Origin of the sequence: Saccharopolyspora karakumensis, from assembly GCF_004349225.1 — a bacterium.
Classification (GTDB): Bacteria; Actinomycetota; Actinomycetes; order Mycobacteriales; family Pseudonocardiaceae; genus Saccharopolyspora; species Saccharopolyspora endophytica.
This window is the reverse complement of the sequence record NZ_SMLA01000007.1, coordinates 1-114,719: the sequence shown is the minus strand read 5'-3', so window position 1 is coordinate 114,719 and position 114,719 is coordinate 1. Positions and strand designations below refer to the sequence as shown.

106 protein-coding genes and 3 pseudogenes (1 of these 109 running past the window's edge) are annotated in these 114,719 nt (G+C 70.9%); 64 read left to right on the top strand and 45 right to left on the bottom strand.

Features of this window, described 5'->3' with window-relative positions; all coding sequences use genetic code 11:
* The 3 genes in view from E1202_RS07325 to E1202_RS07315 are tightly spaced (at most 19 nt apart) and all read left to right on the top strand, a layout consistent with a single transcriptional unit that may run on beyond the window.
* Positions 1-15: the end of a GAF domain-containing protein gene (locus tag E1202_RS07325; protein ID WP_235877829.1), read on the top strand. The gene continues 444 nt to the left of window position 1, outside the view; the window shows 15 of its 459 coding nt (coding positions 445-459); the start codon falls outside the window, past its left edge; the stop codon is at positions 13-15.
* Positions 12-1,220 (top strand): metal-dependent hydrolase family protein, encoded by a 1,209-nt coding sequence (locus E1202_RS07320; RefSeq protein WP_132681795.1) that lies wholly within the window; start codon positions 12-14, stop codon positions 1,218-1,220. The genes E1202_RS07325 and E1202_RS07320 overlap by 4 nt, the downstream gene beginning before the upstream one ends.
* 19 nt (positions 1,221-1,239) lie before the next feature.
* A complete protein-coding gene (locus E1202_RS07315) occupies positions 1,240-2,037 on the top strand; it encodes an aminoglycoside 3'-phosphotransferase (RefSeq protein ID WP_132681794.1) in 798 nt (265 codons plus the stop codon).
* Positions 2,038-2,043: 6 nt separating this feature from the next.
* On the opposite strand, the gene E1202_RS07310 is transcribed toward E1202_RS07315, so the two are convergent.
* From E1202_RS07310 to E1202_RS07300, 3 genes are all read right to left on the bottom strand, one after another.
* Positions 2,044-3,330: an SLC13 family permease gene (locus E1202_RS07310; RefSeq protein ID WP_132681793.1), complete on the bottom strand. Its 1,287-nt coding sequence runs from the start codon at positions 3,328-3,330 to the stop codon at positions 2,044-2,046.
* Between the two features lie 174 nt (positions 3,331-3,504).
* On the bottom strand, positions 3,505-4,527 hold the full coding sequence (locus E1202_RS07305; RefSeq protein ID WP_132681792.1) for an LLM class flavin-dependent oxidoreductase: 1,023 nt from the start codon (positions 4,525-4,527) through the stop codon (positions 3,505-3,507).
* 7 nt (positions 4,528-4,534) lie between these two features.
* Positions 4,535-5,653: an acyltransferase family protein gene (locus tag E1202_RS07300; RefSeq protein WP_268952301.1), complete on the bottom strand. Its 1,119-nt coding sequence runs from the start codon at positions 5,651-5,653 to the stop codon at positions 4,535-4,537.
* Between the two features lie 156 nt (positions 5,654-5,809).
* Here E1202_RS07300 and E1202_RS07295 point away from each other — a divergent pair, with 156 nt between their 5' ends.
* The 3 genes from E1202_RS07295 to E1202_RS32525 all read left to right on the top strand — a co-directional run bounded on the left by E1202_RS07295 (position 5,810) and on the right by E1202_RS32525 (position 7,728).
* On the top strand, positions 5,810-6,757 hold the full coding sequence (locus E1202_RS07295) for a HAMP domain-containing sensor histidine kinase (RefSeq protein WP_132681790.1): 948 nt from the start codon (positions 5,810-5,812) through the stop codon (positions 6,755-6,757).
* Positions 6,754-7,407, top strand: a complete 654-nt coding sequence (locus tag E1202_RS07290) for a response regulator (RefSeq protein WP_132681789.1) — start codon at positions 6,754-6,756, stop codon at positions 7,405-7,407. The genes E1202_RS07295 and E1202_RS07290 overlap by 4 nt, the downstream gene beginning before the upstream one ends.
* A 198-nt stretch (positions 7,408-7,605) precedes the next feature.
* Positions 7,606-7,728: a hypothetical protein gene (locus E1202_RS32525; protein WP_268952300.1), complete on the top strand. Its 123-nt coding sequence runs from the start codon at positions 7,606-7,608 to the stop codon at positions 7,726-7,728.
* 14 nt (positions 7,729-7,742) lie between these two features.
* On the opposite strand, the gene E1202_RS07285 is transcribed toward E1202_RS32525, so the two are convergent.
* A complete protein-coding gene (locus E1202_RS07285) occupies positions 7,743-8,693 on the bottom strand; it encodes a helix-turn-helix transcriptional regulator (protein WP_132681788.1) in 951 nt (316 codons plus the stop codon).
* A 62-nt stretch (positions 8,694-8,755) separates the two neighbouring features.
* Here E1202_RS07285 and E1202_RS07280 point away from each other — a divergent pair, with 62 nt between their 5' ends.
* From E1202_RS07280 to E1202_RS07270, 3 genes are all read left to right on the top strand, one after another.
* Positions 8,756-9,325 (top strand): DinB family protein, encoded by a 570-nt coding sequence (locus E1202_RS07280; RefSeq protein ID WP_132681787.1) that lies wholly within the window; start codon positions 8,756-8,758, stop codon positions 9,323-9,325.
* 4 nt (positions 9,326-9,329) lie between these two features.
* On the top strand, positions 9,330-10,412 hold the full coding sequence (locus E1202_RS07275) for a winged helix DNA-binding domain-containing protein (RefSeq protein WP_132681786.1): 1,083 nt from the start codon (positions 9,330-9,332) through the stop codon (positions 10,410-10,412).
* Between the two features lie 198 nt (positions 10,413-10,610).
* Positions 10,611-11,327, top strand: a complete 717-nt coding sequence (locus E1202_RS07270) for a hypothetical protein (protein ID WP_132681785.1) — start codon at positions 10,611-10,613, stop codon at positions 11,325-11,327.
* Between the two features lie 32 nt (positions 11,328-11,359).
* Here the strand turns inward: E1202_RS07270 and E1202_RS32050 are convergent, their stop codons facing one another.
* From E1202_RS32050 to E1202_RS07255, 3 genes and pseudogenes are all read right to left on the bottom strand, one after another.
* A complete protein-coding gene (locus E1202_RS32050) occupies positions 11,360-12,118 on the bottom strand; it encodes a hypothetical protein (RefSeq protein ID WP_132681784.1) in 759 nt (252 codons plus the stop codon).
* Between the two features lie 100 nt (positions 12,119-12,218).
* Positions 12,219-12,593, bottom strand: a pseudogene (locus E1202_RS32915) (DUF4241 domain-containing protein); the annotation flags it as partial.
* A 516-nt stretch (positions 12,594-13,109) separates the two neighbouring features.
* Entirely contained in the window at positions 13,110-13,745 is a 636-nt protein-coding gene (locus E1202_RS07255; protein WP_235877824.1) for a TetR/AcrR family transcriptional regulator, read from the bottom strand.
* A gap of 92 nt (positions 13,746-13,837) precedes the next feature.
* Between E1202_RS07255 and E1202_RS07250 the strand changes: the two genes are divergently transcribed.
* The gene (locus E1202_RS07250) at positions 13,838-15,154 is read left to right on the top strand and encodes a flavin-containing monooxygenase (protein WP_132681783.1); all 1,317 of its coding nucleotides are present in this window, start codon (positions 13,838-13,840) and stop codon (positions 15,152-15,154) included.
* Positions 15,151-16,257 carry a serine hydrolase domain-containing protein gene (locus tag E1202_RS07245; RefSeq protein WP_132681782.1) on the top strand — a complete coding sequence of 369 codons (1,107 nt, stop codon included), beginning with the start codon at positions 15,151-15,153 and terminating at the stop codon, positions 16,255-16,257. The genes E1202_RS07250 and E1202_RS07245 overlap by 4 nt, the downstream gene beginning before the upstream one ends.
* Before the next feature lie 49 nt (positions 16,258-16,306).
* Here E1202_RS07245 and E1202_RS07240 read toward each other — a convergent pair whose 3' ends face one another.
* Complete coding sequence (locus E1202_RS07240) at positions 16,307-17,266, bottom strand: chitinase (RefSeq protein ID WP_132681781.1); 960 nt, start codon at positions 17,264-17,266, stop codon at positions 16,307-16,309.
* 17 nt (positions 17,267-17,283) lie between these two features.
* Positions 17,284-18,279 carry a chitinase gene (locus tag E1202_RS07235; RefSeq protein WP_132681780.1) on the bottom strand — a complete coding sequence of 332 codons (996 nt, stop codon included), beginning with the start codon at positions 18,277-18,279 and terminating at the stop codon, positions 17,284-17,286.
* Positions 18,280-18,747: 468 nt separating this feature from the next.
* On the opposite strand from E1202_RS07235, the gene E1202_RS07230 reads away from it, so the two are divergent.
* Entirely contained in the window at positions 18,748-19,782 is a 1,035-nt protein-coding gene (locus E1202_RS07230) for a C40 family peptidase (protein WP_132681779.1), read from the top strand.
* Positions 19,783-19,943: 161 nt separating this feature from the next.
* Positions 19,944-20,402 carry a L,D-transpeptidase gene (locus E1202_RS07225; RefSeq protein ID WP_235877822.1) on the top strand — a complete coding sequence of 153 codons (459 nt, stop codon included), beginning with the start codon at positions 19,944-19,946 and terminating at the stop codon, positions 20,400-20,402.
* Positions 20,403-20,471: 69 nt separating this feature from the next.
* On the opposite strand, the gene E1202_RS07220 is transcribed toward E1202_RS07225, so the two are convergent.
* From E1202_RS07220 to E1202_RS07185, 8 genes are all read right to left on the bottom strand, one after another.
* Positions 20,472-21,071, bottom strand: coding sequence for a TetR/AcrR family transcriptional regulator (locus tag E1202_RS07220; protein WP_132681778.1), 600 nt, complete (start codon positions 21,069-21,071; stop codon positions 20,472-20,474).
* A gap of 37 nt (positions 21,072-21,108) precedes the next feature.
* Positions 21,109-22,269 (bottom strand): acyl-CoA dehydrogenase family protein, encoded by a 1,161-nt coding sequence (locus E1202_RS07215; RefSeq protein ID WP_132681777.1) that lies wholly within the window; start codon positions 22,267-22,269, stop codon positions 21,109-21,111.
* Entirely contained in the window at positions 22,266-24,260 is a 1,995-nt protein-coding gene (locus tag E1202_RS07210; RefSeq protein ID WP_132681776.1) for an acetyl/propionyl/methylcrotonyl-CoA carboxylase subunit alpha, read from the bottom strand. The genes E1202_RS07215 and E1202_RS07210 overlap by 4 nt, the downstream gene beginning before the upstream one ends.
* A 12-nt stretch (positions 24,261-24,272) precedes the next feature.
* Positions 24,273-25,871 (bottom strand): acyl-CoA carboxylase subunit beta, encoded by a 1,599-nt coding sequence (locus tag E1202_RS07205; RefSeq protein ID WP_132681775.1) that lies wholly within the window; start codon positions 25,869-25,871, stop codon positions 24,273-24,275.
* Positions 25,868-27,016, bottom strand: coding sequence for an acyl-CoA dehydrogenase family protein (locus E1202_RS07200; RefSeq protein WP_408006097.1), 1,149 nt, complete (start codon positions 27,014-27,016; stop codon positions 25,868-25,870). Before E1202_RS07200 ends, E1202_RS07205 begins: the two co-directional genes overlap by 4 nt.
* Complete coding sequence (locus tag E1202_RS07195; protein WP_268952299.1) at positions 27,013-28,719, bottom strand: acyclic terpene utilization AtuA family protein; 1,707 nt, start codon at positions 28,717-28,719, stop codon at positions 27,013-27,015. The genes E1202_RS07200 and E1202_RS07195 overlap by 4 nt, the downstream gene beginning before the upstream one ends.
* The gene (locus tag E1202_RS07190; RefSeq protein WP_132681773.1) at positions 28,716-29,507 is read right to left on the bottom strand and encodes a TIGR03084 family metal-binding protein; all 792 of its coding nucleotides are present in this window, start codon (positions 29,505-29,507) and stop codon (positions 28,716-28,718) included. Before E1202_RS07190 ends, E1202_RS07195 begins: the two co-directional genes overlap by 4 nt.
* Before the next feature lie 106 nt (positions 29,508-29,613).
* The gene (locus E1202_RS07185) at positions 29,614-30,210 is read right to left on the bottom strand and encodes a hypothetical protein (RefSeq protein ID WP_132681772.1); all 597 of its coding nucleotides are present in this window, start codon (positions 30,208-30,210) and stop codon (positions 29,614-29,616) included.
* Positions 30,211-30,485: 275 nt separating this feature from the next.
* On the opposite strand from E1202_RS07185, the gene E1202_RS07180 reads away from it, so the two are divergent.
* Both E1202_RS07180 and E1202_RS07175 read left to right on the top strand, forming a co-directional pair.
* A complete protein-coding gene (locus tag E1202_RS07180; protein ID WP_132681771.1) occupies positions 30,486-30,797 on the top strand; it encodes a hypothetical protein in 312 nt (103 codons plus the stop codon).
* A complete protein-coding gene (locus E1202_RS07175) occupies positions 30,794-32,059 on the top strand; it encodes a nucleotide sugar dehydrogenase (protein WP_132681770.1) in 1,266 nt (421 codons plus the stop codon). Before E1202_RS07180 ends, E1202_RS07175 begins: the two co-directional genes overlap by 4 nt.
* Positions 32,060-32,192: 133 nt before the next feature.
* On the opposite strand, the gene E1202_RS07170 is transcribed toward E1202_RS07175, so the two are convergent.
* The 6 genes from E1202_RS07170 to E1202_RS07145 are packed head-to-tail and all read right to left on the bottom strand — an operon-like array spanning position 32,193 to position 37,660.
* On the bottom strand, positions 32,193-32,654 hold the full coding sequence (locus E1202_RS07170; protein ID WP_207918495.1) for a DUF6917 domain-containing protein: 462 nt from the start codon (positions 32,652-32,654) through the stop codon (positions 32,193-32,195).
* Complete coding sequence (locus tag E1202_RS07165; RefSeq protein WP_132681769.1) at positions 32,651-33,535, bottom strand: Gfo/Idh/MocA family protein; 885 nt, start codon at positions 33,533-33,535, stop codon at positions 32,651-32,653. The genes E1202_RS07170 and E1202_RS07165 overlap by 4 nt, the downstream gene beginning before the upstream one ends.
* Positions 33,535-34,602: an Ldh family oxidoreductase gene (locus E1202_RS07160; RefSeq protein WP_132681768.1), complete on the bottom strand. Its 1,068-nt coding sequence runs from the start codon at positions 34,600-34,602 to the stop codon at positions 33,535-33,537. Before E1202_RS07160 ends, E1202_RS07165 begins: the two co-directional genes overlap by 1 nt.
* On the bottom strand, positions 34,586-35,869 hold the full coding sequence (locus E1202_RS07155) for a M20/M25/M40 family metallo-hydrolase (protein WP_132681767.1): 1,284 nt from the start codon (positions 35,867-35,869) through the stop codon (positions 34,586-34,588). The genes E1202_RS07160 and E1202_RS07155 overlap by 17 nt, the downstream gene beginning before the upstream one ends.
* Positions 35,869-36,708: a sugar phosphate isomerase/epimerase family protein gene (locus tag E1202_RS07150; RefSeq protein ID WP_132681766.1), complete on the bottom strand. Its 840-nt coding sequence runs from the start codon at positions 36,706-36,708 to the stop codon at positions 35,869-35,871. The genes E1202_RS07155 and E1202_RS07150 overlap by 1 nt, the downstream gene beginning before the upstream one ends.
* Complete coding sequence (locus tag E1202_RS07145) at positions 36,698-37,660, bottom strand: Gfo/Idh/MocA family oxidoreductase (RefSeq protein WP_132681765.1); 963 nt, start codon at positions 37,658-37,660, stop codon at positions 36,698-36,700. The genes E1202_RS07150 and E1202_RS07145 overlap by 11 nt, the downstream gene beginning before the upstream one ends.
* A 231-nt stretch (positions 37,661-37,891) precedes the next feature.
* Here E1202_RS07145 and E1202_RS07140 point away from each other — a divergent pair, with 231 nt between their 5' ends.
* From E1202_RS07140 to E1202_RS07105, 8 genes are read left to right on the top strand one after another with little or no spacing between them, the layout of a single operon-like run.
* Positions 37,892-39,058 carry a DegT/DnrJ/EryC1/StrS family aminotransferase gene (locus E1202_RS07140; RefSeq protein WP_132681764.1) on the top strand — a complete coding sequence of 389 codons (1,167 nt, stop codon included), beginning with the start codon at positions 37,892-37,894 and terminating at the stop codon, positions 39,056-39,058.
* On the top strand, positions 39,058-40,176 hold the full coding sequence (locus tag E1202_RS07135; protein ID WP_132681763.1) for a DegT/DnrJ/EryC1/StrS family aminotransferase: 1,119 nt from the start codon (positions 39,058-39,060) through the stop codon (positions 40,174-40,176). Before E1202_RS07140 ends, E1202_RS07135 begins: the two co-directional genes overlap by 1 nt.
* Positions 40,166-41,089: a UbiA family prenyltransferase gene (locus E1202_RS07130; RefSeq protein ID WP_132681762.1), complete on the top strand. Its 924-nt coding sequence runs from the start codon at positions 40,166-40,168 to the stop codon at positions 41,087-41,089. The genes E1202_RS07135 and E1202_RS07130 overlap by 11 nt, the downstream gene beginning before the upstream one ends.
* Complete coding sequence (locus tag E1202_RS07125) at positions 41,086-42,378, top strand: protoporphyrinogen/coproporphyrinogen oxidase (protein ID WP_132681761.1); 1,293 nt, start codon at positions 41,086-41,088, stop codon at positions 42,376-42,378. Before E1202_RS07130 ends, E1202_RS07125 begins: the two co-directional genes overlap by 4 nt.
* Positions 42,379-42,392: 14 nt before the next feature.
* Positions 42,393-43,976, top strand: coding sequence for a class I adenylate-forming enzyme family protein (locus E1202_RS07120; protein ID WP_328590959.1), 1,584 nt, complete (start codon positions 42,393-42,395; stop codon positions 43,974-43,976).
* Positions 43,973-44,752, top strand: a complete 780-nt coding sequence (locus E1202_RS07115; protein ID WP_132681760.1) for a class I SAM-dependent methyltransferase — start codon at positions 43,973-43,975, stop codon at positions 44,750-44,752. Before E1202_RS07120 ends, E1202_RS07115 begins: the two co-directional genes overlap by 4 nt.
* Positions 44,749-46,239 carry a CoA transferase gene (locus E1202_RS07110; RefSeq protein WP_132681759.1) on the top strand — a complete coding sequence of 497 codons (1,491 nt, stop codon included), beginning with the start codon at positions 44,749-44,751 and terminating at the stop codon, positions 46,237-46,239. Before E1202_RS07115 ends, E1202_RS07110 begins: the two co-directional genes overlap by 4 nt.
* Positions 46,236-47,855, top strand: coding sequence for a class I adenylate-forming enzyme family protein (locus tag E1202_RS07105; RefSeq protein ID WP_132681758.1), 1,620 nt, complete (start codon positions 46,236-46,238; stop codon positions 47,853-47,855). The genes E1202_RS07110 and E1202_RS07105 overlap by 4 nt, the downstream gene beginning before the upstream one ends.
* On the opposite strand, the gene E1202_RS07100 is transcribed toward E1202_RS07105, so the two are convergent.
* Entirely contained in the window at positions 47,819-48,343 is a 525-nt protein-coding gene (locus E1202_RS07100) for an EF-hand domain-containing protein (RefSeq protein WP_235877820.1), read from the bottom strand. The two genes, E1202_RS07105 and E1202_RS07100, sit on opposite strands and share 37 nt — an antisense overlap.
* A gap of 152 nt (positions 48,344-48,495) precedes the next feature.
* On the opposite strand from E1202_RS07100, the gene E1202_RS07095 reads away from it, so the two are divergent.
* From E1202_RS07095 to E1202_RS07080, 5 genes are all read left to right on the top strand, one after another.
* Positions 48,496-49,605: an amidohydrolase family protein gene (locus tag E1202_RS07095; RefSeq protein ID WP_207918494.1), complete on the top strand. Its 1,110-nt coding sequence runs from the start codon at positions 48,496-48,498 to the stop codon at positions 49,603-49,605.
* 155 nt (positions 49,606-49,760) lie between these two features.
* Positions 49,761-49,934, top strand: coding sequence for a hypothetical protein (locus E1202_RS31295; RefSeq protein ID WP_165943763.1), 174 nt, complete (start codon positions 49,761-49,763; stop codon positions 49,932-49,934).
* A 92-nt stretch (positions 49,935-50,026) separates the two neighbouring features.
* Positions 50,027-50,800 carry an HpcH/HpaI aldolase family protein gene (locus E1202_RS07090; RefSeq protein WP_132681756.1) on the top strand — a complete coding sequence of 258 codons (774 nt, stop codon included), beginning with the start codon at positions 50,027-50,029 and terminating at the stop codon, positions 50,798-50,800.
* A gap of 411 nt (positions 50,801-51,211) precedes the next feature.
* Entirely contained in the window at positions 51,212-51,691 is a 480-nt protein-coding gene (locus E1202_RS07085) for a DUF4396 domain-containing protein (protein ID WP_132681755.1), read from the top strand.
* Positions 51,692-51,967: 276 nt separating this feature from the next.
* Positions 51,968-52,516, top strand: a complete 549-nt coding sequence (locus tag E1202_RS07080; RefSeq protein WP_132681754.1) for a GNAT family N-acetyltransferase — start codon at positions 51,968-51,970, stop codon at positions 52,514-52,516.
* On the opposite strand, the gene E1202_RS07075 is transcribed toward E1202_RS07080, so the two are convergent.
* A complete protein-coding gene (locus tag E1202_RS07075; protein ID WP_132681753.1) occupies positions 52,517-53,101 on the bottom strand; it encodes a cysteine hydrolase in 585 nt (194 codons plus the stop codon).
* Positions 53,102-53,199: 98 nt separating this feature from the next.
* Between E1202_RS07075 and E1202_RS07070 the strand changes: the two genes are divergently transcribed.
* Together E1202_RS07070 and E1202_RS32780 are read left to right on the top strand one after the other, a co-directional pair.
* Positions 53,200-54,132, top strand: a complete 933-nt coding sequence (locus tag E1202_RS07070) for a transporter substrate-binding domain-containing protein (RefSeq protein ID WP_132681752.1) — start codon at positions 53,200-53,202, stop codon at positions 54,130-54,132.
* The gene (locus E1202_RS32780) at positions 54,087-55,508 is read left to right on the top strand and encodes an amino acid ABC transporter permease/ATP-binding protein (RefSeq protein WP_132681751.1); all 1,422 of its coding nucleotides are present in this window, start codon (positions 54,087-54,089) and stop codon (positions 55,506-55,508) included. Before E1202_RS07070 ends, E1202_RS32780 begins: the two co-directional genes overlap by 46 nt.
* Before the next feature lie 18 nt (positions 55,509-55,526).
* Here E1202_RS32780 and E1202_RS07060 read toward each other — a convergent pair whose 3' ends face one another.
* Both E1202_RS07060 and E1202_RS07055 read right to left on the bottom strand, forming a co-directional pair.
* Entirely contained in the window at positions 55,527-55,913 is a 387-nt protein-coding gene (locus E1202_RS07060) for a YchJ family protein (protein WP_132681750.1), read from the bottom strand.
* Positions 55,914-55,925: 12 nt separating this feature from the next.
* Positions 55,926-57,275: a sulfatase-like hydrolase/transferase gene (locus E1202_RS07055; RefSeq protein ID WP_165943761.1), complete on the bottom strand. Its 1,350-nt coding sequence runs from the start codon at positions 57,273-57,275 to the stop codon at positions 55,926-55,928.
* 243 nt (positions 57,276-57,518) lie between these two features.
* Here E1202_RS07055 and E1202_RS07050 point away from each other — a divergent pair, with 243 nt between their 5' ends.
* A complete protein-coding gene (locus E1202_RS07050; protein WP_132681748.1) occupies positions 57,519-58,649 on the top strand; it encodes a methyltransferase in 1,131 nt (376 codons plus the stop codon).
* On the opposite strand, the gene E1202_RS07045 is transcribed toward E1202_RS07050, so the two are convergent.
* A complete protein-coding gene (locus E1202_RS07045) occupies positions 58,618-59,478 on the bottom strand; it encodes an alpha/beta fold hydrolase (protein WP_132681747.1) in 861 nt (286 codons plus the stop codon). The genes E1202_RS07050 and E1202_RS07045 overlap by 32 nt on opposite strands.
* Positions 59,479-59,570: 92 nt before the next feature.
* On the opposite strand from E1202_RS07045, the gene E1202_RS07040 reads away from it, so the two are divergent.
* Entirely contained in the window at positions 59,571-60,809 is a 1,239-nt protein-coding gene (locus E1202_RS07040; protein ID WP_235877818.1) for a cytochrome P450, read from the top strand.
* A 7-nt stretch (positions 60,810-60,816) separates the two neighbouring features.
* On the opposite strand, the gene E1202_RS07035 is transcribed toward E1202_RS07040, so the two are convergent.
* Positions 60,817-61,215, bottom strand: coding sequence for a DoxX family protein (locus tag E1202_RS07035; RefSeq protein WP_132681746.1), 399 nt, complete (start codon positions 61,213-61,215; stop codon positions 60,817-60,819).
* A gap of 219 nt (positions 61,216-61,434) precedes the next feature.
* Here E1202_RS07035 and E1202_RS07030 point away from each other — a divergent pair, with 219 nt between their 5' ends.
* From E1202_RS07030 to E1202_RS06990, 9 genes are all read left to right on the top strand, one after another.
* Positions 61,435-62,376 (top strand): nitroreductase family protein, encoded by a 942-nt coding sequence (locus E1202_RS07030; protein WP_132681745.1) that lies wholly within the window; start codon positions 61,435-61,437, stop codon positions 62,374-62,376.
* Between the two features lie 420 nt (positions 62,377-62,796).
* Complete coding sequence (gene cysC / locus E1202_RS07025; RefSeq protein WP_235877808.1) at positions 62,797-64,299, top strand: adenylyl-sulfate kinase; 1,503 nt, start codon at positions 62,797-62,799, stop codon at positions 64,297-64,299.
* Positions 64,284-65,165 carry a sulfite exporter TauE/SafE family protein gene (locus E1202_RS07020; protein ID WP_132681744.1) on the top strand — a complete coding sequence of 294 codons (882 nt, stop codon included), beginning with the start codon at positions 64,284-64,286 and terminating at the stop codon, positions 65,163-65,165. Before cysC ends, E1202_RS07020 begins: the two co-directional genes overlap by 16 nt.
* Positions 65,162-65,914, top strand: coding sequence for a 3'(2'),5'-bisphosphate nucleotidase CysQ (locus E1202_RS07015; RefSeq protein ID WP_132681743.1), 753 nt, complete (start codon positions 65,162-65,164; stop codon positions 65,912-65,914). Before E1202_RS07020 ends, E1202_RS07015 begins: the two co-directional genes overlap by 4 nt.
* A complete protein-coding gene (cysD, locus tag E1202_RS07010; protein ID WP_132681742.1) occupies positions 65,914-66,816 on the top strand; it encodes a sulfate adenylyltransferase subunit CysD in 903 nt (300 codons plus the stop codon). The genes E1202_RS07015 and cysD overlap by 1 nt, the downstream gene beginning before the upstream one ends.
* Positions 66,816-68,084 (top strand): sulfate adenylyltransferase subunit 1, encoded by a 1,269-nt coding sequence (locus tag E1202_RS07005; protein WP_132681741.1) that lies wholly within the window; start codon positions 66,816-66,818, stop codon positions 68,082-68,084. Before cysD ends, E1202_RS07005 begins: the two co-directional genes overlap by 1 nt.
* Before the next feature lie 32 nt (positions 68,085-68,116).
* Complete coding sequence (locus tag E1202_RS07000; RefSeq protein WP_132681740.1) at positions 68,117-68,773, top strand: sulfotransferase family protein; 657 nt, start codon at positions 68,117-68,119, stop codon at positions 68,771-68,773.
* Between the two features lie 224 nt (positions 68,774-68,997).
* Positions 68,998-70,494 (top strand): arylsulfotransferase family protein, encoded by a 1,497-nt coding sequence (locus E1202_RS06995; RefSeq protein ID WP_132681739.1) that lies wholly within the window; start codon positions 68,998-69,000, stop codon positions 70,492-70,494.
* A 142-nt stretch (positions 70,495-70,636) separates the two neighbouring features.
* Positions 70,637-72,112, top strand: a complete 1,476-nt coding sequence (locus E1202_RS06990) for an MFS transporter (RefSeq protein WP_132681738.1) — start codon at positions 70,637-70,639, stop codon at positions 72,110-72,112.
* On the opposite strand, the gene E1202_RS06985 is transcribed toward E1202_RS06990, so the two are convergent.
* Positions 72,113-72,757 carry a GTP cyclohydrolase II gene (locus E1202_RS06985; protein WP_132681737.1) on the bottom strand — a complete coding sequence of 215 codons (645 nt, stop codon included), beginning with the start codon at positions 72,755-72,757 and terminating at the stop codon, positions 72,113-72,115. It abuts the gene before it with no gap.
* Between the two features lie 82 nt (positions 72,758-72,839).
* On the opposite strand from E1202_RS06985, the gene E1202_RS06980 reads away from it, so the two are divergent.
* Both E1202_RS06980 and E1202_RS06975 read left to right on the top strand, forming a co-directional pair.
* The gene (locus tag E1202_RS06980; RefSeq protein WP_132681736.1) at positions 72,840-73,238 is read left to right on the top strand and encodes a 6-pyruvoyl trahydropterin synthase family protein; all 399 of its coding nucleotides are present in this window, start codon (positions 72,840-72,842) and stop codon (positions 73,236-73,238) included.
* Entirely contained in the window at positions 73,235-74,230 is a 996-nt protein-coding gene (locus E1202_RS06975; RefSeq protein WP_132681735.1) for a glycosyltransferase family 4 protein, read from the top strand. Before E1202_RS06980 ends, E1202_RS06975 begins: the two co-directional genes overlap by 4 nt.
* On the opposite strand, the gene E1202_RS06970 is transcribed toward E1202_RS06975, so the two are convergent.
* Complete coding sequence (locus E1202_RS06970) at positions 74,164-75,459, bottom strand: RNA-guided endonuclease InsQ/TnpB family protein (protein ID WP_235877806.1); 1,296 nt, start codon at positions 75,457-75,459, stop codon at positions 74,164-74,166. The genes E1202_RS06975 and E1202_RS06970 overlap by 67 nt on opposite strands.
* 116 nt (positions 75,460-75,575) lie before the next feature.
* Between E1202_RS06970 and E1202_RS06965 the strand changes: the two genes are divergently transcribed.
* Together E1202_RS06965 and E1202_RS06960 are read left to right on the top strand one after the other, a co-directional pair.
* Positions 75,576-76,349, top strand: a complete 774-nt coding sequence (locus E1202_RS06965; RefSeq protein WP_132681734.1) for a methyltransferase domain-containing protein — start codon at positions 75,576-75,578, stop codon at positions 76,347-76,349.
* Positions 76,346-77,284 (top strand): lysylphosphatidylglycerol synthase transmembrane domain-containing protein, encoded by a 939-nt coding sequence (locus tag E1202_RS06960; RefSeq protein ID WP_235877804.1) that lies wholly within the window; start codon positions 76,346-76,348, stop codon positions 77,282-77,284. Before E1202_RS06965 ends, E1202_RS06960 begins: the two co-directional genes overlap by 4 nt.
* Here E1202_RS06960 and E1202_RS06955 read toward each other — a convergent pair.
* Positions 77,210-77,899, bottom strand: a complete 690-nt coding sequence (locus E1202_RS06955; RefSeq protein ID WP_132681733.1) for a creatininase family protein — start codon at positions 77,897-77,899, stop codon at positions 77,210-77,212. The genes E1202_RS06960 and E1202_RS06955 overlap by 75 nt on opposite strands.
* Positions 77,886-78,857 (bottom strand): zinc-dependent alcohol dehydrogenase, encoded by a 972-nt coding sequence (locus tag E1202_RS06950; protein WP_132681732.1) that lies wholly within the window; start codon positions 78,855-78,857, stop codon positions 77,886-77,888. The genes E1202_RS06955 and E1202_RS06950 overlap by 14 nt, the downstream gene beginning before the upstream one ends.
* A gap of 27 nt (positions 78,858-78,884) precedes the next feature.
* Here E1202_RS06950 and E1202_RS06945 point away from each other — a divergent pair, with 27 nt between their 5' ends.
* Positions 78,885-79,565 carry a CDP-alcohol phosphatidyltransferase family protein gene (locus E1202_RS06945; RefSeq protein ID WP_132681731.1) on the top strand — a complete coding sequence of 227 codons (681 nt, stop codon included), beginning with the start codon at positions 78,885-78,887 and terminating at the stop codon, positions 79,563-79,565.
* On the opposite strand, the gene E1202_RS06940 is transcribed toward E1202_RS06945, so the two are convergent.
* Positions 79,546-80,232, bottom strand: a complete 687-nt coding sequence (locus tag E1202_RS06940; protein ID WP_132681730.1) for a RibD family protein — start codon at positions 80,230-80,232, stop codon at positions 79,546-79,548. The two genes, E1202_RS06945 and E1202_RS06940, sit on opposite strands and share 20 nt — an antisense overlap.
* A 130-nt stretch (positions 80,233-80,362) precedes the next feature.
* Between E1202_RS06940 and E1202_RS06935 the strand changes: the two are divergent.
* From E1202_RS06935 to E1202_RS06920, 4 genes and pseudogenes are all read left to right on the top strand, one after another.
* Positions 80,363-81,118 (top strand): annotated as a pseudogene (locus E1202_RS06935) (hydroxypyruvate isomerase family protein); the annotation flags it as partial.
* Positions 81,015-82,088, top strand: coding sequence for a 2-hydroxy-3-oxopropionate reductase (locus E1202_RS06930; protein WP_328590963.1), 1,074 nt, complete (start codon positions 81,015-81,017; stop codon positions 82,086-82,088). The pseudogene E1202_RS06935 and the gene E1202_RS06930, both read left to right, overlap by 104 nt.
* A 24-nt stretch (positions 82,089-82,112) precedes the next feature.
* A complete protein-coding gene (gcl, locus tag E1202_RS06925; RefSeq protein ID WP_132681727.1) occupies positions 82,113-83,888 on the top strand; it encodes a glyoxylate carboligase in 1,776 nt (591 codons plus the stop codon).
* Positions 83,889-83,899: 11 nt separating this feature from the next.
* Positions 83,900-84,724: a fumarylacetoacetate hydrolase family protein gene (locus tag E1202_RS06920; RefSeq protein ID WP_328590955.1), complete on the top strand. Its 825-nt coding sequence runs from the start codon at positions 83,900-83,902 to the stop codon at positions 84,722-84,724.
* A gap of 66 nt (positions 84,725-84,790) precedes the next feature.
* Here the strand turns inward: E1202_RS06920 and E1202_RS06915 are convergent, their stop codons facing one another.
* The gene (locus E1202_RS06915; protein WP_165943760.1) at positions 84,791-86,842 is read right to left on the bottom strand and encodes an AAA domain-containing protein; all 2,052 of its coding nucleotides are present in this window, start codon (positions 86,840-86,842) and stop codon (positions 84,791-84,793) included.
* Positions 86,843-87,029: 187 nt separating this feature from the next.
* Positions 87,030-87,371, bottom strand: coding sequence for a hypothetical protein (locus E1202_RS06910; RefSeq protein WP_132681724.1), 342 nt, complete (start codon positions 87,369-87,371; stop codon positions 87,030-87,032).
* A 444-nt stretch (positions 87,372-87,815) separates the two neighbouring features.
* Here E1202_RS06910 and E1202_RS32775 point away from each other — a divergent pair, with 444 nt between their 5' ends.
* The 8 genes and pseudogenes from E1202_RS32775 to E1202_RS06870 all read left to right on the top strand — a co-directional run bounded on the left by E1202_RS32775 (position 87,816) and on the right by E1202_RS06870 (position 97,731).
* Entirely contained in the window at positions 87,816-88,340 is a 525-nt protein-coding gene (locus E1202_RS32775) for a hypothetical protein (RefSeq protein WP_328590954.1), read from the top strand.
* A 145-nt stretch (positions 88,341-88,485) separates the two neighbouring features.
* A pseudogene (locus E1202_RS06900) lies at positions 88,486-88,862 on the top strand (PH domain-containing protein).
* Positions 88,863-89,094: 232 nt separating this feature from the next.
* On the top strand, positions 89,095-89,277 hold the full coding sequence (locus E1202_RS06895; protein ID WP_132681723.1) for a hypothetical protein: 183 nt from the start codon (positions 89,095-89,097) through the stop codon (positions 89,275-89,277).
* A 554-nt stretch (positions 89,278-89,831) separates the two neighbouring features.
* A complete protein-coding gene (locus E1202_RS06890) occupies positions 89,832-90,863 on the top strand; it encodes a glycosyltransferase family 2 protein (protein WP_408006096.1) in 1,032 nt (343 codons plus the stop codon).
* Complete coding sequence (locus E1202_RS06885; protein WP_235877803.1) at positions 90,851-91,282, top strand: GtrA family protein; 432 nt, start codon at positions 90,851-90,853, stop codon at positions 91,280-91,282. Before E1202_RS06890 ends, E1202_RS06885 begins: the two co-directional genes overlap by 13 nt.
* Positions 91,279-93,513: a hypothetical protein gene (locus E1202_RS06880; protein WP_132681721.1), complete on the top strand. Its 2,235-nt coding sequence runs from the start codon at positions 91,279-91,281 to the stop codon at positions 93,511-93,513. The genes E1202_RS06885 and E1202_RS06880 overlap by 4 nt, the downstream gene beginning before the upstream one ends.
* Entirely contained in the window at positions 93,510-96,065 is a 2,556-nt protein-coding gene (locus tag E1202_RS06875) for a PIG-L family deacetylase (RefSeq protein ID WP_132681720.1), read from the top strand. Before E1202_RS06880 ends, E1202_RS06875 begins: the two co-directional genes overlap by 4 nt.
* Before the next feature lie 91 nt (positions 96,066-96,156).
* Positions 96,157-97,731, top strand: a complete 1,575-nt coding sequence (locus tag E1202_RS06870) for a GMC oxidoreductase (RefSeq protein ID WP_132681719.1) — start codon at positions 96,157-96,159, stop codon at positions 97,729-97,731.
* Positions 97,732-97,771: 40 nt separating this feature from the next.
* Here E1202_RS06870 and E1202_RS06865 read toward each other — a convergent pair whose 3' ends face one another.
* Positions 97,772-98,344, bottom strand: coding sequence for a dihydrofolate reductase family protein (locus E1202_RS06865; RefSeq protein ID WP_132681718.1), 573 nt, complete (start codon positions 98,342-98,344; stop codon positions 97,772-97,774).
* 157 nt (positions 98,345-98,501) lie between these two features.
* Here E1202_RS06865 and E1202_RS06860 point away from each other — a divergent pair, with 157 nt between their 5' ends.
* From E1202_RS06860 to E1202_RS06840, 5 genes are read left to right on the top strand one after another with little or no spacing between them, the layout of a single operon-like run.
* Entirely contained in the window at positions 98,502-99,722 is a 1,221-nt protein-coding gene (locus tag E1202_RS06860) for an ROK family transcriptional regulator (protein WP_132681717.1), read from the top strand.
* 13 nt (positions 99,723-99,735) lie between these two features.
* The gene (locus tag E1202_RS06855) at positions 99,736-100,539 is read left to right on the top strand and encodes an ABC transporter permease (protein ID WP_132681716.1); all 804 of its coding nucleotides are present in this window, start codon (positions 99,736-99,738) and stop codon (positions 100,537-100,539) included.
* Positions 100,536-101,324: an ABC transporter ATP-binding protein gene (locus tag E1202_RS06850; RefSeq protein WP_268952297.1), complete on the top strand. Its 789-nt coding sequence runs from the start codon at positions 100,536-100,538 to the stop codon at positions 101,322-101,324. Before E1202_RS06855 ends, E1202_RS06850 begins: the two co-directional genes overlap by 4 nt.
* Positions 101,325-101,333: 9 nt before the next feature.
* Positions 101,334-102,317, top strand: coding sequence for an aliphatic sulfonate ABC transporter substrate-binding protein (locus tag E1202_RS06845; protein ID WP_132681714.1), 984 nt, complete (start codon positions 101,334-101,336; stop codon positions 102,315-102,317).
* Entirely contained in the window at positions 102,314-103,810 is a 1,497-nt protein-coding gene (locus tag E1202_RS06840) for a sulfatase-like hydrolase/transferase (RefSeq protein ID WP_132681713.1), read from the top strand. Before E1202_RS06845 ends, E1202_RS06840 begins: the two co-directional genes overlap by 4 nt.
* On the opposite strand, the gene E1202_RS06835 is transcribed toward E1202_RS06840, so the two are convergent.
* From E1202_RS06835 to E1202_RS06825, 3 genes are all read right to left on the bottom strand, one after another.
* Positions 103,811-104,449, bottom strand: coding sequence for an AraC family transcriptional regulator (locus E1202_RS06835; RefSeq protein ID WP_132681712.1), 639 nt, complete (start codon positions 104,447-104,449; stop codon positions 103,811-103,813).
* Between the two features lie 231 nt (positions 104,450-104,680).
* On the bottom strand, positions 104,681-105,181 hold the full coding sequence (locus E1202_RS06830) for a hemerythrin domain-containing protein (protein WP_132681711.1): 501 nt from the start codon (positions 105,179-105,181) through the stop codon (positions 104,681-104,683).
* Between the two features lie 91 nt (positions 105,182-105,272).
* Positions 105,273-106,583 carry an MFS transporter gene (locus tag E1202_RS06825; protein WP_132681710.1) on the bottom strand — a complete coding sequence of 437 codons (1,311 nt, stop codon included), beginning with the start codon at positions 106,581-106,583 and terminating at the stop codon, positions 105,273-105,275.
* Between the two features lie 351 nt (positions 106,584-106,934).
* Here E1202_RS06825 and E1202_RS06820 point away from each other — a divergent pair, with 351 nt between their 5' ends.
* Positions 106,935-107,627, top strand: a complete 693-nt coding sequence (locus E1202_RS06820) for a polysaccharide deacetylase family protein (RefSeq protein WP_132681709.1) — start codon at positions 106,935-106,937, stop codon at positions 107,625-107,627.
* A 16-nt stretch (positions 107,628-107,643) separates the two neighbouring features.
* Here the strand turns inward: E1202_RS06820 and E1202_RS06815 are convergent, their stop codons facing one another.
* From E1202_RS06815 to E1202_RS06795, 5 genes are all read right to left on the bottom strand, one after another.
* Complete coding sequence (locus tag E1202_RS06815; RefSeq protein ID WP_132681708.1) at positions 107,644-108,435, bottom strand: alpha/beta fold hydrolase; 792 nt, start codon at positions 108,433-108,435, stop codon at positions 107,644-107,646.
* 100 nt (positions 108,436-108,535) lie between these two features.
* Entirely contained in the window at positions 108,536-110,236 is a 1,701-nt protein-coding gene (locus tag E1202_RS06810; RefSeq protein ID WP_132681707.1) for a PQQ-dependent dehydrogenase, methanol/ethanol family, read from the bottom strand.
* Between the two features lie 12 nt (positions 110,237-110,248).
* Entirely contained in the window at positions 110,249-110,710 is a 462-nt protein-coding gene (locus E1202_RS06805; protein WP_132681706.1) for an MSMEG_3727 family PQQ-associated protein, read from the bottom strand.
* Between the two features lie 227 nt (positions 110,711-110,937).
* Positions 110,938-113,145, bottom strand: a complete 2,208-nt coding sequence (katG, locus tag E1202_RS06800; protein ID WP_132681705.1) for a catalase/peroxidase HPI — start codon at positions 113,143-113,145, stop codon at positions 110,938-110,940.
* A gap of 23 nt (positions 113,146-113,168) precedes the next feature.
* Positions 113,169-114,563: a DNA-binding protein gene (locus E1202_RS06795; protein ID WP_132681704.1), complete on the bottom strand. Its 1,395-nt coding sequence runs from the start codon at positions 114,561-114,563 to the stop codon at positions 113,169-113,171.
* Positions 114,564-114,719 lie beyond the last annotated feature (156 nt).

Here is a 114,719-nt window from a genome sequence, read left to right as displayed (position 1 = left end):
GAAACGACACCGTGACCACCCTGCTGCTGCGCTCCGGCAAGCTGCTCGACGTCGACACCGGCGAGTACGCCGAAGGCGACCTGCTGTGCGCCGACGGCCGCATCGTCGAGACCGGCCCCGGCCTGCGGGCACCGGACGGGGCCCGGACGGTGGAGCTGGCCGGCGCGACGGTGCTCCCCGGGCTCATCGACGCCCACGTGCACGTCACCGCCGCCACCGCCGACCTCGGCGCGCTGACCACCTGGTCCCCGGCCTACGCCACCGCGCACTCCGCGCGGATCATGGGCGGGATGCTCGACCGCGGCTTCACCACCGCGCGCGACGCCTCCGGTGCGGACTTCGGGCTCGCCGACGCGCAGGCCGAGGGGCTCGTTCGCGGGCCGCGGCTGGCCTTCTGCGGGAAGGCGCTGAGCCAGACCGGAGGTCACGGCGACAGCCGCCCGCGCGGCACCCGCGTGCACGACGGGCACCAGTGCTGCGCGGGGCTGGGCCGCATCGCCGACGGCGTGGACGCGGTGCGCGCCGCTGCCCGCGACGAACTGCGCAAGGGTGCCCACCACATCAAGGTGATGGCCGGGGGAGGGGTCGCCTCGCCGACCGACCGCATCGACTCCACCCAGTACTCGATGGACGAACTGCACGCCATCGTGCAGGAAGCCGAGGCGGCCAACCGCTACGTCGCCGCCCACGCCTACACGGCGCGCTCGGTCAGCCGCTCGCTGCGCGCCGGGATTCGCTCCATCGAGCACGGCAACCTCATCGACGAGTCCAACGTGGACGAATTCCTCGAGCACGACGCGTTCCTGGTGCCCACGCTGGTCACCTACTGGGCGCTCAAGACCGAAGGCCGGGAGTTCGGGCTGCCGGAGGACAGCTGGTGCAAGGTCGACGAGGTGCTCGGCGCCGGACTGGCCGCGCTGGAGACCGCGCACCGAGGCGGCGTGAAGATCGCCTACGGCACCGACCTGCTCGGCGGCATGCACCGCCACCAGAACGAGGAGTTCCGGATCCGCAGCGAGGTCCAGCCGGCGCTGGACGTGATCCGCTCGGCGACCAGCACCGCCGCCGCATTGCTCGGCATGAGCGGCGAGATCGGCACCCTCCGCGAAGGAGCGGTGGCCGACCTGGTCGTCCTCGACGGCGACCCGCTCGAGGACATCGCGGTGCTCGCGGAGCCCGGGCACATCAGGCACGTCGTGCAGGGCGGTCAACTCGTCTGAGAGCGGGAAGAATGGCGGTGTGATCGCTTCAGCGCCTCGTGAGCCGGTGGAGACGCCGCCCGTGGTCCGCGCCATCGCCGGTGGCAGGCCGGTTCGGGCGGTGTGGCGAAACGAGCTGGGAGGCCTGACCTTCCGGATCGGATCCGAACGCTTCGCGCAGTTCGTGAAGTTCTCGCCCGGCGGCCTGCCGCTGGCACCCGAGGTGGAGCGGATGCGGTGGGCCGGCCGGTACGCGGCGGTTCCACGCGTGCTCGACCACGGTTCCGACAGCGCGGGGGAGTGGATGGTCACCGCGGGGCTGCCCGGTCTCTCCGCCGTCGACGACCGCTGGATCGGCCAGCCCGAGACGGCGGTGCGCGCCATCGGTTCGGGACTGCGCGCGCTGCACGAGGCACTGCCGGTCGCGGACTGCCCGTTCGACTGGTCCGCCGAATCACGGCTGGCCCGTGCTCGGGAACGCGCCGCCGCAGGCCTGATCGATCCGTCGGACCGACCACCTGAACTCGCCCTCACCGACGGGGTCGACGAGGCCCTGGACCTCCTCGCCGAACCGCCCCCGGTCGACCGCCTGGTGGTCTGCCACGGCGATGCCTGCGCCCCCAACACCCTCATCGGAGAGGGCGGCCGGTGCGTCGGCCACGTCGATCTCGGCAGCCTCGGTGCGGCCGATCGCTGGGCCGACCTCGCCGTCGCCACCTGGGCCACCCTGTGGAACTACGGCCCGGGTTGGGAGGAGGTGCTCCTGGACGCCTACGGCGTCGCTCCCGACCCGGACCGCACGGCCCACCACCGGCTCCTGTGGTGGCTGGCGGACTGACCCCGCTCAGCCGAAACCTGGCAGGACCAGCAGGATCCAGAGCGCCAGCGGGGTGGCGGCGACGATGACGCCCCCGTAGATGAGGAGCTTCCGGAAGAAGGCGTCCTTGTCGACGTCCTTGGCGTTGGCCAGCACGATCGCGCCGTTGGTGGAGAACGGGCTCACGTCGACGACCGTGGCCGCCACCGCGAAGGCCGTGATCATGCCGATCGGACCGACGCTGCCGGTCTGCAGGAACGGCACCGCCAGCGGGATGAGGGCACCCATGATGCCGACCGACGAGGCGAACGCCGACACGATCGCACCGATGTAGCACAGCAGCAGCGCCGCGAGCAGCGGAACGCCGATGCCGGCCACCGAGTGGCCCACGTAGTCGATCGTGCCCATCTTCTCCAGCACGCCGACGTAGGTGAGGACACCGCAGATCAGCAGCACGGTGGGCCACGCGACCTCGCTCGGCGCGGCCTTGCCGGTCTTCGGCGACAGGACGCTGAGCACCACGGCGATGCTCATCGCCATCAGGCCGACGTCGAGCCCGAACCCGAGCGTGGTGACCACCAGGACCACCAGACCGGTCAGCGTCAGCACGCGGTCGCGGTTGAGCCGCAGCTCTTCGACGGGCTCGCTGTCGGAGAGCTCCGCAGCGCCGCCCGAACCCGTCGCGATGAGCCGCCGGGCCTCGGCGCCCCTGCGCAGTCGCAGGCCGCCGAAGACCACGAACACGATCCCGGCGATCACCGCGTTGGCCGCGAAGCTGCCCAGGAACAGCACCAGCGGACTGCCCGGCAACCCGCTGTTGGCCACGACCTCGTTGACGATGCTGCCGTAGATGCTGATCGGGGAGAAGCCGCCCGCCTGCGTGCCGTGCACGACCATCGCGCCCATCAGCAGCGGGTTGATCCGGTACTGCGCGGCCAGGTTCAGCGCGATCGGGGCCACGATGGCCACCGCGGCGGGACTGACCGCGCCGATCGCGGTGAGCAGCGCGCCGATCCCGAACATCACCCACGGGATCAGCGCGATCCGGCCACCCACCAACCGGACGGCGCGTTGCACCACCCAGTCGGTCGTGCCGTTCGCCCTGGCTATCGCGAACAGGAACGTCACGCCCACCAGGACCACGAACAGGTCCCCGGGGAAGCCGTCGAAGATGTCGTCTTCGGACAGCCCGCCGAACACCGTGGCGACCAGGAACGCCGCTGCGAAGCAGAGCACCCCCATGTTCACCGACAGCGTCGTGGCGATGACGAACGCGGCGACCAGCACCAGGATCGATATGACTTCGGGCGGCACCTTTGCCTCCTTGCCTGCGCGGCCCGCGCACCACGAAGGGGGTGTGGTGCGCGGCACAGTGGCTCACTGGCTCAGCCACTTTCCGTGAAACGCAGCCCGAAGTCAATACCGAACTGGCCAACTGGCTCATCCAGTTTCAGGCGCCGCCGAGCGCCCGACCGCCCTGCCGCGCGATCAGCGCCAGCCCAGCTCCGGTGCCACGTGGCGGAGGATGCTGTCGATGACGTGGGCGTTGTAGTCCACGCCCAGCTGGTTGGGCACCGTGAGCAGCAGGGTGTCCGCCGCAGCGATCGCCTCGTCCTCGGCCAGCTGCTTGACCAGCACGTCCGGCGCCGCCGCGTAGGAGCGACCGAAGATCGCGCGGGTGTGGGCGTCGATGTTGCCGATCTTGTCCTCGGTGTTGTCGTCGCCGCCGAAGTACATGTCGTCGAGGTCGTTGACGATGGCGAAGATGCTGCGGCTGACCGACACCCGCGGCTCCCGCTCGTGCCCCTCGGCGCGCCACGCCTCGCGGAACGCCTCGATCTGCTTGCGCTGCTGGACGTGCAGCGGCTCGCCGCTCTCATCGTCCTTGAGCGTGGAGCTCTGCAGGTTCATCCCCAGCTTCGCCGCCCACCGCGCCGTCGCGTTGGAGCTCGACCCCCACCAGATGCGGTCCCGCAGGCCGGGGGAGTGCGGCTCGACCCGCAGCAGGCCGGGCGGGTTGGGGAACATCGGCCGCGGATTGGGCTGCGCGAACCCCTCGCCCTCGAGGACCTCCAGCAGCACCTCGGTGTGGGTGCGCGCCATGTCCGCGTCGGTCTGCCCTTCCGGCGGCTGGTAGCCGAAGTAGCGCCAGCCCTCGATGACCTGCTCGGGCGATCCCCGGCTGATGCCGAGCTGCAGCCTGCCGTCGGAGAGGAGGTCGGCCGAACCCGCGTCCTCGGCCATGTAGAGCGGGTTCTCGTAGCGCATGTCGATCACGCCGGTGCCGATCTCGATGCGGCTGGTCCGCGCGCCGATCGCCGCCAACAGCGGGAACGGCGAGCCGTACTGCCGCGCGAAGTGGTGCACGCGGAAGTAGGCGCCGTCGGCGCCGAGCTCTTCCGCTGCGACGGAGAGGTCGACGGCCTGGTGCAGCGCGTCCGACGCGGTGCGCGTCTGCGAGTGCGGCGAGGCCGACCAGTGCCCGAAGGACAGGAACCCGATCTTCTTCACGCCGGGTTCAACGCGGACCGACCGTTTTTGCTTCCCGGGTGCGAGCCGCGCCACCACCCTGCTCGAAGGGTTTCATGAGCAGCTTGTGGGCCGGCTGCTCCACCGCGCGGGTGAGCATCCACCCGAGGAGGGTGCCCGTCACCAGCATCGCCAGGGTTTGCGTGATGGTGTCGACCCCCACGTCCTGCAGCTTGCGCAGCACGATGTAGCCGATGGCCTGGTGCATCAGGAAGGTGCCGTAGGAGATGCCGGCGAACCAGCTGATCGCGCGTCGCGCGGGCTGCGGCATCGCCATGTCGGGGGAGCGCGCGACCAGCGCGATCACGCACATGCCGATGGCCACGGCCACCGACGAACCGGTGTCGGCCAGCAGACCTTCGGGCGTGCGCGTGTAGTTGTGCACCTCCTGCGCGGCCATGCAGAGCGCCAGCAGGGCTGCGAAGTGCGGGGTGCTCAGGCGCTTGACCGACCACATCCAGATCGCCACTCCCGCGACGAACAGGTGCCAGCGGTGCATGCCGACCCCGTCGACCACCGTGCGGTAGGTCTCGTCGATCGGCTCGGCGATCCGGATCGGCCACTGCGCCAGCGGCACCAGCACCGCCATCCACAGCACGATCATGATCCTGCGGCCGTGGCCCCACCAGCTCCGGTAGAGAAGGGCCGCGACCGTGAAGCCCATCAGCTGCAGCGGCACCGTCCAGTGCGAGCCGTCGATGAACGGGTAGAACTGCGGCTTCCAGTGCCACAGCATCAGCAGGTTGGCCCGCAGGTCCTCGGGAAGCGGGAAGAACCAGCCCTCGATCGGGAACGCCCGCAGCACGAAGTAGCTGATCACCACGGCCGCCAGGAATGACGGCAGCAGCCTGGCCACGCGGCCCCACCAGTAGCGGAACAGGGAGCCGCGGCGGATCGTCACGCACGCGAAGTACGCGGAGACGACCAGCAGCAGGCTGGCTCCGACCTGATACGGGAACTCGAAGGCCCTCGGCTCCAGCTCGGGGTGGAGGAAGACGCTCAGACTCGTGGAGTGATAGAGCATCACCAGCACCACGCAACCGGCTCGAACAAGATCCCAGCTGCTCTTCCGGCGGCTCTGCCCACCGCCGGATCCGGCTGTCGTCACGCTTGTCGCTCTTCCTCTGCGCTAGTCCTCCAGCCAGCTTCACCCAGGAGAGCGACCGTTGGCCATCAGGGCTGACACCCATTTTTGGTGCGCACGACCCGTATGGGTGTTCGAAGGACGACCGGTGGTCGAATGGGCGTTCAGGAGGTGCGGGACGTGTCCTTGTTCTGGCGGGTGTTCCTGCTCAACGCCGCCGTGCTCACCGGAGCGACGGTGCTGCTGGTGCTCAGCCCGGCCACGGTGTCCACGCCGGTGCTGCCCGCCGAAGGTCTGATCCTGGTCGCCGGGCTGGTCGCGATGCTGGTGGCCAACGCGGTGCTGCTGCGCATCGGGTTCCTGCCGCTGCGGCGGCTGACCCGCGCGATGACCACCATCGACCTGCTGCGGCCGGGATCGCGGCCGCCGGTGTCCGGGCACGGGGGCATCGCCGACCTGATCATGGCGTTCAACGCGATGCTGGACCGCCTGGAGATCGAGCGCGCCACCAGCAACGCCCGCGCGCTGTCCGCGCAGGAGGCCGAGCGCCGCCGCATCGCCCGCGAGCTCCACGACGAGGTCGGGCAGAGCCTGACCGCGGTGCTGCTGGAGCTCAGGCGGGTCGCGGACGAGGCGCCCGAGGCGGTGTCCGCCGCGCTGCACCAGGTGCAGGAGACCACCCGAGACAGCCTCGACGAGATCCGCCGCATCGCCCGGCGGCTGCGGCCTGGAGTGCTGGAGGAGCTCGGCCTGGCCAGCGCGCTGAAGTCGCTCACCGGTGAGGTCCACGGCGTCGCCGCGCGGTGCCGGATCGAGGGCGAGCTGCCGGAGCTGGGCGAGGAGGTCGAGCTGGTCATCTACCGCGTGGCGCAGGAGAGCATCACCAACGCGGTCCGGCACTCCGGTGCAACCCGCATCCACCTGCTGGTGCACGTGGAGCCCTCGGAGGTCCGGTTGCGGGTGCGGGACAACGGCGCGGGAATCGGGGACTCCCCGGAAGGTGCCGGCATCCGGGGGATGCGGGAGCGCGCCCTGCTGGCCGGGGCGGCGCTGGCCGTCGAACCGGTCGCGGAGGGCGGCACGGAAGTCCGGCTCGACGTGCCGATCAACACCGGGGGCGGCCGATGACCGACACGACCCGCATCCTGCTCGCCGACGACCACGTGCTGGTCCGACGCGGCGTCCGGCTGATCCTCGACAACGAACCCGACCTCGCCGTCGTGGCCGAGGCCGGGGACGGCGCCGAAGCCGTGGAACTCGCGCAGGCCGAGGAGCCGGACCTGGCGATCCTGGACATCGCCATGCCCAGGATGACCGGGCTGCAGGCCGCCCGGCAGCTCACCCGGCTGCAGCCGGACCTGCGCATCCTGATCCTGACGATGTACGACAACGAGCAGTACCTGTTCGAGGCGCTCAGGTCCGGCGCCTCCGGGTACGTGCTCAAGTCCGTCGCCGACCGCGACCTGGTGGAGGCGTGCCGCGCGGCCATGCGCGGCGAACCGTTCCTGTACCCGGGTGCGGTGACCTCGCTGATCCGCAGTTACCTCGACCGCGCCGGCCAGGGGGAGGCCGTTCCCGAGCGGGCCATCACCGACCGGGAGGAGGAGATCCTCAAGCTCGTCGCCGAGGGGCACTCCTCGAAGGAGATCGCCGACCTGCTCGTCATCAGCATCAAGACGGTCGAGCGCCACCGCTCCAACCTCATGGCGAAGCTGGGCATGAAGGACCGGCTGGAACTCACCCGCTACGCGATCCGCGCGGGTCTCATCGAACCGTGAGCCCTACCGCACGTACGAGAACGTTGTTCACGAAACGACTTTCGCGCACGACCGGGTGGTGCTCGCTCTGAAAGGTCGAATCCGATCGTTCGTACGGGTTAAAAAGCGACGAAACGCTCCGCGCTCGTCCGCGGTTTCGTGATCATGCGGTACCACCTGAAGTGCGAGACATCGCATCAGAGAAGGAGTTCGGAAATCGTGACCGCTCGACCGAAAATCCTGACCGTCTACCTCCTGCTGGTCTGCCGCTACGGGGCGGCCGCCGGCCGGGCCGCCGTTCACCCCTACACCGGAGCCAGGCGGACCAAGCGAGAAGCCTGAAACGGCATGTCGGCCTAGGAATTCGGTGTGCCCGTCGCCGCTCGGGCGTAGCGGTCGGCGAGTTGGGAGAAGGCGGATCTGAGCTCCGGCGGTCCGATGACCTCCACGTCCGCGTCGTACTTCCCGAGCTCTGCGGCCAGCGCCTTCCACGACCACGATCCCAAGGTGAGCTTGCAGCGGTCGTCGGTCAGCTCTTCGACCACGCCGTCGTAGGCGTAGCGGGAGACCGTCGCCGCGGGCAGGTCGAGGACGACCTCTCCCTGGCACGGCCATGCTTCCGCGCCCTGGAACCTGGTCCTGGCGAACGCGGCCACATCGCCGCCGGGGAGTTCGCGCCGGGTGAAGCGCGGACCCGTCGGGATGCGCGGGGTGATCCGGTCGGCGCGGAAGGTGCGCCAGTCGTCGCGGTCCAGGTCCCAGGCGATGAGGTACCAGCGCCCGCCCCAGGTGATCAGGTGATGCGGCTGCGTCCGGCGAGGTGCGGACGAGCCGGTGTAGTCGAACCGGAGTTCCTCCCGAGCGTGCACCGCGACGCTCAGGGCCATCAGGACCTCGCTGTCCACACGCTGGGCCGTGCTGCGCTCGACCGCGGTGATCTGCAACGAATCGATCCGGTGGCGGAGCCGCGAGGGCATCACCTGGCGGAGGGTGATCAGCGCGCGGGCGGCCGCCTCCTCGATACCCGCCCCCGCCGTGGTCGCGATGCGCAGCGCGATCGCGAGCGCGACCGCCTGGTCGTCGTCGAACAGCAGCGGCGGCAGGTTGCTGCCCGCCTCCAGCCGGTACCCGCCGTCCGGTCCTTTGATCGCCGCGATCGGGTAGCCCAGCTCCCGCAGCCGGTCGACATCGCGCCGCACCGTCCGGTCGCTGACCTCCAAGCGCTCGGCGAGCACCGAACCGGGCCAGTCCCGGCGCGCCTGGAGCAGCGACAGCAGCGACAGCAACCGCGTCGAGGTTTTCCGCATGCACCCCATCGTGCTCGCAGTAGCGGACACAACCTGACCGCTACCGGTGCCAAGCTGTTCTCATGACTGCTTCCCACACCGCACTCGACGCCGACAAGGCCGACCTGCTCGCCGAGCTCGCCACCGTGCGCGGCCAGCTGCTCAACACCGTCCGGGGACTGACCGACGAACAGCTGGGCGAGCGCCCGACCAGGAGCCAGCTGTGCCTCGGCGGGATCGTCAAGCACGTCGCGAGCACCGAGGAGTCGTGGCTGCGGTTCATCACCGACGGGCCGTCGGCGATGACCTTCGCCCTGCCCGACGGAGTGACCTGGGGCGACATCGAGGCCGGCACCGCGCGGGAGTACCCGCAGTGGATGACCGACCGGATCAACGAGTTCCAGATGCTGCCGGGTGACAGCCTCGAAGCGATCCTGCAGCGCTACGAGGACGTCGCCGCCCGCACCGAGGAGATCGTGACCGCGCTGCCCGACCTGCTGATCACGCACCCGGTGCCCGACGCGCCCTGGAACGAACCCGGTACCGAGCTCAGCGCCCGCCGGGTGCTGCTGCACGTGATCTCCGAGACCGCGCAGCACGCCGGACACGCGGACATCATCCGCGAGACCATCGACGGCCAGACGACCACCTGATCGCATGACCCTTCTCGGCACCCGCGCGCTCAACCGCGCGACGCTGGCTCGGCAGCTCCTGCTCCAACCCGCGGACCTCGCACCGCACAATGCCGTGGCGCACCTGTGCGGTGTGCAGGCCCAGGAACCGCAGGAACCGTTCATCGGCCTCTGGTCCCGGTTGCGCGGATTCGATCCGGCGGAGCTCTCGGAACTGCTGCTCCGACGGCGAGTGGTGCGGACGCACCTGATGCGCCGCACCATGCACCTGCTGGCCGCCGAGGACGTCCTGTCCTGGCGGTCCCGGCACGACGCGATGCTGTTGCAGCGGGTCCTCGGCGTCTACCGGCGCGAGCTCGCGGAGGTCGACCTCGACGAGCTCGCGGCGGCGGGACGGGAGGTGCTGGCGGAGGGCGATCCGCATTCGCTGTCCGAGCTGGCGAAAGCGATCGCCCACCGCTGGCCCGAGCAGAGCCTCCGCGCGCTGGGCGAAGCCGTGGTCGGAGCCCTGGTCCCCGTGGTGCAGCTGCCGCCGCGAGGTCTGTGGCGCACCGGCGGAGCGGCCCGCTACTTGCCGGTTTGCTCCTGGCTTGGCCGGGACGTCGACCAGGCGTCACCCGACGACCAGGTCGGGCGTGACCTGGTGCGCCGCTACCTCGCCGCGTTCGGCCCGGCCGCCACCGCCGACATCCGCGCCTGGTCGGGGCTGGCCGGACTGCCGGGTGCGGTGAAGGCGGTGCGCGACGAGCTCGTCTCCTTCCGGGACGAACGCGGTCGCGAACTGCTGGACCTGCCCGATGCGCCGCGCCCAGACCCGGACGTGCCCGCACCCGTGCGGTTCCTGCCCGCGTTCGACAACGCCATCCTCGGTTACGACGACCGCAGCCGGATCATCGACGACGAGCACCGCGGCCTGTCGGTGGCCGGTGAACGCGTCGTGCTGGTGGACGGCCGCGTCGCCGGGACCTGGAATGTCGCCGAGGGAACCGTGAACATCGCGGCGCTGCACTCCTTCTCGCGCGCTCACCGCGCCGAGCTGGTCGAGCAGGGGAATGCGTTGGCGCTGTTCCTCTCCGACGGCGAGAGCGACCGCGCCCGCGTGGCCTAGCCGGTCCAGGAGCGGAGCACCTCGCGTCCGCGCTGGGTCCCCGCCCGTCCACACGTGTGTCCGCCGTCGGCACGCCACCGCTGATCGACATGGAGGTGGCGCTCTCCGCCGGTTGCGGCCTGCGGTGGCCCATGTCCTGACCAGCGACGCGCCGTGAGATGGTGGCGTCGATCCTTACCGGTGTGCACAGTGGAGGCCATGGTGTTCCGCGTACCGACGCCCTCTGACGTCCTCGGCCTGGCGAAGTCCACCGTGGGCTGGGCAGCCGAAACGGCCACTGCCGCCGCCACCGCTCCGGTCCGGGTGCTGGGTCTTCTCGGCGAGACCGAGAAGCTGGTCGGCCGCATCTCCACGGTGGTGGACCAGGTGGAAGACCTGGTCCAGCGCGCCGGCGGAACCGTCGCCGACGCCGAGGAGACGATCCAGGACGCCCGCGCTGTCGCGGTCGCGGCCGCTCCCATCGTGGCCGCCGCTGGTCAGGTCTCGACCATGGCGGAATCGGTCGTGGTGCGGGCGAACGGGGTCTGCGACGACGCGGCCAAGACCGTCGCCGAGGCGCAGCGCACCTCGGCGAACGCCGACGAGCTCCTCTCGCTGTACTCGCCCACGGCCAAGAAGGCCGCACCGCTGGTGGACAGGTTCGTCGAGGAGCTCTCCGACGCGGAGGTCGATGCGGCGATCCGCCTGGTCGACGAGCTTCCGCAGCTCACCGAGCACATCCTCACCGACATCCTGCCGATCCTGCGGACCCTGGACCGAGTCGGTCCCGAGATCCACGAGCTCCTCGAAGTCACCTACGACGTCCGCCGGGCGATCGCCGGCATCCCCGGGTTCCAGTTCTTCCGCCGCCGGGGCGAGGACAAAGTCGACGACGAGGAGCCCGCGAAGCCGCAGCCGATCGCCGCAGCGGAGTGACCACCGTCCGGTCGTGACGGCGCGGGCCGAGGTCAGCTCTCCGACGGCTCGGCCGGAACGCATTCCTGGGCCGGAACCGACTGTCCCGCGGGCATTGCCGGTGTGGCCGGGGTCAGCTCGGCGGCCACGACCGGTTGCAGCGGCTCGGCCATCGTCGGGGCGGACGGCGCGATCGCCGACGTGGCGGCCGACAGCGGGGAGTGCACGTCGGTGACCTGCGTTCCCGGCGTGGTGCGGACGCTCCAGATGACGGTGTCGTCGGCGTTGCGGAGTTCAAGACCGTCGTCGCCGACGGCCAGGTGCGCTCCCGGGTTGCCCGCCGTGCCGGTGGACCACACGGCGCCGCCCCGCCGGTCGTAGAGGACGAGGTCGCCGTCGTCGAGGAGCTTGCAGCGGCCGGTCCCGCGGAACCGGGTGTCCGACGCCCGGAGCGCACCACGCCCCTCGTTGCTGTGGAGGACCAGGTTCCCGTCGTCCTGGTGGGTCAGCGTGTGGCGGCCGGACGGAGAGGTCAGCGACTGGCGCCCCAGGGTCTGACCGGGAAGCATCCGGTCGCCGATCGCCGCCGGGCCGCCGGGCACGGCCGCAGTGCTGTCGGAGCTCCAGACGGTCTCGCCGTCGACGTCGGTGAGGGTGACCTTGCCGTCGTCGCGCACCACGAGCTTGGCGGCCGGTCGGGCCGCGCCGGTGGACCAGATCCGCCTGCCACTGGGGAGAAGAACACGAGGCCGTCGGTCTCGCGCAGCGCGCAGAGGGCGGTGTCCGCGCCGCAGGTGTTCGAGGCCCACCACGCCCGCATCGACTCCTCCAGCACCGGTCGACGTACTCCTCGTCGTCGCAGAAGGACAGGTTCGCCGCGTCGATGAACCCACCGGTGCCGCCGTCGACGGGGTATCCGAAGAAGGAATCACCGCCCCGGGTCGACGCGTCCTGGTCGCCCACCAGCGCCATCTCCCACGAGGCCGCCGGCTCGTCGCGGACCTCGATCTTGATCGCCGCCACCGCCTGGTACCAGCTGAACTGATCGGGCTCGCCGAACCGGGCTTCCGCGAGCACGACCGGGTAGGTGCCTGGCGGAACCTCCTGCACGAACGCCCCTCGTCGGAGGAGCCGAACATGAAGGGCTCGCCTGCGTAGACCTTCCCGGGGGGCATCCACAGCGAGGTCTCCCGGCGCAGCTGGACGATGGCCTCGCCGAGCCCGGGGACCGCGTGGCGGGATCCGTCGGTGAAGATCTGGTCGAAGTCGGGGGGCGGGGATCGGCATGGTGGCTCTTCCGTTGTGACGTCGGGTTGTCCTCAACGCGTGGCACGGGTCGCGTTCGGTTCGCCCCACGCGCATCGGGTTCGGCCGAACGTCGGCCCCGGGCGGTCGCCGCGCGAATCCGCGGTATTCGCGCGGCGACCCGCAGGATGCCCCACATTCCGGGTTTTCCCACTCTGCAGTTGTCAAACACCAAGTGCCACAGGAACGTTGGGATAGCCGACCGCGGGGTCGGGAGGGAGGCATCCGCCCAGGAGTGGCGGGTCTCGTGATCTGGGCGGCTCATCGCGCGCTGCCGAGGGCGCGTTCAACGAGCCGCACCGAGTCGGGTCGCTCCGGCCGGTGAGCACTGTGGACGGTTCACTGCGGACGTCGGGGGGAGTGGTCGCGGGGAAATTCGACTTCGAACTCATGTGCTAAATGATGCCCGACGGCATTCGAAAATGCGAGCGAATGCGCATCGCCTAATGGGGTGATCGAGGCGATCACTCAGTGAAACGTCATGGGCCGTAACCCGTTTCAGTTCTGCTCTGCCGAGTGACGCTCCTCGGGTGGCTGCAGCGCCGGGTACCAGATGTCGGTGAGCGTTTCCGCGGGATCGGTGTCGGTGGTGTCCAACGTGCCCTGAACCGCCCAGCGGGTGAAGAAGCGCTCCAGCTGCGTCACCAGCAGCCCGACCCGCAAGCGCGCCTCGTCGCCGCGCGAGGCGCCCCACCGGTGCAGGTAGTGCGGCATCGCGGCGGGGAGCTCGGCGACCGCCGCCGTCGCGATCGGCCGGAAGGAGGGCTCCAGCGCCACCGCCTCGTCCCACACCGGCAGGATGTCGCGGTTCGCCTCGAACCAGTGGAGGGCGCGGCGCAGCCACTCGGTGAACCGGTCCCGCGAGCCGCTGGCCAGCACAGCGTCCAGGTCGGCGTAGACCGAGACCGCGCGCTGCTGCGTCGTTTCGGCGCCGATCCGCCGCAGGACGTCGGGCTTGCCGTTGAAGTGCAGGTAGAAGGTGGCTCGACTGCACCCGACCTCGGAGGTGACGTCGTCGACCGTGACCGCGGCGTAGCCGCGCTCGACGAACAGCCGGCGGGTGGTCTCCAGCAGCGCGGCGCGGGTCTGCTGCTTCTGCTGCTGCCGCAGCGTCAGGCGCTCGGTGTCGGTCACGGCCCCGACGATACAGCTGACCACTCACTGGACACCACGTCAGCGAAATGGCAGAGTCGATCGCCGATCGCATCGCGACGAGGAGGTTGCCGATGGGTTCCGATCCGGTGGTCTGCATCATCGGCGCCGGTTGTTCCGGCTTCACCACGGCCAAGCGGCTCCGCGACGCCGGAGTTCGCTACGACTGCTTCGAAGAGTCCGACGACGTCGGCGGGAACTGGTACTTCGACAACCCCAACGGCCGCTCCGCCTGCTACGAATCGCTGCACATCGACACCTCGACCACCCGGCTGCAGTTCGAGGACTTCCCGACGGCCGGTGCGTGGCCGGACTTTCCGCACCACACGCTGATCCACCGCTACTTCCGGGACTACGTCGAGCACTTCGGCCTGCGCGAGACCATCACCTTCAACACCCGCGTCGAGGCCGCCCGGCGAACCCCCGCCGGGAGCTGGGAGGTCCGGCTGAGCAGCGACGAGACGCGCGAGTACGACGCGCTGGTGGTCGCCAACGGTCACCACTGGGACCCGCGAACCCCGCAGTACCCGGGCGAGTTCGACGGAACGACCCTGCACAGCCACTCCTACCGCAGCCCGTTCTCGCCGGTGGACATGCGCGGCAAGCGGGTCGTGGTGGTGGGCATGGGCAATTCCGCGCTGGACATCGCCGCGGAGCTCTCGCACCGCTCCATCGCCGAGCACGTCTGGGTTTCCGCACGTCGCGGGGTGTGGGTGCTGCCGAAGTACCGGGGCGGCAAGCCGGCCGACAAGCTGATGATGCCGCCGTGGATGCCCAAGCGCCTCGCACTCCGCCTGGCGCGCAAGGCCATCAAGAGCAACGTCGGCGCGATGCGCGACTACGGCCTGCCCGAACCCGACCACGAACCGCTGTCGGCGCACCCGTCGGTGAGCGTGGACTTCCTGGCCAAGGCCGGTTCCGGAGACCTGACCTGCGTTCCCGGCATCGAACGGCTCGACGGCCCGGCAGTGGAGTGCACCGATGGCACGCGGATCGAGGCCGACGTGATCGTGTTCGCCACCGGCTACAACATGAGCTTCCCGTTCTTCGACGACCCGGCGCTGCAACCCGATGCCGAGCACCGGTTCCCCCTGTTCAAGCGAATCCTCAAGCCGGGCATCGACAACCTGTACTTCGCCGGTCTCGCGCAGGCGTCGCCGACGATCGTCAACCTCGCCGAGCAGCAGAGCAAGCTCATCGCCGCGCACCTCACCGGCGAGTACCGGGCGCCCGCGGCGGCGGAGATGCGGCGGATGATGGCGCGCGACGAGCGCAAGCATCTGCGGCAGTACTACGACGCTCCTCGGCATACCATCCAACTCGACTTCGCCCGGTACGTGCGCGACCTCCACCGCGAGATCGCCGCAGGCAGAAAGCGAGCCGCCCGATGAACGGTCACTGCGCACCCCGCTTCGCGCCGCTGCGCGACCTCCTGGAACGCCGGTTGGGCGAAGGCGAGGAGCGCGGGGCCTCGCTCTGCGTCGTCCAGGACGGCGAGACGGTGGTCGACATCTGGGGCGGCGAAGCCCGGGAGGGCGTGCCGTGGGGGAGGGACACGCTGGTCAACACCTTCTCGGTGACCAAGACCATGCTCGCCCTGGTCGTGCTCGGCCTGGCCGATGCGGGAGAGCTGGACCTGGACGCGCCGGTGGCCCGCTACTGGCCGGAGTTCGCGGCCGAGGGCAAGGCCGAGGTGCTGGTCAGGCACGTTCTCGGGCACACCAGCGGACTTCCGGGCTGGGACGAGAAGATGACCGTGGCCGACCTCTACGACACGCGCCGGGCGGCGGCGCTGCTGGCCGCGCAGAAGCCGTGGTTCGAACCGGGGAACGGGTCGGGCTACCAGGCGATCAGCCACGGCCACCTGCTCGGCGAGCTCGTGCAGCGGGTCACCGGGCGGTCCGCCGGAACCGTGCTGCGCACCGACTACGCCGAACCGCTGGGTGCCGATTACTGGCTCGGCGCACCCGAATCCGCCGACGAGCGGGTCGCGGTCCTCAAGTCGCCGCCGCACGCGCCCGACCTCGGCGAGTTCGGGCAGCGGGCGCTGCTCAACCCGCTGTTCTCGATGAAGGTGACCACCACGCGGGAGTTCCTCGGCGCCGAGCTCGGCGGGTTCAACGGTCAGGGCAACGCCCGCTCGGTCGCGCGCCTGCAGTCGCTGGTCTCGCACGGCGGCACCGTCGACGGCAGGACCTACCTGTCTCCGGAGGCGGTGGAGCGGATCTTCGAGGTTCAATCCGATGCCCCGGACCGGGTCCTGGGCCACCGCATCCCCTTCGGCATGGGGTACGCGCTGCCCACGCCGGATCTCATGCCCACGCCGTCCGGGCGGATCTGCTGGTGGGTCGGGCACGGAGGCGCCGTGGTGGTCAACGACCTCGACCGGCGGATGACCATGGCCTGCACGATGAACAAGATGGCCGCCGAGCTCGTCGGGGCGGCCAAGACCCGCGAGTACGTGCGCACGACCTACGAGTGCCTCACGGCCTGAGGACGGGACGACGCCGGCGACCCGCGGGGGCCGCCGGCGTCGTGGGCGATCAGCCTCCGAAGCCCTTGAAGATGGTGGTGAACTCGAAGGGCTGCTGCTCGATGCTGCTGCAGGTCGGCGACACCGCGCCACCCGGGCAGCCGCCGTTGTCGCGGCCCGCGGACCAGAACGACAGCAGACCGATGCCGTTGGTGTTGGCCCAGTCCAGCAGCTGGCGGGCGTGGTCCTGGGTGAAGATGTTGCCGTTGAAGTTGCGGCCGATCATCGGCGTCACACCCAGGCGCGCCTTGAGGTCGGCGTCGCTGAGGTCCGGCCAGATCTCCTTCATCTGGCGCAGCGTGCTCTCGGCGGCCGCGATCACCGCGTCGCCCCACGGCTTGCTGGAGCCGAACTCCATCGCCATCGGGTTGACCAGCACGTCGACCCCGTGCGCGGCGGCGCTCTGCAGCACCTGCAGCGAGTAGGGGTCCAGCCCGGTCTCATCGGCCTGGACGCGCAGGGTGTAGCTGACCTTGGTGCCGCGCTCGGCCTGGAGCTTGGCCAGCGCCTCGTTGACGACGTCGTGCGGGATGGTCGCCTCGACGTCGACATCGAGGTGGTCGGCGCCGGTCGCGTCGAGGATCGCCTTGTAGGCGCCCAGCAGCTCGTCGGCGGTGCCGCACACGCTCTCCAGGTACGGGCCCATGGCGCCGCCGGTGGCGACGATGACGTCGCCGCCCATGGCGCGCAGTTCGTCGATCTGCCCCTTGATGGCCGGGTCGTCGACGGCCCGCTCACCACCCCACATCGGGGTGCAGCCGGCGGCGCTGCCGAGCACGAAGGCGAGCGTGAAGTGCTGCTGGCCGGTGGCCTCGGCGACCTCCGCCAGGGTGGGCTTCTCCTGCATCACGTCGATGTAGGGAGCGGACTTGATCTCGGCGGGCGCTTCCTGACCGAGGGCGGAACCCGCGGCCAGCGGGAGCATCGAGCCCGCGACCAGGGCGGTGACGAGTTTTCGGGGGATTCGCATGGTGCTACTCCGGGGGCTCACTGGAACTCGGTGATGATCTTCGTGAATTCGTAGGGCTGCTGCTCGACGCTGCTGCACTTGCCGTCGGCCCAGCCGCCGGGCTGGGTGCAGACGCGGTCGCGGTTGAGCGACCAGTAGGAGAGTCGGCCGATCTGCTTCTGCTGGGCGTAGTCCAGCAGCGCGCGGAAGGTGTCCGGGGTGAACAGCTCGGACGGCTGGTCGGTGTGACCGTTCATGAGGATCACGCCGGTGCGCGCGTAGGCCGCGGCGTCGTCGAGCTCGGGGTGCAGCTCGCGCAGCTGCTCGTGGAACGCCTCGGCGACCGAGATGGCGCTGTTGGCCATGTCCTGACCGGGGCCGCCGTAGTCGAAGTCCATGATCTTGAACAGGTCGATCTCGGCGCCCATGTCCTTGGCCCGCTGGATCTCGGCCTTGCCCGCTTCGTTGAGGCCGACGGTGGTCATCGGCAGCGTCAGCGTGACGTGCAGGTCGGGGTTGCGCTCCTTGAGCATCTTGATGGCTTCGAAGCGCTTGGTCTCGTTGGGGACGTCGCCGAGGTCGTCGCCCTCGATGTCGAGGTCGATGTGCGTCAGCTCGTAGGAGTCGATGACCTGCTGGTAGGCGTCCGCCAGCGCGGTGGCGTCGGCGCACGCGGTCGCGAGCTCGATGCCGTTGTAGCCGCCGAAGGACACCGAGATGTTGCCGCCCGCGGCGCGCACCGCGTCGGCCTTGGCCTTCACGGCGGTGTCGGTGGCGACCTCCTGGCCGACCTTGCCGTCCCAGGTGGGGGTGCAGGAGTCGGTGGAGGGGGCCAGGACGAAGGCGAAGATGTAGTCCTTCTGCCCGCTGGCCTGGATCGCCTCGGCGATGTCCTGCGGTTCGTTGTCCAGCGGCATGTAGTACGGCGCGGCCTTGAGCTCACCGGGCGCGGCCTGGGCCGTCATGGCTCCGGCGATCGGCAGCATCAGCAGGCCGGCGGCCAGCGCCGCCCAACGGATCGGTTTCCTCGTCACAGAATTCTCCCCTCATGGCGACCCGGCCGGTCGGTCGGGTCGTGAATCGATCCGGAAGCGCGGCGCGCTCGGCCCCGGATTTCGCATTGCGGAGATCTCCGCTACCGGCGCGGTGGAAAGTATGTGCGCCACGCCACGGAGTCAATGGGTCTAGACCACTTTGGCGGGACTTCGCAACGCCTCTGACCCGGGTGCGCCATCGGCAGCGTCCCTGTGCCGCAGCGGGTTCCGCCGGACGCCGCGCCACGTCGTTCCCGAGGGGCCCGGCGTTAGCGGGTTTCCGCGGTGCGAAGGATCACGATCTGCCGACGGTCTCCACCACGCGGACGACCGCCTGCCACTTCGACCGTTCCTCCTGGGCACGGCCGGATGAAGGGTGCTTCGCCCGGTTCCGGGAGGTCCGGCGGCGGGGATCTAGGGTGACCGCCCATTGCCGCAGTACCCACTCGAAGGAGTGATCGGCTCCCCATGTCGAACGCCAACCCAACTCCGAGGCGCACCGCGTTGGTGGCGGCTGCCGCGCTCTCCACCGTGATGCTCGGCAGCACCCCGGCCACCGCTGAGCCCGAGTCGGGCGAGGCGTCGCAGGCGGCGCAGAAGCTGCGCGAGCTGTCCCGCCAGGCCGAGGTGATCACCGAGGACTACAAGAAGGCGCAGGACGACCACGCGGCCAAGCGCCACGACCTCGACCGGTTCAACGCCGAAGCCCAGCAGGCGGACCGGGTCGCCGGCGAGGCGCGCGTGCAGGAGGAGCAGCTGCGCGGCCAGGTCGACCGGCTGAGCAAGGCCTCCTACAAGGGTTCGCAGATGAACTCGATCGCCGCGGTCCTCGGCAGCGAGACCCCGGACGCGTTCCTGGACCGGGCCTCCACGCTCGACCTGATGGCGCAGCACAACTCCGAGTCCGTGCACGCCTACGCCGAAGCCACGCACCGCGCGGAGAGCGCTCGCCGCCAGGCCTGGGACGCGCGCGCCGGTGCCGCCGAGGCCGAGTCCGACGCCGCGCGGCTGGAAGGCGACATCGCCGGCCGCAAGAAGGAGATGGACTCCCAGGTCGCCAAGGTCAAGCAGCAGTACAACGAGCTCAGCGAGAAGGACAAGGACGCGCTGTCGGGCGTGGAGAGCGCCGTGGGACAGCTCGCCGGTTCCGGTGCGGCGATCAAGGCGGTCAACGCCGCTCTGGGCAAGCAGGGCTCGCCGTACGTGTTCGGAGCCAAGGGGCCGGAGGAGTTCGACTGCTCGGGCCTGGTGCAGTGGGCTTACAAGCAGGCGGGTGTCGACCTGCCGGGCTCGACGCGCTCGCAGGTGTCGGCGGGGCGTTCGGTGTCGCAGTCGGAGATGAAGCCCGGCGACATCGTCTTCTTCTACAGCTCCGCCAGCCACGACGGCATCTACATCGGCAACGGCAAGATCGTGCACGCCCCCACCGAGGGCCAGAACGTCACCGTCGAAGAGGTCGAGTACATGGGCGAGGTCCACTCGGTGCGTCGCGTCGCCGGCTGACGGGGCGATTGCGCGCTGCGGGTGGTGTTCCGGCATTCGCGACCGCGCCGAAATCGGTTCCGCTACAGTGTGTGCTTGCATGATCACTGAAAGCCAGGTTCCTGGTCCCGTCCTCGCGTGAACCGGGGTTCCGGGCGAGGCGGAGAACGTTGGGAGAGCCCATGTTAAGCAGGATCGCGATGGTGTCGGTGACCGCTGCGGCCACCGTGCTGCCGCTCGGCGCGGGTAGCGCGGCGGCAGAACCGGCGGCCGCCCCCGAGCTCGTCCCCGGCACGCCCTGCACGGCGACCGCGCATGCGTGCGTGAGCCTTTCGCAGAACCGCGCGTGGCTGATCCGCGCCGGCGAGGTCTACTACGGCGAGGCCTCGGCGCTCGGCGGCCGTCCGGAGAGCCCCACCCCGGCCGGCGTCTTCCACGTGACGTGGAAGGACAAGGACCACCACAGCAAGGAATTCGACGCACCGATGCCGAACTCGGTGTTCTTCACCAACACCGGCGTCGCGTTCCACCAGGGCAGCCTCACCGAGCGCTCCGCGGGCTGCATCCACCTGTCGAAGAAGTCCTCCACGGTCTTCTTCGACAAGCTCCAGGTCGGCGACGAGGTCCAGGTCGTCCCGTAAGCGAAGAAACCCGTGAAGGGACCGTGACTCGCGCCCCCGCGTGCGAGAGTCACGGGCCCTTCGTGGTTCTCAGGACGGGGGGAGGGCGGCGTGCAACGTCGCCGCCCACTGGGTGACGATGTTCTCGCGGCGCGCGGAGTCGTCGGTGAGGACGTCGGCGAGGCCGAGCCCCCGGGCGAGGTCGAGGGTGGCCTGGACGAGACGCCGGGTGGTCGGGTCGGTGTCGTCGGCGCCGAGCAGCTCGATCGCGGTCTGGTGGACCGTGCGGCCGAACTTCGCCTCCAGCGGCACGATCCGCTCCCGCAGGGACGGGTCCGCGGCCGCCGCGGTCCAGACCTGGAGAGCGGCCTTGAACAGCTCGCCCGTGTAGTGGTCGACCACCCTGGAGACGACGAACTCGGTCCGGCCGGGCCCTTCGGGCAGCCGGGTGCTCTCCGCGCGGATCTCGGCCATCCGCGCGTCGAACATGTGCTCCAGGGCCGCGGTGATGAGGTCCTCGCGAGCCGGGAAGTGGTGCTGCGCCGCACCGCGCGACACACCTGCGCGCTGCGCCGCGGCGGTGACCGTCGTGGCCTCCCAGCCCTGGTCGGCCAGGCAGTCGATGGTCGCTTCCAGCAGGCGTTGCCGCGTCGCCCGGCTGCGGTCCTGCTTCGGCTCGCGCGACGACATTCTCCTCATCCCCCCACCGGTGCTGACCGGGTCCGGCTCAGTACGACTTCGGCAGGCCCAGGCTGTGCTGGGCCACGTAGTTGAGGATCATTTCACGGCTGACCGGAGCGACCCGGGCGATGCGGGCGGCGCCGAGCATCGCGGCCAGGCCGTGCTCGGCCGTCAGACCGGAACCGCCGTGGGTCTGGATGGCGCGGTCCAGGGCGGCGATGCTGGCTTCGGCGGCCGCGTACTTGGCCATGTTCGCCGCCTCGGCGGCCTCCAGGTCCAGACCCTCGTCGTAGAGCGTGGCGGCCTTCTGCATCATCACCTTGGCCAGCTCCACCTCGATCTTGTGCTGCGCCAACGGGTGGGCGATGCCCTGGTGCGCGCCGATCGGGGTCTTCCAGACCTGCCGCTGGTTGGCGTAGTCGACGGCCGTGGTCAGCGCGTAGCGGCCCATGCCGGTGGCCAGGGCGGCACCGAGGATGCGCTCCGGGTTGAGACCGGAGAACAGCTGCATCAGCGCCGCGTCCTCCTCGCCGACCAGCGCGTCGGCGGGCAGCCGCACGTCGTCGAGGAACAGCGTGAACTGCCGGTCCGGGGCGATGATGTCCATCTCCATCGGCTGCGCCACGAAGTGGGGCGTGCCGGTGGGCACGACGAACAGCGCGGGCTTGAGCTTGCCGGTGCGGGAGTCCTCGGTGCGCGCGACGACCAGCACCGCGTCGGCCTGGTCGACACCGGAGATGAACACCTTCTGGCCCTGCAGGATCCAGTCGTCGCCGTCGCGGCGCGCGGTGGTGGTGATGTGGTGCGAGTTCGAGCCCGCGTCCGGTTCGGTGATGGCGAAGACCATCGTGGTCGTGGCGTCGGCGAGGCCGGGAAGCCAGCGCTGCTTCTGCTCGGGCGTGCCGTACTTGGTGATGATCGTGCCGCAGATCGCGGGGGAGACCACGACCAGCAGCAGCCCGGCGCCCCGGGCGGCGAGTTCTTCCTGCACCAGCGCGAGCTCGTAGATCCCAGCGCCGCCCCCGCCGTACTCCTCGGGGATGTTGACGCCGAGGAACCCGAGCCTGCCCGCCTCGGACCAGAGCTCGGTGAGCGGTTCGTGCCGGCGCGCCTTCGGCAGCACGTAGTCGACGTGGTTGTAGCGCTGGGCGAGCTTGGCGACGGAAGCTCGCAGCTCCTTGCGCTCGTCGGTCTCGATGAAGCTCATGCGTTCTCCTCGGTGTCCGGGGTGTCGACCACGGCGAGCACGGTGCCGACCTCGACCTGCTGTCCCGCGACCACGTTGAGCTCGTCGAGCACACCGTCGGCGGGGGCGGCGACGGTGTGCTCCATCTTCATCGCCTCCAGCCACAGGATGGGCTGACCTGCGGTGACGCGGTCCCCGGTGGTGGCGGCGAGGCGGATGACCTTGCCGGGCATCGGGGCCAGCAGCGATCCCTCGGCGACCAGGTCGGCGGGGTCGGTGAAGCGCGGCACGCGCGCCAGCGCGACCGGTCCGAGCGGGGAGTCGACGTGGACGCGGTCGTCGTAGCGGGCGATGGCGAAGCCCCGGCGAACCGGGCCGTGCTCACCGGGAACGTCGAGCACGACGCGGGTCGGAGTCGCCTCCACCAGCGCGAGTCCGGGGTGGTCCGCGACCTCGATCCCGGTGCGCTTGGCGAGGTAGGACACCTCGATCTCGCGGTCCCCGCAGGTGTAGGTCTTGGTCTGCGGCACCGACGGCAGGTTCCGCCACCCCGCCAGGATCCGGGCGTTGGCCCGCGCGGTGAGCCGGTTCTCGGCGGCCGCGGCCATCGCGGCGGCGACCGCGGCGAGATCGGCGGCGTCGTCGGAGGCCAGCGGCCGGGACAGGCCGGCCAGGCCGTGGCGGTCGAAGAACGCCGTGTCGGTGTCACCGGCCAGGAACGCCGGGTGCCGCAGGACGCGCACGAGCAGGTCCCGGTTGGTGATCAGGCCGTGGATCTCGGCCCGCGCCAGGCTCGCGGCCAGCAGCCGCGCGGCCTCCTCCCGGCTCTCGCCGAAGGAGATGACCTTGGCCAGCATCGGGTCGTAGTGGATGCTCACCGCGTCGCCGCCGGCGACACCGGAGTCCAGCCTGATCCCCGGAGAGCTCAGGACGGCGAACTCCGCTGCGGTGTCGCCGAACTCGATGCGCTGCAGCGTCCCGCTCTGCGGGCGCCAGTCGTGCTCGGTGTCCTCGGCGTAGAGCCGGACCTCGATCGAATGCCCTCGGGAGGCTGGGGGTTCGGCGGGAAGCGCGTGGCCGTCGGCGATCTGCAGTTGGAGCCGAACCAGGTCGACCCCGGTGGTGTTCTCGGTGACCGGGTGCTCCACCTGCAGGCGCGTGTTCATCTCCAGGAAGAAGAACTCGCCCCGCTCGTCGGCCAGGAACTCCACGGTCCCCGCGCCCTCGTAGCCGATCGCCGAGGCCGCCAGCCGCGCGGACTCGAACAGCCGCTCCCGCATCCTCGGGCCGATGCGCTCGACCAGCGGAGACGGTGCCTCTTCGACGACCTTCTGGTGCCTGCGCTGGATCGAGCACTCCCGCTCGCCCAGAGCCCACACGGTGCCGTGCGCGTCGGCGAGGACCTGCACCTCGATGTGCCGCCCGGTCTCCAGGTAGCGCTCGCAGAACACGGTCGGGTCGCCGAAGGCCGACTCGGCTTCGCGGCGCGCGGCGTCGAGCTGGTCCGGCAGCTCGGCCAGCGTCCGCACCACCCGCATGCCGCGACCACCGCCGCCGGCCGAGGCCTTGACCAGGACCGGCAGGTCGGACTCGGTGACGGCCCCGGGGTCCAGCTCGGCCAGCACCGGGACTCCGGCGTCGGCCATCAGCTTCTTGGCCTCGACCTTGGACCCCATCGACTCGATGGCCCGCACCGGCGGACCCACCCAGCGCAGCCCGGCGTCGGAAACCGCCTGCGCGAACGCGGCGTTCTCCGAGAGGAACCCGTACCCGGGGTGAATGGTGTCGGCCCCGGTGGACCTCGCGGCCTGCACGAGCCGCTCGGCCCTCAGGTACGTCTCGCCCGGCGTGTCACCGGGCAGCCGGACCGCCACGTCGGCTTCGGCGACGTGCGGCGCGGACGCGTCGGTGTCGGAGAAGACCGCCGTGGTCGACAGGCCCATGCGGCGGGCGGTGGCGAAGACCCGCCGGGCGATCTCACCGCGGTTGGCGACCAGAACATGGGTGATCATCGCTTCAGGACCTCACATCCGGAAGACGCCGAAGCCCTCGGCGCCTTCGATCGGGGCGTTGTGGATGGCCGACAGGCACATCCCCAGCACCGAGCGGGTGTCGCGCGGGTCGATGACGCCGTCGTCGCAGAGCCGTCCGGACAGGAACATCGGCAGGGACTCGGCTTCGATCTGGTTCTCCACCGCCTCCCGCATCGCCGCGTCACCGGCCTCGTCGAACGGCTGGCCCTTGGCCTCCGCGGCCGCGCGGCCGACGATCGAGATCACCCCGGCGAGCTGGGCGGGACCCATCACGGCGGATTTCGCGCTGGGCCAGGAGAACAGGAAGCGCGGGTCGTAGGCCCTGCCGCACATGCCGTAGTGGCCGGCGCCGTAGGAGGCGCCCATCAGCAGCGAGATGTGCGGGACCTTGCTGTTGGACACCGCGTTGATCATCATCGCGCCGTGCTTGATGATGCCGCCCTGCTCGTACTCGGCTCCCACCATGTAACCGGTGGTGTTGTGCAGGAACAGCAGGGGAGTCTCGGCGCGGTTGGCCAGCTGGATGAACTGGGTTGCCTTCTGCGACTCCTCGGAGAACAGCACGCCGCGCGCGTTGGCGAGGATGCCGACGGGATATCCGTGCAGCTCGGCCCAGCCGGTGACCAGGCTCGACCCGTAGCGCGGCTTGAACTCGTCGAAGTCGGAACCGTCGACGACGCGCGCGATCACCTCGCGCGGGTCGAACGGCACCTTCAGATCCGTGGGAACCACGCCCAGCAGCTCGTCGGCCGGGTGCAGCGGCTCGCGCACCTCCGCGCGCGGGGCCGGTCCCCTCTTGCGCCAGTTCAGGCGTTTGACGATGGAGCGGCCGATGCGCAGCGCGTCCGGCTCGTCGACGGCGAAGTGGTCGGCCAAACCCGACACGGACGCGTGCATGTCGGCCCCGCCCAGCGACTCGTCGTCGGCGTCCTCTCCGGTGGCCATCTTCACCAGCGGGGGTCCGCCGAGGAACACCTTCGAGCGCTCCTTGACCATCACCGTGTGATCGGACATGCCCGGGATGTAGGCGCCGCCGGCGGTGGAGTTGCCGAAGACCAAGGCGATGGTGGGGATTCCGGCCGCCGACAGCCGCGTGAGATCGCGGAACAGCGCCCCGCCCGGGATGAAGACCTCCTTCTGCGTCGGCAGGTCCGCACCGCCCGACTCGACCAGGGAGATCACCGGAAGCCGGTTGCGCTCCACGATCTCGTTGGCGCGCAACGACTTGCGCAGCGTCCACGGGTTGGAGGTGCCGCCGCGCACGGTCGGGTCGTTGGCGACGATCATGCACTCGACGCCTTCGACGACGCCGATGCCGGTGACCACCGACGCGCCGACCTGGAAGTCGCTGCCCCACGCGGCCAGCGGGCACAGCTCCAGGAACGGCGAGTCCTCGTCGATGAGCAGCTCGATGCGCTCGCGGGCGGTGAGCTTGCCGCGCTTGCGGTGCCGCTCGACCTTCGACGGGCCACCACCGGCGACCGCCGTCGCGTGCGCCTCGTCGACCTCGGCGATCTTGTCGAGCATCGCCTGAGCGGCCTCGGCGTACTCCCCGGAGCCGGTGTCCAGCGCGGATCGCAGGATCGTCATGCTCGGTACCCCAATCGGTTCGCCGCCAGTCCGGTCATGATCTCGGTGGTCCCGCCGCCGATGCCGAGGATGCGCATGTCGCGGTACTGGCGCTCGACCTCGGACTCGCGCATGTAGCCGAGCCCGCCGAACAGCTGCAACGCCTGGTGGGCGACCCACTCGCCGGTTTCCACCGCGGTGTTCTTGGCGAAGCACACCTCGACGGTCAGGTCCTGCTCGCCGGCGACGGCGCGTTCGGCCAGCCGCCGGGTGTAGACCCGGGCGACGTCGATCTTGCGGGCCATCTCGGTGAGCGTGTTCTGCACGGCCTGCCGGGTGATGAGCGCGCGGCCGAAGGTCTCGCGGTCGCGGCACCACTGCTCGGCCAGGCCCAGGCAGCGCTGCGCGCCGGCGTAGGCCTGCACCGCCAGCGAGAGGCGCTCGCTGAGGAACGCCTGGGCGATGTGGAGGAAACCGGAGTTCTCCTGTCCCACCAGGTTCTCCGCCGGGACGCGGACGTCGGTGAAGGAGAGCTCGGCGGTGTCGGAGGCGTGCCAGCCCATCTTCTCCAGCTTGCGGGAGACCGCGAACCCCGGCGCGTCCTTGTCCACCACCAGCAACGACACCCCGCCCGCGCCGTCGTCGCCGGTGCGCACGGCGGTGACGACGTAGTCTGCGCGGCAGCCCGAGGTGATGAACGTCTTGGCGCCGTTGACCACGTAGTGGTCGCCGTCGCGGTCCGCGCGGGTGCGCAGGTGACCGACGTCGGACCCGCCGCCGGGCTCGGTGATGGCCAGAGACCCGATCTTGTCCCCGGCCAGCGCGGGCTTCACCCAGCGCTCGATCTGCCGCGGATCGCCGGCCGAAACCATGTGCGGCACCGCGATTCCGCAGGTGAACAGGGAGGCGAAGGTGCCGCCGGAGCAGCCGGCGTAGTGCATCTCCTCGGCGATGACCGCGGCGTCGATGAGATCACCGCCGCCACCGCCGACCTCGACGGGCAGCGCGGCGCCGAGCAGGCCCAGCGCACCGGCCTTCTCGTGCAGCGAACGCGGTAGTTCTCCCTCGCGCTCCCACCGGTCCTGGTGCGGCAGGACCTCGGTCTCGACGAAGCGGCGCGCGGTGTCGCGCAGCACGCGCCGCTCGTCGTCGTCCCACGGGTTCACAGGAGCGCCTCCGGAACGTCGATGTGGCGGGACCGCAGCCATTCGCCGAGTCCCTTGGCCTGGGGGTCGAAACGGGCTTGGGACGCGGCTCCTTCGCCGAGGATTCCCTCCACGACGAAGTTCAGCGCCCGCAGGTTGGGCAGCACCGTGCGGGTGATCGGCAGCTCGGCGGTCTCCGGGAGCAGGGTGCGCAGGCGGTCGACGGTGAGCGCGTGCGCGAGCCAGCGCCACTGCTGCTCGGTGCGCACCCACACGCCGACGTTGGCGTTGCCGCCCTTGTCGCCGCTGCGCGCGGCCACGAACGCGCCCAGCGGGGCCCGCCTGCTGGGCCCCTCCGGAAGCGGTTGCGGCAGAGCGGGCTCGGGCGGCGCTTCCAGCGATCGCGTTTGCGAGGCCGGTGGCACGTCCACGCGTTCACCGCCCGGGAGCACCGCGACGTGCGGTACCTGGGCCTGGTCGACGTACCCCGCGGTGAACACCCCGTACGGCGAGGCCTTGCCGGGGACGCCGGTGAGGCTGCACCCGGGGTAGCTCGCCAGCGCCATCTCCACGGCCACGCCGGAGAACGCGCGTCCCACCACGTCCTGGTCGGGATCTCGCACCACGCAGCGCAGGATCGCGCTCGCCCGCTCCTCGGTGTCGGCGTCGGGGCGGTCGAGTCGGGACAACGTCCAGGTGAGCTCGGCGGGTCGCCGGTCCAGCCCGGCTTCGAGCTGGCGTTGCGCGAGTTCGGCCTTGGCCTCCACGTCCAGACCGGTCAGGACGAAGGCCATCTCGTTGCGGAACCCGCCGAGGCCGTTGAGGGAGACCTTCAGCTCCGGCGGCGGAGCTTCGCCGCGCGTGCCGCTGATCCGAACCCGATCGGTGCCGTCCTGGCCGACCTCGATGGTGTCGAGCCTGGTGGTGACATCGGGGCCGGCGTAGCGCGCGTCCTGGACCTCGTACATCAGCTGCGCCGTCACGGTGTCGACGGTGACCGCACCACCGGTGCCGGGGTGCTTGGTGATCACGCTGGACCCGTCCCGCCGCAGTTCGGCGATCGGGAACCCGGGCCGGGTCAGGTCGGCGATCTCGGTGAAGAACGCGTAGTTGCCGCCAGTGGCCTGCGTCCCGCACTCGATGACGTGACCCGCGGCGACGGCTCCCGCGAGCGCGTCGTGGTCGGTCCGGTCCCAGCCGAAGTGGGCCGCGGCCGGTCCGACGATGACCGAGGCGTCGGTGACCCTGCCGGTGACCACCACGTCGGCACCGGCGTTCAGGCACTCCGCGATGCCCCAGCAGCCCAGGTAGGCGTTGGCGACCAGGGGTGTGCCGAGACCGAGTTCGGTGGCACGCGAGGTGAGGTCGTCGCCCTCGACGTGCGCGACCGAGACGTCCAGGTCCAACCGCTCGGTGAGCTCGCGGATCCGCGCGGCGAGAGCGGCGGGGTTCGCGCCCCCGGCGTTGGCCACGATCCGCACCCCGCGCTCGGCGGCGAGGCCCAGGCACTCCTCGAGCTGGCGCAGGAAGGTCTTGGCGTAGCCCAGATCGGGGTCCTTCAGCCGGTCGCGGCCGAGGATGAGCATCGTCAGCTCGGCCAGGTAGTCGCCGGTGAGCACGTCGAGCTCGCCACCGGTGAGCATCTCGCGCATCGCCGAGAACCGGTCGCCGTAGAAGCCGGAGCTGTTGCCGATCCTGAGGAGTTCGGGGTCGGCGCCGATCACGAGTGCTGCCCCGGCTTCCGGCCCTCGCCTGGTGCTCCGGCGAAGGCCTGCGCGATGGTCAGCCAGTGCGCGGTGTCGGCTCCGACGGTCTCGACGGCGAGGTCGTCGGGGTGCCGCCGCTGCGTGACCAGCAGGCAGAAGTCGAGCGCGGGTCCGGTGATCCGCTGCGCGGCGTCGGCCGGGCCCCACTCCCACGCTTCGCCGCCGGGACCGACCAGGTCGACGCGGAACGGTTCGGCCGGCGGGGTCTGGCCGTGGGTGACGTAGGCGAAGTCGCGGGTGCGCACGCCGATGTGCGCGACGTTGCGGAGCCGGGCGGTGGGCGTGCGGGTGACGCCGAGCGCGTCGGCGATGTCCTGGCCGTGCGCCCAGGTCTCCATCAACCGCGCGGTGGCCATCGAACCGACGCCCATGGGCGGTCCGAACCAGGGGAGCTTGCGCCCGTCCTCGACGCTGCGCAGCGCTTCGGCGAGCCGGGCGCGCCCGAGGCGCCAGGTCGAGATCAGGTCGGCGGGCCGGGCGCGGGCGCGCTCCTCGGCGCCTTCGTCGACGAAGCCGAGGGGGTTGCGCGCGGCTTGGTCCACGACGGCGGCGAAGGCGTCGGGATCCGTCGCCGACAGCAGCGCCACGTCGTCGGTCCAGGACAGGTGGGCGATCTGGTGCGCGACCGCCCACCCCTCGGCGGGAGTGGGGAGTGCCCACTGCTCCTCGTCCAGCTCGGCGACGAGTTCGTCGAGCTCGTCGCCTTCCACGCACATGTCGTCCAGCAGAGCGCCCACGTTGGCCATGCCGACCAGGGTGGGCCCGCGCCGAAGAAAAATCAAGCGCGCTTGATTGGTTTAGCGGGACGAAGCGAGGGGCGGAGCCGCAGCCCCGCCCCTCATCACCGCGGAACTACTGGCTCAGCTCGTACTTGCCCGCGAAGTCGAGCGAGTTCAGGCCTCCGGCCATGCAGCCGCCCGCCGCCGAGGCGAGGTCGAACTGCGCGCTGCCCTTGTGGGAGGACTCGGCGAACTCACCGGAGGTGGTCTTGCCGGTGAACGCGCCGCCCGCGGGCTTGCTCGCGTTGGTGAGGTCGCCTTCGAGGTTCAGCTCGAAGTTCGCCTTGCTGGTCTTGGTGCTGCCGTCCTCGTACTTCCACGTGATGTCGACGTCGCCGCCGACACCGCGCGGCAGGGAGGTGCACGACATCTTGCCCGCCATGTCACCGGTGAACGTCGCGCTCACGACGCCCTCGGCAGCACGGCCGGCCGGGGCGCAGTTGGTCGCCTGGCCGTCGACCTTCAACTGGGTGTCCGCTCCGGCGGGGTTCATCGACAGCGCCGGGGCGAACGCGGCCGTTCCGCTCAGGTCGCACGACAGCAGCGCTTTGGCGTCGGGCGCGGGGGAGGGTTCGGCGTGCGCCGACACGGTGGCGGCGATCAGCGGAGCGGCGACCAGCGCGGCGGTCGCGCCGAAAATGCCGGACTTCTTCCCGAATTTGGAGAGCATGCGAATTGAACTCCTTAGTTCACAAAGGGTTGAAGGGTCGTCCTTCGATTCAGAATGGGAGCACGATTCCCTGCCATCGGCAGTCCGTGTCGCACGATCGAGCGCACTATCCATGCGCAGGCACTGATGCAGAACCCTTCTCCCTGCGCGGGTTTTCGGCCATTGCTACAGTCCGATCCGCTGTTTTCCGGGGTTTCCGACCTAGGCGCCCCGGGTGGAGCACGTCTTCATCGCGGGCGGTTCCGCGGTGAGCAATTGTGGAAAGGGAATATGCCATGAGAATCCGGCGAATCGCATCGGTTCTGCTCGCCTCCGGTCTGCTGGCTGTGGGACTCGTGGGATCGGCCGGTGCACAAGCCCCGTCCGGCCAGGTCCTGGTGTTCATCGCCGACGCAGTGGTCCCCGTTCAGAAGTTCCAGGACCCGCAGGGCTGCCACGCGCTGCCGACCGGGACCCACGTGGTCATCAACGACACGGGCCGCGCGATCACGCTGTACCCGACGCCCACCTGCACGGGAGCGGGTATCGAGCTGGCCCCGGAGCACGGCGCGCACGAACTCCCGGCGTTCGGCGGCTTCGAGGCATGAGCGAATCGCGGACCGACCTGGTCGTGGTCGGCCTGGGCTACGTCGGACTGCCGCTGTTGGCCCGCGCCCACGAGACCGGCATGAGCACCGCCGGTTTCGACATCTCCACCGAGGTGGTGGCCGGGCTCAACGCGGGTCGCTCGCACGTGGCCGACGTCCCGGGCCCCGCGGTCGCCGACATGGTGGCCGCGGGGTTCCGCGCCACGAACGAGGCCGCGGTGATCGCCGACGCCGACACCGTCGTGCTGTGCGTGCCCACCGGGCTGACCGGCGGCGTTCCCGACTTGAGGGCGGTCCGCGCCGCCGCGCGGTCGGTGGCCGGTCAGCTGCGGCCGAACACCTTGGTCGTGCTCGAATCCACCTCCTACCCGGGGACGACCGAGGACGTCGTCCGCCCGATCCTGGAGAGCGGCAGCGGACTTCGCGCGGGCGAGGACTTCCACCTCGCCTACTCGCCGGAACGCATCGATCCCGGCAACCCGCAGTTCGGCGTGCGCAACACCCCGAAGGTGATCGCGGGCGTGACCCCGCTGTGCGCCAAGTACGGGGTGGCGTTCTACGGCCGCTTCATCGACACCCTCGTCGTCTCGCGCGGGACGCGCGAGGCGGAGATGGCCAAACTGCTGGAGAACACCTACCGCTACGTCAACATCGCGCTGGTCAACGAGGTGGCGCTGTTCTGCGACCGGATCGGGATCGACGTGTGGGACGTGCTGCACTGCGCGGGCACCAAGCCCTTCGGCTACGCCCCCTTCCAGCCAGGGCCCGGTGTCGGCGGGCACTGCATCCCGGTCGACCCCGTGTACCTCCAAAGCGCCGCTGAGAGTGCCGGTTTCGCGTTCCGGACGTTGGCCGCCGCCCGCGAGGTGAACGAGCGGATGTCCGAGCACGTGGTGTCCCGGGCGCAGCAGCTGCTGCGCGACAGCGGTGCTCCCGTCGCCGGTGCCAAGGTGCTGCTGCTGGGGGTGAGCTACAAGCCCGACATCGCCGACATCCGGGAGACACCGGCGGTTCCGGTCGCCGCCGGACTGCTGCGCGCCGGTGCCGAGGTCGCCTACCACGACCCGCACGTGCCCGGGTTCGAAGTCGTCGGCCGGCCGCTGAACCGCGTGGAGCACCTCGACGACGGTCTGCGGGAAGCCGACGTCGCGATCGTGCTGCAGGACCACTCCTGCTACGACCCCGTCCGGCTGGTCGCCTCGCGGTGCCTGCTGCTGGACACCCGAGGCACACTCGCCGGGGAGAACGTGCGGCATCTCTGAACGCTGCTGTTCTGCCAGGCGGTGCGGTTGGCAGAGCCTCCGAAGGGAGAGCGCTGCGGTCTTCCTGCTCCGGGCGCGCCGACTCCCGTCCGTCCACGTGACCACGTCGGCGCGTCCTCGCAGGAGCACCGCCTCAGAACCCGCGGCGGTGCGCGCTGAGGCCCACCCGGGAAGCGACTACCGCCGCTTCCGGGGTCTGGGCGAAGGACAGCTCTGCCTCCGGCCTGAGCCCCAGATCGCCGCCGCTGAGCGGTGTGTCGGTGTGGACGAGGATGTTGTAGTGGTTGGGGAAGTGGCAGGCGTCGAAGCCGAGCACGGTGCCGACGAAGCGGTCGCCGATGCGGAGCAGGTCGCCGCGGTCGATCACGCCGCCCTGGCCGAACTCGGCGAAGCCGAGGAACGCCACCCGGTCGATGCGCGCTCCCGACGCCGTCTCGACGTGGTCGGTGGTGACGAGTTCGTGCACGTCACCGGCCCGGACGCAGCGGCTCGCGTGCGGCTCGAGCGACATTCCCCGCTCGTGGCGCTGATGCACCAGGACCTTGACGACCCGTGCCGTCAACGTCCTCTTCGGACCGTCCTCCTCGGGGTTCACCGCACCTCCCGGTAGACCGCGTGCACGAGTTCCAGCGCCGCCAGCCCGTCGGCATCGGTGCCGGTCGTGGAGGCGAAGGTGTCGAGCACCCCGCGGTACTCGTGCCACAGCGAGTTCTTGAACCCCGGATGCCCGGCCAGCATGTCGGCGCGCAGCCGAGCTCCGTCCGCCAGCAGCACCTCCACGTCCTTGGTCTCGCCCGGGTGCGACCAGTCCAGCTCGACGACGGCCGGGACCCCGGAGGCCGAGTCCAGCTCGACGACGGCCTGCCGGTCGGTGCCGCGCTCCTGCTTGACCGCGGCGTGCGCGAGCTCGACGTCACCGAGGAGCAGCCGGACGAGGTCGAAGGCGTTGGGCCCGTTGTCGGCCACGCACCCGCCTCCGCAGCGCGCCGGGTCGAGGTACCAGGTGTCGCCGCCGATGTGCTCCTCGATGCGTTCGAGGTAGCGCACCCGCATCGCCGTCGCCCCGCCGCGCGCGGCCACCTCGGAGCGCAGCCGGAGCACGTTGTCGTTGTAGCGGCGGTGGAAGGAGGTCAGCAGCGGTACTCCCATCAGCCTGGACAGATCCACCAGCTCGCGGGCGTCGGCCAGGGCGACCGCGAGGGGTTTCTCCACGCACACCGCGATGCCGCGGCTCAGCGCGTCCCGGCAGACCTCGGCGTGGACGTCGTTGGGGGCGGTGACGATGACACCGTCGAGCTCGACGCGTCCGAACAGCTCTTGGTGGTCCTGGGAGCGGTGGACCTCCGGTGCGAAGCCGCGCAGCTTCTCGGGGCGCACGTCGCACACCGCGCTCAGCCGCCAGTCCGGGTCGGCCTCGATGGCGGCGAGGTAGTACGCCGAGATGGCGCCGAGCCCGACGACCGCGACGCGGCGCATCAGCCGACCACCGCTTCGTCGAGTTCGAGCAGCTGCACGAGCAGCCCTCGCCGGACCGGAACGCCGTCCCGCCGCCGTCGCATCGCCCGCTCCGCCTCCCGCCAGCCCGGGTAGCGCACCTCGCCGGTGGGCGGGCAGTCGAGCACCGCGCCGAACATCGCCCGCGCGGCCTCGGCGAAACCGGGACGCAGCCGCTCGCCGTCGATGGCCAGCACGAAGTAGCCGATGTCGTCGTCGCGCCCGGTGTCGCCGAGCAGCGCCTCCCGGGTGGGCCCGAGGGCGGAACCGGACAGCAGGGCGGAGAGGAGTTCGACGACCAGTCCGAGGCCGAATCCCTTGTAGACGCCGGTGTCGGCGTCTCCGCCGAGCCAGCGCAGGTGGGCGGTGCCGTCGTCGAAGGCGCTGGGATCGGTGACCGGGCTCCCGGTGTCGTCGGCCAGCCACCCCTGCGGGATCGCCGCACCGTCTCCGGCGGCGACCCGGACCTTGCCGGTGGGCACCACGGTCGTGCTCATGTCCAGCAGGAACGGGTGGTCGGGCAACGCCGGTGCGGCCACCGCGAGGGGATTGGTGCCCAGCAGCGGCAGCGAACCCCGCGGAGGACGGGCGATGCGCTGACCGCCGCAGTTGCTCGCGACGACACCGATCAGGCCCTGCTCCGCGGCGCGTGCCGCGTGAAAACCGGCGCAGCCGAAGTGGGTGGCGCCGTGCACCGACACCAGGCCGATCCCGTGCTGCCGGGCGCGCTCGATCGCGTCGTCCATCGCCTCCGACGCCGCCCACAGGCCCAGCGCACGTCCGGCGTCGATCGTCGCGCACGCGCCCAGATCGGTCCGGGTGACCGGCTCGGCGCGCGGGTCGACGCGGTCTGCGCCGAACAGCGGCAGGTACAGGCGGGGGAGGTTGAACACCCCGTGCGAGTCGAAGCCGCACAGGTCGCCGTGGCACAGCGCGGAGGCCGCCAGCCGGGCGCGATCGTCGGGCACGCCGCGTGCGCGGAACTGCTCGGTGACCAGGCGGTGCAGTCGTTCGTGCGGGACCTGCACGACGTCAGGCTGCGGGTGCATCGTGGTGTTCCTCTCCGGTGCGTTGCCGGGCGAATCCGGTGAGCACGGCCGAGACGACGGCCGCGAACTCCTCCAGCTCGGCGCGGTCGGCGTACTCGCCTTCGGCGTGGGCGTTGTTGGTGTCCAGGCGGCCGGGCCCGAGCACGGCGGTGTAGCTGCCGGGCCGGTCGTGCAGCCATATCGCGTCGCAGGTGAAGCCCGGTTCGTCGTCCGGCCAGCGCTGCGCGCCGGAGCGGGCGAGCAGGTCTTCGGCCCACGGGTCGCTGTTGTTCAGGCAGGGCAGGCCGCGCTTGAGCCAGTCGACGCGGGTGATCGCCGCCGCGTCCCGCGCGGTGCGGGCGAACTCGCGGCTCCCGGTGAACAGCTCGCGGAACCGGTCGAGCCCGGCCTCGACCTCGCGGTGCAGCGCGCCCTCGGCGTCGGCGCCTTCAGCCGTGGTGGCGTAGGAGAGGTTGAGCAGCAGTTCACCGGAGCCGTAGACGCGGTTGTGCAGGTCACCGGTGCGCAGTCCGGCGACGCACAACCGGCCGGGGCGGTCGGCCGGATCGAGCCGGTCGGCCAGGTGCTGGGCGAGGAAGCCGAGCAGGACGGTCGCGTTGTGGCCGGCGTCGGGCCGGTCGTCGATCGACCCGTGGCCGTCGACCCGGATCCGCGCGGTCATCGACGCCGTGGATCGCGGCAGGTAGCGCAGGCCGGTGGGTTCGCAGCAGATGTTGAGCCGGCCGACGTGACCGCGCTCGACGAGCGGGCGGGTGCCGAAGGTGCCCATCGCACCGCCCTCCTCGCCCGACACCACCTGCAGCAGAACGGAAACGTCCTGCCCCACCGAGGGTTCGGCGGCGACGGCGTCCCGAATTCCCGAGAGCAGCGCCACCGAGGGGCCTTTCGCGTCGATCGAGCCGCGACCGGTGAACCGCCCCGCGTGCAGGCCGGCGGGTTCGAGACCCGCGACGGTGTCCAGGTGCACGTTGAACATCACCGTCTCCGATCGCGGCAGGTCGGGCCCGAGCCGCAGCAGCAGGCTCGGCTGCGCGTCGAGGAAGCCAGGCCCCGCTCGGCGGACGACTGCGGGCACGTCGGAGCGGTCGAGCACCCTCGGATCGGGCGGGCCGTGGTGCAGCACCTGGAACCCGATCTCCTCGGCGGCGCGGGCGTAGCGGCGCTGGGCCGGCCAGAGCTGCGGGGTCTCCGCGGTCTCCAGCGGGCTGACCGTCGGCGTTCCCAGCAGTTCCAGCAGCAGCGCGCAGTCGTCGTCGGTGAAGGGCATCAGGCGACGCCGGTGGGTGCGGTCTGCAACAGCTCCGCCAGCCGTCGCCCGGCCCGCAGGAACGGATCAGGATCGGTGGCGGTCAGTCCCTCGTGCGGCCGCGTGAGCAGGTGCGGTTCGAGGGAGAACACGCCGGGGTAACCGTGGTCGAGCAGCATCCGCAGGCACTCGCGCACGCGCGCGTCGCCGTCACCGGGGAGCACGTACTCGGCGTGGCCGGGGGAGCCGACGGCGTCCTTGACGTGCACGTGCTCGACGTGCGGCAGGATCCGCTGCAGCACGGCGACGGCGTCGTAGCCGTGCTCGACGCCGTTGCCCACGTCGAACAGCAGCCGCAGGCACGGCCCACCGGCGTCCACAAGCCGCAGCATCCGCTCGGGGTCCGACTCCGCCCAGCCCGAGCAGTTCTCGTGCAGCAGCACCACGCCGTGGCGGGCCGCTCGGTCGCCCAGCAGCGCGATCCGGTCCAGCACTCGCGCCTGCCACTCCGGTTCCTCCAGACCGTCGGAGAGGTAGGACATGATCCTGATGTAGCGGGTGCCCAGGCTCGCGCACCGCTCGGCCAGCACGTCGAGTTCGCGCAGGTCGGCCGTCGGTGGCGCGGTGATGGGACGTGACCAGTTGCCGATGCGCGAATCCAGGCACACCACGCGCAGCCCGGCGGCCCGGACCGCCCGGTGCACCCGCAGGAACCGGGAGGAGTCCAGATCGGCCAGTGCGAGGCCGTCGACCGCGCGCAGCTCGATGCCGGACCAGCCGAGCTCGGTGATCGCGGCGATCTGCTCCGGCAGTGTGGCGGCGGCTTCGTCGCCGATCCCGGCGAGCTGGTCAGCGTGCATGCGCGAGCGTCCTCTCCTTGGCCGCGGTGAGCAGTCGGATGATGTCGGCGTGCAGGCCGAAGGTGCCGTGCTCGCCGGCGGGCCGGAGGTGGTGGAGGTAGGTGCGGACCATCCAGCGGGTCAGCGCGTCGTCGCGGAAAACCGCTCTGCGGCCGTTGATGTCGAGCTGCGCGTGGTCGTCGTCGGCCCCGATCGGGTAGTGGCCGACGACCCGGCCGCCGTCGAGTTCGAGGGTGATGCGGCGGCGCCGGATCGGCGCGGTCAGGTCGGATCGGATCTCGCTGCGCACACCGCTCGCGTGCATCAGCGCCAGCCGGGCGCTTCCCAGCCTGGGCAGCACGGTGTCGGCGAAGCGCATGTCGGCGCACTCGGCCTCGGCGAGCTCGGCGGCACCGGCCAGCCGCAGCACGACGCCGAGCGAGTGCGGCAGCTCCACGTCGAACGCGGTCGGGTGCCCGCTGGTCGCGCAGGACCGGGTGAAGCGGGGTTTGTCCTGGTCGAAGGTGATCGACCGCAGTCTGCCGCGCGCGACCAGCCCGGTCAGGTGCTCGGTGAGGCGGGAGTCGAGCCAGTGGCTGACCACCGCGATGTCCAGGTCGTGCCGGTCGCGCAACGCGCTGATCGCCGCCAGCTCGTCCAGGCCGGTGGCCAGCGGTTTCTCGACGATGATGCGGCGGAACCCGCGCTCGGCGAGTTCGGCGAGGACCGCCGCGCGCCCCTGCGGCGGCGTGCAGACGTGGGCGACGGTGCGGTTCGGGTCGAGCAGCGCGGACGCGGCGGCGATCGAGTCGGTCGCGGTGACGTCCGGCCGGTGCCGTCTGGCGTCGGGGTCGCAGGCCACCACGGGACCGGGTGCGAACAGCCCGGACGCGGTCTCGCGGACCTGCGCCAGCACCCGCAGGTGCAGGCCCGATCCGGCACGGCCGAGCCCGATCACGAAGGGTTGCAGCATCGCACGATGTCCTCTGTGGACCAGTAGGTGAGGTGGGCGCGCCGGAGATCCCGGCTCCGGCCGACTGTACAGATCGCCTCGGGAGCCGGAAGTCGTTCTGCCGACGGAAAAACGGTGTCTCACTGAAAGGAGTGAAGATGGCTCTTCCAGCCGTCGGAGACGATCAGGACTCGTTAGGTTCGATCTAGGTCCGGCAGCGGTACCGAGCGCTTCACAGGGGGTTGGTCGACGGTGTCCCTCGGGACGGAATTCGTTGGGGGAGTCGCGGAAGGTCCTGTTCCGTTCTTCACCCAGGCGCGCACCTTCGAAAGGCTCTGGCCGGAGATCAGCGGCCGCATCTGCGACGTCTTCGACAACGGGAAGTTCTCCCACGGGCAGCAGGTCGGCGAACTCGAGACCGCGCTCGCGGAATGTACCGGTGCGCGGCGGGTGGTCGGCGTCAACAGCGGGACCGATGCGCTGGTCCTGCTGCTGCGGGCCCTCGGCGTCCGCTCCGGCGACGAGGTCGTGGTCCCCGCGTACTCCTTCATCGCCACCGCCACGGCCGTGGTCCTCGCCGGCAGCACACCGGTGTTCGCCGACATCGACCCGGCCACCTACGCGCTGGACCCGGTCGAGATCGCCCGGGTCGCCACATCGCGCACCCGCTTCGTGATGCCCGCGCACCTGTTCTGCCGGATGGCCGACGTGGACGGGATCAACGAGGTCGCGCGCGACCTCGGGCTGACGGTGGTCGAGGACAGCGCTGAGGCGATCGGCATGCGCCACGGCGGCGTCCACGCGGGCCTGCACGGTGCGGGCGGCGTGCTGTCGTTCTTCCCCACCAAGACGCTCGGCGCGCTCGGCGACGCTGGCGCGGTCCTCACCGACGACGACCACGTGGCCGACACCGTCGCGGCGCTGCGCCACCACGGGCGGGTCGGCCGGACCCTCGACGACTTCCCGGCGATCTCCACCGAGACCGCGATGGCGGGCACCAACAGCAAGATGGACGACATCCAGGCCGCGATCCTGCTCGCCAAGCTGCGGCACCTCGACGACGACATCGCCCGCCGCGCCGAGCTCGCCGAGCGCTACCGGGCCGGCCTGGACGGCATCGTGCGCTTGCCGGATCCCGGCGACGCGCCGGTGTTCTACGTGCAGCTGATCGAGGTCGAGCTCCGCGACGCGCTGGCCGAACACCTCGCCGAGCGGGGCATCGGCACCGAGGTCTACTACCCGGCACCGCTGCACCTGCAGCCGTGCTTCGCCGCGCACGGCCACCGCCGGGGCGACTTCCCGCGCGCCGAGACCGCCAGCGCCCGAGCCCTCGCGCTCCCGCTGCACGCCGACCTGGAGCACGAGCAGGTCGACCGGGTGTGCGCGACGATCCGCGAGTTCTACACCGGGAGGCCCTGATGGAGATCCCGTTCTTCCCGCCCGACCTGTTCGACGACGACCGCAAGGTGATGCTCGACCTCATCCGCGAGATCGGCGTGGCACCGGAGCAGAAGTTCATCCTCGGCGAGCGCACCCGGGTCTTCGAGGAGACGCTGCGCGACGACCTCGGCGCGGCCGACGTCGTCGCCTGCGGCAGCGGCACCAGCGCGCTGGGCCTCGTGCTGCGCGCGATGGAGATCGGTCCCGGTGACGAGGTCGTGGTCCCGGCCTTCGGGTGCGCTCCGCTGGCCTCGGCCGTGCTGGAGGTCGGCGCGCAGCCCGTGTTCGCCGACGTCGACGCGGGCACCGGGGTCGTCGACCCCGAGGACGTGGCCGCGCGGATCACCCACCGCACCAAGGCGATCATGCCCGCGCACATGTTCTCGGTCATGGCCGACATGCCCCGGTTGACCGAGATCGCCGCCTCGCGCGGGGTGCGGCTCGTCGAGGACTCCGCGGTCGCGCAGGGCGCGGTCCTGGCGGGAACTCCGGCCGGGTTGTGGGGCGAGGCGGGCGTCTACTCGTTCGTGCAGGTCAAGTCCTTCGGCATGCCGGGGGAGGGCGGTGCGGTGGTGACCCGCGACGCCGAGCTGGGCGCGCGGGTGCGGATGCTGCGCAACCACGGCCAGCGGACCCGGTTCGTGCACGAGCTGGTGGGCACCAACAGCCGATTCGACGAGATCCAGGCCGCGTTCCAGACCTACCGCTACTCCGGGTTCGCCGAACGCCTCGCGCGCCGCGCCGACATCGCCGACCGCTACACGGCGTGCTTCACCCCGCTGGCCGACGTCGTCCCACCGCCGCCCGGGCGCGACGGCCGGTGCTACTACGTCTACTGCGTGCAGAGCGACCGGCGCGACGAGCTGCGCGCCTTCCTCGCCGCGCGCGGGATCGGCTCGCACGTGTACTACCCGAGTCCGCTGCCGAAGCAGCCCGCGTTCGCACCGCACGCCCCGGTGGGCGAGGAGTGGCCGGGCGCCGAGCGCACCTGCGCGAGGATCCTGGCGCTGCCGGTGTACCCGCACCTGTCCGACGACGAGGTCGAGCGCGTCGCCGACGCCGTGCGCGAGTTCAGCGAGGGCCCGCATGTCCGCTGAGGTCGTGGGGCACCGCCCGGCCGGCAGCGTTCACGACTACCTGCGGCTCGGCAAGTTCGACGTCTACGACTACTACCTGGGCGTCCTGATCGTCGCCTCGGCCGCACCCGCCGAACCGGTGACGCTGCTGCTGTTTCTGCTCGGCGAGGTCGCGGTGATCGTGGCCGGGGTCGCCTTCGACGACGTCACCGGCTACCGCGACGGCAGCGACCTGGTCAACTACGGACCCGACGACCGGCTGCGCAAGAAGCTCCGCAAACCGCTGGTCGCCGGAACGCTGACCGAGGCGCAGGCGCTGCGGTTCGCCTGGGGCGCGGCGGCGATCGGAGCCGCCCTGTGGACGGCAGCGGTGCTGACCGCTCCGCACCGTCCGATGTGGAGCGTGGTGCTGCTCGTCGTGGTGTTCGCCGCCGCGTTGCAGTACTCCTACGGGCTCAAGCTCAGCTACCGCGGTTTCCAGGAGGCGTTCCTGGTGGTGCTGGGCATGACCCTGGTGCTGGCGCCGCACGGTCTGATCACCGGTCAGTTCTCCGGGTTCGTGCTGGTGCAGGCGGTGCTGTTCGGGATGGGCCCGCTGATGTTCGGGGTGTACTCCAACACCAACGACGTCGACGGCGACCGCGCCGTGGGCCGCCCGACCGTCGCCGCGCTGACCACCGGGCGCGGCAACGCCCGGTTCATCGGCGCGCTGTCGGTGGGCGAGTTCCTGCTGGGCGCCTTGGCGTCGCTCACCGGGGTGGCGCCGTGGTGGTTCGCGTTGCTGGTGCTGCCCGCCACCGCGCTGCGCGCGCGGCAGTACCACCTGGGTTTCGCTGCCGGGGACATCATGCGGGCGCGCAAGCTCGGCTTCACCGCGCACCGCACGTGCGTGGCCCTGCTGGTGCTGGCCAACGTCCTGGTGGCGATCGGATGAGCACCGATGTGGACGTGGCCGTCGTGGGAGCGGGCATCGCCGGGCTCACCGCCGCCCGCGAACTGCGCCGCGCCGGGCTGGACGTGCGGGTCTACGAAGCGGCCGAGCGCGTCGGCGGGCGCATGGCCACCGCCCGCGTCGACGGGTACGCGATCGACACCGGCGCCGAGCAGATCTCCCCGCGCGGCTACCCGGCGACCTGGGACCTGCTGCGCCGATTGGACTTCCGCCCGGCCGACGTGCCGCCGATCGGCAGGCCCATCGCGATGTGGCGGGACGGCGAGGCGCACCTCGGGTTCGGTTCCGCGCGCGGCCTGCTCACCGGAGCCGGGCTGTCCCCGCGCGCACGACTGGACCTGCTGCGGCTGCCGACGCGCATCGACCCGGAGCGCCCGGAGAGTTCGAGCCTGGGCGATGCCACGGTGACCGAGCTCGCCTCGCACCACCACCCCGACCTGCACGACTACCTGCTGCAGCCCGCCGCGTCGTTCTGCCTCTGGGACCCGCGGCGGTCCTCGGCCGCGGTGCTGCTCGGCATGCAGCGGGCGGTCGGCGCCACCTCGACCTGGCGCACCTACTGGGAGGGCATGGACCAGCCCTGCCGCCGCATGGCCGCCGAGCTCGACGTGGTCACCGGGCAGCCGGTGAGCGAGGTGGTCGCCGACGGTGACTCCGCGCGGCTTCGGGTGGGGGAGGACGTCGTCACCGCACGGCAGGTGCTGCTGTGCGTGCCGGCCCCGGTCGCCGCCGCGCTGCACGCCAATCCGCCCGCGGCGGAAGCGGAATTCCTGACCGCGTGCACCTTCACCTCGGCGATCAAGGTGGCCGTCCCGCTCGACGCCCCGGTCGCGCTGCCCGGCAGGCCCTCCCTGCTGATCACCCCGCGCGCCGAGGAGGACGTGCTGGCGGCGATCCTCTTCGACCACCTCAAGCACCCGGGCCGCGTGCCGGCGGGCAAGGGCATGGTGACGGCGGTCGTCAACGCCGAATCCACCCGGGAACTCCTCGCCGCGCCCGACCACGAGGTGGCCTCCCGCGTCACCGAGGCCGCGCGGCGCTACCTGCCGGTCAGCGGCGCGGCGCACGTCCACCGCCACACCTGCGCGCTGCCCGAGTGCACCCCGGCGGCCCTCGCCGCGCTGCCGGGCTTCCGGGGACGCGCGATCGGGCCGGTGGACTACGCGGGGGACTGGGTGAACCTGCGCCCGCACAGCGAAGGGGCGGTCCGCACCGCCGCGCTGGCCGCCTCCCGCGCGCTGAGCAGGTTCGGTTCCGCCATTCCGGTCTGACGAAGGAGTTCGCGTTGCGTCCACACGACATGGGTGCGCTCTTCGACCGAGCCGCCTCGCGAGGTCACGCCACCGCGGTGCACCTGGACCGCCCGTTCGACATCGCGCCCGACGCCGGCATCGAGCACGACGTGCCCGCGCTCGCCGAACTCGTGCGGGCGGCCTCCGGCTGGTGGTGGGCGGCGGGCGCGCGGCCCGGCAGCAGGGTGGCGATCCTCAAGGACGACCACTGGGACATCGACCTGCTCGCCTGCGCCGCCGTTCGCACCGGTGCCGTGCCCGCGAAGCTGTCCGGCGCCCTTCCCGCCGAAACGGCTTCGGCGCTGCTGAAACGGCTGGAACCGGACGTCCTGGTGACCTCGCCCCGGCTGATCGAGCGGGCCGCCGAGGAAGGCGTGGACCTGGCCTCGTTCGCGCGCACGACGGTCAGCACGGGACCGGCCCCGGGCTCTGTCCACCTCGACGAGCTGCGCGGGAGCACCGCTGCGCCGCCGCACCGGCGCGGGGACGACGAACCGCTGGTCATCACCCACACCTCCGGCACCACCGGCGTGCCCAAGCTCGTGGTGCACTCGACCCGGTCGATCATCACCAACCTCGCCCGCTTCGAATCGCTCCCGACGCCGGTCGTGGGCATCCGCAAGGACGACGTGCTGGCCACCGCCAGCTCCTACGCCCACGGGCGGACGTTCTGCTGGACGGCCGTGGCCGTGAGCACCGCACCGCGCGAGATCGTCGTCCTGACCGGTCAGGACCCCGACCAGGTCGACCCGGTGCTCCGGCAGCACCCGCCGACCGTCGTGGAGGCGCTGCCCGCCGCGTTCGTGCGGCTCAAGCCGCTGACCACGCGGCTGGCCAACCCGTTCCACCGCACCCGGCTGTTCATCAGCACCTACGACGCCGTGCACCCGCCCACAGTGCGGGCGTTCCTCAAGGCCAGCGGGCGGAAGCGACCGCTGTGGCTGGACGGGTTCGGCCAGACCGAGACCGGTCCGCTGACGTTCCGGTTGCACCACCGCGGCTCGGTGCAGCGGCGGCGCTCCGCCACGCACCCGGCGGGCCGGCCGATCCCGGTGAAGACGCGCCTGAAGCTGGTGGATCCCGGCACCTTCCAGCCGGTGCGGCCCGGAGAACCGGGGCTGCTGCTGGCCCGGACCCGCGCCCTGTGCCTGGACTACCTCGGCGAATCGGAGCGGTTCGCCGCCAAGAAGGTCGGAAACTGGTGGAACACCGGCGATCTCGGCATCCGCGGCAGGGACGGCAGCGTGCACCTGGTCGACCGCGAGGTCGACTGCGCGCCCGAAGGCAGCTGCGTGGCCACCGAGGACACGCTGGAAGAGCGGATCCCGCGCGCGACCGAATGCGTGCTGCTGGCCCGCGCCGACCAACCTCCGCTGCCGGTCGTGATCACCGGCGACGGCGAGCTGTCCGAGCACACCTGGCGCCACGCCTGCCACGGACTGCCCGCGATGTCCGCACCCGTCGTCCTGAGGTGGGAGGACGTGCCGAGAACCGGTACCGGCAAGGTGCGCAGGCTGGAACTGCTGGACCGGCTCACCGGGAACGCCGAGACCTACGGAACCGGGCGGTGGACATGACGGCCCCGATCTACGTCTTCACCAACGGCGGTCCGCACGGCGCCGAGCAGCACCGCTGCATCGCGGCCTCCTACGACCCCATCACCACCGGGCGGCTGGCCGCCACCGGCGTCACCGACGGCTGGCACTGCCTCGACGTCGGCACCGGGCACGGCAGCATCGCCCGCTGGCTGGCGGAGCAGGTCGCCCCGTCCGGAAGCGTGCTGGCCACCGACATCCACCCCGCTGACGTCGAAGCGCACCCGAACCTGACCGTCGCGGTGCACGACATCACCACCGATCCGCTTCCCGCCGAGCGCTTCGACCTGATCGTGGTCCGCATGCTGCTGCAGCACCTCCCGGAGCGGAACGCGGTGCTGCGCGAGCTGGTCGCGGCGCTGAAGCCCGGCGGATGGCTGCAGGTCGACGACCTGGACACCGGCTACGAGCCGGTGCTGCTGGCCACCGACGCCGCGGTGTACGAGAAGTTCCTCGCGGCGAAGACCGGTCACATGCGCTCCCGGGGAGGCGACCCGGAGTGGGGCCGCAAGGCGCCGCTGGCGATGCGCGCGGCCGGGCTGGTCGACGTCGATCCGCGCCCGCACATCGGTTCCCGCCACGCGGGCTCGCCGGAGCTCGCGCTGCAGTACAACCACACCTTCCACCTGCGGGACGGTCTGCTGGCGGCCGGGATGACCGAGGCGGAGCTGGTCCGGGTGCGCGAGGTCATGCGCGACCCGGGCTTCCGGGCGTCGTCGAGCGTTCTGCACTCGGTGCAGGGCAGGAAGCCGTCATGATCGCCGAGCGGGTGGCGGCCGGCCTGCTCCGCGAGTTCGGTGAGGCCCCCGCCGTCTGGTGCGACGTCGACTGGGCCGGGCCGGTGGAGATGGCGTTGCGCGACGAATCCGCCGTGCAGGCGGCCTGCGGGATCATGCACGTCCACGGGCGGGCGTCCGGGATTCCGAGGCGACTCGGCGTCGACTACGCCTCGGCCGTGGCCGGTGTCCTGGCAGTCCACGGGATGCTGGCGGCCGCGCTGGCGCGGGCGCGCGGCGCTCGGATCGAGGCGGTGCGGACCTCCGTCGCGCAGGCGGCGCTGCTGGCGGTGGGCCAGCACCTCGCGGTGGCCACCACCGACGACGAGTGGGACGAGCGGTGGAGCTCCGGACCGCGCCCGCCGTTCCGCTCGCAGGACGGCATCCGGTTCGAGCTCGAAACGCTGCATCCCGAAGGCTGGCAACGGTTCTGGGCCCACCTCGGTGCCGAACCCGCCGACGTCGCCGCAGGCTGGTGGCCGTTCCAGCAGCGCTTCGCCACCGCCTCCTGCGCGCTCCCGGAAGCCCTGCTGGGCCTCCCGCGCCGGTTCCCCTTCCGCGACCTGCTGAAGGCCGCCGCGCGGGCCGAGGTCGGCGTCCTGCCGGTCCGCGACGACCCGGGCCAGCCGACGACCGTCCCCGCCTGCACCTTCCGCGACCTGCCCGGATCGTCGAGCTCCCGTCCCCGGGCGGGAGGTGAACCGCTGGACGGGATCGTCGTCGTCGAGTCGACCCGCCGGATCCAGGGCCCGATGGCCGGTCACGTGCTGCGGATGCTCGGCGCCGAGATCATCCGCGTCGAGCCGCCGGGCGGCGACCCGATGCGCGGCATCCCGCCGATCTCGGGAGACCGCTCGGCCCGGTTCCGCGTGCTCAACGACGGCAAGCGCATCACCGAGGCCGATCTGAAAACCGCTGCCGGGCGGGAGGAACTGCGCGAACTCGTCGCCGCCGCGGACGCCTTCGTGCACAACTGGGCGCCCGGCCGTGCCGAACGCCGCGGACTCGACGCCGACGACCTCGCCCGCGTCCGGCCCGGTCTGGTCTACGCGTGGTCGTCGGGGTGGGCGCCGCTGCCCTGGCCGGATCCGCCGCTGGGCACCGATTTCCTCGTGCAGGCCCACAGCGGCCTGGCCGCCACCGAACCGGACCGCGCGCCGTCGCTGCTGACGCTCACCGACATCATGGGCGGACTGGTCTGCGCGGCAGGCGTCCTGGCGGCGCTGCTGCGCCGCGAGCGCACCGGGCTCGGCGCCCGCGTGGACAGCTCGCTCTACTCTGGCGCGGGCGTCATCCCCCGAACCCCGGCAGGGCCGGCCCGGCTGCTGGAGCGGGATGGCCGGTGGGTGCTGCCCGACGGCACACCGGTGTGCACCGACCTGCGGGAACTCGCCGCCGACCCGCGGTTCAAGCGCGCCCTGAACCACACCACGCACGTGTCACCGCAACCTCCTTGGGAGTTCGCATGACCTGGACGTCGCGCAACGGGATCGAGATCCGCGACCTGGTGCCCGCCGAACTGCGCGCGCACTGGGTCGAGCAGGGACTGTGCCCGGACCGGCCGATCTACGACCTGTTCACCGACAGGGTCCGGTCGCACCCGAGACGCGAAGCCGTCATCGACGGCGAGGTGACGCTGACCTACCAGGACCTCGACCAGGCGGTGCGGCGCGTGGCCGCCGCGCTGAGCGCCGAGGGGTTCGGCGAGGGCGACATCATCGGGATCCGGTTGCCCAACGGGTGGCGCTTGGTGGTCGCGGAACTCGCGGTCGCCGCCATCGGAGCCGTGGTGCTGGCCTACCCCGGAGGGCCCGGGACCAAGGACACGATCAGCCTGCTCGGGCGTTCCCGAGCCGCAGCGGGCATTTTCGGCGACCCCGCTGACGCCGAGGTCGCCGCCGGACTGCCGACGCTGCGCGCGGCGCACGTCTTCGACGACCTCGACAGCGGCGCCGACTGGCACCCGCCTGAGCTCGACCCCGAAGCGCCGGTGCGCATCCTGGTCACCTCCGGCTCGCAGTCCGAACCGAAGATGATCGCCTACTCGCACAACGCGATGGCGGGCGGCCGGGCCAACTACGTGCGGGCCTTGAGCGGCGGCGACGAGCCGATGCGGGCCCTGGCGCTGATGAAGCTCGCGTCCTCCTACGGCTCGCTCGTCACCCACGTGAGCATCGCCGCGCTCGGCGCGACGGTCGTCCTGCAGGACCGCTTCGACGCGGGCGACGCGCTCCGCGCGATCACACGGCACCGGCCGACCCACCTGTTCGGCGTGCCCACGATGCTGCGCAGGCTCACCGAGCACCCCGCCGAGGCGGACGAGGACCTGTCGAGCCTGCGAGCGGTGGTGTCCAGCGCGGCACCGCTGTCGGACGTCACCGCCCGCGCGTGCACCCGCCGGTTCGCCGCGCGCGTCATCACCGTCTACGGCTCCTCCGACGGCATCAACTGCCACACGGCGCTCACCGGCACGGGCGAGGGGACGGGAACCGGCTCGCCGGACCCTGAGGTCGCCGAGATCCGCATCGTCGACGAGCTCGGGCGCGACGCAGGTCCCGGCGAGGCCGGGGAGATCTGGGCGCGCGGGCCGATGACGCCGCTGAGCTACGTCGCCGACGCCGAGCTCGACGAGCGCTACCGCACGCGCGGCGGGTGGGTGCGCAGCGGCGACCGGGGCCTGCTGGACGAGCTCGGGCGGCTGCACGTGCTCGGCAGGCTGGACAACGCCGTGTCGCGCGGCGGTTTCCAGATCAGCCCGGCCGAGGTGGAGCGGGAGATCGGCGCGCATCCCGGCGTGGTGGACGTGGCGTGCGTCGCGGTGCCCGACGATGAGCTGGGGGAGCGGCTGTGCGCCTGCATCAGCCAGGCCGCCGGGAGCGAGGACCTGACGTTGGGCGAGGTCACGGCGTTCCTGGAGGGGGACCGCGGGCTGGAACGGCGCAAGCTCCCGGAGTTCCTGCTCCGGTTGCCGGAACTGCCGCTGGCGCCGACCGGCAAGGTCTGCCGCCGCACGGTCACCGCGATCGCCGTCGAGCGCTTCGCCGCGGATCAGCCCGCGATGAGCTCCTCGTCGAGCCGGCCGTAGTGGTATCCGCGGATGGCTGAGAGCAGTTCGTCGAGGCACAGCGTTCCGCGGCGGCCGACGTCGATGCGCTCGAAGGCCTCCTCGGCCCGCTCCTCGTCGAGGCCGAGGATGACCAGCCAGCGGATGAACTCGGCGCGGTCGAGCTTGCCGTCCCCGTCGCGGTCGCACACGCCGACGACGCCGCCGATGACGGGGCGCAGCGCGCGGTTGAACGCGGCTTCGCCCTGCTCGAAGATCAGGTCTTCGGAGAGGGTGGAGAACTGGGCTTCGGTGATCGTTCCGTCGCGGGAAACCCCGGCCTGATCGGCGCAGAGGTCGAAGAGCGCGCCGAGGGAGGCGCGAAGGCGCGCGGCCGCCGGGTCGGCCGGGTCGACGCCGAAGGCCCCGGCGATCCGCTCGGCCTCGCGCTCGACGTCCTGGCGGGTCAGCTCGCCGCTGCCGGCGAGGTCCCACCGGGCGAACCGGGTCTTGATCCGGCCCTGCGCCACACACCGATCCACTCGACACCATCCACAATAGACTGTGAATTCCGCTGGAGCGAAACGACAATAACCCGGGTCCGATCATCTCGCCGGATCGCGCGCCGCGCCCGCGAGAACTGGGTACATTAGGGCGCGCCCGGTTTCGAGAGGTGGTGCTCGTGGAGTCGTTGGCCGCGGAGATCGAGGGGATCGCGCTGGTGGATCACCACGCGCACGGGGTGCTGCCCGCTGATCCGGGGCGCGCGGAGTTCGAAGGCCTGCTCACCGAGTCCGACCGCGCCGTTCCGCCGTGGATGACGCAGTTCGACTCGCCGCTCGGGTTCGCGGTGCGGCGGTGGTGCGCCCCGGTGCTGGGGCTGGCGCCGCACGCCGCGCCGGAGGAGTACCTGGCGGTCAGGGGAACGCTGGGCTGGAACGAGGTGACCCGGAGGATGCTCGACGCGTCCGGAGTCGGGTGCGTGCTGCTCGAGACCGGCCTCGACAGCGGTCTCGGCGTAGCGGAGTTCGCCGGGCTGGCGGGAAGGCCGGTTCACGAGGTCGTCCGCCTGGAAGCGGTGCTGGAGGAGGTCGCCGAATCCGGGGTGTCGGCGGCGGAGCTGCCGTCGCGGTTCCGCGAGGCGTTGGCGAGCCGGTCGGCGGTGGGCCTGAAGAGCATCATCGCCTACCGGTACGGCTTCGACTTCGACCCGGAGCCGCCCGGCGAGGCCGAGGTCGTCCGGGCGGCCGGCGCGTGGCTCCGGCAGGGCGCCACCCGGGTGAGCGATCCGGTGCTGCTGCGGTTCGCGCTGTGGGCGGGTGTGGAGCGCGGACTGCCGATCCAGCTGCACACCGCCTACGGCGATCCCGACCTGGAGCTGCACCGCTGCGATCCGCTGCTGCTGACCCGGTTCATCAAGAACGTCGAGCCGCGCGGCGTGGACCTGCTGCTGTTGCACTGCTACCCGTTCCACCGCAACGCCGCCTACCTCGCCCAGGTCTTCCCGCACGTCCACTTCGACGTCGGACTGGCGATCAACCACACCGGAGCGCGCTCGGCCGCGGTGATCGCCGAATCCCTGGAGCTCGCCCCGTTCGCCAAAGCCCTCTACTCCTCCGACGCCTGGGGCCTGCCGGAGCTGCACCACCTCGGCGCCCGGCTCTGGCGCAGCGGGATGAGCCGGGCGCTGGCCCACCACGTCGAATCCGGCGACTGGTCCTTCGACGACGCGGTCCGGGTGGCCCGCATGATCGGCCGCCACAACGCCGAGCGCGTCTACCGCCTGCGCTGAGCCGGATCCGTGGCGACGACGCGGTGGGCGGTGGCGGATTCGAGCCAAGTGCCCGACATCACGCACCGTGAGGTGTGGACGGTGGCGCCCCTGATCGTTACGTTGGTGGCCGCCCACCGGGAGTTGACGACGTCGTTACGGGGAGGGATCAGGCGATGGCGCCTCTTGACCTGCTGTGCGCTGTGCTGATCCCGCTCGCGCTGATAGTCGGAACGGCCGCTGCGATGGTCGGCCGCAAGGTCGTCGCGCAGCGCCTCGCGGCGACCTCCGGTGCACTCGCTGTAGTGGGTCTGGCTCTGGTCTCGGTCGTGTCGTTGTTCGGTCTGTGAGTCGACGCCCCGGCGCGGGCTGTTGGAACGCGGTGTGCGGGTCGGTAGGAACGACCTGAGAGCAGCCGATCGCCACGCCGGGAGGAAACATCGTGTCCGCAGCCGAATTCGCGCGCGAACTGCGCGCTCGTGAGGAGCTCGTCGGGTACTGGATCGCGTTGGACGCCCCGGCGGCCACCGAGCGGATCGCGCGGGTGGGCTACGACTACCTGGTCGTCGACGTCCAGCACGGGCTCATCGGCCACTCCGGCATGATCAACGCGCTGCTGGCCATCGATGCCGCCGGCGGCGCGAAAGGCCTGGTCCGCGTCGCGGCGAACGAGCCCAGCGGGATCGGTCACGCCCTGGACGCGGGAGCCGCCGGAGTCATCGTCCCGCTGGTCGACACTCCCGAGGACGCGGCCGCTGCGGTCGAGGCGACCCGCTACCCGCCGCGCGGGCGCCGCTCCTACGGTCCGATGCGGTCGGGCCTGCGAGTCGGTCCCCGGCCGATCGAAGCGGACGAGTCGACTGTGGTGGTCGCGATGATCGAGACCGCGCAGGGCCTGGCCAACGTTCGCGAGATCTGCGCGACCCCGGGGCTCGACGGGGTCTACGTCGGCCCGGCCGACCTGTGCCTGGCCGTCGGCGGTGCCTTCCCGGGTGATCCCGACGTGGCCGAGGAGTTCGAGGTAGCGGTCGAGACGATTCAGAGCGCGGCGGCCGAGGCGGGCATCGCCGCCGGGTTCCACGTCTCCGACGGCGAGGGGGCCGGGCCGCGACTCGCCCAGGGCTACACCTTCGCCAGCATCTCCTGCGACCTGGTGCACCTGGAGGCCGCCGCAACCGGTCACCTGCGCGCGGCCACGGGATCGGCGCAGCGCTGAGGCCCTGAGCGCGCAGCAGCCCCGGAGCCGTTTCCTCCTCGGTGAGAAGGCCGAACCGGACGCAGTTCGGGGCTCCGGGGCCGGGTAGCTGCCTGGTATTCGCCGACCGCTCTCCCGCGTCGGGATCCACAGGATTTCGGGATTCACGCACGTCGGGTCGGCTGTTGTGCCGTGGGCGGTCCTAGCGGACAGCCACCTCACAAGTCCTGTTGGTATTCAACGTCGGACCACCTCCTTTCCTGTGTGCCCGCAGGCTATGCCGCCTCCGGTTCCCTCGGCAACAGATTTTTCCCGGCCCCGAATTCGCAGGTCAGAAGCCTCGTCCAGAGGTCGATGTCGATCGTTGACACCCCTACCCCCTAGGGGTATTTTCGATTCCAGGTTGAAGGTGGACCGTTGCGGGGAGGCGTCATGGACCACGAGCACCACCACGCCGGTGTCGAGCAGCAGGACGGTCGCGCGCTGACCCGATCGGCGATCAGCGCCACGGCGCACTGCCTGACCGGCTGCGCCATCGGCGAAGTCCTCGGCATGGTCATCGGTACCGCGCTGGGCTGGGGGGACCTGGCCACCATCGTGCTCGCGATCGCGCTGGCCTTCCTGTTCGGCTACAGCCTGACGATCGTCCCCGTGCTGCGCGCGGGCGTCGGCCTCGGCGCGGCCATCGGCGTCGCCTTCGCCGCGGACACCCTGTCGATCACCGTCATGGAGATCGTCGACAACCTGTTCATGGTGCTCATCCCGGGTGCCATGGACGCGGGCCTGACCAGTTGGCTGTTCTGGCTCTCGCTCGCCGCGGCCCTGGCCATCGCCTTCGTCCTCACCGTCCCGGTCAACCGCGTTCTGATCAGCCGAGGCAAGGGCCACGCCGTGGTGCACCAGTACCACTGAAGGCTGTTGAGGTCTTGCTCTGCGGGGCGGTGCGGGTAGCGGAAACCCCCGAAGGGGACTCCGTGCGCCGCTCCTTGAGCATGTCGTACGCGGCGTCCCGGCGTGCTCGCCACGAAGGCGCTGAGAACCCGCGGCGGTGCCAGTGCCTCGGGTGGTGGAGAGGATGCGGCTCCGCCGCATTCTTCATCAGCAGGCCAGGAACCGATGAGCCGTTCGGCCCGGCGTCGACCTGAACCGGCCAACGCCGCTGGTGACGGGCCCGGTTAGGCTCGGGTCATGCCGATGTCTGTTCGTCTCGCCACCAAGGAGGACCGGCCCGCGATCCTCGCGCTGCTCCAGTCCGCTCAGGAGAGCGCCGTGCCCGAGGACGAGCGCGGGGAGCAGGGGTTCGTCCCGGGCGAGTGGGACGAGGAGGCGCTGGAGGCGTTCACCGGTGGTCCCGGCACGTTCCTGGTGGAGGACAAGGACGAGCTCGCCGGGGTCGTGCTGACCTCGGAAGCGGACAGCGCGCTGCCCGGGCCGGCGCAGCGGACGGTCGTGCTGACCAAGAACCTCGAAGGTCCCGTCCTGCACTGCGGCCCGGTGGTGGTCGCGCCGAAGTACCGCGGCAAGGGCGTAGTCCGGATGCTGCTGTCGGGCATGGCCCTCATGCTCGGTGACCGGTACCCCAGCGCCGCGGTGTTCGTCGAGAACACCAACCAGCGCGCGTTGAAGGTGCACCGGGCGCTCGGCATGAACAAGCACACCCGGTTCACCCTCGACGACCGCGCCTACACCGTCTTCACCTTCACCCCGGCGGACTTCAGCCCCCGTCCGGCCAGGTGATCACCCGCCGAGGCGCGCGAGGGCCTCGGCGCTGCTCAGGCAACCGGCGGTCGTGAGGTTCAGGTTCGCCACGGCCGCTTCGTGCGCGGCCGGGTCCGCCGCCGTCGTGCAATCGGTGACCACGTGGGCGGTGAAGCCCAGATCGGTGGCGTGGCGGGCGGTCTGCTCGACCGTGAGGTTCGTGGCGACGCCGGTGAGGAACAGCGTGTCGATCCCCCGAGCGGTCAAGCGGTCGGCCAGGTCGTTGCCCGCGAGACCGGAGAGCTTCTGGTTGTCCACCACGTCCAGGGCGCCGGACATCTCCGGGATCAGCTGCGCGCCGGGGGAGTCGGGGCGGAAACGTTCCTGGGCCTCGCCGACCGCGCGCATGAACTCGGTGTTGCGCACCAGCCGCCCCTCGCCCTCCGGGACGGTGAAGCGGGTGAACACCACCGGCGCGGCCGCCTCGGCGTGAAAGCGCGCCGCCCGCTCGACCACGCCGCTGCGGGCCACCGGGCCGGCGAGCATGCCGCCGAAGAACCCCTCGGGCTTGATCACGTTGACCTGCCAGTGCAGCGCCAGAATCGCGTGTGAACCGTTCGCCATGCCCGAATCGTGCCCGATGAAACCGCCTGGTGGTGGGAGGGTGCGGATTCCCGGCTCCCACATAATGGATCTTGAAGCGGTGTCGTGGCGGTGGTCGTATGCTCCCCTCCGCGGTGCTCGAACCGAGCACTGTGGACGGTGAGGAGTGGCCGAAGCGGCATGCGCTCAGGTGCGCGCTGCTGTTGCTGACGTTGTTGGTCGTCGTGCCCGCGCAGGCCGGTGTCGCCGCCGCGCAGGACGCCGGGCGACCCGTGATCAGAGTGGGAACCGAGGGCCTCTACCCGCCCTTCTCGTTCCACGACCCCCGATCGGGTGCGCTCACCGGCTACGACATCGAGGTCGTGGAGGCGATCGCCGAGCGCGCCGGCTGGCGGCTGGAGTTCGTCGAAACCCAGTGGGACGCGGTGTTCCCCGCGCTGGACTCCGGCCGGATCGACGTCGTGGCCAACCAGGTCTCCAAGAACGCCGAACGCGCGGCCAAGTACGGGTTGTCCGACACCTACACCTACTCCCACGGCGTGATCGTCCGGCGCACCGGCGACGAGAGCATCAAGACCCTCGACGACCTCCAGGACAAGGTCACCGCCGAATCGGCCACCAGCAACTGGGCGGACACCGCCCGCGACGCCGGTGCCCGGGTGGAGACCGTCGAAGGCTTCGCCCAGGCCGCGGCGCTGCTCACCCAGGGCCGGGTCGACGCGATCGTCAACGACAACATCGCCGTGCTCGACTACCAAGCGAGCACCGGATCGGGTGACGTCGAGGTCGCGGCAAGGCCGGTTCGGAGACCAGCGAGCAGGTCCTCACCTTCCGGCAGGACGACCGCGAGCGGCTCGACGAGGCCAACCGGGCGATCAGCTCGCTCAAGGCCGACGGCACGCTGCGCGGCATCTCCGAGAAGTACTTCAAGGCCGACGTCTCGGTCCCCGACGGCGGCAGCGCAGACCTGTCGCAGGGACGCGATCACCTGTCCACCTGGGAAGTCGTGCGCAACACCGCGTGGCCGATGTTCGTCGGCCGGGTGCAGGTGACCCTCCCGCTCACGGCGCTGAGCTTCGCGATCGGGCTGGCGCTGGCGCTGCTCGTCGCGCTGGCGCGGATCTCGACCTACCGGGTGCTCTCCGGGCTGGCCCGGGCGTTCATCTCGATCATCCGGGGAACGCCGCTGCTGCTCCAGCTGTTCATCGTCTTCTACGGGCTGCCGCAGCTGGGCGTGAAGTTCCCGCCGTTCACCGCCGCGGTCATCGCCTTCAGCCTCAACGTCGCCGGCTACGCCGCCGAGGTGGTGCGCTCGGCGATCCTGGTGGTGCCGAAGGGGCAGTTCGAGGCGGCCGCGACGATCGGGCTGAACTACCCGCAGACCCCGCGCCGGATCATCCTGCCGCAGGCCACCCGCACCGCCGTCCCGCCGCTGTCGAACACCTTGCTGTCGCTGCTGAAGGACACCTCGCTGGGCTCGGTGGTGCTGCTGACCGAGCTGTTCCGCGAATCGCAGCTGGCAGCGGCGGAGAGCAACGAGTTCCTCGCGCTGTACGCGTTCGCGGGGCTGTACTACTGGGTGATCTGCGTGGCGCTGTCGGCGGCGCAGAAACGACTGGAAAACGCGACTGGACAGGTACGTGGCCCGATGACCGAAACCGAGCACACCCCCCGCATCCGCGTCCGTGGGCTGGAGAAGTCCTTCGGCGACCGGCACGTCCTGCGCGGCATCGACTTCGACTCCCCGGCCGGCACTTCGACCGTGGTCCTGGGCGCCTCGGGCTCGGGCAAGTCCACGCTGCTGCGGTCGCTCAACGCACTGGAGGTCCCGGAACGCGGTGTCGTCGCCATCGACGACGTCGAGGTCGACTTCGCCGGGCTCGCGACCGGCAGGGCCGGACGCCGGGAGACCGAGCGGTTGCGCGGGCAGAGCGGGATGGTGTTCCAGGCCCACAACCTGTTCCCGCACCGCACGGTCCTGGAGGACGTCGTCGAAGGACCCGTCATCGCGCAGCGGCGCCCTCGCGAGGAGGTCGCCGCCGAGGCCCGCGCGCTGCTCGACCAGGTCGGTCTGGGCGACCGGGGCGACACCTACCCGTTCCAGCTCTCCGGCGGGCAGCAGCAGCGGGTCGGCATCGCGCGGGCGCTCGCGCTGAGGCCGAAGGTCGTGCTGTTCGACGAGCCCACCTCGGCGCTGGACCCGGAGCTGGTGGGCGAGGTGCTGGCGGTGATCAAAGACCTCGCCTCGCAGGGCTGGACCACGGTGATCGTCACGCACGAGATCCGCTTCGCCCGTCAGGTGGCCGATCAGGTGCTCTTCCTCGACGAAGGGGTGATCGTCGAGAAGGGGACCAGCGACGAGGTCATCGGCGATCCCAGGGAGGACAGGACCCGCCGCTTCCTCAGCAGGATCCTCGAGGCGGGCTGAGCGTCGCAGGGACGCTGCTCAGTCGTGGTCGCCGTCGACGTAGAGCCATGACTTGCCGCGGCGCGTGAACCGGCTGTGCTCGGTGAGCGACCCGGTCGCACCGTCGAGGCGGTAGAGGGCGCGGAAGTCCACCGTTCCCTCGGTGTCGAAGGGACCGCCTCCGGTGCGGCTCAGGATCTCCAGGCGCAGCCAGCGCTGCGCCGGGTCGAGGTCGAGCTCCGCCGGGCGCGTCTTCGGGTGCCAGGTGCGCAGCAGGTGGTCGGCGTCGCCGACGGCGAACGCCGAGTAGCGCGAGCGCATCAGCTGCTCGGCCGTGGCCGCTTCGCGCTCACCGGCGTGCAGCGGTCCGCAGCACCGGCCGTAGGGCTCGCCGAGTCCGCAGGGGCACAGATCCTTCACGCTCACCTAGGAAGTTTCTCATCCACCCGCCCGGTGCCGCCGGGTGCGCTCGATCGCGGCTGCCCGCCCGCGCAGGATCTCGTCGTTGAAGATGCGGGCGCGCTGGGCCAGCGAATCCCGGATCAGCGGGTGGGCGGCGGCGACGTCGGTGGACTCGCCGGGATCGGTCTCGAGGTCGAACAGCATCTCGCGACCCAGCTCCGGCCAGACCGTCGCGGGCCACAGCAGCTTCCACTTGTCCTGGCGCGCGGCGGCGACGTTCCACACCCAGTCCGGGTCGACCTCGCCCGTGGGACCTTCCTCCAGGTCGCCGTAGAAGTACAGCGTGCGACCGCGCGGCATCGCCTCGCCCGCCAGCGCGGGAGCGATGCTGATGCCGTCGAGGGGCCGATCCGCGGGAGGCGGGGGAGCACCGGCCAGGTCGATCAGCGTCGGCAGCACGTCGACGAACGAGATCGGGTACCGGTTCTCGGCGACGGGGACCCGGCCGGGCCAGCGGACCACGAACGGCACCCGGATACCGCCCTCGAACGGATCGGTCTTGCGGCCCCGCAACCCGCCGGTGGTGCCCTCGAACCACGGCCCGTTGTCGCTGGTGACGATGACCAGCGTGGACTCCACCAGCTCCAGCGCGCGCAGCTCGTCGAGGAGCCTGCCCACCTGCCGGTCGACCTCGCGGACGACGTCGGGGTAGCGGCCGTCGGTGCCACCGGTCTCCTCGGGCACGTGGAACGGCTGGTGCACGCAGCTGTGCGGGACGTAGGCGAAGAAGGGCAGTTGCCGCGCGACGCTCCTCCGGATGAACGCGATCGCGGCGTCGGTGTACTCGCCCGCCAGGCGCTCCTGCCCCTGCTCGGTGTTGACGTTGTCCACCGCCACCGCATCGCCCCGGTACAGCGGAAGCCACTGCTGGTCGCCCCACCCCTGGTCATTGCTGTAGGGGATCCCGCAGAAGTGGTCGAACCCGTGCGAGGACGGCAGGAACCGGGGCCGCGCGTCCCACGGGTTGCCGGTGAGCCGCGGATCGCCCAGGTGCCACTTGCCGAAGACGCCGGTGGCGTACCCGGCCGCCCGCATCGCCTCGGCGACCGTGTGCTCGAACTCCGGCAGCCCGCGGTCCTCCTCCGGCCACAGCACCTGCGGCAGGCCGACGCGCTGCGCGTAGCGGCCGGTCAGCAGCGCGGTCCGCGACGGGGTGCAGATCGGGGCCCCGGCGTAGGCCTGCCGGAAGGTCATCCCCGCGCGTGCGACGGCGTCCACCCGCGGCGTGCCGATCGGCGAGCCGTACCAGCTCAGATCGCCGTAGCCCAGGTCGTCGAGAACGATGAGCACGATGTTCGGTCGTGACCCCGAAAGCGCACCGGACATGTCAGCACCCCCTGACGCGGTCGCGGTGTTGATTCTCCCTGGAAGAGGGCGGCTTTCCCGGTCTTGCCACCCGGTCAGCGCACGAAGACCGATCGTCTGGCCCAGCGCGGGCGGCAGGTGTGAGACGATTGCCCGACTCGACGAGGGATCGGCCGTGGTCACGGACATGGTTCGAGGTGATCGCCGCTCCTGCGACGAAGAGCTGCCCGACCCGAGGCACCTTCGTCCCCGCAGGAGCACGCAATGACCACGATCAGCTGGTCCGAGAACGGATCATCGAACTCCGCCCGTTGGCACTCCGAGAACTCGGCCCCCGCGCCGGCCAGCGTTGTCGTCGTCGACGACCGCACCACGGCGAAAGCCGCCCACCGCACCGCCGAGGCGGGCACCGCCATGCTCTGGCGCGGCGACTTCCACGCGGCACGTCGTCTCGTGCAGGACCTGGACCGCCGCCTGCGCCGCCGTCCCGCGCCCGAGGGCGACGCCGCGTCGCTGTTCCGCGCGCACCGCGCCGCGCGCGCCGAGCGGGCTGAACTGCTCGGCCGGGTGCTGCTGGTGCTGGAGCCCGACCACACGCTGGCGCTGGAGCGCGCACCCGACGTGCGCGAGGCGTGCCTGCACGCCTACGGCCCGCCCACCGGCGAACCGATGTGCGTGTCCGTGCCCGAACTGCTCGGAGTGGTCAGCGCTCACCAGTGGCACGACAAGGGCGTGGAGGTTCCCGCGCTCGGCGAGCGGATCCACCCCGACTACGGCGTCTTCGCGCCCGTCCGCAGCGAGTACGTGGATCTCGTCGCCGAAGCGCCGCTTCCGGTCGAGCCCCCTGTCGCCTTCGACCTGGGAACCGGAACCGGCGTGCTCGCAGCGGTTCTCTGCAGGCGCGGCGCGCGCGTGGTGGCCACCGACATCAACCCCCGGGCCGTGGTGTGCGCCCGCGCCAACATCCACCGGCTCGGCCTCGCCGAGCGGGTGACGGTCGAGGAGGCCGACCTCTGGCCGAGCGGACGTGCCGACGTCGTCGTGTGCAACCCGCCCTGGATCCCGGCACGACCCACCTCGGCGCTGGAACTCGGTGTCTACGACCAGGATTCGGACATGCTGCACCGGTTCATCGACGGCCTCCGCGAGCACCTCAACCCCGGTGGCGAGGGTTGGCTGGTGCTCTCCGACCTCGCCGAACGGTTGGGCCTGCGGACCCGCGCCGCACTGCTCGACCGCATCGCCGCCGCGGGACTGGACGTGCGGGACCGCTACGACACCGCGCCGAGCCACCCCAAGGCGTCGGACACCACCGACCCGCTGCACCAGGCGCGGCGGGACGAGATCACGTCCCTGTGGCGGCTCAGCGCAGGAAGTCCAGCAGGTGGCCGGTGACCTCGTCCGGCTTCTCCAGCTGCAGGAAGTGACCCGCCCCGGACAGCAGCGCGGCGCGCGACGGAGGTGCGGTGCGCGACCGCGCGACCGCGAAGAAGCGCGGGTCGATCGCGCCGTCCCGGTCGCCGTGGAGGTAGAGCAGCGGGCTCCGGGGTTCGGCGAGCGCCGCTCGGCTGCCGCGCGAGGCCAGGGCGCGGTAGTAGGACACGACGGCCTTCGCCCGCGCTTGGTCGGGAACGGCGCGCGCGAGGTGGTCGAGGTCGTCGGTGGCGTCGTAGCCCGGTGACCACGTCCGCCACAGGCGCCGGGCCAGCCGGGTGAAGTTCCGCTCGGCCAGTCCGGGGACCTGGTTGTAGGCGATGTACCAGGAGTGCAGCGGCTGCCTGGCCAGCCCCGACAGCCAGGTCCGGGCCACCGCCCGGGTCGGGTTCATCCAGGCCAGCGGAGGCACCGCCAGAAGGGCCGCGCGCCCGTAGGGCGAGGACCGGTCGGCGGCCAGCGCGCCCGCGGTGATCGCGCCCCAGTCGTGGCCGATCAGCGCGGTCGAGGAGTCGCCGCCCAGGCGCTCGTGCAGCGCGACGGCGTCGGCGGCGAGCGCGCTCACCGAGTAGTCGCCGTCGACCGGGACGTCCGAGGGCGCGTAGCCGCGCAGGAACGGCGCCACCACCCGGTACCCGGCCTCGGCGAGCAGCGGAGCGACCGCGCGCCACGTCCACGCGGTGTCGGGAAAACCGTGCAGCGCCACCAGGAGTTCACCGTCCACCGGACCCCACTCCAGGACCCCGACGTCGTGGGTAGGGAGGGAGACGGTGCGCTCGCGAGGGGTCATGACCGGCGACGTTAACCGCTGGGAAGGCCCGCGGCGATGGTGGATCGATCCGGCCGGTGAAAGCCGAGTGCAAGCGGGGGAACCTAGCGTCGGTGATCGACTTGGGAGACATGATGACCACGATCGATCTTTCCGACCTCGATTTCTGGGCCGAGCCTCGCTCTGAGCGGGACAGGACGTTCGCGGCGCTCCGCGCGGCCGACGAACCCGTGTTCTGCCCGCGCGACGACGGCCCCGGCTTCTACGCGATCACCCGCTACGACCAGATCGCCGAGGCCAGCCGGAACCCGCAGGCGTTCAGCTCGGAGCCCATCGCCGTCGGGCTCGACGACCCGCCGCCGGAGGTGTCCGGGCTGCTGGGCTCGATGATGAGCATGGACGACCCGCGACACGCGCGGCTGCGCCGCATCGTCGCCCGCGCCTTCACACCGAGGATGATCGCCAGGGCGACCGACGACGTCGCCCGGCTGGCCACCGAGATCGTCGACGCGCTGGTGCAGCGGGGGCCGTGCGACTTCGTCTCCGAGGTCGCCATGCCGATGCCCCTGGAGATCGTGTGCCGGATGATGGGCGTTCCCGAATCCGCCCGGCCGGAGGTCGTCGAGGCGACCAACGCGATCATCGCCGCCATCGGAGACCCCGACCACCAGGACCCGAGCGGGAAGCCCCGGGCGGCGGTGCTGGTCGACAGCGCGCGGTTCATGCACGAGCTGATGGGCGAGATCGCCCGCGACCGGCGGGCGAACCCGGCCGACGACATCGTCACCGCGATGGTCCACGGCGACGTCGACGGCGAAGCGCTCAGCGACGCCGACCTGGGCAAGTTCTTCGTGCTGCTGGTGGTCGCCGGCAACGAGACGACCCGCAACGCGCTCTCGCACGCGCTGACGCTGTTCACCGACCACCCGGAGCAGCGCGACCTGCTGCTGTCCGACCTCGACGAGCGGATGCCCGCCGCGATCGAGGAGGTCGTCCGCTACGCGACACCGGTCAACTGGATGCGGCGCACCGCGACCCGCGACGTGGACCTGGTCGGCCACCGCTTCCGCACCGGTGACCGGCTGATCATGTACTACGTGTCGGCCAACCGGGACGAGACCGTCTTCGTCGACCCGTACCGGTTCACCATCACGCGAAACCCCAACCCGCACCTCGGTTTCGGCTCGCGCGGGCCGCACTTCTGCCTGGGCGCGCACCTGGCGCGGCGCGAGATCGCCCTGATGCTGCGGGAGCTGTTCACACGGGTGCCCGACATCCACGCCACCGCCGAACCGGTCCGCCAGCGGACCAGCTTCGTCAACGGGGTGCTGGAACTTCCCTGCGCGTTCTGAGCCGGCTTCAGCGACCGGCGGCGCGCAGCGCGGTGCGGATCATCGGCCACTGCACCGGCAGCCGGGCGACGGTGCCGGCGAAGAACGCCGCCGGCGCCGCTCCGCCCTTGCGCTTCGCGCGCTTGCCCGCGTCCACGCTCATCTTGACGTTGCCGGGGAAGACGGCGGCGAGCAGCGCGGCGCCGGCGAGCCCGGCGGCACCGCGGGTGCGCGGGTGCAGCAGCCCGGCGGCGCACGCCAGCTCGGCGACTCCGGAGACCTCCACGACTCGGCGGGGAGCGGGCAGCGCGGACGGGATCAGCGGCTCGAAGATCTGGGGCCTGACCAGGTGCAACGTCCCGGAGGTGGCGAACAGCGCGGCGAGTCCGACGATCGGGAGGTCCAGCGGTGCCGGGCGTGAGGTCATGCCGCCGAACATAGTTGACCTGGCCGGGCGCGGGGGACGAGATAGGTCACACCCACCGCTCGCGACCTGGCCGGATTGGGCGCGGTGTCCGAATGGGCGGGACTTTGTCCCCTGTGCGGGGACCTCTGGTGACCAGGAGTCTCGGAGGCGGTCGGGGCGCGGTGCGCTCGGCGACCGTGCCGTCCTGACCAGGACGGATCCAGTCGGGGGAGGAATCAGATGGGCGTCGCGGAGAGGGCTCGCACTGACGTTCGGGCACCGGAGGTCGAGTGGTCGCCCGCGGAGATCGGGGAGCTCGGCGAGGCGGTCTCGCGGGCTCCGTCGGTCCACAACAGCCGGCCCTGGTCCTTGACGCTGCACCAGCGCACCGCGGTGCTCCGCGAGGACCCGGCGCGGCGGATGCAGCACGATCAGGAGGGCCGTGACCAGCGCATCTCGTGCGGTGCGGCGGTGATGAACCTGGTGCTGGCCGTGCGGAGCCTGGGGTGGAGCGCGCAGGTCGAGCTCGGAGCCTCCGGGGGTCTGGTCTCGGCGGCGGTCAACGCCGGTGAGCCCGCTGACCCGAGCCCGAGGGAGGCGACCTGGGCTCGCGAGATCCCGGAGCGCCGCAGCCACCGGGAGCCGTTCTCGGGCAAGCCGGTGCCGGAGCTGCTCCGCGAGAAGATCTGGGACGCCGCCGCGGGCGCCCGCGGCGGCGGGCGCTGGATCAACTCCGACGCCGAGGCCGCCGAGGTCGCGGGGATGCTGAGCCGGTCGGCCACCGCGTTCCAGGCCGACGCCGGCTACACCCGCGAGCTGGCCGTGTGGGTGACGCCCGAGGGCACGCGGTTGCGGACCGAGTCCGAGGGGCTGGACGGCCTGGCGGCGGCCGGGCTGACCGCCGTGACCACGCGCGTGCCCGACGAGCCCGTCCTGGCGCGGCTCCTCCGCGAGGAAGCCGTGCTGCTGGTGGGCACGCGCGGCGACCGCGCGATCGACCACCTGCGCGCGGGTCAGGCCGTCGAGCGGGCGTGGCTGGAGGCCACCGGTTCCGGGCTGTCGGTGTCGATGATGACCCAGCCGCTGCACGTGCCGGAGGTCCGCACGGGGCTCGCCGAACGCCTCGGCACCTCGCTCATCCCCCAGGCGATCATGCGCTTCGGCTACCCGAAGGGCTTCTGAGCCCCACCGGGGTCTCGCGTCCGGTGATCGTGGGCTGTTCTGGTCGGAACCGCCCACGATCGACGTCTGCCCGCTCGGGTCGGGCCAAGACCGCCCGCCGCCGGGCCCCATCGCGCTCGGAAAAACGGGAAGATCCGCGGGTTCTGTGAACGGAAGGTGATCCTCCGTTCACATCGGCTGTGCGCCGGTGCGCGTTCCTCCGTGCGCGCGTCCCCTGGTTCCGTTGCTGTCCCGGAGGGCGAGGTTTGTCGGGTTTTGGCAGGTGGCCCGGCCTGAATTCGGTTCTCCTCCTGGGAAAAATCAGAACTGGCGAGTAATGGTCACCGGGCTTCTCCGTCCGGGGGCGGTCGGCCACCGTATGGATCCAGATGTCCCACGGGATGGACCGGTTCGTCCCTCGATCAGAGGACAGAGGTGCCTGTGAGCGCGAACGGAACGGATGCCGATCGTCCGGGCGGGAGCACGGAGATCTCCGCCGGTCCGCAACGCCGCGCGATCTGGGTTCCCGAACCCGCCGAGCTGTCCGATGTCGAGCTGCTCCTCGACGGCGCTTTCCCGCCGCTGCGCGGATTCCTCACCGCCGACGAGGTCGAGTCGGTGCGCACCCGTCAGCGCCTCGACGCCGACGTGCCCTGGCCCGAGCCGATCACCCTGACGGCCCCCGACGAGGTCGCCGCGGCCGAGGAGATCGAGCTGCGCGACGTCGAAGGCGCCCCGGTCGCGGTGATCCGCAACGAATCCCCGTGGTCCGACGAGACCGGCGCGCACCCGGCCGGCCCGCTGGCGGCAGCCGAGGAACCCACCGGAGTGCTGCGCCGGATGCGCCCGCCCGCCGAGTGGGTCCGGGCCGCGCTGCCGGCCGGAACCGTGCTCGGCGTGCTGCCCGAAGCCCCGCTGCACCACCGCGAGCTCGCCCAGATCCGCCAGCTGGCCGCCGAGCTCGAAGCGCACGTCCTGATCCTGCCCCGCATGACCGGTCCGCGTCCGGAAGCGCTGGTCCAGTCGGTGCTGGCCGCCCGTCCGGAACTGCCCGAGGGCACCACGATCGTCCCGGTCCCGCTGGTGCGCCGCGCCGACCCGAAGCGCGACGCCCTGCTCGCCGCGCACGTCGCCGCCGCCTACGGCGCCACCCACCTGCTCTCGGACGGCCCCTTCGAACAGGCCCCCGTCCAGGTGCTCGAACCGCCGGAGGTGGTGCGCGACCACGCCGACCGCTGGCGTCCCGCCGCGCAGGTCGCCCCCGCCGAGAGCCGCCCCGGACTCAGCGACGAAGGCCTGCGCGAGCTCCTCGACAGCGGCGCGGAACTGCCCCGCTGGTTCACCACCCCCGCCATCGCCGAGCAGCAGCGCAGGCTCCACCCGCCGCTGACGGCGCGCGGGTTCACCGTCCTGTTCACCGGCCTGTCCGGCGCGGGCAAGTCGACGCTGGCCCGGGCGCTGCGCGACGAGCTCAGCAGGCACGACCACCGCGCGGTGACGCTGCTCGACGGCGACGTGGTCCGCCGGACGCTGTGCGAGGGCCTGGGGTTCTCCGCCGAGGACCGCAGCCGCAACGTCCGGCGCATCGGCTACGTCGCCGCCGAGGTCACCCGCCACGGCGGCGCGGCGATCTGCGCGCCCATCGCGCCCTACCACGCAGACCGGGACGCGGTGCGCCGCATGGTCCACGAGGCGGGCGGGTTCGTGCTGGTCCACGTGGCCACGCCGCTGGGGGAGTGCGAGCGGCGCGACCGCAAGGGCCTCTACCGCAAGGCGCGCAACGGGTCGCTGCCGGAGTTCACCGGCGTCTCCGCTCCCTACGAGGTCCCCGACGACGCGGACCTCGTCCTGGACACCTCCGAGCTGTCGCAGGACGAGGCCGTGGGGCGTGTCGTGGCCTTGTTGCGCGAGCGGGGCTGGGTGCGGTCGTGGACCTCGGTGTAGCGGCGACGGGGCTGCTCACCGGCCTGATGGTGGGCGTGACCGGCATGGGCGGCGGTGCGCTGACGATGCCGCTGCTGACGCTGGTCTTCGGCGTGCCACCGCTGGCCGCGGTGTCCTCGGACCTGGTGGCCGCGGCGGTGATGAAACCGCTGGGCGCGGCGGTGCACCTGCGGCGTCGCACGGTGCAGCCCAAGCTGGTCGGCTGGCTGTGCCTGGGTTCGCTGCCGTGCGCGGCGGCCGGGTCGTTGCTGGCGGGATCGCTGGGCAGCGGGGCCGAATCGGTGCTCAAGGAGATCGTGGGCGGCGCGGTGCTGCTGGCCGCGATCACGCTGTTCGCCCGGATGCTGCTCTCGCGCCGACCCTCCACATCGGACGGAACGTGGGTGCGGCTGGTACCCACGGTGCTGCTCGGCGCGGTCGCCGGCCTGGTGGTGGGCACCACCTCGGTGGGCTCGGGGTCGATCATCATCGTGGTCCTGCTGCTGCTCAACCGCGGGCTGAGCTCGGCGCGGCTGGTCGGCACCGACCTCGTCCAGGCGGTGCCGCTGGTGCTGGTCTCGGCGATCGGCCACCTGTTCGCCGGTGATGTCCACATCGGACTGGTCGGGTCGCTGCTGGCGGGATCGATCCCCGGCGTGCTGGTGGGATCGCTGATCTCCGCCCGGGTTCCCGACCGTCCGGTGCGGGTGCTGCTCGGTGGGATGCTGGTGACCACCGGGCTGATCATGGTCGGCACCGACGTCCTGCCGGGAGTGTCGGCGGGACTGCTGGTCGTGCTGCTCGGTGCGGTGATTCCACCGCTGCGCAACGCGATGTCGTCGCGGCGGGAGACCGTCGCGAGTGATCACAGGGAGGTAGTGGGGTGAGCGACGACCACGAGCTGGCCGCGCGGCTGGCGCGGCGAGCGGGCGAGCGCCTGGTCGAGCTGCGAGGGGGGTCCGCGGCCGAGCCCCGGGCGCTCGGTGACGCCGGTGACGCCGCGGCCCACCAGCTGCTCGTCGAGGCGCTCGCGCAGGAACGCCCGGCCGACCCGGTGCTGTCCGAGCACGGCGTGGCCGGACCGGAACGCGTTCCGGGAGAACGCGTCTGGGTCGTCGACCCGCTCGACGGCACGCGCGAGTTCACCGAACCCGGCCGCGCCGACTGGGCCGTGCACGTCGCGCTCGCCGAACGCCACGAGGTCATCGCCTCCGCCGTCGCGCTGCCCGCCCAGGGCATCGTGCTGCACACGGGCGAACCGCCGAAGCAGCCCACGCGCGCCATCGAGCGCCCGCGCATCGCGGTCAGCCGCAGCAGGCCACCGGAGTTCGTCACCGCGATCGCCGCTGAGATCGGTGCCGACCTGGTCCCGATGGGGTCGGCGGGCGCCAAGATCACCGCCGTGGTCCTCGGCGAGGTCGACGCCTACCTGCACGGCGGCGGCCAGTACGAGTGGGACAGCGCAGCCCCGGTCGGCGTCGCCCGTGCCGCAGGACTGCACACCAGCCGCCTCGACGGCACCGAACTCGTCTACGACCGCCCCGACCCGTGGCTGCCCGACCTGCTGGTCTGCCGCCGCGAGCTGGCAGTGGACCTGCTCGCCGCCCTGTCCGACCGAATCGAGGGGAGTCGCTGATGCTCGCCGGGCTGTCTCGTCTGGACGTACTGGAATCCGAGGCGGTGCACCTCATCCGCGAGGTGGTCGCCGAGCGCGACCGCCCTGCGCTGCTGTTCTCCGGGGGCAAGGACTCCGCGGTGCTGCTCAAGCTCGCGGAGAAGGCGTTCGCCCCGGCACCGATCCCGTTCCCCGTGCTGCACGTCGACACCGGTCACAACTTCGAGGAAGTCCTCGACTTCCGGGACCGCCGGGTCGCCGAACTCGGTGTGCGCCTGGTGGTCGCTTCGGTGCAGGAGTCCATCGACGCCGGACGCACCGTCGAACCCGAGGGCCTGACCAGCCGCAACCGGCTGCAGACGGCCTCGCTGCTGGAGGCCATCGCCGAGCACCGCTTCGACGCGCTGTTCGGCGGCGCCCGCCGGGACGAGGAACGCGCCCGCGCCAAGGAGCGCATGCTCTCCTTCCGCGACACCTTCGGACAGTGGGATCCGCGCAACCAGCGCCCGGAGCTGTGGAACCTCTACAACGGGCTGATCCACCCCGGCGAGAACGTGCGCGCCTTCCCGCTGTCGAACTGGACCGAGCGCGACGTGTGGACCTACATCGATCACGAGGACGTCGAGCTGCCGTCGCTGTACTTCGCGCACAACCGCAAGGTCTTCGAGCGCGACGGGATGTTGTTGGCCGACAACCCGTTCCTGCCGCGCGGCGCCGACGAGCCGCTCGTCGAGTGGTCCGTGCGGTTCCGCACCGTCGGTGACATGACCTGCACCGGTGCCGTGGAGTCGACGGCGGCGACGGTGTCCGAGGTGATCGCCGAGATCGCCGCGACCAGGATCTCCGAGCGCGGCCAGACCCGCGCCGACGACCGCACCAGCGCGGCGGCGATGGAGGACCGCAAGCGGGAGGGATACTTCTGATGACCACCACCGAACCGGTCTTCGCCCCGGCCGACAGCCTGCTGCGCTTCGCCACCGCGGGCGCCGTCGACGACGGCAAGTCGACCCTGATCGGACGGCTGCTGCACGACTCGAAGTCGCTGCTGGCCGACCAGCTCGAACAGCTGGAGGTGGCCAGCAAGGAGCGCGGGGACGAGCAGCTCGACCTGGCGATGCTCACCGACGGGCTGCGCGCCGAGCGCGAGCAGGGCATCACCATCGACGTCGCGCACCGCTACTTCGAGACCGCGCGGCGGGCGTTCATCATCGCCGACACGCCCGGCCACGCCCAGTACACCCGCAACATGGTCACCGGTGCCTCCACCGCGGACCTGGCGATCGTGCTCGTCGACGCCCGCAACGGGCTGACCGAGCAGAGCCGCAGGCACGCGGTGCTGGCCGGCCTGCTGCGCGTGCCGCAGCTGGTGCTGGCGGTGAACAAGATGGACCTGGTCGACTACGACGAGTCCGTCTTCCGCGCCATCACGGGGCAGTTCGCGGCCTTCACCGAGCGGCTGGACCTGCGCGAGGTCACCGCGATCCCGATCTCGGCGCTGCGCGGCGACAACGTCGTGGACCGCTCCGCGGCGATGCCCTGGTACGCCGGGCCGTCGCTGCTGGAGCACCTGGAGCAGGTCGAGGTCGTCGACGAGACGGGCCTGTTCCGGCTGCCGGTGCAGTACGCGATCCGCGCGCAGGAGCAGGACTACCGGGGTTACGCGGGCCAGATCGCGGGCGGATCGATCGCGCCCGGGCAGGAGGTGCTGCACCTGCCCTCCGGGATGCGCAGCCGCGTGGTCGCCGTCGACACCGCCGACGGGGAGCTGGAACGCGGTCAGGCGCCGCAGTCGGTGGCGTTGCGGCTGGCCGAGAACATCGACGTCGGCCGCGGCGACCTGCTCTGCGCGGTCGACCAGCCCCCGACCACGGCCGAGGAGCTGACGGCCTCGGTGTGCTGGATGTCGCCGAAGTCGCCGCTCACCCCGGGCGCCCGGTTGCTGCTCAAGCACACCACCCGCGTGGTCAAGGCGATCGTCACCGAGGTCCGCGAACGGCTCGACGTCACCACCTTGGAGCGCGGGCCGGCCGATTCGCTGGAGCTCAACGACATCGGCGAGATCACCGTGCGGCTCGCGCAACCGGTGTTCTGCGATCCCTACGAGCGCAACAGGTTCACCGGGGGAGCGGTGCTCATCGACGAGTCCAGCCATGCGACGGTCGGTGCCGTCCTGATCACCGACGCGCGCTGAGAAGACCTGAACGGCACGACGAAGGAGCGAGAATGGTCAAGATCATCGGAGCCGGTTTCGGCCGGACGGGAACCGCGTCGATGAAGGCGGCGCTGGAGCACCTCGGCTTCGCGCCGTGCTACCACATGTTCGAGGTCATCGCGCAGCCCGAACGCGCGAAGGACTGGGACCGCGCGCTGGACGGGGAGGTCGACGACTGGGAGACCGTGCTCGGCGGCTTCGAGTCCACCGTGGACTGGCCGGGCTGCACGTTCTGGCGCGAGCTCATGGACTTCTACCCGGACGCGAAGGTGCTGCTCACCGTCCGCGACCCGGAGCGCTGGTACGACAGCGTTTTCAACACGATCTACCAGTTCGTGCAGGAGCCCCCGGCCGACGACGACTTCAGCACCAAGATGCGGCCGACCATCGAGCGGATGATCTGGAACGGCACCTTCGACGGCCGCTTCGACGACCGCGAGCACGCCATCAAGGTCTTCGAAGCGCACAACGTCGCCGTGCGGGAAGCCGTTCCGGCCGACCGGCTGCTGGTCTACAAGGTCGGCGAGGGCTGGGACCGGCTGTGCGAGTTCCTCGACGTCCCCGTCCCCGAGGAGGCCTTCCCGCACGTCAACGACTCCGGCTCGATCCGCGACCTGGTCGAGAAGACCCAGCGGGAGGGCAAGTTCACCTCACCGTTCGAATCCTGATCGAAAGCGTTCGAGGATTTTTTCTTTGCGTGGCGGTGCGGGTAGCGGAACCTGAGCGGCTTCGTGGTCTCCGTGCGCCACTCCTGATGTATGCCAATACACGGCGTCGCGGCGTACTCGCCACGAAGCCGCTGAAGAACCCGCGGCGGTGCAGGCTGAGTCCCGCACCTGGAACAGCGGCTTCGCCGCACACATGAACAGTTCGAGCCTCTTCGAGGAGACCTATGTCCGCCAACGAGTTGGACCGCAGATCGGTGCTGCGGATGCTGGCCGCGGCGCCGCTGGTTCCCGCGGCGTTATCGGGCACGGCGCAGGCCGCGCCCCGGCCGTCCGCCGCTGTCCTGGGTGCTGACCTGATCAGCCGTCCTGACCTGCACCCGCCGCTGATGGAGATCATCACCCCGGCCGCGGGCACCGAGCCGGGGCACGTGCTGCTCACGCCCACCGGTGCGAGCACCATGGACGTCAACGCGCCCGCGCCGCGCGCGCCCATCCAGCCGGGCTCGATGCTGATGGACGACACCGGGCAGGCGGTCTGGTTCGGCCCGGCGACCGAGGGCGTGAACTTCGACCTGAAGGTCCAGCAGTACCAGGGGAAACCGGTGCTGACGTTCTGGGAGGGCAAGGTCGTGGTGCCGCCCGGGTTCGGCCACGGCAAGTTCGTGGTCCTGGACGAGACCTACACCCGCATCGCCGAGGTCGCGCCGGTCAACGGGCTGACCGGTGATCTGCACGAGTTCATCATCACGCCGCAGGGCACGGCGTTGCTGCTCGCCTACCGCGAGGTGCGGGTGGACACGACGTCCGTTGGCGGGCAACCGAACTCGAAGGTCCTCGAGAACGTCGTGCAGGAGATCGACATCGCCTCCGGTGAGCTGATCTTCGAGTGGAACAGCCTGGAGCACGTCGGCCTGGACGAGTCGTTCTACCCGGTCCCCGAGGACCCGGAGGCGTTCCACGACTACATCCACCTCAACGCGATCTGCGAGGACGGCGACGCGCTGCTCATCTCGGCGCGCTGCACGCACGCCGTCTACCGCATCGATCGCCGCAGCGGTGACGTGACGTGGCGGCTGTGCGGCCGCAAGAGCGACTTCACGATGGGTGACGACGCGGCCTTCGCCTGGCAGCACGACGTCCGCCGGCACGCGGACGGTTCGATCAGCCTGTTCGACAACGCCGATGCTGCGGGGCGCGGCAAGTCGCGCGGCATGACGCTCAACGTCGACGAGGCGGCCAAGACGGCGACCCTGCTGCGCAGCGCGGAGAGCCCGGAGGGCCTGCTGGCACCCAACCAGGGCAACGCCCAGATGCTGCCCAACGGTCACATGTTCGTGGGTTGGGGCGGCAAGCCGTACTTCAGCGAGTTCGGCCCGAACAACGAGGTGCTGTTCCACGGCCGCTTCGCGGAGTCGATGGGTTCCTACCGCGCCTACCGCGCCCAGTGGGTCGGCAAGCCCACCGACGCCCCGGCGGTCGCTGGCAAGCCGGGCGACGGGGTGACCAGCGTCTACGCCAGCTGGAACGGGGCCACCGAGGTGACCGCCTGGCGAGTCCTCGCGGGCCCCGACGAGCAGAACCTCACCCCGGTCTCCGATGCCCCCAAGGCCGGGTTCGAGACCAAGATCGACGTGCAGGGCGCCCACGCCTTCGCAGCGGTGGAAGCCCTCGCCGGAAGCGGAGCGGTGCTGGGAAGGTCGGCGGCCGTCCAGGTCGCGTGAGCGAGGGCGGTTCAGGTCCGAACTGACCGGGCGAAGAGGACGGTTCGGACTGAAACCGCCGGGTGGTGCACCAGGAGATGGCCGTGACCAGGATGAATCGGAAGGAGGGTTAGGATGATTTAGACCCGAAGGAGTGCTGATCGTGACCAGGCGCCGACAGGACGCGAGCGGACGCGATGCAGCGGTTCCACAGGCCGACGACGAGCGGGAGGTTCGCCGCCGGTGTCGGCGGGCGCTCGGGGTGACCACGCTCGGGTTGATGCTGGTGCTGGTCAACGCCACTTCGCTGAACCTGGCGCTGCCCGCGTTGTCGGCGTCCTTCCAGGTTCCGGCCGCCACCGCGGACTGGTTCCTGGTGGCGTTCATGCTCAGCAACACCGCGTCGATCCTGGTGTTCAGCCGCATCTCCGACATGCTGGGGCGGCGGACGATCTACCTCGCCGGTCTCGTGTCCTTCACCGTGATCAGCCTTCTGTGCGCGCTCGCGCCCAACGCCACCGTGCTCATCTTGCTGCGGGTGCTGCAGGGCGTCGCGGCGGCCACCACCGTCACCAACACGACCGCGATCCTCACCGACGTCTTCCCGCCGGACCGCCTCGTGCGCGGTCTGAGCCTGAACATCACCGCCGCGTCGATCGCGCAGATGATCGGGCCCGCGCTGGGCGGGCTGCTGGTGACCTTCGCCGACTGGCACGCGTTGTTCCTGGTCAACGTCCCCATCGGGGTCCTGGCCGTGGTGCTGGGTGCGAGGTTGTTGCCGAAGATCCCGCGCGCACGCGGACCGCGGGAGCGCTTCGACGTCGCCGGAGCGGTGCTCTCCAGCTCGGGCCTGGCCGTCCTGCTGTTCGGCATCAACCGCATCGGGCCGTGGGGCGCGACCGACCTCCGGGTGGCGGCGGCGATCCTGCTGGGCATCGCGCTGCTGACGGCGTTCGTGCTGGTGGAGCTGCGGATCTCGGCTCCGCTGCTGGACTTCCAGCTGGTGCGCCGCCCCGGACGCGGCCAGGCCTACGGCGCCGCGTTCTTCAACTCCTTCTGCCGCGCCGGAGTCGTGGTCCTGGTCGGCCTGCACCAGCAGATGGTCGAGCACCGCACGGCGCTGGAGGCCGGCTTCGTGGTGATGCCGCTGGCGCTGCTGATGATGCTGTGCGCGCCGCTGAGCGGACGGTTGTCCTCGCGCTGGTCGGCGCGAACCCTCTCCAGCCTCGGTGCGCTGCTGGTCGTGCTCGGCACCGCCGGACTGGCGGGTCAGCTGGCGACACCCGGTGCGCCGCTGGTGCTGATGGCGGTGTGGCTGGGGCTCATCGGCGGCGGAACGGGGCTGTTCACCGCCCCCAACACGGGCTCGATCATGGCCGGTGTCAGCAGCGATCGCCGCGCCGTGGCCAACGGGATCCGCTCGATGCTGTTCAACAGCGCTCAAGCCGCCGGAACCGCCGTCGCGCTGCTGATCCTGACCACCTGGCTGGGCTCCTCCGGGGTGGCCTCCTACGCGGCGGACGCCGACGATCCGGCCGTGCGCACCGGTTTCGCGGTGGCCGTGGCAGCGACCGGTCTCGCCGCGCTGTCGGGATTCGTCCTGTCGCTGGCGCGCGGCGGCCCGTGGCGGGCGAGCTGATCACTCCAGGACGCGCGCGGCGATCTGCGGCAGGTCGTGGGCGAGCCGGTCGCGCTTGGAGGTGAGGTAGCCGAGGTTGTGCTCGTTGGCCGGGGCCAGCAGCGGAAGGCGGCGCACGACGGCGACGCCGGAGGTCTCCAGCGCGCGGACCTTGTCCGGGTTGTTCGACAGCAGCCGGACCGAGCGCACCCCGAGCCGCCGGAACAGCCTCGCCGCCGGACCGTAGTCGCGGGTGTCGACCGGATAGCCGAGGGCGGTCGCCGAGTCCACGGTGTCCAGTCCCCGCGAGTCCTGCAGGACCTGGGTGCGCACCTTCGCCACCAGGCCGATGCCGCGGCCCTCCTGCCCGCGCAGGTAGACCAGCACCCCGGAGCCCTCGTCGGCGATCCGGTCCAGGGCCAGGTGGAGCTGATCACCGCACTCGCAGCGCAGCGCCCCGAAGACGTCGCCGGTGAGGCATTCCGAGTGGATCCGCACCAGCACGTCCTCGGTCGCCGAACCGAGGGCCAGCGCCAAGTGCTCGACCCCGTCGACCGGGTCGCGGAAAGCGATGCAGCGGAAATTCGCGCGTCGCGTCGCCAACTGCGATTCGGCGACGTCCTCGTCACGGATGGTGTCCTCGCGCCTGACGGCTCGCTCGTGCATCCGGCCCTCTCGTCACCTCGTCCAGCTGTCATTACGCTCGGTCGAAGTCTCGACAGTAACCGGCAGACCACCGGAGGTCACCTTGTTCACCGTCACGGTTCGTGACCACGTGATGATCGCCCACAGCTTCCGGGGCGAGGTCTTCGGTCCCGCACAACGCCTGCACGGCGCGACGTTCGTGGTGGACGCGACGTTCACCCGCGAGGAGCTGGACGCCGACAACATCGTCGTCGACATCGGACGCGCCACCGACCAGCTCGGCGAGGTGCTCGCCGGGCTGAACTACCGCAACCTCGACGAGGAGCCGGAGTTCGCCGGGGTCAACACCTCGACGGAGTTCCTGGCGAAGGTCATCGCCGATCGGATCGCCGACCGCGTCCACGAGGGAGCTCTCGGCGCATCCGCGCGCGGGCTCAACGGTCTGCGCGTCGCGCTGCACGAATCGCACGTGGCCTGGGCCGGGTACGAACGCGCGCTGTGAGACTCGACTTCGTCGTCCCCGCCGACGACCGGCCCAGTGGCGGCAACGTCTACGACCGCCACGCCACGGCGGGTCTGGCGGCGCTGGGCTTCGACGTGCGAGCGACGGCGCTCGCGGGAACCTGGCCGCAGCCCGGTGACGACGCGCGCGAGCAGTTGGCCGAGGTGCTCGCAGCGGTGCCGGACCGGGGAGCGGTGCTGCTCGACGGGATCGTGGCCTGCGGCGTTCCCGAGATCGTCGGCGCGCACGCCGACCGGCTGCGCACGGCGGTCCTGGTGCACCTGCCGCTGGCCGACGAGACCGGGCTCGATCCGGCGACCGCCGCGCGGCTCGACGCCACCGAGCGCGCGGCCCTGCGCGCGGCCGACCTCGTCATCGCCACGAGCCCGCAGACCGCGCAGCGGCTCGCCCGCCACCACGGTCCCCACCGCCTGCGCACCGCGGCGCCGGGCACCGAACCCGCCGCGCTCGCGCCCGGAACCGACGGGGTGTCACGACTGCTGTGCGTCGCTGCGCTGACACCGCGCAAAGGGCACGGGCTGCTGCTCGAAGCCCTCTCGGGGCTCCCTCTGACCTGCGACTTCGTCGGCCCGGCCCGCGATCCCGACCGCGTGCGGCGGCTGCTGGAACACCACGAGCGGGTCCGCTGGCGCGGTCCGCTGCACGGTGCGGAGCTCGCCGACGCCTACGCCTCCGCCGACCTGCTCGTGCAGCCCTCACTCGCCGAGACCTACGGCATGGCCGTCACCGAAGGCCTGGCACGCGGCATCCCGGTGATCGCCAGCGCCGTCCCGGACGCGCTCGGCGACGGCGGCCTGCTCCTGCCGCCCGGGGATACCGCGGCCCTCGCCGACGCGCTGCGGCGCTGGTCCGGCGACCCGGACTTCCGGTCCCGGCTCCGCGAGTCGGCGCTGCGCCGCCGCGATCAGCTGCCTACCTGGGAGTCGACCGCGCGGCAGCTGGCCGCCGCGCTGACTAGCCTGGAAGCTTGACTGCTCCCTCGCCTAAAGGCGGGGGATTCCATCCGGCTCACGTCGGATAGTTCCTGCTTCGTTGCCGGTCGCCCCGTTCGGGAGGTCTCCCGTTGAGGTCTTACACCAGCTCCACAGGCTGTCACCGCCAGCCCGGCGGCCAAGATGTTCTTAGCTGCGTTGATGTCCCGGTCATGCCGGGCTCCGCAGCCGTCACACGTCCATTCGCGGACGCTGAGCTGCATGCTCTCGGTGAGCTTGCCGCACTCCGAGCACGTCTTGGACGAGGGGAACCAGCGGTCGATCACGACCAGGTCCCGGCCGTACCAGGCGCACTTGTACTCGAGCATCGACCGCATCTCGGCCCACGACGCGTCACTGATCGCGCGGGAGAGACGGCGGTTGTTCACCATGTTGCGCACGGACAGGTCTTCGATCACGACCGTTTGGTTTTCGCGGACGAGTCGAGTGGTGACCTTGTGCAGGTGGTCCCGCCTGCGGTCGGCGATCTTCGCCTGAACGCGGGCGACCTTGAGCCGGGCCTTGGCCCGGTTGTTGCTGCCCTTCTCCTTGCGGCCAAGAACCCGCTGGGCTTTGGCCAGGCGTGCGCGTTCCCGGTCGGAGTGCTTGGGGTTGGTGATCTTCTCGCCAGTCGACAAGGTGGCCAGCGAAGTGATATCGGCGTCCACACCCACCGCCTGATCGGTGGGCGTGTGGTGGTTGACCGATGTTTCGACGAGGATCGACACGAACCACCGGTCCGCGCTGTCCCGCGACACCGTGACCGTCGACGGCTCCGCGCCTTCCGGCAACGGTCGGGACCGGACGATGTTGAGTGGTTCCCGCATCTTCGCCAACGTCAGCTGACCGTCGCGCCACTTGAACGCGGACCGGGTGTACTCCGCCGAAGCACGAGACTTCTTACGGGACTTGAAACGCGGATACTTCGCGCGCTTGTCGAAAAACGCAGTGAACGCGCCCTGCAGATGCCGCAACGTCTGCTGAAGCGGAACGCTCGACACCTCGCCCAGGAACGCCAAGTCCTCAGACTTCTTCCACGCGGTGAGCATCGCGGACGTTTCGTTGTAGTTCACCCCGCGTTGTTCGGTGAACCACGCGCGGGTCCGCGCATCGAGGGCGAGGTTGTAGACCTTCCGGGCGCAACCGAAGGTGCGAGACAGCTCTGCCGCCTGCTCCTCCGTGGGATAGAAACGGTATTTAAACGCCCGCTTCACCTGCGTCCCACTCAAGTCTCACAAGGTATCAAGGCAACCTGTAAGAACCGTTCTTGGGTGGTCGCCAAAGGGCACTCGGGATCGGTTCCTCCCTCGCCCGAAGGCGGGGGTTTCCGCCGATTGGATTTCCGATGACCGCCGCCGGTTTCGCCCCGGAGTGGCTGGCGCTCCGCGAACGCGCTGATGCCGAGGCCCGCGCGGCCGGCCTGCTGGGACCGCTGGGCGAGTCGCTGCCGGGCTCCCCGCTGGTGATCCACGACCTGGGGTGCGGCACGGGGTCGATGGGACGGTGGCTGGCCGGGCGGCTCGACCGCCCGCAGCACTGGGTCCTGCACGACCGCGACCCGCGACTGCTCGCGCTCGCCGAAGCCGCCCTGGCGACCGAGGGGATCACCGTCGAAACCCGGCGAGCCGAGCTCGCCGGACTGCGCGCGACGGACCTGGCCGGAACGTCGCTGGTCACCGCCTCCGCGCTGCTCGACGTGCTCACCGAGGACGAGGTCCGCTCGCTGGCCGCCGCCTGCGTCGAGGCCCGCTGCCCGGCCCTGCTGACCCTCACCGTCGTCGGGCGCGTCGAGTTCGCACCGCCGGAGCCGCTGGACGCGCGCTTCGAAGCGGCGTTCAACCGGCACCAACGCCGCCACCTGCTCGGACCCGACGCGGTGCCCGCCGCCGTCGCGGCGTTCGAGGCCCTGGGCGCGCGGGTGCTCACCCGTCCGAGCCCCTGGCGACTCGGTCCCGGTCCGCTGGCCGAGGAGTGGCTGCGCGGCTGGGTCGGGGCGGCCTGCGAGCAGGAACCCGAGCTGGCGGCAGCGGCACCCGACTACCTGCGGCGGCGATCCGGTGACCTGCGGGTCCTGGTCCACCACGCCGACCTCCTCGCGATACCGGGGGAGCGGGCGTGATCCGCCGGCTGTGGCCCTGGCTGCGCGTGCTCGTCGCGGCCGGGATCCTCGCGCTGCTGGCGTGGCGGCTGGGCACGGACGCCTTCCTCGACGGGCTGCGCGCCCTCGACGTCACGACCGCGCTCGCGGCGCTGGGCATCGGGTTGGCCACCACGGTGTGCAGCGCGTGGCGCTGGTGCGTGGTCGCGCGCGGTCTCGGACTGCGGCTCCCGCTGCGCGCGGCGGTCGCCGACTACTACCGCGCGCTGCTGCTCAACGCCGTGCTGCCCGCCGGGGTGCTGGGAGACGTGCACCGCGCGGTCAGCCACGGGCACCGCTCCGGAGACCTCGGCGGCGGTGTTCGCGCCGTCGTGCTCGAACGCTTCGCCGGGCAGATCGCCCTCATCATCGTCGCGGCCGGCGTGCTGCTGACCGGTCCCGCGCTGCCGTTCGCGCTCGCTCCGGGGCTTCTCGTCGCGGCGGCGGTGGCCGGGCTGAGCCTGCTGATCCCGGCGGTGCGCCGCGCGGCGGCGACGTTCTGGCGCGACGCGCGTCGCGGGGTGCTGACCCGGCGGGCCGTGAGGCCCGTGGCGGTCTCCTCGTTCGCGACCGTCGCCGGGCACCTGGTGCTGTTCCTGGTCGCCGCGCGGGTCGCAGGCGCGGACGTTCCGGTCTCGACCCTGCTGCCGCTGCTGGTGCTCGCGCTGCTGGTGATGGCGCTGCCGATCAACGTCGGTGGTTGGGGACCGCGGGAAGCGTTCCTGGCGGTCGCCTTCGCCGCCACCGGGTGGGACCCGGCGCAGGGCCTGGCGACGTCGGTGGCCTACGGGGTGCTGGCGGTGATCGCCGCGCTGCCGGGCGTGCTCGTGCTGGTCAACCGTTCAGCCAAGCGCCGCCAGGTGGTCGCCGAACGCCGCGGCGAGACCCGCGAGAAGGTCTCGGCCCTTGCCGGCTGAGCCCAGCGACGGACTGCCGATGACGCCCGACTCCGAGTAGCGCGGCAGCCCGGTCGTGAGCAGGTGCCTGCGGTCGTCGGCGAGGTGATCACCCGTCTCGTAACCGGGCCGCACCAGATCGGGGTGGGCGTGCAGCAGGATCGAGGTCTCCACCTCGCCCGCGTGCATGTCGCTGCGCGCCGGCGTCTCGACGCCGGCGGCCACCCTGGCCTCGTCCCAGTCGTGCGCCGCCGGGAACAGCGCCATGTCCCCGCCGGCCTCCTGGACGACGTTGGACAGCACGTAGTTGCCGCCGTGGCCGTTGATCAGCACCAGCTTCGGCACGCCCGAGCGGCGCAGCGACTCGAACACGTCGGTGACCACCAGGTGCAGCGTGCGCGCGGAGATGCTCACGGTTCCCGGCCAGGCGGCGTGCTCCTGCGAGCACGAGATGGTCACCGGCGACAGCAGCTGCACGGGGTGGGCCGCCGCGACCTCCCGGGCGATGGTGCAGGCGATGACGGTGTCGGTCACCAGCGGCAGGTGCGAGCCGTGCTGCTCGAGGCTGCCGATCGGCAGCACCGCGACCTCGGCTCCCCGGTCGCGCACGTCGTCGGTCGTGTCACGGACGAGCATGACCCGCACGGTAGTCAATCCGGTGGCACAGCGCCGGAAGCTCGCCCGAGAGCAGTGCGGGCAGGTCGTCGAACGGGCTCGCCCCGGTGATCAGGGCGTCGAAGGACGGATCGGCGAGGAGCTCCAGCGCCAACGACATCCGCTCGGCGTACCCGCGGCGCGGATGCGCGACCACCCCGACCTGGCTGCTGCGGATCGTGAGCCGCCGCGAGTGGAAGAACTCGCCCAGCGGCAGGCTCACCTGCGCGTCCCCGTACCAGCTCAGCTCGACGACCCGCCCCTCCGGCGCGAGCAGTTCCAGCGAGCGCACCAGGCCCTGCCGATCGCCGCTCGCGTGCACGACGAGATCGCACTCCTCGCGGGCGTGCTCGGGGGTGGCGAAGTCGACGCCGAGGGCGCGCGCGGTCGTCTCGCGGGCGGGGTCGACGTCGACCAGCTGCGCCCGGACGCCCGGGACGCGGGCGAGGATCGCGGCCACGGCGCACCCGACCATCCCGCCACCGACGACCGCGATGCGGTCACCGATCAGCGGTGCGGCGTCCCACGCGGCGTTGACCGCGGTCTCCACCGTTCCGGCGAGCACGGCTCGCTCCGGCGGGACCTGCGGGGGAACGACGGTGACCGCGTCGGCGGGCACCACGTAGCGGGTCTGGTGCGGGTGCAGGCAGAACACGGTGCGGCCCTCCAGCTCGGCAGGCCCGCTTTCGACCACGCCGACGTTGAGGTAGCCGTACTTGACCGGCCACGGGAACTCGCCCTCCTGGAACGGCGCCCGCATCCGCTGGTGCTGGGACTCGGGGATTCGCCCGCGCAGCACGAGGCTTTCGGTTCCCCGGCTGATCGCCGAGTGCAGGGTGCGCACCAGCACCTGATCCGGCGAACGCTCCGGCAGCGCGGCGCGCCTGATCTCGCACTCGCCCTCCGAGGTGACCCACAATGCTCGCGTGGCCTCTGCCATGGACGACCTCCGAGAACCAGGGTGGCGATGATCGAACTCCACCGCAACACAGCCGAGCACCTGACGTGGGCGGCCGTCCAGGTGGGCGCGCTCGGCGCGGTCGCCGCGACCACCGGCCTGGGGCCGGCCGGTTGGGGCGCCGGGATCGGCTGCGCGATCGTCACCCCGGTGCTGCTGCGCCGCGCGATGCGCCGGCACGACCGGACCTCCCTCGGGCCGGCCGACCGCATCACGCTCGTGAGGGCCGCGCTGACCGCGGTGATCGCCGCGCTGGTGGTCGACGGGGCGGGGCCCGCGATCATCGTCACCCTCGGCGTGCTCGCGCTGATCAGCGATTTCCTCGACGGCCGGCTGGCCCGGCGCACCGGCACGGTGTCGGCGTTCGGGGCGCGGCTGGACATGGAGGTCGACGCCTTCCTCCTCCTGGTGCTCAGCGCGCACGTCGCCGTCGCGTTCGGGGTCTGGGTGCTGTCGATCGGGCTGATGCGCTACCTGTTCGTGTCCGCGTCGTGGGTGCTGCCGCGACTGCGCGGGGAGCTGCCGCCGAGCTTCGCCCGCAAGACCGTGGCCGCGGTGCAGGGGATCGTGCTCGTCGCCGCGTCGTCGGAGATCGTGCCGCACGCGGGCGTGCTGGTCTTCTGCTCGATGCTGGCTCTGGTGTGGTCGTTCGGTCGAGACGTGCTGTGGCTCAGCCGTTCTCGGACGTGATCTTCGGGAAGTAGCGCAGCACGGCGACATCGCCGAGTCGGGTCACCTCTTCGAGGTGGAAGCGGCGTGCCGGACCGCCGGGAAAGTCGTCCGGGTTGAGGAATCTCGGGGCGCGCGCCTGTCCGATGAGCATCGGCGCGATCGCCATCCGGACCTCGTCCGCCAGACCGGCTTTGAGGAACTCGGTGTGGATGCGGGTCCCGCCCTCGACCATGAGTCGCTCGACGCCCCACCCGGCGAGGTGGTCGAGGAGCGCGGCGAAGTCGATTACCGTTCCCAGGGAAGTGATTTCGGCAAGATCGCCCACGCGATCGCGCGCTGTGCGCGCGCCCTCGTCGGTGGTGCAGACGAGCTTGCCGCCGCCGCCCTGCCACACCTGCAACGCGGGGTCGAGGTCGCCGCTGCCGGACACGACGACCTTCAGCGGGTGCTCCGGCAGGCCGCGCGCGGTCCGCTCGGCGCACCGGTCGGTGCTGCGGACCAGCAGTCGCGGGTCGTCCCGGCGCACCGTGCCCGCGCCCAGCAGGATCGCGTCGGACTCGGCGCGCACCTGGTCGACGTGGTCGAAGTCGGCCGCGTTGGACAGCGGGAACCGCTGCGGGTCGACGTCGTCGATGAAGCCGTCCGCGCTGACGGCGACGCTGAGCAGAACGTACGGGCGCGCCACGTCCGCCACCGTACCCAGTCGTGATCGGACTCGGCTCCCTTAAACAAAGTGTTGACAAGAGCCGGTGATGGCCGCCACTATTCTGTGGAACGGAAACTAAGATCCACGATACGGAATTAGGACGGTCGCGATGAGTCACGCACTGCCCTACGAGGTCAACTGCTCGATCCTGCTCACCGACCTGCCGCTGCTGGAGCGACCGGCCGCCGCGAAGGAAGCCGGCTTCGACGCCGTCGAGTTCTGGTGGCCGTTCGACACCGCGGTGCCCGCGCAGCGCGACGTCGACGCCTTCGTCCGCGCCGTCGAGGACGCGGGAGTGCGGTTGGTGGGGCTCAACTTCTTCGCCGGGAACATGCCCGGCGGTGATCGCGGGCTCGTCTCGTGGCCCGCGCGCAGCCAGGAGTTCCGCGACAACGTCGAGGTCACCGTCGAGATCGGCGAACGCCTGGGCTGCACCGCCTTCAACGCCCTCTACGGCAACCGCGTCGACGACGCCACCGCCGAGGAGCAGGACGCCCTGGCCGTGGAGAACCTCGCGCTCGCCGCGAAGTCCGCCGCCCGCATCGGAGGAACGGTGCTGGTCGAGCCGGTCAGCGGGCCGCAGCCCTACCCGCTGCGCACCGCCGCCGACGCGCTGGCGGTCATCGACCGGGTGCAGGCCGAGGCCGGGGCGACCAACCTCGGGCTGCTCGCCGACCTCTACCACCTGGCGGTCAACGGCGACGACGTGGACCAGGTCATCGCCGACCACATCGGGCGCATCGCGCACGTGCAGATCGCCGATCACCCGGGTCGCAACGAACCCGGCACGGGCGAGCTGCCGCTGCAGCAGCAGCTCGCCGCGCTCGAACGCGGCGGCTACCGCGGCTGGGTCGGCCTGGAGTACAAGGCCGGCGGCCAGGCGGGCCCCTTCGACTGGCTCCCGCGCGAACGCCGCAGCTGAACCAAGAGATCCGAGGAGGAAGCAAGCAATGAGCTCGATCGCGTTCATCGGCCTGGGCGTCATGGGCAGCCCCATGGCCGTGCACCTCGCCAACGCCGGCCACGACGTGACCGGTTACAACCTCACGCCCGACAAGTACGGACCGCTCAAGGCGGCGGGCGGGAGCTCGGCCGCCTCGATCGCCGAGGCCGTCGCGGGCGCCGAGATCGTCTGCGTGATGGTCCCCGACAGCCCCGACGTGCGCGACGTCCTCACCGGTGAGGGCGGGGTCTTCGCCAACGCCAAGCCCGACGCGCTGATCATCGACTTCTCCAGCATCCGCCCGGACGTGACCATCGAGCTCGCGGGCACGGCCGCCGAGAAGGGCTTCCGGCTGCTCGACGCCCCCGTCTCCGGTGGTGAGGCCGGTGCGAAGAACGCGGCGCTGTCCATCATGGTCGGTGGGTCCGAGGCGGACTTCGCCGCCGCGGTGGAGGTCTTCGACCACGTCGGCAAGACCGTCGTGCACGTCGGGCCGAGCGGTGCGGGTCAGACCGTCAAGGCCGCCAACCAGCTGATCGTGGCCTCCAACATCCAGGCGCTGGCGGAAGCCGTGGTGTTCGTCGAGTCCTACGGCGTGGACACCGAAGCCGCGCTGGAGGTCCTCGGCGGCGGGCTCGCCGGGTCGGCGGTGCTGGAGCAGAAGCGGCGCAACATGCTCGACCGCAGCTTCGCCCCCGGTTTCCGCATCGACCTGCACCACAAGGACCTGGGCATCGTCACCGCCGCCGCCCGCGAATCCGGTGCGGTCGTGCCGCTGGGCTCGCTGCTCGCGCAGCTGATGGCCTCCGCGCGCGCCAACGGTGACGGCGGGCTCGACCACTCCGCGCTGCTGCGCGGCGTCGAACGACTCTCCGGTCTCAGCGACACCTGACCACCAGCCGAAACGAGGACGAACATGACGCGCATGCGCACCGTCGACGCCGCCGCCCTCATCCTGGAGAAGGAGGGCGCCACGCAGACCTTCGGGCTCCCCGGCGCCGCGATCAACCCGTTCTACAGCGCCATGAAGAAGCACGGCGGCATCCGCCACGTGCTCGCCCGCCACGTCGAGGCCGCCTCGCACATGGCCGAGGGCTACACGCGGACCGAAGCGGGCAACATCGGCGTCTGCGTCGGCACCTCGGGGCCGGCGGGCACCGACATGATCACCGGGCTGTACTCCGCTTCGGCCGACTCGATCCCGATCCTGGCCATCACCGGCCAGGCGCCGGTCGCCAAGCTGCACAAGGAGGACTTCCAAGCGGTCGACATCCAGTCGGTGGCCCAGCCCGTCACCAAGTGGGCGGTGACCGTGCTGGAACCGGCCCAGGTCCCGGGCGCGTTCCAGAAGGCGTTCCAGGTGATGCGGTCGGGCAGACCGGGGCCGGTGCTGCTCGACCTGCCGCTGGACGTGCAGCTGGCGGAGATCGAGTTCGACATCGACACCTACGAGCCGCTGCCGGTCGCCACACCGGCCGCGACCCGGGCGCAGGTCGAGCACGCGCTGGAGATGCTCAACTCCGCGGAGCGGCCGCTGATCGTCGCCGGTGGCGGCGTCATCAACGCCGACGCCTCGAACTTGCTGGTGGAGTTCGCCGAGACGCTGGGCGTTCCCGTCGTGCCCACGCTGATGGGCTGGGGCACGATCCCCGACGACCACCCCCTGGCGGCCGGCATGGTCGGACTGCAGACCGCGCACCGCTACGGCAACGCCACGATGCTCGCGTCGGACTTCGTGCTCGGCATCGGCAACCGCTGGGCCAACCGGCACACCGGGGGTCTCGACACCTACCGCGAGGGGCGGACGTTCGTCCACGTCGACGTCGAACCCACCCAGATCGGACGGGTCTTCGCGCCGGACTACGGCATCGTGTCCGACGCCCGGGCCGCGCTGGAGGTCTTCGTCGAGGTCGCGCGCGAATGGCGGCAGACGGGCAGGCTCGCCGATCGTGGCGCGTGGGCCCGGGAGTGCCAGGACCGCAAGGCGGAGCTGCTGCGCAAGACCGACTTCGACGTGGCGCCGATCAAGCCGCAACGGGTGTACCAGGAGATGAACCGCGCGTTCGGACCCGACACCCGCTACGTCTCCACGATCGGGCTCTCGCAGATCCAGGCCGCGCAGATGCTGCACGTCTACCGGCCGAGGCACTGGATCAACGCGGGTCAGGCCGGACCGCTGGGCTGGACGGTGCCCGCCGCCCTCGGCGTGGCCACCGCCGACCCGGAGTCCACGGTGGTCGCGGTCTCGGGCGACTACGACTTCCAGTTCCTGGTGGAGGAGCTGGCGGTCGGCGCGCAGTTCAACATCCCGTTCGTCCACGTGCTGATCAACAACGCCTACCTCGGGCTGATCCGGCAGGCGCAGCGCGGGTTCGACATGGACTACTGCGTGCAGCTGTCCTTCGACAACATCAACGCGCCGGAGCTCGCCGGCTACGGCGTCGACCACGTCAAGGTCGTCGAAGGGCTCGGCTGCAAGGCGCTGCGGGTGTTCGAGTCCGAGGGCATCTTCGACGCGCTGGAGCAGGCCAAGAAGCTCGTCGCCGAGCACCGGGTCCCGGTGGTGGTGGAGGTCGTGGTCGAGCGGGTCACCAACGTGTCGATGGGCACCGAGATCGATGCGGTCAACGAGTTCGAGGCGCTGGCGGAGTCCGGCGCCGACGCTCCGACCGCGGTAGCGGGCCGGTCGTGAGACTGGTCAGGGTGGGCGAACCCGGTGCCGAGCGGCCGGGGGTGTTGGACGCTGCGGGCCTGGTCCGCGACGTGTCCGGGTTCGCCCACGACATCGACGGGGACCTGCTGGCCGATCGCGAACGCCTCGCGGCCATCGACGCCGGTCGCGAGGCGCTTCCGGAACTGCCCGCGACGCGCTTCGGCCCGCCGATCGCCACACCGGGCAAGGTCGTGGGCATCGGCCTGAACTACCGCTGCCACGCCGCGGCCGCGGGTGCCGAACCCCCGGCCGAGCCGATCGTGTTCCTCAAGCCCAGCAGCGGGATCACCGGTCCGAACGACGAGATCGTGCTGCCGCCCGGCAGCGCGCACACCGACTGGGAGGTGGAGCTGGGTGTCGTGCTCGGCACCCGGCTGCGCTCCTGCCCGGACCCGGCGGAGGCGCTGCGCTCGGTGGCCGGCTACGTCGCGGCCAACGACGTCACCGAGCGGGCGCACCTCAAGAGCGGGCCGACGTGGGTGCGCGGCAAGTGCCACGACACCTTCAGCCCGCTGGGCCCGTGGCTGGTCACCGCCGACGAGATCCCCGACCCGCAGGCCCTGCGCCTGGACCTGCGGGTGAACGGGACCGATCGTCAGCGGGGCAGCACGGCCGACATGGTCTTCGGCGTCGCTGAGCTGCTGTCGCACCTCAGCGGCCTGATGACGCTGCACCCGGGGGATCTGGTCCTCACCGGAACCCCGGCCGGGGTCGCGGCTCTGCACCCGGAGCCGCGTCCGTACCTCCGTCCCCGCGACGTGGTCGACATCGAGGTCCAGCACCTCGGGCGCCAGCGCACCGCGGTGCGGGGATAGGGGCCCGGGGCGGGAGGCGAGCGCACTGCCGGGCGCGATCCTCCCGCCCCGGGAGAACCCGGGCCCTCAGCCTGATTCCGCCGCGTCCAGCGCGGCGCGAATCCGGTCCGGCTCGCCGCTGCCGGTCGTGGGAAGCCGCAGCAGCGGCAGCCGGCGGGTGCGGAAGATCTGGTCCTTGGTCTCATCCCGCTCTCGTTGCGCGGGCTCGTTCTCGTGGAACGCGAAGCCGTCGACCTCGACGGCCAGGACAGGTTCGTTCGTCACGCGGTTGTAGAGGACGAAGTCGACCGACGCCCGGCGCTCGACGTACTGCCGCTGCCTGTCGGTGAGGTCCGCGGTCTCGGGGAACAGGTTCTTGAGCAGCACCTGCGTGACGACGGTCAGGTGCGCGTAGGGCGCCTCGGCGAGGACGTCGTGCAGCACGGTCCAGGCGATGTCCTCGGACCGGTGATCGGTGACCGGGCGGATCCGGTCGGCCAAGGCTCTCAACCGGTCCGAGTAGCGGCTGTAGAGCAGGTCGAACACCGAGATCACGGCGCTGTCGACGACCTCGCCGTCGGGGTTCTGGTACCGGATGTGGCCGACGAGGTCCTTGATGTGGCGGCTCGTGGGCATCATGGCGTTGTTGGTGACCAGGACGAACCGCTCGACCGCCCGCGAGACCGCCACGTTGATCAGGTTGCGCTGGTCGACGAACGTCAGACCCGTTCTGCCGCGCCAGGTCTCGTCCAGGACCGTGGACATGATGACGACCTTCTTCTGCCGCCCTTGGAACTTGTGGACCGTCGCGGACCCCGCCACGTCCAGCGCGTCACCGGCCTTGTTCGCCTGACGCCGGTAGGGGGTGGTGATCCCGATGTCGGAACCGGCCACGCCGCCGCAGTACCGCGGGATCACCTCCTGCTCGACGCCGTCGATCTCGCGCCGGTTCGAACGACCGCCTTCGGCGTGCTCGCGCATGTGGTTGCCCTCGGCCGTGCGCACCACGGTCATCGGCCGCCGGACGTGCTGCCCGGTGTAGGTGATGAGCTCGCCGCCGTAGAACTTCTTGTTGCAGAACCCGATGATCGGCGGCTGGCACCGGTAGTGCTCGCGCAGCAAGGTGCGCGGCAGCTCGTCGCCGTAGATCTCCATCAGCGAGGTCAGGACGCTGCGCTCGCCGCAGTGGTGCGCGGGTTCGGGCGCCGCGAGCTCCTTCGCCGGTTCGGGCGGGATGGGTGGCAGCTGGTGCTGGTCGCCGACCACGACGAGGTTGCGGCAGCAGGCCATCGCCAGCCCGGCCAGCAACGGGTGGACCTGCGAGGCCTCGTCGATGATGAGGTAGTCGAGCAGGTGCCCGTCGGCGAGGCTCGTGTGCAGCGAGTGGCAGGTGCTCAGCACCGCGGGGTAGTCGCGGAGGAAGTCCTTGAAATCCCTGCTCATCCGGTACTTCTCGGCCTGGTGGGTCGTCCGCGAACGGCTGCGGTAGCGCTCACCGAGCCGCGCGCGCAGGAACCGCAGCGACAGCTCGCGGTGCTCCTCGGCCAGGCCCTCGAAATCCGCGCGAGCCAGCTTCGCGTCCAGCCGCGCGATGTCGGCGCGGAGCTCGGCGATCCGCTTGTCGTAGTAGGCGCGCTGCGAGCGCAGCACGACGTCGGTGTCACCCGGGTCGAGGCCGCGGAGCGACCCGTACCTGAAGTACTTCCAGATCCTGCGGATCACGCCCGGCTGGGCGCCCAGCTGCTCCAGCTCGCTCTCCGCGAGGTAGTCGAGGATGCGCGCGGACGGTCGCCCCAGCAGCGGAAGCCGTTCCAGCTCGGGGAGTTCCGATCCTCGCAGGTGTTGTTCGAAGTGCTGCAGCTCCAGCTCGTGAGCGCTGAGCTCGGAGCGCAGTTCGGCGCGGGCGCGCTCGTCGGCTTGAAGCCCGCGCAGCCGTTCGTCGACGTCGCCGAGCGCCTCGGGTTCGGGAGGTGGGGGAACGTGCGCCGCGAAGGCCTGGACGCGCGCGTTGCGCTCCTGCTGGTCGGCGAAGAACCCGCGCTGCTTCTCGCGAGATCCCAGGTTCGCCAGGACGTGGCCGAACCCGGCTTCGTCGAGCTTCTCGCGCACGTTGTCCACCGCGGAGTTGGTGAACGACACGAGCAGGGCGTGGACTCGATCGGTGATCCGGCCAGGTACCGGCTCAGCGCGCTCTCGGAGGAGACGAAGTCGAAGTGGTGCGCCTTCTGCGCCAGCGGTTCGTCGTCGGGCAGGCGGGAGATGGTCTGACGCCAGTAGTCGATGATCCGCGCGGCGCCCGCGGTCCGGGCGGTGTTGGTCACGACCTTCACCCGCTCGGCCGGGTAGCCGCGGAACCGGTCCGCTCCCCGCACCGAGTAGCGAACCCGGCACCACGCCGGGGTTCCGGAGGGCGGAAGGTCAGGATCTCGCGGGCGCTGCTCCACACGACTCCGTCGACCTCGACCCGCGCGTCCGCGTCGAGCGCGGTGACCGAGGGGTCGCGCAGGATGCGGACCTTGTCGGTGCCGTAGGGGTAGCTCCTGCCTCCTCGGAAGGTGACGGTGGTCCGGTCTTCGCCGGTCCGGTACGCGGTGACCTCGGAGGTCTTGTCCTCGAACTGCCCGTCCCGCTTGAGGATCAGGACCGCTTCGCGGCGCGGATCGATCACGCTTCCCCCAGGTCTGTCGGCGGCGGAAGGCGATGCTAGGAAAGCGGCATCGGCGCCGGAGGCGAATGGCCCAAGATCCCCCGACCGGGCCAAGCGGGGTGCGGAGGGCGGGCCGGTGAACTCCCGGGCGCCTTTCGCTCCGTCCGCGAGTCGGGGGGAGCGACGGTGTGGTCGCGACCCGCCTTTTCAACGCCGATCTCCATCGCTCGTCCGGGTGATCAACGAAGCTCCAACGGGTGATCAAGTGGATGGCCCGCTGGGTGTTTTGACCGCTTTTTCGGCAAAGTCGCAGGTCAGGGGGAACATCGCGGTCTCCGGCGCCGTTTCGCTCGTATGGCGGTGGCCCTGGGGCAGGTCTAGCGTTCGCTCCGCAATTGATCTCAGTCCGTACGTGGAGACGTGGCCCGTTTTCGGGCGTTGTCCACTGGAGAAAGTGGGGTAGCGGTGCGCACCTTCCGTGGAACCGCCTACTGGACAGCGGTTCTCGCCATGGGCGCCGGAATGCTGATCGGAGCGCCGGCGTCCGCCGACAGCACCGACAACGACGGTGTCAACATCGGTAACGACAACAACCTCAGCGTGCTGCCGGTTCAGCTGTGCGGCAACAACGTCGCGGTGCTGGGCGTGGTGGCGCCGATCGCCTCTCCGCAGGACGTCGAGTGCGTGAACGCACCGATCGTCGACCACCCGGAGAAGCCGGAGAAGCCGGACCACCCGGACCACCCGGAGAAGCCTGAGAAGCCGGACCACCCGGACCACCCGGACCACCCGGACCACCCGGACCACCCGGAGAAGCCTGAGAAGCCGGACCACCCGGAGAAGCCGGACCACCCGGAGAAGCCCGACCACGAGAAGCCCCCGGCGCACCAGCCGCCGTCGGACTCCGACGAGGTCGAGGACGTCGCCGAAGAGCTGCCCACGGCCCCGGCGCCCGAGGTGACCGAAGGCCACGTGGCGGTCACCGGCTAGGGACTCTCGAGCCTCTCGACGGCGCCGGCCGGTCTGCGGATGTCCGCGGGCCGGCCGGCGTTCGCACGTGCGCCCGCGGCTCGGTTCGGCCCCGCGGGGTTTCGGTACGGTGGCGGGGGAAGAGATCGTCGGTGAGGAGCGGGGCATGGGTCTGTTCGGCGGGATGATGGGCAACGCCTCGGGGATCGATCCCCGGGCGGCGGCGAAGGAGTTCGGGCGGCTGCTGCGCAGGACGAGCAGATCCACGCCGCCTACCAGCTGATCCGGGACTCGCTGATCTTCACCGATCGGCGCCTGATCCTCATCGACAAGCAAGGCGTGACCGGCCGGAAGACCGAGTACCACTCGATCCCCTACCGCAGCATCACCCACTTCTCCGTCGAGACCGCAGGCACTTTCGACCTCGACGCCGAGCTCAAGATCTGGATCTCCAGCACCGCCGAGCCGGTCTCGCAGCAGTTCGGCAAGGGCGTCGACGTCTACGAGGTGCAGGCCCTGCTCAGCACGTTCGTCGCCCGCTGATCCACCGGGTCTGGCCGCCGATCTTCTGGACTGTTCCGACGAAGTCGACGTCCTCGTGACCGGTGCCGGCATGGCCGGTGCGAGTAGCGCTCGCGTACCGCGAATGGAATCCGAAGGTCCTGGTCGTCGAACCGAAGGGCGGCTGTTCTGGACCCGGGCGATGAGCGGTGGTCAGCCTTGGTGTCTCCGCGGGGCTCTGGCCGGGTCCGAGGCCGCTTACAGTGAGCCCGCTGTGCGAATCGAAGACCCCGGATCTTCACGCAGCATCGGAACGCCTGCCCAAGAAGTGCTTCTACGCCGCTTCTCTTTTGCGGAGGTTCGGCGGGTCACCGTCGACGGCGAACTGCTCCGCGAGGACCGCTTGGTCGTGCGCGGTGCGTTCGCGGCCGGGACCTGCACCTACGGCAAGGTCTGAGCCTCGGGCGTCGGGTTCGGCGATGCGTCGTGATTCGGCCGCTGCGTCGGAATTGCTCCGCATTCGCCTATCCAGCGTCGATGAGGATTGCGATGTGGAAGCACGGGCCGTCTGGAGCCACGCCATGGAGTGAGCGTGTGCACCGGGCCGTGCGGTCTGGATACATTTGATCTACCGTCGATCACATGTGATCGAAATGCGAAATGTGATTTCTTCTGCGAACCGCATCGCTGTCGGCTCGGCAGAGAGCGAGCTGTCGGATGTGCAGCGGCCAGTTGTGTTCGTCTGGCAGCAACGATCTTGGAGGGTGCAGCATGCCGGCTCCGGAAGGCGGAGGATTCACCGCTGCAACGGATCCGCGAGGAGAACGCGCGGCCTGGTTGAGATCGGGAACGGATCGCGAGAAATCCGACTCGCGGGTCCGAGCTTGTCGGTGAGATCATTCTACCCCTCTGTCGCGCCGTCTTAATCGCGCGGCTTGGTTGATCGATTTTTTCCGAACGGACGTTTTCCTGATTTTCCTATCTTGCGCGAGTGCGATTATGGATCTTTCTGTGGTGATTCCGTGCTTCAACGAGGAGCGCGGTTTGAAGGAGCTCCGCGATGAGCTCAACGCTGTGCTTCCCGCGCTCGTGAGTCGGTACGAGGTCGTGCTCGTCGACGACGGCAGCACCGACGGCACGCTCGAGGAGGCCCGACGGCTGAGCAGCCTGGACCCGCGGTACCGGTACCTGTCGTTGAGCCGCAACTTCGGCAAGGAGGGGGCCATGCTCGCCGGGATTCGCGAGGCGACCGGCGACCGAGTTCTGATCATGGACGCCGATCTGCAGCACCCGGCGTGGCTGATCGCGGACATGCTCAAGCTGCTCGATTCCGGCCACGACCAGGTCGTCGCGCGCCGCGACCGGCACGGGGAACCGCGTGTTAGGTCACTGCTGTCGAAGCTGTACTACATTGGGGTGAACAAGCTCGCGGACGTCCAGCTCGAGGACGGGGTGGGCGACTTCCGGGTGCTCTCCCGCCGGGCGGTCGACGCGATGCTGGCCATGCCGGAGAGCAACCGGTTCTCCAAGGGCCTGTTCGCCTGGGTGGGCTTCCAGACCGCGACCGTTCCGTACCGCAACGTCACCCGCAAGTACGACCGGTCCTGCTTCAGCCTCGGCAAGCTCGTCAACTACGGGATCGACGGCGTGGTCTCGTTCAACAGCAAGCCACTCCGCGCGGCAGTGTACCTGGGCAGCCTGGTCACGCTGCTGGCCTTCGTCTACGCCGTGTACGTGATCGTCTGCGCGCTGGCCGGTTTTCCCGGTGTTCCGGGATACGCGACGCTGATGGTGGGCATCACCGGGTTCGGCGGAATGCAGCTGCTGCTGCTGGGCGTGGTCGGCGAGTACGTCGGACGCATCTACCTCGAATCGAAGAACCGCCCGCCCTACTTCATCAAGGAGTCCGGTGGCTCGGTGATGCTGCCCGCGCAGGAAGGTTCCGACAGCGCCCCGAAGGTGATCATGCCCCGGCGCCCCTCCGACGGCCCGCTGGTCGCCGACCCCGGCACGGGCAACGGAGGGCAGCAGTGCGCGGACTGAACGAATCCGGCAGGTTCGCGCGCTTCGTGGTGGTGGGGGTCGTGAACACGGTCGTGCACTACTCGGTCTACCTCGCGACGTGGCTGCTGGTCGGATACCTGGTCGCGCACGTGCTCGCCACGATCGCGGCGATGTCGGTGTCCTACGTGCTCAACTGCCGGTACACCTTCCGCGTCCGGCCGCGGCTGCGGACCTACCTGCTGTACCCGGCGTCGAACTGCGTCAACCTCGGGCTCAGCGCCGCCGCGATGTGGCTGCTGGTCGAAGTGGTCGGCATCCACCCGTTGCTGGCGACCGTGCTCGGCGGCCTGGTGGCCACCCCGGCCACCTACCTGGTGAGCCGCCTGATCCTGACCTCCCGGAAACGCCTGCTCCGCCCGGGCCCCGATGAGCCGTTGCCGATGGGGAGGGCATCGTGACGCAAGCCGTCGCCGTCGCTCCGGCCGAGAACGCGGAGCCCCACGAACCCGACGCCGCGCGCGCTCCCGGTCGGGTGTCGGTGCCGTTGATCACCTGCCTCTTCGTGGCGGCCCTGGCGCAGCTGCCCGTCCTGCGCCCGGGGTGGTTCTACTTCGCCGACGACTCGGCCACCCAGATCCTGCCCATGTGGTACCACCTGGGCCACCAGGTGCGGAACGGGACCTGGCCGCCGGTGCTGGACCCGGACCTGCTGCTGGGCGGGAACCTCGCCGCCGAAACGCTGTTCGGCATCTGGAACCCGGTCAACGCCGTGGTGTGGGTGGGGGTTTCGCTCGCCGCGGACGTGGGGGTCGCCGGCATCGTCGTGCGGACGGTCGCGCTCGCGGCGGTCGCGCTGGGCTGCTACCTGCTGTGCCGCGAGTACGGAGCCGCTCGGTGGTCGGCGAGCGCGCTCGCCACCGCGCTGCCGTTGACCGGATCGCTGCTGCACTTCGACGCCGCGAAGTGGCCTGCCGCGCTGCTGGCGTTCGTGTGGGTTCCGTTCGTCTGGCTGGTCGCGCGCCGCATGGTGCGCGGTCGCAGCAACGCCTTCTGGGCCTTCCTGCTCGGAGCGCTCGCGGTGACCGCGGGAAACCCCTACGTCCTGCTCGGTGTGTGCGTGGTCCTCGCGGCCCTGCTGGTCGAGGCCGGATCGCAGCGGCGATGGGCGGCGGTCAGCCGGCTCGTGCTGGTCTCGGCGGCGCTCGCGGCGGTCGTGCCGCTGGTGTACCTGCCACTGGTGCGCACCGCCCACATGACCTGGCGCACCACCTCGGGCGGCGTCGACAACAGCGGAGCGCTCGCGCCGCACCTGGACGATCTGCTCAACCTCAGCATGCCGACCTACGTCCCTGCCGTTCCCGATGTGGGTGTGCCCGCGGTGTACTTCTGCTGGTTCGCGGTCCCGCTGGCGTTCTGGTGCGACTGGTCGGTGTTGCGCAGGCGTTCGCGCGAGCTCGCCGGCCCCTTGGTGATCGCGGTCGTGTACTTGCTGGTCGTCCTCGGGCCGTCCGAGGTGTGGATGTTCCGCTGGCCGCTGCGGGTGGTCCACTACGGCTACCTCGCCCTGGCCGTGCTGCTGGCCGTGGTGCTGGCCGCCGGGCTCCGGCTGGATCGCCCGCGTGCTCGTGCGGCTGCCACGGCGGTCTTCCTGCTGTTGGCGGTGTACTTCACCGCCGAGCGCAGTCCGGATCTGGTGACGCTGCGCCGCGCGGTGCTCATCGCGCTCCTGATCGGACTGCTGATCACCGCGGGGCTGGCGCTCTACCGCGCGCGCGGGACCAGGCCGCTGGTCGCGGTGCTGCAGGTGGGCACCGCGCTCACGTTCGGCGCGCAGTGCCTGTGGTTCATCGGTGGTGGCGCCGACTTGCACTACTACTTCCCGAGTTCTCCGAAGCAGATGCGGGAGAGCTACGCCGACCGGTACGAGGGGCGTGTGCTGCAGATCGCCGACACCGCGCTCAACGAGCCGGGGCCGGGTGAGGAATCGCGGGAGATGTGGCGCGACATGGCCGTGGGCAACGCCTTCCTGCTGTCCGATGTGGACCATCTCGGCTCGTACACCGGGATCGGTTTCCGCGAGTTCGTCGACGTGCTGTGCCTGCGCTACGACGGATCGTCGTGCCCGGCGGCCTACGACGCGCTGTGGCGCCCCCCGTCCGGCGCGGACGTCCGGCTCGCGGACCTCCTGCTGCTGGACACGGTCGTCGTCCAGCACAAGAGCGTTCCGCGGCCGGTCGTGCCGGAGGGCTGGCACCTCGTCGAGCGGAACTCCCGGGTCAGCGTCCTGCGGCGGGATGAACCGGCCTCGGCCGGAACGGGACACCTCAGCTGGGCGTCGCCGCACCTGCGAGTGGTCTCCGACGTCTCCGACGGGCCGCGCACCGAAGGGGTCGACGTCCGCCGAACCGGGGGAGGGGCCGGGCGGTTGGTCTTCGCGAGGATGGCCTGGCCCGGCTACACCGCGACCTGGAACGGCTCCGAGGTTCCCGCTCACGCCGGGCCCGCCGGCCTGCTGGAAGTCGCATTGCCGCCCGGGCCGCCCGGGCCGGGGCGGTTGGAACTCACCTGGGTGCCGCCGAGCATGCGCCTGGGGCTCGCGTCCGCGGCGGGCGGCGCGCTGCTCGCCGCGGGCGTCGGGATCCAGCAGGCCACCGCGCGTCGCCGGGAGTCCGCCGGAGCACCTCGATGAGCAGGAAGATCGCATTCGGCATCGCGGCGGTGCTCGTGCTCCTGGCGACCTGCGGGGCGCCGCCGCCGCGCGACCCGGCCGGGCCCGAGCCGCCCCCGCAGGCGCACCACGCGCAGGTGACCGCGCACCCCGACGACGACCTGCTGTTCATGAACCCCGACCTGGCCGAGGGCCTGCGCAGCGGACGTCCCACGACGGGCATCTACCTCACCGCGGGCGAAGCGGCCGTGCCGGACCAGGCGGGCTACAGCGCGGCGAGGCAGGAAGGCACCCGGGCCGCCTACGCGCAGATGGTCCGCAAGCCCAACGAGTGGCTGCGCGGCACGATGCCGGTGGGGCACGGGCGCCTGGCCGAGGTCGACACGCTGCGCGCCGATCCCGACGTCAGGCTGGTCTTCCTGAACCTGCCCGAAGACGCCAACCCGCAGCAGGGGCGACACGCGTTGTCCAGGCTGCGGCACGATCCCGCGCTCACCGTCACCACGACGGTTCCGGCGGGTGCCGCCGTGCCGCACCCGCAGCTGTTCGACCGGCGTGCGGTGGTCGAGTCCATCACCGCGTTGCTGGACGCGTTCCAGCCCACCGTGGTGCGCCTGCAGGACGACCAGCCCGACAGGCGCTACCAGTCCAACTGGATCGGGGTGCACAACCACCCGGATCACGTCGCCGGCGCGGCGCTGGCGAAGGAGGCGCTCGCCGCGCACCGGCCGCGCGCCTTCTCGCCGATGGTGCTGACCTACCGCGACTACAACGTGGCCGACACCCCCTCGGCGCTGTCCGATGAGGACAAGGGCATGACCCGCGAGGCGTTCGCCGCGTACGCGGCTCACGACGTGCTCGCCAAGGGCGGCATCTACCGGAGTTGGAGCGACAACAGCGCCTACCGGTGGCCGCGAGGAGGGCGGTGGGCAGCCCGGGGCGAAGATGGTGTGGTGCGGGCGTTCTCGGTACGAGCGCACGGCCTCGCGCGCTGGACGCGCACTCCGCAGGGCGTCTGGAACGGGCCCGAGCTGATGCCGCTGCCGGAACCGCTCCGCCCGCACGTCACGTTGCTGGGAGGGGAACGGGAGCAGCCGGTGCTGGTGGCACAGAGCGAGGACGGCGCGCGAATCGTGGTCCTGCGGCAGAAGAGGTCGGGTATCTGGCCCCGGCGTTGGGAAGTGGTGGACGCCCCCGGCGCGGCCGACCCGGTCCAGAACGGTCTTCCCGCCACCACCGTTGACTCCGATGGCCGGATCGTGCTGGCGGTCAAGAACGCCGCCGGTGGGGTCAGCATCCGCAGGGAGCTCTCGTCGGCGAGCCAGAGGTGGCAACCGTGGTCCGATCTCGGTGGCACCGGCGTCCAGGACGGCGTCTCGATCGTCCCCGGCGGTGGCGGCGTGGTGCACGTGTTCGCCACCACGCGTGAACAGGTGCTGCACTGGGAGGTCCCGCGCACCGGAGACGCGCGTGCCGAAGCGGTGCCGATCGGCCCGGCCCGGCCGGCGGGCGCTCCGGTGACCGAGCGCGCTCGCGACGGGCTGATCCGGCTGCTCGTGCGCACCGACCGAGGCGGCGAGCTGGTCGAGCGGACGTTGACCCCGCAGGGCTGGCGGGACGGGCCGGTGTCGTCGCCCGGCACCGGTGGGATCGGTGATCCGGTCGCGGCCGGACCGGGCTCGCACGGCGTCGCGGACCTGGTCCGGGTCGCTCGTGACGGAGCTGGGAACGTCCACGTCGCGGATCGGGCCGGAGCTGGATGGGTCGATGTGGGCGGATCGGTCACCGATCACCCCGCCGCGATCGTCGAGCCCAACGGCGACATCACCCTCGTAGGGCTGGGTTTCGACGGCGGGCTGGTGGTCAACACCGGTGCGCAGGGCCCCGGCGGTCTCAGGTTCGCGGGATGGCGTCCCGGGTGGTCGCGCCCCCGGTTTCGGCTGCGGGGACGGACTGACCGGCGATCCGGATCGGCCGGGCGTTGCCGGCGCATCCGGGCGTCGGATACTACCCCGATGGATGTGCACACCAGGATCGTCGACGCGGCGATCCAGCGGATGGCGACCGCGGGCTACGAGGGCCTTTCGATCAGCTCGGTCGCCCGGCTCTCGGGCCTGTCCCGTCCGACGATCTACGCGCACTTCGGAACCCTGGACCAGCTCGCCGCCGAGGCGCTGGAAGCCGCTGCCGTCCAGGTGATCTCGCGCGTGATAGAGCGGGCGCGCGAGGAGGCGTCGTCGGCCGCCGACTACGTCGTGGAGGTCATGGTCGCGGCGCGCTCGGAGTTCCGCAGCAGCCCCGCGCTGGCGCCGATCGCGTTCCCGCAGCACGGCACGATCCTGTTCGACGGCAACGCGGTCGGCCCGGGCGCCCTGGAGCTGTCGCGCTCGTTCCTGCTGCCACTGCTGGAGTTCCAGCCGGAGCTGGAGGACGAGCTGGAGGAGATCGCCGAGACCTGCTTGAGGTGGCTGGTGTCGCTCGTGCAGTTCGAGAGCGAGCGATCGCGCTCGGACTCGAAGCTGCGCGCCTACCTGCACCGGCATCTCGTTCCGGGGTTGGGCGTCACCTCCTGACCTTTACATCGTTGACAACAGTTGTAAGGCTGCGTCAACGACAGAAAGGGCCGGTGTGCGCGCTCCAACCTCCCGCCGCCGCTTTATGGGCATGGCCGCCCTCGGTTCCGCATCAGCTCTCGGGCTGACCACCATCTCGACACGACACTCCGCCCAGGCCGCCGAGCACTCCCCGGCGGTGGTCATCGGAACCGGATACGGCGCCGCGGTCACCGCGCTGCGTCTCGGCGCTTCGGGCGTGCCCACCGTCATGCTGGAGATGGGCCGGTTGTGGAACACCCCGGCCGAGGACGGCAAGATCTTCTCCGACATGCTCGCCCCGGACCGCCGGGCGATGTGGTTCAAGAACCGCACCGAAGCGCCGCTGGCCTCGTTCCTGTGGCTGGACATCGCCAACCGCGACATCGAGCCCTACGCGGGCGTCCTCGACCGCGTCAACTACGGCGACATGTCGGTCTACGTCGGGCGCGGCGTCGGCGGCGGATCGCTGGTCAACGGCGCGATGGCGGTGACCCCGAAGCGCTGGTACTTCGAGGAGATCCTGCCCGAGGTCGACGCCGACGAGATGTACGGCAGGTACTTCCCGCTGGCCAACTCGATGCTCGGCACCAACCACATCGATCAGGACTGGTTCGAGACCTGCGACTCCTACCAGTTCGCACGCGTGTCCCGCGCCGCGGCCCAGAAGGCCGGGTACGAGACGACGTTCGTGCCCAGCGTCTACGACTTCGACTACATGCGGCGCGAGGAGGACGGCCTGGTGCCGCGCTCGGCGCTGGCGTCGGAGGTCATCTACGGCAACAACCACGGCAAGCGCTCGCTGGACCAGACCTACCTCGCCGCCGCCCTGGGCACCGGCAACGTCACGATCCAGACGCTGAGCGAGGTCCGCGACATCGCCCAGCAGCAGGACGGCAGCTACGCGCTGTCGGTGCGCCGGATCGACGAGCTGGGCAACGTGCTCGACGTCCGGCAGCTCACCACCGACTACCTGTTCCTCGGCGCCGGCAGCCTCGGGTCGACCGAACTGCTGGTGCGCGCCCGCGACACCGGCACGCTGCCGAACCTCGGCGAGGCGGTCGGCGAGGGCTGGGGCACCAACGGCAACGTGATGCTCGGCCGCGCCAACCACGTGCGCGACCTCGTCGGGCCGCTCGAATCGGGCATGCCGGCGATGGGCATCGACGCGTGGGAAGACCCGGTGAACCCGGTGTTCGCCGAGATCGCTCCGGTGCCGGCCGGTGTGGAGACGTGGGCGAGCCTGTACCTGGCGATCACCCGCAACCCGGAGCGCGGCTCGTTCCGCTACGACCCCGGAGCCGACCGCGCCGTCCTGCAGTGGCGCGAGGAGCAGGGGCAGCCGTCCATCGACGCGGCCAAGCAGCTGTTCGACCGGATCAACTCGGTCAACGGCACCAGCTACCGCTACGACCTGTTCGGCGACACCAGGGCGTTCGAGAACCGGTTCACCTACCACCCGCTGGGCGGACTCGTCCTGGGCGAGGCCACCGACCTCTGCGGCCGGGTCAAGGGGTACCGCAACCTCTACGTCACCGACGGCTCGCTCATCCCGGGAAGCACCGGCGTGAACCCGTTCGTGACGATCACGGCCCTCGCGGAGCGCAACATCGCTCGCGTGCTGGCCGAGGACGTCCGGACCCGCTGAAGCTCCGGCGGGCTCGGCCGGGGCCGAGCCCGCCGGAGCTTCAGCGCACGACGTCGAAGACGTTCTTCTGGATGCCGTTGGAGTAGACCTCGTGCTCGACGAGCCGGAGCTTCTGGGCGTCCTTGTCGGTGCTGCTGAACAGGCGCTTGCCCGCGCCGAGCAGGAGCGGGAAGACCAGCAGGTGGTAGCGGTCGATGAGCCCGGCGTCGGAGAGCGCGCGGTTGAGGGTCGCGCTGCCGTGCATGATGATCGGCCCACCCTCGGTCTCCTTGAGCGCGGCGACCTCGTCCACCGAGCGCAGGATCGTGGTCGGCCCCCAGCCGGTGACCAGCGCGTCGTCGGTGAGCTCGGTGGACACCACGTACTTGGGCATGTCCTTGTACTCGGCGAAGTCCTCCATCGACGGCCAGACCGGGCTGAACGCCTCGTAGCTGACCCGGCCGAGCAGCATCGCGGTGGCCTCCTGCTGCTCCCGGCCCTTGATCTCGAACGCCTCCGGCAGGAACTCGACGTGCTTGAACGTCCATCCCGAGTTGCGGTAACCGGGCTCGCCACCGGGGGCCTCCACGACGCCGTCGAGCGAGACGAAAGCCGAGCTGATGAGGGTGCGCATGGGAAGAACTCTCCTTGATCTCGATTGTCTGCTCGTGTGGACTCCCGGCCGGACCAGAACTCATCGGTGGGGGGCGCTCGTGCAGCTCAGCGGAGGGAGTTCCACTCCGCAGAACAATTCTGTCGGACCCTTGCCGGAAAAATGGAGTCGTTCGAGCATGTCCGACATGCGAATGCCAGGCGAGGCGCACGCGCTGGTGCGGCACACCCACCAGGAGCGAGTGCTGCGCGCGCTCCGCGAGCGGGGTGCGCTGAGCCGCGGTGAGATCGCCAGGGCGGTGGGACTGTCCCGCACCACCATCTCGGAGATCACCCGTGACCTGCTGGAGCACGGCGCTGTCGTCGTGGTCGACACCGATGCGGCGTCGCGGGCGGGGAGCGGCCGACCCGCCGAGCGGCTCGCGCTGGACCCCAACTCCGGGCAGTTCCTGGGCGTGGACTTCGGGCACCGGCGGGTGCACGTGGCCATCGCCGACCCGGCCCACGAGGTCCTGGCCTCCGGACGTCAGATCTACGACGACAGCACCGGGTGGCCGGAGCGCATAGAGACCGCCTTCGAGCTCATCGACCGCCTCAGCGCCGAGCGGGGCGTGCACTTCCGCGCCCTGCAGGGGATCGGCATCGGCGTCACCGGCCCGCATCCGCGCTCGTCGGCCCCGCACGCCCCGGAAGGCGCGTTCGGCCCGGGGTTCGCCGCCGCGCGCGACGACGTCGACGTCTCCTTCGCCGAGCGCTTCGGCGCTCCGGTGATGGTGGACAACAACACCCGCCTCGCGGCGCTGGCCGAAGCGCTCGCAGGTGACGCCAGCGCCGAGAACGTGCTCTACGTGCGCCTGTCCGACGGTGTCGGCGGTGCACTGGTGATCGGCGGCCGGCTCGTGCCCGGCGCCACCGGTCTGGCCGGGGAGCTCGGCCACGTCACCGTCGTCCCGGGTGGTGCCCGCTGCCGCTGCGGCAAGGACGGATGCCTGGAGACGGTCGCCTCGGTCCCGGCGATGCTGGCGGCCTGCCGGCAGCGCGGCGCCGACGTCGATTCCCTCGACGAGCTGGCGAACTCCGGCGATCCCGTCGTCGAGCAGGTGCTGCGCGACGCGGCCCGTGCGCTGGGCCGGGCCGTGGGCGTGGTGGCGATGGTGTTCAACCCGTCCGAGGTCGTGATCGGCGGCGACATCGCCCGGCTGGCACCGGTGATCGTCGAGCAGACCGGCGACACCGTCGGCGCCGAGCTGTTCCCGTGGGTCGCCGCGAAACCGGCCTTCCGCTGCGCGCGGCTCGCCGACGACGACGGCGCCACCGGGGCGCTGGCCGCGCTCTTCCGCAGCTCGCCCCTGCTCGCCGACTACCCGGAACCGGCGCCGATCCGCGCTCTTCCGGCCTGAAGGAGCCGCGACCATGGCAGTTCTCAGCGAGCGCGACGCCGCGCCGAAGGCCGACCCGGGGCCCGCGCCGCGCCGGCGCAGCGCACCGCTGGTGCTCAACGCCGCCTCGATCCTGCTCGGGGTCGGGATGTGGTGGGCGCTCGCGGCGCTGGGCATCAAGATCCCGGCACCACCCGAGGTCGCGGCCAGGGCGGTCGAGATGGCCGCCGACGGAACCCTCCTGGACGACACCGCGGCGAGCCTCGGGCGGGTGCTGGCCGGGTTCGCGCTGGGCACCGCGCTGGCGGTGGTGATGGGTTTCCTGATGGGCTGGTACCGGCCGGTGCGCGCGCTGGCCGAGCCGTGGGTGCAGTTCTTCCGCACCATCCCGCCGCTGGCCATCATCCCGCTGGCGATCGTGCTGATGGGCATCGGCGAGGTCCCGAAGATCTTCGTGATCTTCCTGGCCGCGTTCCTGGCCTGCGTCATCTCGACGCTGCAGGGAGTGGTCACGGTCGATCCGACGCTGATCAACGCAGCGCGGGTGCTCGGGGCGGGCGACGCGACGATCTTCGGCCGCGTCGTGGTTCCGGCGTCGGCGCCGTTCATCCTCGTCGGCATGCGGGTCGGTCTCGGCTCGGCGTGGGCGACGGTGGTCGCCGCGGAACTCATCGCCGCGCAAGAAGGTCTCGGCTTCCGGATGCAGAACGCCCAGCTGTACTACGACCTACCGACGATCTTCGTCAGCCTGATCACCATCGGCGTCCTCGGCCTGGCCATGGACCGGCTGCTGCTGCTCGCCGAACGCAAGCTGACCGGATGGCAGGAGCAGCGGTGAACCCCAAGATCGCCCTGGACGGCGTGACCAAGTCCTTCGACCTCGGCCGCGATCGGCTCGTCGCGCTCGACGACGTGTCCCTGGAGATCGCCGACAACGAGTTCGTCACCGTCGTCGGCCCCTCCGGGTGCGGCAAGAGCACCCTGCTCAACATCCTCGCCGGGCTGGAGGAACCGACCGGCGGACGCGCCCTCGTCGACGGCGTCCCGGTCACCGGCCCGGGTCCCGACCGCGGGGTGATCTTCCAGCAGTACGCGCTGTTCCCGTGGCTGACCGTGCGCGGCAACGTCGAGTTCGGCCTCAAGATCGCGGGCGTGCCCCGGGAGGAGCGCCGGGTGCGCGCGGAGCACTTCATCGACGTCGTCGGACTGACCTACTTCGCCGACGTGCTGCCCAAGGCCCTCTCGGGCGGGATGCGCCAGCGCTGCGCCATCGCCCGCGCCTACGCCGTGAACCCCGCGATCCTGCTGATGGACGAACCCTTCGGCGCCCTCGACGCGCTGACCAGGGTCAAGCTCCAGGACCAGCTGCTCAGCGCCTGGGACCAGGAGCGGCGAACGGTCCTGTTCATCACCCACGACGTCGACGAGGCCGTGTACCTGGCCGACCGGGTGATCGTGATGGCCTCCCGGCCCGGCCGCATCTACGACGCCGTCGAGGTCGACCTGCCGCATCCGCGCACCGAAGAGGTCCGGCTGAGCGCGGAGTTCACCGCGCTGCGCAACCGGGTCTGGAACTCCGTCTACCACCAGGACAACGACCGCGCCCTCCCGGCGCGGGACTGAGAGGACGCCATGACCAGCAGGAAGAGATGGCTCGCCGGCGCGCTCGCCGGACTCGTCGTGGCGCTCACCGGGTGCGGTGGCGGTTCGGAGGCGTCCGACGAGGTCCGATTCGGCTACATCGGCGACTACAACGGCGCCAGCCTCCTCGCGGTCGCCGAGGACCAGAAGCTCTGGGAGAAGCACGGTCTCGACGCCACGGCCAGCGTGTTCACCAACGGGCCGCTGCAGATCCAGGCGCTGGGCAGCGGTGACCTCGACTTCGGCTACATCGGGCCGGGCGCGATGTGGCTGCCCGCCTCCGGCCAGGCCAAGGTCGTCGCGCTGAACACGCTCGGCAACGCCGACCGCGTCATCGCGCAGCCCGGCATCCGCGGCATGGCCGACCTGCGGGGCAGGACGATCGGGGTTCCGCAGGGAACCTCCGGGGAGATGATCCTCGATCTCGCGCTGCGCCGGGCGGGCATGACCAAGAACGACGTCAAGGTCGTGCCGATGGACGCCTCGACGATCGTCTCCGCCTTCTCCGCCAAGCGCATCGACGCGGCCGGGTTCTGGTACCCGGCGATCGACACGATCCGCAAGCAGGTTCCGGGACTGGTCGAGCTGGCCCGCAACTCCGACTTCCGCGGGGAGATGGAGTTCCCGACGGTCTTCGTCGCGGGCAACGACGTGGTGACCGGTCAGCAGGACAAGGCCCGGCGCGTGCTGGCGGTGCTGCGCGAGGCGATGCGGTACCGCTCGGCCAACGCCGAGCGCACCATCGAGCTGACCGCCGACCTGCTGAAGAAGGACCCGGCGCAGGTGCGCGCCGACGCCGCCAACGTGCAGGTGCTCGGCGCCGAGGAGCTGGACCGGTTGACGGCCGACGGCACCGTCCGGAACTGGCTGTCCACGATGGACTCCTACTTCGCCGGGACCGGCCAGCTCGAGCGGAGCACCGGGCCCGAGAACTACTACACCGGCGACCTGTTCACCTCGGCGGGCCAACCGTGAACCAGCGCAACATCCTGTTCCTGATGACCGACCAGCACCGCACCGACACCCTCGGCGCCTACGGCAACCCGATGGCCGCGACGCCGAACCTCGACGAGCTGGCCGCCACCGGGACCCGCTTCGACCGCTGGTACACCCCGACCGCCATCTGCACGCCCGCGCGCGCCAGCCTGCTCACCGGGCAGGCCCCGTTCCGGCACAAGCTGCTGGCCAACTACGAGCGCAACGTCGGCTACATCGAGGACCTGCCCGAGGGGCAGTTCACGTTCTCGGAGGCGTTGCGGGGCCGCGGCTACAACTGCGGGCTCATCGGCAAGTGGCACGTCGGGACGCAGAAGTCCGCCGGTGACTTCGGTTTCGACGGACCGGACCTCCCGGGCTGGCACAACCCGGTCGACCACCCCGACTACCTGACCTACCTCGCCGACAACGGCCTGCCGCCGTACGAGATCAGCGACCGCATCCGCGGCACCCTGCCCAACGGCGGCCCGGGGAACCTGCTGGCGGCGCGGCTGCACCAGCCGGTGGAGGCGACCTTCGAGCACTACCTGGCGACCCGCGCCATCGAGATGATGGAGTGCTACGCCGCCGACGTGCGCGAGCACGACAAGCCGTTCTTCCTGGAGCTGAGCTTCTTCGGCCCGCACCTGCCCTACATCGTCCCCGACGAGCACTTCGACATGTTCGACCCGCAGGAGGTGCCGCTGCCGCGCTCGGTCGCCGAGACCTTCCACGGCAAACCCCCGGTGCAGCAGAACTACAGCGCGCACTGGACGTTCGACACGATGCCGCTGGAGACGACCCGCAAGCTGATCGCCGTGTACTGGGGGTACGTGGCGCTGATCGACCAGGAGATCGGCCGGGTGCTCGACGCGATGCGGCGCCTGGGCCTGGCCGAGGACACGGCGGTGTTCTTCACCTGCGACCACGGCGAGTTCACCGGGTCCCACCGGCTGCACGACAAGGGACCGGCGATGTACGAGGACATCTACCGGACGCCGGGCATCGTGCGCGTGCCCGGCGAGGCCGGGGGAGTGGTGCGGTCGGAGTTCGTCAGCCTGCTGGACTGCACCGCCACCATCCTCGAACTGGCCGGCATCGACCCGGAACCCGCCGTGGATTCCCGGAGCCTGCTCCCGTTGGTGTCCGATGAGGACGGTGTGGAGTGGCCCGAGGAGATCGTCTGCGAGTTCCACGGGCACCACTTCCCGTACCCGCAGCGCATGCTGCGCACCGACCGCTACAAGCTCGTGGTCAACCCCGACTCGGTCAACGAGCTCTACGACCTGGAAACCGATCCGGACGAGCTCATCAACCGCTACCCGCACCCGGAGATGGCGGAGGTCCGAGCCGCTCTCATGCGTCGGCTCTACGACCTGCTGCGAGAGCGGGGCGACAACTTCTACCACTGGATGACCTCGATGTACGAGGTCGGGGAGGTCGCCTACGACCCCACCCTCAGCGGCCTCGACGAGGACAGCTACCAGCGCTGATCAGGCCGTCACCATGCGGGTGGCGTCCCCCTGCCGCTGCCGGTAGGCGGTGGGGGAGACGGCGAACTCGCGCTTGAACGCCTTGCTGAAGGCGAACGCCGACTGGTAGCCGACCTGCCGGGCGATCGCCGACAGCGGTTGGTCGTCACGGGTGAGCAGCCGGCCGGCCTGGGTCATGCGCCACCACGTCAGGTAGGTCAGCGGCGGCGAACCGACGAGGTCGGTGAAGCGCTGCGCGAAGGTGGCGCGGGACAGCCCCGCCTCGGCGGCCAGTCCCGCCGCCGTCCACGGCGTGGCGGGGGAGCTCTGGATGAGGCCCAGCGCGGTGGAGATCGCGGGGTCTCGCAGCGCTGCGGCCCACCCGCCGCGGCCCTGCTCGGCCTGCCCGCGGTACCAGGTTCGGACGATGTAGAGCAGCAGGAGGTCGAGCAGTGCGGGGACGGCGGCGCTGGAACCCGTTGCGCGATCGCCCATCCCGTCTCCGAGGAGGTCCACGATGGACTGGAGGCGGGATTCTCCGCCGATCTGCGCGGGCAGGTGGATGACGTCGGGGAGCGCGGCGATCAGCGGGTGCGGCCGGATGTCGTCGAGGTAGTGCGAGCCGCAGAGCATCGAGGTCATCAGGTCCGCCTGGATCATCGGAACCGAGCACAGGGTCGACGGAGGCACCATCCCCACCCCGTGACCGGTTCACCCCCCGGCGGGTCCTGGTCCGAACCGTTCCTGATCGATGACCGACAAGCCCGGACGGTTCGGACCACAGCCGCCCCGGGCCTCAATCCTCGGACGCGACGCGCGCCGCTCAGGCGGTGGGGGCTCGGGTTCCGGCAGCTGGGTGAGCTGCCGGAACCCGGTGGTGCGCCCGTGGTTTCAGTGCTGGTGCTGTGACGGGCCCTTGCTGCGGACCAGGGATCGGACGTTGTCGATGCGTCCGCAGTCGGCGTCGATGAGCTCGCGGCGCCTGGCCGTGAACGCCCGGCCGAGTTCGGCGCGGTGGTCCGCGTCGACCTGGGCCCGCGCGTCGTTGAGGACGGTGCGCTCCTCCTCGTCGAGGTGGTGGGTCAACGACTCGCTGAGCTCCTCCAGCCGGGAGTCCCACTCCTCGGATCCCGGTTCGTCGCACTCCATGAGCGCCCAAAGCGCTTCGTGGCCCTCCGCGTGCTCCTCGGCCCCGTGGTCGACGTCCTCGGCGGAGAGCTTGCGCAGCACCGGGTACACCTCGGATTCCTCGGCTTCGGCGTGCGCGACCAGGAGTGCGGCGATCTCGCCGAGCGCGTACCTGCGGTCTCCCGCGGAGCTGCGCAGGGTGCGCAGCAGGTCTTCGAAGCGGCGGTGATCGGCCAGGATGAGTTCGACGACGTCTTCGGACACGGTGGTCCCCTTCGGCCTGGGGTGGGGTTCGGGTACCTGCGGATCATCGAGGACCACCGTGTGCCTGGCAAGGAAATGGTTCGCGCTCGGCTCAGATCTTGGTCGGAGTCGGTGCGTCGCTGAGGTCCCGCTTGTAGGTCTCGGCGAGCAGGTAGGTCGACACGAACGAGATCAGGCACAGCACGACGACGTACCCGGCGATGGACAAGGAGCTCCCCGTCGCCGCGAACAGCGCGGTGCAGATCATCGGGGCGATGCCGCCGCCGAGGATCGCCGCCATCTGGTAGGCCAGCGAGGCGCCGCTGTAGCGCAGCCGGGTGCTGAACAGCTCCGAGAAGAACGCCGACTGCGGCCCGTAGACCGCCGTTCGGCACGCCTGCACGACGAGCCCGGCCAGCAGGAACAGCCCGATCGAGCCGCTGTCGACCAGCATGATCCAGGGCACCGCGAACAGGCCGAGCGCCAGCATCCCGCCCAGCGACATGCCGCGTCTGCCGAGGCGGTCGGAGAGCAGGCCGAACGCCATCATCAGCGGGATGTCGACGGCCGCCAGCAACGCGTTCGCGCTCAGGATCGTGGTGCGCTCGTAGTCGAGGGTCTTGGTGGTGTAGGAGACGATCCAGGTGGTGCCGACGTAGAACGTGGCGTTGGTGGCGAGGAAGGACCCGGCGGCGAGCAGGATCGTCTTCGGGTGCTCGCGCAGCACCTCGATCACCGGCATCCTCTGGGCGCGCTCCTTCTCGTCGCGCTGCACGGCCTGCTGGAACACCGGGCTCTCGCTGATCTTGAGGCGGATGGCGAAGCCGACGACGATCAGCGCCGCGCTGCACAGGAACGGGACCCGCCAGCCCCACGCGAGGAAGGTCTCCTCGGACATGTTCGCCGACAGCGCCGTGAACGTCAGGTTGCCCAGCAGCAGACCCGCCGGCACGCCCACCTGCGGCCAGCTCCCGTAGAAACCGCGCTTGCCCTTCGGCGCGTGCTCGACGGCCATGAGGGCGGCGCCGCCCCACTCGCCGCCGACACCGATTCCCTGGGCGAAGCGCAGCAGCGTCAGCAGGATCGGGGCCCACACGCCGATCGTGGCGTAGGTCGGCAGCAGCCCCATCAGCAGCGTCGCGACGCCCATCAGCATCAGCGAGCCGATGAGCATCGGTTTGCGCCCGAGCTTGTCGCCGTAGTGCGCGAAGAGCACACCGCCGATGGGGCGGGCCAGGAAGCCGACGGCGAAGGTCGCGAAGGCGGCGACGGTGCCCACGACGGGGTCGAACTTCGGGAAGAACAGCTGGTTGAACACCAGCGCTGCGGCGGTGCCGTAGATGAAGAAGTCGTACCACTCGATGGTGGTGCCGATGAGGCTGGCGAGCGCTACTCGTCGCGCGCTCGTCGCGGTGGCGGCCATTCGGTCGACCTCCGGGGAGTTGAAGCGTCTGTGACCCAGATAACTAACGGTGTAAGTTTTAGGGACGGTAGCGATTCGGGCGAAGCATCACAAGAGGTACTCCTCGGCTCCTCCAGCCGGAGAAACTTTCGGAAACGGGCTCGGTTCCTGCGCCGTCGATCTGCGCCCCCTCGGGCGGGTATTCTCGAAACGGAGGGCGCAGAACAGGATGTGCCGTCGTTGGCGAGGCGTTTCGCGGGAGACAGGCCGAAATAGTTTCGAAAACTCTTGTTGACCGCGCCTCGACGCCCCCGCATGCTCGATCCGGTCGGTCGGATCTCCCGTCAGCGCGGTCGAGAGGATGCGGTGGGCATGTCAGCTAGTACGAGGGCGCGCGGCTGCGTCGCCGGTGCGGTCCTGGCGGCGGCGGTTCTGGTGGCACCCGCGACGGCCTCCGCCCAGCCCGCGTGCTCGGGCCACGTCGGGCTCACCTTCGACGATGGTCCCGGCGACACCACAGCGGAACTGCTGAACGCCCTGCGGCAGCACGGACTGCGCGCGACGATGTTCAACCGCGGCGACAGCGCGGACGCCCACCCGGCGCTGGTGGAGGAGCAGGTCGACGCCGGGATGTGGGTCGGCAACCACAGCTACGGCCACCAGCACATGACGCAGCTGTCGCGGCCCGAAATGGACGATGAGATCTCACGCGCGCAGCAGGCCATCGCCGGCGCCGGCGGCGGGACCCCGACCCTGTTCCGCCCGCCCTACGGCGAGACCAACGAGACCCTGCGCGAGGTCGCGCAGTCCCACGGCCTCACCGAGATCATCTGGGACGTCGACTCCCTGGACTGGAACAACGCCACGGTCGACGAGATCGTGGAGGCCAACGCCCGCCTCACCGACGGCCAGGTCATCCTCATGCACGACTGGGCCCCCAACACCCTCGCGGCGATCCCCAGGATCGCGGAGGTCCTGGAGGACAAGGGGCTGTGCCCGGGAGCGATCTCCCCGCGCACGGGTCAGGCGGTCGCCCCCGACGAACTTCCGCGAGGGCGGTTCTGATCCGAACCGGCCGTGATCATCGTCCGTTCTTCCCGGTCAATTCGGACCACAGCTGCCCACGGGTGAGGTACGGGTGGGCGTGGGTCAGGACTTCCGCGGTGTTGCGCCAGGCTTGGACGTGGTCCGCGTCCGGGATCGAGGCGAACGCAGTGCCGGTCCGGCCGGCGAAGGCGCGCATGGGGTCGTACCAGGGATCGGCCGTGCCCGCGTACATCAGCAGCGGGACGGTGCTGCGCTCCAGTGCCTCGTGCACGCCCGGCTCGTGGCGGAACGCCTCGTAGTTCGCCCGGAGCGCTGCGGGGTCGGCGGCGTCGATGACCGCCGCGTAGGCGGGGTTGGTGCGCGCGCCCTGCTGCATCAGCGGCCACGGGTCGGTGTCCGCGGGAAGCCCCAGGCCGTTGAGCATGGCCTCGACCGCCGAGCGGAAGCCGTCGATCGGGTCGAACGCACCGGCGATGAGGCGGGTGAGCCGCTCCGGTGCGTGCACCGCGACGGCGTAGCCGGTCAGGGCACCGAGCGAATAGCCCCAGAACGCGGCCTCGTCCAGGCCGAGGTCGTCGAGGACGGCCGTGACCGACTCCGCGCGGCGGGCCAGCGAGTAGTCGGCGGGCGTCACCGGAGCGGAACTCGCGCCGAGCCCGAGCGGATCGACCGTGATCACCGTGTGGGTGGTGGCGAGAACCGAGGTGTAGCCGGCCTTGGTCCACTGCGCACCGGTCTGGAACATGCCCGGGTGCAGCACCAGCGGTGGCCCGTTACCGATGACCTCGTAGGCGATCTTCACTCCGTTGCGCTGCGCGATCGGCACGTGCTCCTCCTCGACCCGGGTCTGGCGAGCATCGCACGACTCGGCCCCGGGGTGGGGGTTTCCGCGGAAACTCCCACGCCCGGGGCCGGGTCGGGATCGCCTAGCGCATGGCCGGGATGTCCGGCAGCGCGAAGACGATGAGGGCGCTGCCGTGGCCCGCACCGAGCATTCCCGGGAGGAAGCCCTCGATCCAGCCGCCCCAGCCGACCGGAACGGCGACGTACTGCTTGCCGTCGACCGAGTAGGTCATGGGACTGCCGTGGTGGCCGCTACCGCACTGGAACTCCCACAGCTTCTCGCCGTTGCGGGCGTCCAGGGCGACGAACTCGCCCGAGGGCGTGCCTGCGAAGACCAGGTCTCCGGCCGTGGTCAGCACCGAAGAGCACATCGGCAGGCTGTTGCGCCAGCGCCACTTCTCCTCTCCCTTGGAATCGAAAGCGCTGATGGATCCGCGCATGTCGTCGGCGTCGACCTGAACTCCCGCGCCCCAGTACGGGATTCCTTCGCGGAACTCGCGGCGGCGTCGCGTGGCGGTGGCGCCGACGTCCTGCACCGGGACGTAGAACAGCTCGGTGCGCGGGTTGTACGCGGCGTGCGTCCACTCCTTGGCCCCGGCCGGACCGGGGTAGAAGTGGACCGGTTCGCCTTCGGCGTCCGGGTACTTCCTGGGCGTCACCTTGCCGTCGCGGGTGATGGTGCCCCAGTCGATCCGGTCCACGTAGGGCGTGACCGAGATCAGCTCGCCGTTGGTGCGGTCGAGCACGAAGAAGTACCCGTTCTTGTCGAAGTGGCCGAGCATCTTGCGCCCGTCCTGGTCGAACAGGATGTTCTCCATGGTGCTGTCGTAGTCCCACACGTCGTGCGGGGTGCACTGGTAGTGCCAGCGGATCTCGCCCGCGTCGACGTCGACCGCGATGACGCTGTCGGTGAAGAGGTTGTCGCCCTCGCGCACCGCGCCGTCGAAGTCGGGCGCCGGGTTGCCGGTCCCCGCGTACAGCAGGTTGGTCTCCGGGTCGAACGTGGCGGTGACCCACGGGTTGGCGCCGCCGCGCGCCCACGCCTCGCCGTCGGCCGGCCAGGTGTCCGAACCCGGCTCGCCCGGCTTCGGGATCGTGTAGCAGCGCCAGCGGTGCTCGCCGGACTCCAGGTCGAAGGCGTCCAGGTGGCCGCGCACGCCGAACTCGCCGCCCGAGCTGCCGATGATGACCATGTCCTTGACGATCAGCGGAGCGAGCGTCGCGCTCTCCCCGGCCCGCACGTCGCCGACCGTCTTGTCCCAGACGCGATCGCCCGTCACCGCGTCGAGCGCGAGGAGGTGGGCGTTGGGCGTGACGGTGAAGACCTTGCCCTTGGCCACCGCGACACCGCGGTTGACGTTCCCGCAGCACAGCGACACGTCGTAGGGCACGGCGTGCTTGTAGCGCCACAGGTGGGCGCCCGTCTTGGCGTCGAGCGCCCAGACCCAGCCGTCCCAGCCGGAGACGTACATGACCCCGTCGACGACCAGCGGCGTGGCCTCGAACGCGTAGGTGGAAGCCCCCGCGATCATGCCTTCGGTGTTCGCCTGGAAGATCCAGGTGGGGCCGATGCTCTTGACGTTCTCGGTGTTGATCTCGTCGAGCAGGCTGTAGCGCTGTCCGTCGTAGGCGCCGTAGTAGGTGAGCCAGTTGTGCGATTCGGAACGAGCGTCGAGCAGCCGATCGTAGTCGACGCTCATGGCGACGTCGGGTGCGTTCCGGGGCTCAGTGGTCAGCATCCCCTGGTTGATCGCCTCACCGGCGTCCACGTATTCCACGGTCATGGTCGGTCCTCCCTACGGGCGCGGCTGGTCGGGGCGGTCGAGACGGGCTTCCGGCGGCACCTCGCCGAGCACGACGATGGCGCCGGTGAGGCCGCGGCCCTCGTCGTTGCCGGTGGGCGAGCTGAACCAGTAGTAGCCGGGTCCGTCCAGGTTGAGCCTGGCCACGCCCTTGGAGTGGTTGACCAGCCAGATGAACTTGCGGTCGCCGTTGCTGGGCAGCAGAGCGCAGTGGGTGTTCATGTCATCGTTGATGAGCGTCAGTTCGAGGTCGCCGCCGTGCGGGAGGAGCAGGATCGAAGGATCCCAAGCGATCTCGTCCGGTTCGATGCGAACCGTCGCCTCCATCGTGCCGTCGGCCCGTTCGGTGGCCTGTTCGATGTTGCCGGTGCCGAGCACCCGGCCGATCGTCGCCCCGTTCTGGACGTCCAGGCCGACCGCGCTGAGCATGTCGTTGCGTTCCTTCGCCGTCGTCATCGGACCTCACCTCCTCGTGAATCCGTCTCCCGAACGCGCCCGAAGATGATGTGCTGCGAACCGAATTCGTGAACGCGGTTCGCAGAAGTCAGGTGTGCGAGGGAGAACAGCAGTGGGTCAAACCAATTGCCCTGTACCGAATCGGACATTACGCCGGGTGCGGGGTGGCCAAAACCGGAGACCGCCGGACCGGGCGCCCGTACCGCTCGCACGGCCGGGACTACCGCTCAGACACCGAACCTGCCGAGGTTCATGACCTTGTCCCAGGCGCGGGTGAAGTCGTGCACGAACTTCGCTTCGTCGCTGGCGTAGACCTCGGCGATCGCGCGGAGTTCGGGATGTGACCCGACGGTGAGGTCGACTCGGCTCGCAGTCCACCGAATGCGACCGGTTGCCCGGTCTTTTCCCTCGAAAGTGCCTGATTTGGGAGTCCATTCGGTGCTCATGTCGAGGAGGTTGGTGAAGAAGTCGTGGGTGAGCTTCCCGGGTCGGGTGGTGAGGACGCCCAGCGGTGACCGGTCGTGGTTGCTGTTGAGCGCGCGGAGTCCACCGATGAGCGCGGTCATCTCGGGGGCGCTGAGCGTGAGCTGGTTGGCGCGGTCGATGAGGAGGTGTTCGGCGGGCAGCGCGGCGCGCGGGCCGGTGTGGTTGCGGAACCCGTCGGCGGCGGGTTCGAGCGCGGCGAAGGAGTCGACGTCGGTCCACTCCTGGGTGGCGTCGGTGCGCCCCGGCGTGAAGGGAACGTGGATGCCGTCGGCCGCGTGTTCGACGGCCGCGCAACCGGCGAGGACGATGAGGTCGGCCAGCGAAACCCGTTTCCCCGCCGTCTGCTCTGCGTTGAAGCGCTCCTGGACCGCTTCCAGCGCGGCGATCACGGGTCCCGTGGTGCCGGGATCGTTGACCTGCCAGTCGCGTTGCGGGGCCAGCCGGAGGCGAGCTCCGTTCGAGCCGCCCCGCTTGTCGCTGTCGCGGTAGGTCGAGGCAGACGCCCATGCGGTGAACACCAGCTGCGGCACGGGAATCCCGAGGTCGAGGATCCGGGTCTTGAGCTCGGCGATGTCGTCGGAGTCGACGGGGTCGTGGTCGTGGTCGGCTTCGGGCACGGGGTCCTGCCAGATGAACCACTCCGCCGGGACCAGCGGCCCGAGGTAGCGCTGCCGGGGTCCCATGTCGATGTGGGTGAGCTTGAACCAGGCGTGCGCGAAGGCGTCGGCGAGCTCGTCGGGACTGGCGAGGAAGCGGCGGGCGATCTTCTCGTAGGCTGGGTCTTCCTGCAGCGCCAGGTCGGTGGTGAGCATCGTGGGCGCGCGGGTCGTCGACGGGTCGTGGGGGTCGGGAACCGTCCCGCGCCCGCGGCCTTCGCGGGGAACCCACTGCCAGAGCCCGGCCGGGCTGAGCACGACCTCCCACTCGTAGGAGAACAGCGTCTCCAGGAACGAGCTGTCCCACCGGGTGGGCGTCGGGGTCCAGGTCCCTTCGAGGCCGCTGGAGACGGCGTCCGGCCCCTTGCCGGTCCCGTAGCTGTTCCGCCAGCCCAGGCCTTGTTCCTCCAGCCCCGCGCCTTCAGGCTCGGCGCCCAGGTACCGGGCGGGATCGGCGGCGCCGTGGGATTTGCCGAAGGTGTGCCCGCCGACGATGAGCGCGACGGTCTCCTCGTCGTTCATCGCCATCCGCCCGAAGGTCTCGCGGATGGCCTTGCCCGCGGCGATGGGGTCGGGCAGCGTCGAGGGCCCCTGCGGGTCGACGTAGATCAGGCCCATCTCGTCGGCGGAGAGGGGTTGCTGCAGGTCGCGGACGCCGGTGTGGCGCTCGTCGGCGAGCCAGGCGCGTTCCGGGCCCCAGTAGACGTCGGCCTCGGACTCCCACACGTCCTCGCGGCCTCCGGCGAAGCCGAGCGTGGTGAAGCCCATGGATTCCAGGGCGCGGTTGCCGGCGAGGACCATGAGGTCGGCCCAGGAGATGCTGCGGCCGTACTTCTGCTTGACCGGCCACAGCAGGCGGCGTGCTTTGTCGAGGTTGCGGTTGTCGGGCCAGCTGTTGGTCGGCGCGAAGCGCTGCATCCCGGTGCTCGCGCCACCTCGGCCGTCGCCGATGCGGTACGTGCCGGCGCTGTGCCAGGCCATGCGCAGCACCAGCGGCCCGTAGTGCCCGAAATCGGCCGGCCACCAGTCCTGCGAGGTCGTCAGGACCTCGTCGATGTCGCGGGCCACCGCGTCGAGGTCGAGCTTCGCGAACTCGGCCGGGTAGTCGAAGTCCGGGCCCAAGGGGTTCGCCGCGGGGTGGTGCTTGGCGAGGATCCGCAGGTCGAGCCGGTGCGGCCACCAGTCGCGGTTGTCACCACCCGCCGCCGGATGGTTCCGCGACCGCTCGACGCGCCGTCGCACGCTCTGGTCGTAGTTCCGCGTGACCGCCACGGCATCCGGGTTCTCCGGCATCGCGCACCTCCCTCCCCGGTGGCTCAGATATCCAGCGCCCGCCGCACGGCCGGGGCGTTGCGCCGCGACACCGGCACCATCGCCTCCGCGCCGGTGTCCATCACCAGCAGCAGTTCGCCCTTGCACCGGCGTTCGACCTCGCGGACGCGCCCCACGTTGACCACGTACCGGCGGTGCACTCGCAGGAATCCGGCGTCGCCCTGCTCGGCTTCGAGCTTGTCGAGGCTGCCGGAAGCCGCGCGCAGGCGGCCCTGGTCGGTGGACAGCCAGACGTCGTTGCCCTCCGACTCGGCGAAGGAGACCTCGGAGAGCCGCAGCAGCACCATCCGGTTCTCCCGCATCGCCACGATCCTGTCCGGTCTGCCTCGGTGGTTCGCACCGCCCTCGACGCGCGGCAGCTGCTCGCCCTCGGCGACGCCGAAGGAGAACAGGTTGCCGACCAGGTGCCCGGACAGGAACACCGGCCGGATGCTCACCGAGCTGGGTTCGTCGCTGAGGTGGGTGTGGACCTGCGTCGTGCCGATCCACTCGGGGTCGCGGGACGCCTGCTTGACGGCGTAGCGGGCGGCCTTGATCACCTCGGGCAGCCTCGGGTTCCACCGCACCGTCGGATCGGTCGCGGGCGTCGAGCTCGGCACGCCGAGCAGCACGCCGGCGGTGTCGTCGGCGATCACGACGCGTCCCGCCGGGTCCAGCGCGGCCAGCGCCACGCCCGAGCGCGACCGGGCGTGCTGGAAGGCCGCGATCAGCTCAGCGCTGCCGTCCTTGGCGCGCTGCACCAGCGTGCGCTGGGTGCGGGTGGCGGCGTTGCTCAGCCAGGCACCTGCCGAGGTGGGCGGTTCGCTGCGCCAGCACGAGATGTTGAGCACCGCGATCGGCTCGCGCGTCACCACGTCCCGCACGGCCACACCGGCGCACGTCCAGTCGTGGAAGGCCTGGCACCAGTGCTCGGCACCGCGGACCACGACCGGCGCGTGCGACTCCAGCGCGGTGCCCATGCCGTTGGTGCCCGTAGCCTGCTCCGACCAGCAGAACCAGGTCGACAGGTTGGCTTCCGCGGCGATCTCGCGGGTGGCCGGATCGCCCCACTCGGCCAAGATCCGGCCCGTGGCGTCGGCGACGGTCACCACGCCGCCGCCGTTGCTGACCTCGTGCGCCACCGACGCGGCGCGGAACCCCAGTTCGGCGAACACGACGTCGTGTTCGAGCGTGTGGTCGACCTCCGCCACGGCGATCGGGGCCTTGGTGAGGCCGGGGTCGACGCGGTACTGGTCGCGGCAGCGGTGCCAGGAGATCGCCACTTCGGGCCGCACGCCGCGGATGTCGTCCTCCCCGCGCACGAAGCGTTCCCACGCCCCGTACACGGTGGTGTTGCCGGGGACGCGGGACATCGGGTCCAGCCGGTGCACCTCTGCCATACAAGACCGCCTTTGGTCGCCCACCGAGCCGACCGGGGAATCGGCGGATTCCGCGCTGCTCCAGGGACTACCACCAGCTTATTCCCGAATTCCGGACCAGCACGACGAGACAACCCCGCCACCCCCATCCCAACCCGAACCGGGCACCCCGAAGCC

Coding starts and splice junctions, on each gene's coding strand:
- E1202_RS07190 (WP_132681773.1), bottom strand. CDS start 29,507: ATGGCCAACGTGGGCGCTCTGCTGGACGACATGTGCGTGGAAGGCGAC.
- E1202_RS07145 (WP_132681765.1), bottom strand. CDS start 37,660: ATGCTGCAACCCTTCGTGATCGGGCTCGGCCGTGCCGGATCGGGCCTG.
- E1202_RS07135 (WP_132681763.1), top strand. CDS start 39,058: ATGGAGATCCCGTTCTTCCCGCCCGACCTGTTCGACGACGACCGCAAG.
- gcl (WP_132681727.1), top strand. CDS start 82,113: ATGACGCGCATGCGCACCGTCGACGCCGCCGCCCTCATCCTGGAGAAG.
- E1202_RS07085 (WP_132681755.1), top strand. CDS start 51,212: ATGGACCACGAGCACCACCACGCCGGTGTCGAGCAGCAGGACGGTCGC.
- E1202_RS07210 (WP_132681776.1), bottom strand. CDS start 24,260: ATGATCACCCATGTTCTGGTCGCCAACCGCGGTGAGATCGCCCGGCGG.
- E1202_RS06995 (WP_132681739.1), top strand. CDS start 68,998: ATGTCCGCCAACGAGTTGGACCGCAGATCGGTGCTGCGGATGCTGGCC.
- E1202_RS07115 (WP_132681760.1), top strand. CDS start 43,973: ATGACGGCCCCGATCTACGTCTTCACCAACGGCGGTCCGCACGGCGCC.
- E1202_RS07290 (WP_132681789.1), top strand. CDS start 6,754: ATGACCGACACGACCCGCATCCTGCTCGCCGACGACCACGTGCTGGTC.
- E1202_RS06860 (WP_132681717.1), top strand. CDS start 98,502: ATGTCCGACATGCGAATGCCAGGCGAGGCGCACGCGCTGGTGCGGCAC.
- E1202_RS06820 (WP_132681709.1), top strand. CDS start 106,935: ATGTCAGCTAGTACGAGGGCGCGCGGCTGCGTCGCCGGTGCGGTCCTG.
- E1202_RS06870 (WP_132681719.1), top strand. CDS start 96,157: ATGGCCGCCCTCGGTTCCGCATCAGCTCTCGGGCTGACCACCATCTCG.
- E1202_RS07230 (WP_132681779.1), top strand. CDS start 18,748: ATGTCGAACGCCAACCCAACTCCGAGGCGCACCGCGTTGGTGGCGGCT.
- E1202_RS07270 (WP_132681785.1), top strand. CDS start 10,611: ATGGTGTTCCGCGTACCGACGCCCTCTGACGTCCTCGGCCTGGCGAAG.
- E1202_RS06965 (WP_132681734.1), top strand. CDS start 75,576: ATGACCGCCGCCGGTTTCGCCCCGGAGTGGCTGGCGCTCCGCGAACGC.
- E1202_RS07185 (WP_132681772.1), bottom strand. CDS start 30,210: ATGCTCTCCAAATTCGGGAAGAAGTCCGGCATTTTCGGCGCGACCGCC.
- E1202_RS07275 (WP_132681786.1), top strand. CDS start 9,330: ATGACCCTTCTCGGCACCCGCGCGCTCAACCGCGCGACGCTGGCTCGG.
- E1202_RS07105 (WP_132681758.1), top strand. CDS start 46,236: ATGACCTGGACGTCGCGCAACGGGATCGAGATCCGCGACCTGGTGCCC.
- E1202_RS06825 (WP_132681710.1), bottom strand. CDS start 106,583: ATGGCCGCCACCGCGACGAGCGCGCGACGAGTAGCGCTCGCCAGCCTC.
- E1202_RS07030 (WP_132681745.1), top strand. CDS start 61,435: ATGGGCGTCGCGGAGAGGGCTCGCACTGACGTTCGGGCACCGGAGGTC.
- E1202_RS06855 (WP_132681716.1), top strand. CDS start 99,736: ATGGCAGTTCTCAGCGAGCGCGACGCCGCGCCGAAGGCCGACCCGGGG.
- E1202_RS07035 (WP_132681746.1), bottom strand. CDS start 61,215: ATGACCTCACGCCCGGCACCGCTGGACCTCCCGATCGTCGGACTCGCC.
- E1202_RS07045 (WP_132681747.1), bottom strand. CDS start 59,478: ATGACCCCTCGCGAGCGCACCGTCTCCCTCCCTACCCACGACGTCGGG.
- E1202_RS07075 (WP_132681753.1), bottom strand. CDS start 53,101: ATGGCGAACGGTTCACACGCGATTCTGGCGCTGCACTGGCAGGTCAAC.
- katG (WP_132681705.1), bottom strand. CDS start 113,145: ATGCCGGAGAACCCGGATGCCGTGGCGGTCACGCGGAACTACGACCAG.
- E1202_RS06805 (WP_132681706.1), bottom strand. CDS start 110,710: ATGACGACGGCGAAGGAACGCAACGACATGCTCAGCGCGGTCGGCCTG.
- E1202_RS06865 (WP_132681718.1), bottom strand. CDS start 98,344: ATGCGCACCCTCATCAGCTCGGCTTTCGTCTCGCTCGACGGCGTCGTG.
- E1202_RS07285 (WP_132681788.1), bottom strand. CDS start 8,693: ATGCGGAAAACCTCGACGCGGTTGCTGTCGCTGCTGTCGCTGCTCCAG.
- E1202_RS07175 (WP_132681770.1), top strand. CDS start 30,794: ATGAGCGAATCGCGGACCGACCTGGTCGTGGTCGGCCTGGGCTACGTC.
- E1202_RS06875 (WP_132681720.1), top strand. CDS start 93,510: ATGAGCAGGAAGATCGCATTCGGCATCGCGGCGGTGCTCGTGCTCCTG.
- E1202_RS07165 (WP_132681769.1), bottom strand. CDS start 33,535: ATGCGCCGCGTCGCGGTCGTCGGGCTCGGCGCCATCTCGGCGTACTAC.
- E1202_RS07225 (WP_235877822.1), top strand. CDS start 19,944: ATGTTAAGCAGGATCGCGATGGTGTCGGTGACCGCTGCGGCCACCGTG.
- E1202_RS07110 (WP_132681759.1), top strand. CDS start 44,749: ATGATCGCCGAGCGGGTGGCGGCCGGCCTGCTCCGCGAGTTCGGTGAG.
- E1202_RS06795 (WP_132681704.1), bottom strand. CDS start 114,563: ATGGCAGAGGTGCACCGGCTGGACCCGATGTCCCGCGTCCCCGGCAAC.
- E1202_RS07205 (WP_132681775.1), bottom strand. CDS start 25,871: ATGACGATCCTGCGATCCGCGCTGGACACCGGCTCCGGGGAGTACGCC.
- E1202_RS07250 (WP_132681783.1), top strand. CDS start 13,838: ATGGGTTCCGATCCGGTGGTCTGCATCATCGGCGCCGGTTGTTCCGGC.
- E1202_RS31295 (WP_165943763.1), top strand. CDS start 49,761: ATGGCGCCTCTTGACCTGCTGTGCGCTGTGCTGATCCCGCTCGCGCTG.
- E1202_RS07160 (WP_132681768.1), bottom strand. CDS start 34,602: ATGCACCCGCAGCCTGACGTCGTGCAGGTCCCGCACGAACGACTGCAC.
- E1202_RS07215 (WP_132681777.1), bottom strand. CDS start 22,269: ATGAGCTTCATCGAGACCGACGAGCGCAAGGAGCTGCGAGCTTCCGTC.
- E1202_RS06955 (WP_132681733.1), bottom strand. CDS start 77,899: ATGCTCGTCCGTGACACGACCGACGACGTGCGCGACCGGGGAGCCGAG.
- E1202_RS07280 (WP_132681787.1), top strand. CDS start 8,756: ATGACTGCTTCCCACACCGCACTCGACGCCGACAAGGCCGACCTGCTC.
- E1202_RS07125 (WP_132681761.1), top strand. CDS start 41,086: ATGAGCACCGATGTGGACGTGGCCGTCGTGGGAGCGGGCATCGCCGGG.
- E1202_RS06985 (WP_132681737.1), bottom strand. CDS start 72,757: ATGCACGAGCGAGCCGTCAGGCGCGAGGACACCATCCGTGACGAGGAC.
- E1202_RS07130 (WP_132681762.1), top strand. CDS start 40,166: ATGTCCGCTGAGGTCGTGGGGCACCGCCCGGCCGGCAGCGTTCACGAC.
- E1202_RS06945 (WP_132681731.1), top strand. CDS start 78,885: ATGATCGAACTCCACCGCAACACAGCCGAGCACCTGACGTGGGCGGCC.
- E1202_RS07055 (WP_165943761.1), bottom strand. CDS start 57,275: ATGTCCGGTGCGCTTTCGGGGTCACGACCGAACATCGTGCTCATCGTT.
- E1202_RS07240 (WP_132681781.1), bottom strand. CDS start 17,266: ATGCGAATCCCCCGAAAACTCGTCACCGCCCTGGTCGCGGGCTCGATG.
- E1202_RS07180 (WP_132681771.1), top strand. CDS start 30,486: ATGAGAATCCGGCGAATCGCATCGGTTCTGCTCGCCTCCGGTCTGCTG.
- E1202_RS06835 (WP_132681712.1), bottom strand. CDS start 104,449: ATGATCCAGGCGGACCTGATGACCTCGATGCTCTGCGGCTCGCACTAC.
- E1202_RS07155 (WP_132681767.1), bottom strand. CDS start 35,869: ATGCCCTTCACCGACGACGACTGCGCGCTGCTGCTGGAACTGCTGGGA.
- E1202_RS06950 (WP_132681732.1), bottom strand. CDS start 78,857: ATGGCAGAGGCCACGCGAGCATTGTGGGTCACCTCGGAGGGCGAGTGC.
- E1202_RS07000 (WP_132681740.1), top strand. CDS start 68,117: ATGGTCAAGATCATCGGAGCCGGTTTCGGCCGGACGGGAACCGCGTCG.
- E1202_RS07080 (WP_132681754.1), top strand. CDS start 51,968: ATGCCGATGTCTGTTCGTCTCGCCACCAAGGAGGACCGGCCCGCGATC.
- E1202_RS06845 (WP_132681714.1), top strand. CDS start 101,334: ATGACCAGCAGGAAGAGATGGCTCGCCGGCGCGCTCGCCGGACTCGTC.
- E1202_RS07245 (WP_132681782.1), top strand. CDS start 15,151: ATGAACGGTCACTGCGCACCCCGCTTCGCGCCGCTGCGCGACCTCCTG.
- cysD (WP_132681742.1), top strand. CDS start 65,914: ATGCTCGCCGGGCTGTCTCGTCTGGACGTACTGGAATCCGAGGCGGTG.
- E1202_RS07070 (WP_132681752.1), top strand. CDS start 53,200: ATGCTCCCCTCCGCGGTGCTCGAACCGAGCACTGTGGACGGTGAGGAG.
- E1202_RS06810 (WP_132681707.1), bottom strand. CDS start 110,236: ATGACCGTGGAATACGTGGACGCCGGTGAGGCGATCAACCAGGGGATG.
- E1202_RS07005 (WP_132681741.1), top strand. CDS start 66,816: ATGACCACCACCGAACCGGTCTTCGCCCCGGCCGACAGCCTGCTGCGC.
- E1202_RS07220 (WP_132681778.1), bottom strand. CDS start 21,071: ATGTCGTCGCGCGAGCCGAAGCAGGACCGCAGCCGGGCGACGCGGCAA.
- E1202_RS07050 (WP_132681748.1), top strand. CDS start 57,519: ATGACCACGATCAGCTGGTCCGAGAACGGATCATCGAACTCCGCCCGT.
- E1202_RS07150 (WP_132681766.1), bottom strand. CDS start 36,708: ATGCACGCTGACCAGCTCGCCGGGATCGGCGACGAAGCCGCCGCCACA.